Raw genomic sequence first — 111953 nt, 5'->3', positions numbered from 1 at the left:
CCGTGGAACCACCGGGGGCCCGCACGGCGAGCGCGTCGGCGAGGAGACGGGTGCAGGCGGCCAGCGCCTGACGGTCGTACGGGATGTCGAGGCCCGGCACGGCGGCGTTCAGGTCGTCGGTGTGCACGACGAGCTCGACGGTCCGGGTGACGAGGTAGTCGGCGAGCGGCATGGCGCCCGCGTTCGTGGCGAGCAGCCGGCCGCCGGGATGCTCGGCGAGCAGCTCGGTGAAGCGTCGCTCGACCTCGGCGAGGTGGGCGTCGAGGTCCCCGTGGCGCTCGGCGAGCCGGCGGCCCGTGTCGGCGATGCGCCCGGACCCGGCCGAGGTCGCGAACGGCCAGTCGAGCACGGTGGCGTCCTGCTTCGCGGGCTCCGGCTCGTCGAGGAACCGGCCGACGGCCGAGAGGCTCGTCCCGAGGTGCGCGACCAGGTCCCGTACGGTCCACTCCCCGAGCCGGGTGGGAAGCGCGAGCCGCTCGGGGGTGAGGGCGGGGACGGCCGCCCGTACGTTCCCGAACTGGGCGAGGACCGCGGTGCGGGTCCTGACGGGGTCGTAGGTCCGGGTGCGCTTCTTTGCCGGGGACATGCCGGTGAGCCTAGGGCCTTTCGCCAGGATCAGGCCGGTCGTCGGTCGTCGCCGACCGAGCCGTTCCGGGCGGCCCGGGCGGGGTGCGGCGGCCGGTGGCGCGGTCGACGCGGGCGCGGAGGACCTGGCACCGACGTGGTCGCCGAGGCCCTCGCCACCGGCGGTCCCGAGCACGGCCTCGCACGGCGAAGGCCCCGCCCGGGGGAACGGGCGGGGCCTTCGTCGTCGTACTCCTGCGGGCGTCCCGCGCGGGGGCGGAGCGCCGTGCGTGAGACAGGCGCCCTACGCGAGCAGCGCCGGGATCGTGCCCTCGTGGGCCTCGCGCAGCTCCGCCAGGGGCAGCGCGAACTCGCCCTGGAGCTCGACCGTGTCACCGTCGACGACACCGATACGGGTGACGGGCAGACCGCGCGCGCCGCACATGTCGTTGAAGCGGAGCTCCTCCGAACGCGGAACGGCGACGACCGCGCGGCCCGCCGACTCCGAGAACAGGAAGGTGAAGGCGTCGAGCCCGTCGGGGACGACGAGTCGCGCGCCCTTGCCGCCGAGCAGCGCCGACTCGACCACGGCCTGGATCAGACCGCCGTCGGACAGGTCGTGCGCGGCGTCGACCATGCCGTCGCGGGAGGCGGAGATCAGGATCTCGGCGAGCAGCCGCTCGCGCTCCAGGTCGACCTTGGGCGGCAGACCGCCGAGGTGGTCGTGGATCACCTGCGACCAGGCCGAGCCGCCGAACTCCTCGCGGGTGTCACCGAGGAGGTAGAGCAGCTGGCCCTCCTCCTGGAAGGCGACAGGCGTACGGCGGGCGATGTCGTCGATGACGCCCAGCACGGCCACGACCGGCGTCGGGTGGATGGCCGCCTCGCCCGTCTGGTTGTAGAGCGAGACGTTGCCGCCGGTCACCGGGGTGCCGAGCTGCTGGCAGGCGTCGGCGAGACCACGGACGGCCTCGGCGAACTGCCACATGACGGCCGGGTCCTCGGGCGAGCCGAAGTTCAGGCAGTCGGAGACCGCGAGGGGCTTGGCGCCGGTGGTGGCGACGTTGCGGTACGCCTCCGAGAGGGCCAGCTGCGCGCCCGCGTACGGGTCGAGCTTGGCGTATCGCCCGTTGCCGTCGGTCGCGATGGCGACACCGAGCCCGGTCTCCTCGTCGATGCGGATCATCCCGGAGTCCTCGGGCTGGGCCAGCACCGTGTTGCCCTGCACGAAGTGGTCGTACTGGGAGGTGATCCAGGACTTCGACGCCTGGTTCGGGGACGCGACCAGCTTCAGGACCTGGTCCTTCAGCTCCTCGCTCGTCGCCGGGCGGGGCAGCTTGTTCGCGTCGTCGGCCTGGAGCGCGTCCTGCCAGGACGGGCGGGCGTAGGGGCGCTCGTAGACCGGACCGTCGTGGGCGACCGTGCGCGGGTCCACGTCGACGATCTTGCCGCCGTGCCAGTAGATCTCCAGCCGGTCGCCGTCGGTGACCTCGCCGATGACGGTGGCGATGACATCCCACTTGTCGCAGATCTCCAGGAACCGGTCGACCTTCTCCGGCTCGACGACCGCGCACATGCGTTCCTGCGACTCGCTCATGAGGATTTCCTCGGGAGACAGAGTCGAGTCGCGCAGCGGGACGTCGTCCAGGGTGACCCGCATACCGCCGGAGCCGTTGGACGCGAGCTCGCTGGTGGCGCAGGACAGACCGGCCGCGCCGAGGTCCTGGATGCCGACGACCAGCTTCTCGGCGAAGGCCTCCAGGGTGCACTCGATGAGGAGCTTCTCCTGGAAGGGGTCGCCGACCTGGACGGCCGGACGCTTCGACGGCTTGGCGTCGTCGAAGGTCTCGGAGGCGAGGATCGACGCGCCGCCGATGCCGTCGCCGCCCGTGCGGGCCCCGTAGAGGATGACCTTGTTGCCCGCGCCGGACGCCTTCGCGAGGTGGATGTCCTCGTGCCGCATCACGCCGATGGCACCGGCGTTGACCAGCGGGTTGCCCTGGTAGCAGGAGTCGAAGACGACCTCACCGCCGATGTTGGGCAGGCCCAGGCAGTTGCCGTAGCCGCCGATGCCGGCGACGACACCCGGCAGGACACGCTTGGTGTCGGGGTGGTCCGCCGCGCCGAAGCGCAGCGGGTCGACGACGGCGACCGGCCGGGCGCCCATCGCGATGATGTCGCGGACGATGCCGCCGACACCGGTCGCGGCGCCCTGGTAGGGCTCGACGTACGACGGGTGGTTGTGCGACTCGACCTTGAAGGTGACCGCGTAGCCCTGGCCGACGTCGACGACACCGGCGTTCTCCCCGATGCCCACGAGCAGCGCGTCGGACTGCGGAGCCTTCTCGCCGAACTGGCGCAGGTGCACCTTCGAGGACTTGTACGAGCAGTGCTCGGACCACATGACCGAGTACATGGCGAGCTCGGCACCGGTGGGCCGACGGCCGAGGATCTCCACGACCCGCTCGTACTCGTCCTTCTTCAGACCGAGTTCGGCCCAGGGCAGCTCGACGTCGGGGGTAGCGGCCGCGTGCTCGACCGTGTCCAGAGGCGTCCGGCTCATGCGTTGACCAGCTTCTTGAGGATCGAGGTGAAGAACGGGAGGCCGTCGGTGCGGCCCGAGCCGATCAGCGGCTCGACGGCGTGCTCCGGGTGCGGCATGAGGCCCACGACGTTTCCGGCCTCGTTGGTGATGCCGGCGATGTCGCGCAGCGAGCCGTTGGGGTTGACGTCCACGTAACGGAACGCGACCCGGCCCTCGGCCTCGAGCTGGTCGAGGGTGTACTCGTCGGCGACGTAGCGGCCGTCCATGTTCTTCAGCGGAATATGGATCTCCTGGCCGGCCGTGTAGTCGGCGGTCCAGGCGGTGTCCGCGTTCTCCACCCGCAGCTTCTGGTCGCGGCAGATGAAGTGGAGGTGGTCGTTGCCGAGCATCCCGCCGGGCAGCAGATGGGCCTCGGTGAGGACCTGGAAGCCGTTGCAGATACCGAGGACCGGAAGGCCGTCCTTGGCCTGCGCGATGACGGTCTCCATCACCGGCGAGAAGCGGGAGATGGCGCCGGCGCGCAGATAGTCGCCGTAGGAGAAACCGCCGGGCAGCACCACGGCGTCGACCTGGTGGAGGTCCTTGTCCTTGTGCCAGAGAGCGACGGGCTCGGCGCCCGCGAGGCGGATCGCGCGCTGCGTGTCCCGGTCGTCGAGGCTGCCCGGGAAAGTGACGACGCCAATACGAGCGGTCACTTCGCGGCCTCCGCGACTTCCTCCACCTTGACGGTGAAGTCCTCGATCACGGTGTTGGCGAGGAAGGATTCCGCAAGATCGTGGATGCGGGCGAGGGCGGCCTCGTCGACCGGCCCGTCAACTTCCAGTTCGAATCGCTTTCCCTGACGTACGTCGGAGATGCCTTCGAAACCCAGCCGCGGCAGTGCGCGCTGCACCGCCTGGCCCTGGGGGTCGAGGATCTCCGGCTTGAGCATGACGTCGACTACGACGCGTGCCACTGGCACTCCCGGTGTGTGGTGCTGAGCAGGTCCCTTCAGACTACCCGCACAAAATTTCTACGCGGGTAGAGTTGTAGGAAACTACGTGACGGCCATCACGATCCCGCATCGGAGGGGGCTCGCATGAAAATTTCCGGGAAAGATCCGGGATCGGAACCCGGCATCTATTGCGCCCGGACACGCGGAGAGATTTAGTCGGGCTTCACATTGCATTGCCGAGCACTGTACAAATGAATTGGCAATAGCCGATACTTTGTCCATTAACAGGCGGACAGTCGGCATCTCCGAGGCGTCCCGGCACGTCATCACTGAGATGCCGCACGAAGGGACCGATATTCGTGGCGCAGAAGGTCGTAGTCACTCTCTTTGACGACATCGACGGCTCGGAAGCGGCGGAAACGATCGCCTTCGGACTCGACGGCAGGTCGTACGAGATCGACCTGAATGAAGCCAATGCCAGGAAACTGCGCAAGGCACTCGCCCCGTACGTGGACGCCGGCCGCAAGCGGTCGAAGTCGGGCAAGGCCTACCGGCAGACGGAGGTCGCCCCCGACCCGGCGGCCGTCCGGGCCTGGGCCCAGGCGAACAAGATGGACGTCCCCGCGCGCGGGCGGATCCCCAAGAAGGTCTACGAGGCGTTCTCCGCGGCTCAGTGAGCGGTCGGCCGACGCCCGGTCACGCGCCCCTCGGAACAACCGACTTGCGCTGCACCCCTCCTGGTCAGCTAGAGTCTGGAGCACGCCGAGGGGCGAGGGCGAAAAACCCCACCTCACGGAGTACATGCGGGTGTAGTTCAGTAGCAGAACATCCCCCTTCCAGGGGGAAGGCGCAGTGTGCAATTCCTGTCACCCGCTCTGCAGCACGGCCATGACCACTCTTGTGGATCAGGTAGGCTGGTGCTCGCGCCGATCGGTGAGAGCCGGTCGGAGGCAATGCGGACGTAGCTCAGTTGGTAGAGCGCAACCTTGCCAAGGTTGAGGTCGCGAGTTCGAGCCTCGTCGTCCGCTCCACGAAAACCCCGGTCCCCGTGACCGGGGTTTTTTCGTGCCGCCCGTGTCTCTCCTCCGGCATCGGTGCCGCTTCTGACATTTGTCATCCGCGGTGATGACAGCGCGCACTCCCGCCGGGCCCGGTCCGCCGGGACGCTGAGGGCATGGATACCGACGAACGCGAGCACGTGATCGAGGTCACCGACCTGCGGCGGGTGTACGGGGGCGGGTTCGAGGCCGTACGCGGGATCACCTTCCATGTCGGCCGCGGCGAGGTCTTCGCACTCCTCGGCACCAACGGGGCCGGCAAGACGTCGACGGTCGAACTGCTGGAGGGGCTCGCCCGGCCGGCCGGGGGACGGGTCCGGGTCCTGGGCCTCGACCCGTACGCCGACCGCGACGCCGTGCGGCCGCGGACCGGGGTGATGCTGCAGGAGGGCGGGTTCTCCGCCGAGCTGACCGTCGCCGAGACCACCCGGATGTGGGCGGCCTGCGTGAGCGGGGCGCGCCCGCAGCGGGAGGCGCTGGCCCTGGTCGGACTGGAGGCCAGGGCGGACGTACGGGTGAAACAGCTCTCCGGGGGCGAGCGGCGGCGCCTGGACCTGGCGCTGGCACTGCTCGGTGAGCCCGAGGTGCTGTTCCTGGACGAGCCGACCACCGGACTGGACGCCGAAGGGCGCCGGGACACCTGGGACCTGGTGCGCGCGCTGCGCGACGCCGGGACGACCGTGCTGCTCACCACGCACTACCTGGAGGAGGCGGAGGCACTCGCCGACCGGCTGGCGATCCTGCACCGGGGGCGCGTCGCCGCCGCCGGGACACCGGCCGAGGTGACCGCCGCCCAGCCGTCACGGATCTCCTTCGACCTGCCCACCGGGTACTTCGTGGGGGACCTGCCGCCGCTGCGCGAGTTCGGGGTGTGCGGGCACGGGGTGGACGGCCGGACGGTACGGCTGCGCACGTACGAGTTGCAGCGGACGGCCACCGGGCTGCTGGTGTGGGCCGAACGGAACGGCGTCGCACTGGGCCGGCTGGACATGCGGCCGGCGTCGCTGGAGGAGGCGTTCCTCGGGATCGCGTCGCGGACGGGGGCCGGGGGCCTGTCCGGGGCGGGTTCCCGGAGCGTGTCCGGGACGGATGCCGAAGACGCGTCCGGGGCCGGTTCCGCGGGCGCGACCCGGGCCGGTTCCACGTCCGGGGGTGCCTTCGACGGGGCTTCCGCCGCCGAGAAGCGTGCGGCGTGAGCGGCGCGGTCACCACCCCCGCGGGCCGCATGGCCGCCCTCGCGCGGGCCGAGCTGACCCTGCTGGGACGCAGCAGGAGCACGATCGTCGCGGCCGTACTGGTGCCGCTCGCGCTGCCGTTCAGCGTGCGGTCCGCGGTCGAGCAGATGGACGTCGAGGACGTCGGACTCACCGTCGGACTGGTGATCATGCCCGCCGCGATCGGGTTCTCGCTGCTGTTCGCGGTCTACTCGGCGCTCGTCGGCGCCTACACCGCGCGGCGCGAGGAACTCGTCCTGAAGCGGCTGCGCACGGGGGAACTGCGGGATGCCGAGATCCTCGCCGGGGCCGCGCTCCCCTCGGTCACCGTGGGACTGGTCCAGTCGCTGCTGCTGACGGCCGGCTGTGCCGCCCTGCTCGACATGTCCGCGCCCCGCGCACCCCAGCTGGCCGTTCTCGGGCTGCTGTCGGGCCTCGTCCTGTGCGCGTCCCTGGCCGCCGTCACCTCGGCCCTCGCGCCGAGCGTCGAGAGCGCGCAGGTGGCCTCGTTCCCGCTGGTGCTGGTGTCGATGGTCGGCTCCGGTGTGACGGTCCCGCTGGAACTGCTGCCGGACCGGCTGGCCTCGGTGTGCGCGCTGCTGCCGCTGTCACCGGTGATCACACTGGTGCGCGGCGGCTGGACCGGCGGTCTGAGCGCGTACGAGGCGCTGGGTGCCGTGACCACCGCCCTGGCCTGGACCGGGCTCGCGGTGTTTGCTGTACGGCGGTGGTTCCGCTGGGAACCGCGGCGCTGAGGTACGGGGGGCACGGGACGATGCGCAGGCGGCCGGGGCGCTGGTGGCGCGGAAAGAGCACACCGGCGAAGGTCGAGACGTACACGCGGTGGTCGTTCCACTTCTTCGGAGCGATCGAGATCACCTGGGCCGGGCTGCCGGTCGTCGGCACGGTGGGGCCGGGGCTCGGCGGCTCGCTGCTGACGCTGGTGGCGCTGCACGCGACGGTCTGTCTGATGACGGCGTCACGGGCGCTGGACTGGACCCGCGGCCGCCGCGAGCGGCCCGTCCGGCTGCTGTGGACGCTCGCCGCCGTCACCGCGGTGGCCGCCGTCGTGGCGATCGGTGTCGCGGAGCGCGGCCCGGACCAGGAGGGCGTCGACACCGCGGCCGGCGGGATCTTCGGGGTCGTCCTGGTCTTCGGGGCCGGCGTCATCGCGCTCGGGGTGCGCAACCGGCGCCGGGTGTTCGCGGTCGTGGCCGGTTTCGCGGTGGGCTCCGGATGCCTGGCGTTCCCGCTCGGCCTGCCCGGCTCCGTCACCCTGTTCACCATGCTGACGGTGCTGCTCGGCGGCGGCTTCTTCGCCTTCACCTCCGTCTTCTCCGTCTGGCTGCTCGACGCCGTCTACGCACTCGACGACGCCCGCGAGACCCGCGCCCGGCTGGCCGTCGCCGAGGAACGGCTGCGGTTCGGGCGGGACCTGCACGACGTGATGGGGCGCAACCTGGCCGTGATCGCGCTGAAGAGCGAGCTGGCCGTGCAGCTGGCCCGGCGTGGACGGCCCGAGGCCGTGGAGCAGATGATCGAGGTACAGCGGATCGCGCGGGAGTCGCAGCGCGAGGTACGCGATGTCGTACGCGGCTATCGCGAGGCCGATCTCGCCGTCGAACTCTCCGGCGCCCAGGGCGTGTTGACGGCGGCCGGGATCGCCTGCGAGGTCTCGGGCGAGGCGGCCGGGCTGCCCGGCAAGGTGCAGTCGGCGCTCGGCTGGGTGGTACGGGAGGCGACGACCAATGTGCTGCGGCACGGGGACGCCGGCCGGTGCACGGTGCGCCTGCGGGTGCTGGAGGAACGAGTGGTGCTGACGGTGGAGAACGACGGGGCGACCGCCGGGACGGACGGGACGGACGGGGCCGACGGGGCCGACGGGGCCGACGGGGCCGACGGGGCCGACGGGGCCGACCTTGCCCGGTCGGAGAGGGCCGACGGGTCGGGCCTCGACACGACGGAGAAGGCCGACGGGTCGGGCCTCGACAGGACGGAGAAGGCCGACGGGTCGGGCGCGGCCACCGGGTCGGGACTGGCCGGGCTGCGGGAGCGGCTGCGGGCGGTGGACGGGACGCTGGCGGCCGGGGCCGTCGGCGGGGACGGATTCCGGCTGGTGGCGGAAGTGCCCCTGACGGCGGGCGCGGTCGGCGAGGTCACCGCATGACGGCACCGGTACGGCTGCTGCTCGCCGACGACGAGCACCTCATCCGGGGCGCGCTCGCCGCGCTGCTCTCGCTGGAGGACGACCTGCTGATCGTCGCCGAGGCGGCCACCGGTCCGGAGGCGCTGGCGATGGCGATGGCGCACGCGCCCGATGTCGCCGTCCTGGACCTGGAGATGCCCGGCGCCGACGGTGTGAGCGTCGCCACATCGCTGCGGGCCGAACTCCCGTCCTGCCAGGTGCTGATCGTCACCAGTCACGGGCGGCCCGGCCATCTGAAGCGGGCGCTGGTGGCGGGTGTGCGCGGGTTCGTCCCGAAGACGGTCAGCGCCCAGCGCCTCGCGGAGATCATCCGTACCGTGCACGCCGGAAACCGTTACGTCGACCCCGAGTTGGCCGCCGACGCCATCGCCTCGGGCGACTCGCCGCTGACCGCGCGGGAGGCGCAGGTGCTGGAACTCGCGGCCGACGGGGCGCCCGTCGCGGAGATCGCGCGGCGGGCCGCGCTGTCGCAGGGGACCGTGCGCAACTATCTGTCCTCGGCCGTCTCCAAACTCGGGGCCGACAACCGGCACGCGGCCGTGCGTCTCGCGCGCGAGCGAGGTTGGGTATAGTTGCTCTCGCGCCACGGCGCAGTGCGGACGTAGCTCAGTTGGTAGAGCGCAACCTTGCCAAGGTTGAGGTCGCGAGTTCGAGCCTCGTCGTCCGCTCCATGGAAAAGCCCCCCGGTGTCACACCGGGGGGCTTCCTCGTTCACCAGCCGACGCCCGTCAGCCTCTCGTACGCCTCCACGTACTTGGCGCGGGTCGCGTCCACCACCTGCTGCGGCAGCGGCGGCGGGGGCTGCTCGCTCCGGCGGTCCCAGCCGGACTCGGCCGAGGTCAGCCAGTCGCGCACGAACTGCTTGTCGTACGACGCCTGCGCGCGGCCCGGCTGCCACTCGTCGGCCGGCCAGAAGCGGGACGAGTCCGGGGTGAGGACCTCGTCCGCGAGGACCAGGTCCGCACCGTCGAAGCCGAACTCGAACTTCGTGTCCGCCAGGATGATCCCGCGGCTCCGGGCGATGTCGCGGGCCCGGCCGTAGACGGCGAGGGTCGCCTGGCGCAGCCGGGCGGCGGTGTCGGCGCCGACCTGGCGGGCGACCTCCTCGTACGCCACGTTCTCGTCGTGCTCGCCGACCGCGGCCTTGGTGGCCGGGGTGAAGATCGGGGCGGGCAGCTCCGAACCGTCGGTCAGGCCCTCGGGCAGGGCCAGTCCGCAGACCGTGCGGGACTGCTCGTACTCGGCGAGGCCCGAGCCGGTGAGATAGCCACGGGCCACACACTCCACCGGGACCATCTGGAGCGACTTGCACACGAGAGTGCGGCCGCGCCAGTCGGCGGGGGCGCCGGCGGGCAGTTCGGTGCTCAGGACGTGGTGCGGGGCGAGGTCGACGAGCTGGTCGAACCACCACAGGGAGAGCTGGGTGAGGATGCGGCCCTTGTCGGGGATCTCGGTGGGCAGCACCCAGTCGTAGGCGGACATGCGGTCGCTGGCGACCATCACGAGGTCGCCCGCCTCGTTCTGGTACAGGTCGCGCACCTTGCCGGTGTGCAGATGCACCAGACCCGGAACCTCGATGGGTTCGGGTTTTTCGACGAATCCGGACACGGTTCCTCCCCGTGGTTCTGTCCAATGGCTCGATTGTCCCGTATGCGGGGACGCGGCCGGACAGCGGGTCAGTCGCGCTTGCAGATGCGGTCCAGGAGGTTGGCGGTGGCCCGCTGGACGCGGGCGTCGACGTGCCCCGGCCGGTCCAGGGCCGGTGACCAGGCGAACGTCCCCGAGGCGAAGACCAGAGCGCCGGACGGGGCCCGGTAGAGCGAGGTCTCCTGGTGGCGCGGCGCGCCGTCGTTGTCGCGGTAGGGGGAGTGGGCGAGCAGGATGCGCTCGTCGTGGTCGGGGAGCGGGGCGCGCGGGAAGTAGCGGTCGGCCTCGCCCGCGACCAGGCCGTCGAGTTCCTCGCCCTCGTGCGCTCCGGTCGCGTCCCACAGCCAGTGGTCGGCGTTGCGGACGATCAGGGGGTGGGGCTCGGGGACCCGGCCCGCGTACTGGATGCCGACCAGTTGTTGTTCGGGGCGGTCGATCTCGCGCCACAGCACGGCCTTGCCCGGACCCTTGCGCTTGCGGCAGGTCAGCAGGCGGTCGGGGACGGCGGACGGGGAGGGGCCCAGCTCGACCTGCCAGTACATGGTGTTGGCGGAGAGGAAGACGAGCGAGGTGCCGTGCTCCTTGGCGAGTTCGACGGTACGGCGCATCGGCGTCGACCAGTACTCGTCGTGGCCGGGGAAGACGAGTCCGCGGTAGCGGGTGGGGTCGACGCGGCCGGCGTGCAGGTCGCGGGCGTCGGCGTAGGCCAGGTCGTAGCCGTAGCGCTCGGCCCAGCGGATGAAGTCGTAGGCGTGGCCGACGTGCAGGGGGAGGCCCGCGCCCGCGTACGGGCGGTCGAAGGAGACCGTCGTCGCGGCGTCGGCCTCGCCGAGCAGGCGGCCCCGCTCGTCCCAGGCGTGGTAGAGGCTGGCCCCGGTGCGGCCGTCCTCCGGATAGAGGTTGTACGCCTGCCAGGTGATGTCGGGCAGGAGCAGGAGCAGGTCCGCCGGGTGGTCGTCGCGGACGGTGAACGGGATGTGGGAGCGGTAGCCGTCGACCGTGGTGAGGACGGCGACGTACGCGCCGACGCGCCAGTGCGGCGGGATCTGCAACCGCCAGGACAGCCACCAGTGATGGCAGGAGACCGTGCGGTCGGCCATGAGCGGCGGCGGCTGGACGATGCCGGACAGCCGGGGGCTGGTGGTGATCTTGGCGGCGCCGTCACCGCCGTAGTGGCCGATGCGGTAGATGTCGACGGCGAATTCCTGCGGCGGGTCGACGGTGACGTGGAAGTCGACGGCCTCGCCGGGGGCGACCGCGCCGGTGGAGATGAAGCCCTTGATCTGGCGGTGCACGTCGTCGGCGGCGCGCGGGCCTCCGGCCGGGGCGGGCCGGGGGGCGGGGACCCGGCGGGTGCCCTGCCGTACGGCCTGGCCGGGGGCCGGGTCCACGTACCAGGGGACGACCTGGCCGGTGTCGTCGAAGTACGTCTCGCTGCCGCGCAGCCAGGGGACGGGACCCTGGCCGAAGGGATCCGTCACGGCGTGCGCCAGGGCTCCCGACTCCCAGCGGCGGATCTGCTCCGACCCCATGCGCGCTCCCCCTCCCTGGCTCCCCCGTGGTCGTGTGCGATGTGGTGCGTGCCGAGCTTCCGTGCCTTGGCGCTTCGTGCTGCCGAGCAACCGCGCTGTTCTGCTGTCGAGCTGTTCTGCTGCCGCGCTTGCGGGCTGTTGTGCTGCTGTCTTATGTCGCGAGCGCATGCCATGCGCTTGTTCGGTCCCAGCACATCACATTACGCACGCATGCTGTCACTATTCGTTGCGAATTCGCCGAAAGTGGAATCAGGGGCTCCGACAGGAAGTCTGCCCACCGTCAGACGAGCCGTACCGGCTTCTCCGGTCGTATCCCGCACTCCACCAGCCAGGTCCGCAGCGGAACCGGGTTGCCGTCCTCTATGAGGCTCAGGACCCGCGGGCCGAGGTCGGTCGTGCGGACGCCGTCGATCAGGAGGGACGGCCCGTCGAGCCAGTCGAGGCCGGGGAGGGCGCCGGCGGTGTCCATCGCGGCACAGCAGACCATCGCGGTGACATGGTCGGCGAGGAGTTCGCGGGGCGTGCGCGGGGGCTGGAGCGGGAAGAGCGGCAGGCCGCCGTCGTCCCAGAAGGCCGTGTCGGGGCCCTGGCCCGCCGCGCCGACGGTCGGCTTCCCCACCGCCGGGGCGGCGGCCTCCTCGCGGGCCAGTTCCGCGGTCAGGCCCGAGGCGAGCGCCAGGCTGCGCTCGGTGCCGCCCTCGGGCGCGTCCTCGCCGCCGTCGGCGGCCATCGCCGCGTAGGGCTGCGCCGGCTTCGGGGCCGCCGCGGCGGTCGGGTCGGGGACCGCCAGGTGGTCGAGCACCCGGGCCAGGGTCGGGCCGCCCGGGTGCGGCGCGGTGCGTTCGGCGGAACGGCGGACGCCCAGCGCGTCCAGCACGCGGTGCAGCCGGGCCGCGTCGGTACGCCACTTGCGGTCGACGACCTCGTCCGGGTACTCCTGCCAGTCGACCGGGGCCCAGTCCGGGCCGGGCTCGGCCGGGCCGCCGTGGAAGAGGCGGGCGGCGAGCAGCGAGGCGGCCTCGTCCACCAGACCGGGTTCCTCGAGCAGATCGCAGGCGGGGCGCTCGCCCAGCCGGGAGGTGAAGCCCTCGGCGAGGCGGTCGCGGCGGGACAGCTCGGTGAGAGCGGCCACCACCCCCGCGTCCAGCCGGGAGGGCCAGCGGCCCATCCGCCAGGCGGGCAGCGCCACCCGGGTCAGCAGGCGGTCCCAGCCCGCGTACGCGAGGCCCACCTGCTCCTGGGCGACGATCCTGAGCCCGTAGTCCACGGCCTGCGCCCGCTCGGCGGCGGCCGCCGCCACCCCGCGCTCCATCAGCGTCGCGTGCTCCCGGCAGCCGCGCAGCAGGAGCCGGGCCACCCAGCCGATACCCGCGCACACCGTGCGCGAGGGCAGACAGCGGCCGGGCGTCGAGGCGACGGCCACCGCCGCGTCCAGACCGCGCACGAAGCGGCGGGCGGCGGCTATGTCGGGGTGCGCCGAGGGGCCCGTACCGGCGACGACCGGGGCGAGGACCGCGCGGAGCTCGCCGACGCGCATCCACCACAGGAACGGGGAGCCGATGACCAGGACGGTGGCGGCGGTCCGGCGGGGCGGTCGGCCCAGGTCGGCCATCTCGTCGCGGGCCGGGCCGTCCGGCGGCGGGGGCGGGCCGTGCGGCGGGTGGGTGCGGTCCTCCAGCCAGCTGTCGCAGTCCGGGGTGAGCGCTATGGCCGACGGCGCGGGAACGTCCAGACGGTCGGCGAGGTCGCGCACCAGCCGGTACAGATCGGGAGCGGATTCCTCGGCGATCGGGACCGTCGGGCTGACGGCGGGCCGGGCCCGGGCCACCACCAGGCCGATGACCGCGGCGGCGAGCAGCACGAGGGCCGCGAAGGGGGTGACGATCCAGCGGGCGACGTCCCAGCCCCGGCCCACGAGGTGTCCGGTGGACCCGCCGGCCAGCAGGATCACCGCCACGGCCGCCGGCAGCAGAGCCACCGCCAGCGCCCGGCTGCGCATGCGCAGCACGCCCAGCGCCCGCGAACGCGCTGCCTGCGCGGCCACCTCCACACCGATCCCGGTCACGGCCGGACTCACCCCCTCCCTGCTGACCTGGCTGTCCCGGTGGTTCCGGCTGTCCTGGCGAAGCTCACTCCCCCACTGTGGCATCCGCCACCGACATCGCAATGCCGGTGGGCCAAGTGCCGGAATGCTTGCGCCGCACCCTAGTTGGGGCTCCGGCCTCCGTCAGCCGGATAGGACATCGGTCACTCGATGGAATGGCTTTGGTCAGAGGTGGATGACGGAAAGCAAAGATCAGGCCCCGGATTTCTCCGGGGCCCGAGTCAGGGGGAAACCGAGGTCGGCGGGGGTTTCGTGCGCCGGCTACGCGCCCGCGGCCGCCTTCGCCGCGATGTCCGTACGGTGCTGGGAGCCGTCGAGTCCGATGCGGGCGACCGCCTGGTAGGCGCGGTCACGGGCCTCGGAGAGGTCCGTGCCGGTCGCGGTGACCGAGAGCACCCGGCCGCCCGCGCTGACCACGGCGTCGCCGTCGTGCCGGGTGCCCGCGTGCAGGACGTACGCGTGCGGGGCGTCCTGGGCGGCCACCGCGTCGAGGCCGGTGATCGGGTCGCCGGTGCGCGGGGTGTCGGGGTAGTTGTGCGAGGCGACGACCACGGTGACCGCGGCGTCCTCGCTCCAGCGCAGGGGCGCGAGGTCGTCGAGGGTGCCGTTGGCCGAGGCCAGCAGGACACCGGCGAGCGGGGTCCGCAGCCGGGCCAGGACGACCTGGGTCTCGGGGTCGCCGAAGCGAGCGTTGAACTCGATGACCCGTACGCCCCGGCCGGTGATCGCGAGTCCCGCGTAGAGCAGACCGGAGAACGGCGTGCCGCGGCGGCGCATCTCGTCGACGGTGGGCTGGAGAACGGTCTCCAGCACCTCCTCCACCAGCTTCGGGTCGGCCCACGGCAGCGGGGAGTACGCGCCCATGCCGCCGGTGTTCGGACCCTCGTCGCCGTCCAGCGCGCGCTTGAAGTCCTGGGCGGGCTGGAGCGGGACGACCGTCTCGCCGTCGGTGATCGCGAAGAGGGACACCTCGGGGCCGTCGAGGAACTCCTCGATGACGACGCGGTCGCAGGCGGCCGCGTGCGCCTTCGCGATCTCGATGTCGGAGGTCACGACGACGCCCTTGCCTGCGGCGAGTCCGTCGTCCTTGACCACGTAGGGGGCGCCGAAGGCGTCGAGGGCCGTGGCGATCTCGTCGGCGGTCGTGCAGACGTAGGAACGTGCCGTGGGGACACCGGCCCCCGCCATCACGTCCTTCGCGAAGGCCTTCGAGCCCTCGAGCCGCGCGGCCTCACCGGACGGGCCGAAGACGGGGATGCCCGCCTCGCGCACGGCGTCCGCGACCCCGGCGACCAGCGGGGCCTCCGGGCCGACGACCACCAGCCCGGCGCCGAGCTCGGTGGCCAGCGCGGACACCGCGGCGCCGTCCAGGGCGTCGACCTGGCGCAGCTCGGCGACCTCGGCGATGCCGGCGTTGCCGGGAGCGCAGTACAGCGCGGTGACGTCGGGGTCGAGGGACAGGGAGCGGCACAGGGCGTGTTCGCGGGCGCCGCTGCCGATGACGAGGACCTTCACGGGGGTCAGCCTAACGGGCGCGGGCGGCCTGCCTTGTGCGGGTCGCCCGGACGGCGGGGGCGACGCCGTCGTGTGTTCCTCCGAACCGGGCGGACGGAGGGAGGGCGGAAGCCGGGGGGAGCGGGTGGCGGGTGGCGGGCGGAGCGGGCGGCGGGCGGAGCGGGTGGCGAGCGGCGGCCGAAGGCGGGCTTCTACTCGTTTACTCGTTGGAGATCTCGTCCACCACCGTCGCCCCGAGTTCCCGCACGATCAGGTCGTGCCCGGAGAGGGCCGACTCGTCGAGGTCGGGGTCGTCGTCCTCCGGGATGTCGTCCTCGGGGGAGACCGGGGGCGGCTCGGGGGCGGCGGGCCGGGGTGCGGGGGCCGCCGCCGGGGCGGCCGACGAGGAGTGGGCCGAGGGGCCGGCGGGTGCCGGAGCGGGGGGCGTGGGCTGCGCGGGTGCCGGGCGCTGCGCGGCGGGGGCGCCGCCTCCGCCGTAGCCACCGGACCCGGCGCCCGTTCCCGCGCCGAAGCCGCCGCCTCCGTAGCCGGCGGGGGCGCCCGTCGCCGGGGGTGTCGAGCCGCCGCCCGACGGGTCGACGACCGCCTCGATCTTCCACTGGACGCTGAACTGCTCGGACAGCGCCTGCCGCAGGACGTCCTCGCTGCCGCTGCTCGTGAAGTTGTCACGCGCGCCGGCGTTGACGAAGCCGATCTGGAGGGTGGTGCCGTCGAAACCGGCGACGTGGGCGTTCTGGCTGAGCAGGATCCAGGTGAACCGGCGGCGGTTCTTCACCGCGTCCAGGATGTTCGGCCAGAGCATCCGGGGGTCGACGCCACCGGCGGGGGGCGCGTAGGCCGCGGCCGGGGCCGGGGTGGCCGCCGGAGCGGCGGGGGCGGCAGGGGCGGGGGGCGAGGCCGGAGGCCGGCCGGGGCCGCCGCCCGCGGGCGCCGCGGTGGGCCAGCCGCCCGGCCGACGGCCACTGCCTGCGGCCGTCGCGGCGGGCCAGGCACCGGGCGCCGGCGTCTGCGCGCTCGCGTCGGCGGGGGCGGGGGCCTGGACGTCCTGCGCCGCGGGCGGGGGCGAGACAGGAGCCAGCGCCGGGGCCGGGTCCTGGGGGACCGGGGGCTGAGCGGCGGCCGGAGGGGCCACGGACGGCTGTGGCTGAGGCTGCGGCGCGCCCGGGGTCTGGGCCGCGGCGGCCGGGGTCTGGCCGCCGCCCGGTCCGCGCACCGCGGCCCGGGCCGCGGCGGCCCCGCCCCCGGGCTGAACGGCCCCGACGGCGGGAGACTGCGCTGCCGGAGCACCGCCGGGCAGCGCTCCCCCGTGGACCTCGGGCCCGGGTACGTACGCCGCCGTGGGCGCGCCGCCGCCCGCGGCGAAGTTCACGCCGCGCTCGATGCGGTCCAGGCGGGCCATCACGGAACGCGCGTCGCCGTAGGCGGCGGGCAGCAGTACGCGGGCGCAGATGAGTTCCAGCTGGAGGCGGGGCGAGTTGGCGCCGCGCATCTCGGTGAGTCCCTCGTTGACCAGGTCGGCGGCGCGGCTGAGCTCGGCGGCGCCGAAGGTGCCCGCCTGGGCCTGCATGCGCTCGACGACGTCGACGGGGGCGTCGATGAGCCCCTTCTCGGCCGCGTCCGGCACGGCGGCCAGGATCACCAGGTCGCGCAGCCGCTCCAGCAGGTCGGCGACGAAGCGCCGCGGGTCGTTGCCGCCCTCGATGACGCGGTCGACGACCTCGAAGGCGGCGGCGCCGTCACCGGTGGCGAACGCCTCGACGACGGAGTCGAGCAGCGAACCCTCGGTGTAGCCGAGCAGGGACGTGGCCATGGCGTACGTCACACCGTCCGCACCGGCGCCGGCCAGCAGCTGGTCCATGACGGACATGGAGTCACGCACGGACCCGGCGCCGGAGCGCACGACGAGCGGCAGGACGCCGTCCTCGACGGGGATGGCCTCCTGTCCGCACACCTCGCCGAGGTAGTCCCGAAGGGTGCCGGGCGGCACGAGCCGGAAGGGGTAGTGGTGGGTCCGCGACCGGATCGTGCCGATGACCTTCTCGGGCTCGGTGGTCGCGAAGATGAACTTCAGATGCTCCGGCGGCTCCTCGACGACCTTGAGCAGGGCGTTGAAGCCGGCCGACGTGACCATGTGGGCCTCGTCGATGATGTAGATCTTGTACCGGCTGCGGGCGGGCCCGAAGAAGGCCTTCTCCCGCAGATCACGGGCGTCGTCCACACCACCGTGCGACGCGGCGTCGATCTCGATGACGTCGATGGACCCCGGCCCGTTGCGTGCCAGGTCCTGGCATGAGTCGCAGATGCCGCACGGGGTCGGCGTGGGACCCTGCTCACAGTTCAGGCACCTGGCGAGGATGCGCGCGCTGGTCGTCTTGCCGCACCCGCGGGGACCGCTGAACAGGTACGCGTGATTGACCCGGTTGTTCCGCAGCGCCTGCTGCAACGGGTCGGTGACATGCTCCTGCCCGATGACCTCGGCGAAAGACTCCGGGCGATAACGGCGGTACAGCGCGAGAGACGACACGCGTACGAGGTTATAGGCGACCACCGACAAACCGCCCCGCCCGCGAACGCAAGCGCCCCCCACGCACCCGCCAGAGCCGACCTACCCTTGCTGCCTTCCGGCCCTGGGGGAGTTCAGTCAGATAGCGCCGCGTGAGGGGCTGCCCAAACAGTACCTGATGCCGGCGGTGCGGAACGAGTTCGCAAGCACTCCTCTCGGTCATGTAATGTTCCGACCGGAGGATTCGCCTAGAGGCCTAGGGCGCACGCTTGGAAAGCGTGTTGGGGGCAACCCCTCACGAGTTCGAATCTCGTATCCTCCGCCATTGCTCTCACCGGGCAATACGTCGAAGGGCCCCACCGCAAGGTGGGGCCCTTCGACGTTGTGCGTCCCGGCTTCCGGTTGGCTTCTTCCCCGTCCGTGGCGCACAACCAACCGTCCTTCTCGGAGGTCTTGATCGCCGGTGCCGCGCCCCTGACCGCGGCGCCGACGACCGGAGGAGGACACGCATGGGGCCAGGTATGGCGGCGGGACCGGCGGAGCACATGGCACACAGCGCGCGAAAGCTCGGCAGACCGGTTCTCACGGCGACGGTGCTGATCGCCACCGCGGGCGGACTGCTGACCGCGGGCGCCGTGCCCGCCTCGGCCGCGACCGCGAGCTGCGTCTCACCCGCGTACAAGCGGCAATTCTTCGCGAACACCACGTTTTCCGGCACCCCCAGGAAGACCGACTGCGACGCGCGGATCGACGAGAACTGGGGCGCCGGGGCGCCGGCCCCAGGGCTCCCGAGGAACGCCTTCGGCGTCCGCTGGACCGTCACCCGCGACTTCGGCTCCGGCGGCCCCTTCGCCCTGTCCGCGGCATCGCGTGACGGCATCCGCGTCTACCTCGACGGCGCCCGCAAGGTGGATCTCTGGAAGGACGTCTCCACCACCCGGAAGAAGACCGTCGACGTCACCGTCCCTTCCGGCAGGCACACCCTCCGCGTCGACTTCGTCAACTGGACCGACGCGGCGAACGTCACCTTCGCCTACACGCCGCGCACTTCGGCGACCGTCGACAAGGTCAAGCCGCTCACCCCGGGCGGCGCCTCGCTCTCGTACGCCGATGGCCGGGCGAAGCTGAGCTGGTCCAAGAACAAGGAGATGGACCTCGCGGGCTACCGGGTCTACCGGCGGCTCGAAGGGACGGCCTTCGGCAGCAGGCCGCTGGCGACGACGACCTCCACCTCGTACACCGACACCTCGCTGCCGCGCACCGGGGACGCCTACTCCTACGAGGTGCGCGCCTACGACAAGGCCGGCAACACGTCCACCGGCACCGCCGACAAGACCGTCACCACCCTCGACCGGACGCCACCCGCCGCTCCCGGCGGGCTGAGCGCCACCAGGACCGGGGCGGCCGTGCGGACGCAGTGGCACCCGGTCGAGGGAGCGGCCTGGTACCGCGTCTACCGGGCGTCCTCCGCCGCGGGGCCCTTCGAGGCGGTGTCCGCCGAACTCACGGACACCTCGTACCAGGACACGCCCTCCTTCGACGTCACCAAGCGCTGGTACTACCGGGTCGTCGCGGGTGACACGGCGGGCAACACGTCCGCGCCGTCGGCGAACGCGGACACGGGCGCCCCCGACGCCACCCCGCCCGCCCAGGTCACCGGGGTCGAGGCCACCGGCAGCACGGCGGGCAACAACGTGCGCTGGACGGCGAACGCGGACGACACCGCGCACTACGAGGCGTGGGCGCGGCCGGCCGGCGAGCAGGAGTTCACGGGCCCGCGGATCGTCTTCGGTCCCTCGTGGCTGGACACCACCGCCCCGGTGGGCGGCACGGTCGAATACCGGGTGCACGCCGTGGACGCGGCCGGCAACATCTCGCCCGTCTCCGCGTCCGCGGAGGCCGTCCGCCCGGCCCCGGCCCCGGTGTCGGCACCCCAGCCCGTCACCGTGACACCGCGGGACAGCTACACCGTCCTCGGTTGGGCGTTCCCGGGGACCGACGCATGGCATTTCCACGTGTACCGGCGCACCGACCCGAACGGCGCCTGGACTCTCCTCAACGACGTCGCGATCGGGGCGAACGGGGTCGAGGACGCCACCGCGCCCAAGGGGGTCGCGTACTACTACGTCGCCTCGGTCGACTCGGCCGGCGCTGACTCCGCGCCTTCGCCCACGGTCACGGTGGACCGGCTCACGCCGGCGACCCGTACGGCGCCGCAGGTTCCGCTCCTCTCCCTCAAGGCCCCGTACACCGAGTGCACGGCGAACGACTGCGTCGGTCACGGTGGCACCAGCCAGCCCATCACGGTCGCGATGAGCCGCCAGGCCGGCGACGACCGCCTCATCGGCGGCTACCAGTGGCGCATCTTCGGAGGCGCCGACTCGGGGTACCAGCGGACCTCGGACACCTCCGTGACGTGGACTCCGACCAGGACGGGCCTGTACGTGGCCGAGGTGGCGACCGTGGACGTGTACGGACGCGTCGGCCCCTCCACGCGCATCGAGTTCAAGGTCGGCTGACCCGTCCCCCCGGCGAGGGTCATCGGGCCTCGCGGTGAAGCGGTTGGCCTGATCGCCGGGCACGACGTCGAAGGGCCCCACCGTTCGCGGTGGGGCCCTTCGACGTTCGTGTGTCCAGTCATCGAGTCGGGAAGGGCCCCACCCCCCGGCGGGGCCCTTCCGTGTCGTTCGTGGGCTGTGTCTAGGTGCCGATCGGTTCTTCAGTGGTCATCGGACACCGGCGGTCGGTCAGCGGTGGCCGCCGTTGCCGTGCCCGTTGCCGTGCCCGTGCCCGTTGCCATTGCCGTGGCCGTTGCCGTTGCGGCGGTGGTTGTTCCAGGCGTAGTCGTCGACGAAGCGGTTGCGGTCGTTGCGCAGGGTGGCCGTGTCCGAACGGTCGTCCCACACGTAGTTGCGACGGTCCTGGTAGAGGTCGAAGCGGGTGTCGTGCCCCTTGCCGGTGTGGATGCGGACGGTGGACCGGCCGTCGAGCCGGACGTGGCGGAACGTGTACTTGTGGCCGTCCTCGTTCTTGAGGGTCCAGCCGTCCAGGTTGACGCTGCGGCGGCTGGTGTTGGTGACCTCCACCCACTCCTTGTTCAGGGAGTTGTTGGAACCGTAGGAACGGTCACCGCGGGAGGGAGAGGCGTAGTGCACGTCGCTGATCTTGACCTGCGGCTGGTTCGGGCGGGCGTGGTCGGCGGCGGACGCCGGCAGTGCCGCCGCTCCGATCAGGGCGCCGGCCGCCAGGGCGGCGGCGGCGAGACGACGGGCGGTTGCAGAAGCAATAGCGGACACAAGTACCCCTCGGGTTGTGCGGGCACCTCCCCGACCCGGCCGTGGGCCCTGTCGGGGTGGTGCGATGTGCGGTGGCGACCGGCTGGCCGCGCACTCACAATCTGGCCGCCACGGGCCGAGCGTGAACGCGATACGCGCATGGTGTGACGAAGTGACCACATTGCCGTTACCTTCGCCTTCAATGTCCATCTATACCGAAAAGGCGTGAAGTTGACGCTTCGCCAGTTGATCAACCCTTGTGGGCGCTGGCCGACGGCGGTCCGCGCCTCCGGTTCGCCACCCCACTCCGGACGCGGCCGTCACCCGAAAGTGAGTAACAGTTCTCGGCCCTCGGGAGGCGCCTAGCGCTCGATCCGCACTTGTCGGGTCCCGCTCACCTGGTCCACGTCCGACACCCTGACCGTGACCTTCATGGACCAGGTGCCGGGCAGGGGGAGGTTGAAGGCGTCGGCCGCCCAGTAGCCGCCCCGGTCGGTCACCTTGGTGTCGAGCGGACCGATCCGCCGGCCGGGGAGCGTGAAGGAGATCCGGAGTTCGGGGACCGTGGACAGACCGCCGTCGGGGCCGTAGACCACGGCCTCCACCGTGTTGTCGCCGACCTGGCCGGGATCGAGCGTGACCTGCACCTGTCCCTGGGAGCCGGGGGTGCCGAGGTCGAAGGAGACGGTGGTCACGGAGGCGGCGGCGATGCCGGTCCCGGACACCGCCGCCCCCGGCCGCGCCGCCTCGGCCTCGGCGCGGCCGGGGAGGGTGGACGTGAGCGCCGTCGTGATCACCAGCACCACCAGGCCGACGGCGGCCTCGGCGAGGACCGAGCGGCGCAGGCCACGCGCGGCGCCCGCCTCCGACCGCGCGTCCGCGTCCTGTTCCGGCACCGACTCCTGCTCCGGGACCGGGACCGGGACCGGGGCAGGCTCCGGTGCCGGTCCCGGCTTCGGGCGCGATGGTCCGCCCGCCATCTCCGGTACCCGTTCCGTCACGGCCGTCTCCGGCGACGCCGACGCCAGCCGTGCCGTCCACCGCCGCGAGGCGGACGCGGCCGTCAGCAGCAGCGTCACGGCGGCCAGCTTGAGGAGCAGGAGGCGGCCGTACGAGGTGTCGGTGAGCGCGGACCAGGAGCCGAGGCCGCGCCAGGACTGGTAGACGCCGGTCACCACCAGGACGGTGACGGCGGTGGCCGCGACCCGGGAGAAACGGGCGACCACGGGGGCCGGGAGCACGCTGCGGCGGAGCACGGTCAGCAGGGCCGTCAGGCCGCCCAGCCAGACCGCCATCGCCAGCAGGTGCAGGACCGAGGACGTGATCGCCAGCGGGACCTGGAGGCCGGCCGAGGCGTGCTCGGCGGCCGCCCAGGTCAGGGCCAGACCGAGGGAGAGCGTGGCGGCGGCCGCGAGGGTCGCGCGCGTGGGGGGACGCCTGCGGGCCCGTAGGAGGAGGACGGCGGCCACGGCGAGCAGGGCGAGACGGGCCAGGAGCACCAGGCCCGGACGGCCCGTCAGGGTGCGGGTCAGGGCGGACGGGTCGAGGGCCGCCGCCGGGCCCTCGCCGGTCTCGTACGGGGTGCGCAGCAGCAGCAGGACGGCGGTGGACGCCAGCAGGGCCCACCAGCCCACGACGAGCGGGGTGCGCAGGGGGCCGGTGCGCGGCGGGCGGCAGACCAGGACGAACGCGGCCGTGCCGATGAGGAGGGCCGCGGCGAGGTAGGCGGTGTACCGGGCGATGCCGTAGAGGGCGGCGGTGGCCGGGTCCTCGGTGGGGCCCGCGTTCACCGCGGCCGTCGTCGGGGTGGGCTTGCCGACGGAGAAGGTGAACGCGCCGGAGATCGGGTGGCTGTCCGCCGAGACCACCCGCCAGGCCACGGTGAAGGTGCCTTGGCCCAGCCCGGCGGGCAGGGTGACCCGGGCCGTGTCCGCGCGGTCCGCCGCGTGCCCCGCCTCGCCCGTGCGCACCTGGCGGTTGTCGGGGTCGAAGACGCGGAGGGAGTCGTCGAGCAGGCCGACGGACTCCGTGAAGGTCAGGGTGATGTCGCGGGGAGCGGTCTTGAGGACGGCGGCGTCGGCGGGGTCGCTGCCGCGGAGGGCCGCGTGGGCCGAGGCCGTTCCCGCGCCGCCGAGGAGGAGCAGGACCAGCACGGTGCCCAGCAGCACCAGCCCCTGAAGCCGCCGGTCCGCGGGCCGGGTGCCGCCCCGTCGTCCGCCCTCGCGCCCTTCGCTCACGTCACCGCTCCGTCTTGGGACTCGTGTGCTCCGCCATACGTACGGACGAGAGCTCCGCCCTGCTCACCGCCGTGCCACCGGGCAGGGCCGACGGCGCCCGTGCCGCTCACCGGCGCCGACTCGGTACGACCTATGGCCCTCGTGCCGCTCACCACCGCTCGCTCGGTACGACCGACGGCCCCCCTGCCGCTCACCAGGTGGGCCGTGCCGAGACTCCGCCGTCCAGCACCAGGTCGTGTCCGGTGAGCCAGGACGCCAGGGGTGAGGCGAGGAAGACGCACGCGTCGCCCACGTCCCGCGGGCGACCCAGCCGGCCGAGCGGGGCCGCCTGCCGCCATCGCCGCACGCCCTGCGGCCAGTCCTGCTCCAGTCCCTCGCGGTCGACGAGCCCGGGGGAGACGGTGTTGACGCGGATGCCGTGGTGCCCGTACTCCAGGGCCGCGGAACGGGCGTGCATCACCACCGCGGCCTTGGAGGCGGCGTAGTGGGCGTGCGCGGCGGCGGGCATCCGGGCCTCGATCGAGGCGATGTGCGTCACCGTGCCGCCGCCCTCCTGTCCGCGCATGACCTCCACGGCGGCCTGCGTGCAGGCGAACACGCTGGTCAGGTTGGTGTCCACCACCGCCCGCCACTGCGCCGCCGTCATCCCCGCGAGCTCCCGCGTCGGCTGCACGCCCGCGTTGTTGACCAGGGCCGTCAGCAGGCCCCCGCCCCAGGCGGCCGCCTCGCCGACCAGGCGCCGGCACTCGTCCTCGTCGGTCAGGTCCGCGCGCAGGACGACGGTCCGGGCACCCGAGTCCCGCAGGGCGTCCGCCATGTCCCGCGCCGCCGCCACGGAGGTACGGCAGTGCAGCGCCACCGCGGCGCCCTCCTGCGCGAACCTGAGCGCGATGCCCCGGCCGATGCCGCCGCCCGCGCCCGTGACCAGGGCGACCTGCCCCTGCAGTAGCCCGCTCATGGGCGGCACAGTGCCACGATCCGGGAGGCCTCGGCCGGGTAGCGCGCCGTCAGTTCCGCCGGATCGCCGTGCTCGTACCCCTCGTCCGTGTAGCCGGGGGCCATGGTGCAGCCGAAGAACGTCCACGCGCCGTCGCCGTCGACCCGCGCCCCCATCCAGGTGCCGGCGGGCACGGTGAACTGGAGGTGCTGGCCGGCCCGTACGTCGGGGCCGAGCACGACCGTGTCCGAGGTGCCGTCGGGGGCGAGGAGCAGGAGGCGCAGCGGGTCGCCGAGGTGGAAGTGCCAGACCTCGTCGCCGGGCAGCCGGTGCAGGGCCGAGAAGTCGCCCGCGGTGAGCAGGACGACGATCGCGGTGCCCTCCGGGCGGCCGTCCGGCCGCTCGGGGCCCGCCCAGGTACGGCGGAACAGACCGCCCTCGCGCGGCAGGGGCCGTAGGCCGTAGTGGGCGACGAGGTCTTCCGGGGTCACCCGGGGAAGGCTACCTCTCGGCGCAGGAAGGCCAGTTGGGCGTGCTTCTCGGGCAGGTACACGTCCGGGAGGTCGATCTCCGGCAGGACGACGACCGGGCCCGCCTCGAAGCCCTGGCGCAGGAAGCGGCTGATCGCCTTCTCGTTGCGCAGGTCGGGGTCGACCACGACCCGGCGCCGGTCCAGGACCACCAGGACGTACGTGGCGAGGACGCCCATCAGGGCGGACGACCAGCCGGATCGGCCGCCCTCGTCCCCGGCGGGCGCGAGCAGCAGGTGTACGCCGATGTCGCCGGGCCGGACCTCGTAGCACTCGCTGACCCGGTCGGCGTCGGGCTCGTAGGTCTGGAGCAGGGCGACCGGTTCGCCGTCCTTGACGGCGAGGTAGGCGTGGTGGGTGTCGAGGGTGTCCAGGTGGGCGTAGACCTCGGCCACCTGGTCCCGGGTCAGGCCGTTCATGCCCCAGAAGGCGGCGCGTTCCTCGCTCACCCATCGGTGGACGACCTCGGCGTCGGCCTGCGCGTCGAGGGCGAAGAGGCGCACGGTGCCGAAGCCGCCGGCCTCCTGCGTGTGGAGCGTCTCGCGGGCGGGGGCGGCGAGGGGGTCAGACATCGGTCTCCTTCTCCAGCTGGTCCCAGTCGGTGACGACCGGGGCGAGGTCTCCCGCCAGCCACAGCGGGAGCTGATCACGGTGGTGCGGTGTGCCGGGGACGCCACAGGCGCCGAACGGCACCACCCAGCGGCTGTCCTCGCGGCGGGCCAGGTCCCACACGTAGCGGGCCGCCGGGCCGCGCGCGGCGAGGTCGGTGAGGCCGGGCACGGCGGTGGTGCACAGCACGCAGTCGTGGTCGCCGGACAGTCCGGGTCCGGCGTACGACGGGTCGGGCAGCGCCTGCCAGGCGGCGAGCCGGTGCGTCTCGCCCCACGGGCGGTCGGCCGGGTGCGCGGCGGCCGTCTCCTCCAGGGCCGCGCGGACGACGGCCGTGCGGTCGATGCCGTACAGCTGCTCGGCGCGCAGCAGGTGTTCCAGGGCGAAGGCGACGCGCGGGGTGAGCGCGAGCCAGGGCAGGAGCACCTCGGGATAGGCGGGCGAGGTGGTCAGGGCGGCGAGGGCGGGGTGGGCGGCCAGGCGGCGGACGACCGCGCCGCGCAGGGCCGCGTAGGCGGACGCGTCCGTGCTGGTGGCGTCCATGTGCCGGTTCCAGCGCAGGAGGCGGTCGCGCAGGCCCGCAGCCGGTTCGGTGAGGCCGTCGAGGGCCGTGAGGCGGTCCAGCAGGGCGGCCGCGGAGGCGAGGTGGGTGTCCGTGTGGAGGGCGGGCATGTCGGCCGCGGACAGGACGGGGCGCTCGTCCAGGAGGGCGCGGATGCGGTCGGCGCGGTGCGGCGCGGCGAACTCGACGCCGAGGGGGGCCGCGGGACCGCGCTGGTTGGCCATGACGGCGACGCCGTCGGTCAGACCGGCGCGCGGCATCTCGTGCCAGCCGGTCCACTCGTGTCCGGGCTCCCAGGCCGGGACCAGCCGGGTGCGGTTGGCGGCGGAGCGCACCGGCACCCGGCCGGCGACCCGGTGCAGCAGGCCGCCCTCGGTGTCGGCGGCCTGGACGACGTTGACGGGCTCGGCCCAGGCGTCGAGGGCGCGGTCGACGTCGGCGACCCGGCGGGCGCGCAGCAATGGAAGGAGCGCGCCGAAGCCGAGATCGCCGGTGACGCGGGGCGGGTAGCGCAGGCTGAGCGCGAGCGCCGTGCCGTCGTCGAGGCCCTCGGGGCCGCCGGCGACGACCGGGCCGCGGTCGGTCTCGATCACCTCGACCTCGACCGTCTCCTCACCGGCCACGCGGACGAGTTCGGTGTGCCGGGTGGCGCGGTGCCAGATTCCGTCCGGGCCGAGTGCCTCGACGCCGGCGCCGGTGCGGCGCAGCCGTTCGCGGTAGAGGTCCTGGTAGTCGGCCATGGCGTTGGTGATGGCCCAGGCGACCGTGCCGGTGTGGCCGAAGTGCGCGATGCCGGGGATGCCGGGGACGGCGAGGCCGACCACGTCGAACTCGGGGCAGGCGAGGCGGATCTGCTGGTAGACGCCCGGGTCCTCGATGAAGCGGTGCGGGTCGCCGGCGATGACGGCGTGTCCGGTGGCCGTGCGCTCGCCGCTCACCAGCCAGCCGTTGCTGCCGGAGGTGTTGGGGCCGTCGGTGGCGAACAGGCCGACCGCGTCCGGGCCGAGGTGGCGTACGGCCTCCTCGCGCCAGAGTTTGGCGGGGAAGCCCGCGAAGAGGATGTGGGTGGAGAGCCAGACGGCGAGCGGGCTCCAGGGCTCCCAGCGGCCGGGCTGGAGGTCCGTCCGGGTGAACTCCGGGGCCGTGGCGGCGGCCAGGCCCTCGTTGACGCCGTCGACGTAGGCGCGGACCCAGTCGGCCGTCTCGGGGTCGGTCCGCTCCAGGGCGGCGTAGCAGCGTCTGGCGGTGTCGTCGAGGCGGACGCGGCGCGCGAAGCGGTCCCAGGGCAGGGCCTCGGGGCCGAGGAAGGCGGCGGAGGTGCCCTGGGCGCGGTGCCGTTCCGTCTCCAGTTGCCAGGCGCGGTCCTGGGCGGTGACCCGGCCCTGGGCGTGGGCCAGCGCGCGGGCACCGTCGGCGCGCAGATGCGGAATTCCCCACGCATCTCGGTAGATCTCGGTGGTCACCCGTGTGGCCCCTCTGTTCTTTAGGTTAGCCTTGCCTAACTAGCTGTGACGGAATCGTACGCGAGACGTGAGGGAGTGCCATGGGGCAGGGGCGGGGTTGGGAAGGCGCGGTCCTGAGGCTGATGCGCGCCAAGGACTTCACCTTCACGGTGACGGACGCCGAGGACGTCACCCCGGACTTCCGGCGGCTGCGCCTGACCGACGGCGGACTGCTCGCGGCGACCGGCGTGCACGCGACGATGTGGGTGCGGCTGTGGTTCGACAACGCGGGCAAGCCGCACCAGCGGGCCTACACCCTGGTCGACCCGGATCCGGCGGCCGGCACCTTCGGTCTGGAGTTCGCGCTGCACGAGGGGCACGCCAGCGACTGGGCCCGGGCCGCGAAGCCCGGGGACACCGTGGAGGCGACCGTCCAGGGCACCGGCTTCGAGCCGCCCGAGCCCGCCCCCTCGCACCTCGTGGCGATCGGCGACCCGGCCTCGCTGCCCGCGATCAACTCCCTGCTCGACGCGGTCGGTACGGCCCCGGCGACCATCTTCTTCGAGGGCGCCGCCGACGGCCTTCCGCTGCGCGCCGACCCGGCCCGCCACGAGGTGCGCCAGGTGGACCGGCCGGACTCCGGCGGCCGGCTCGTGGAACGGGTGAAGGCGGACCTGCCCGCGCTGCTCGCGGCCACCCCGGACCCGTACGTGTGGATCGCCTGCGACACGGTGACGACCCGGACGCTGTCGTCGTACGTACGCAAGGAGCTCGGCGTTCCCAAGCATCGGATGCACGCGCTCGGGTACTGGCGCGCGTCCTGACCCCGTCCGCGCGATCATCGACCCATGGACGTCACCCTGCACCTCGCCCAGGACCCCGAGGCCGACGCGCTCCTCGGCCGCTCCCCGCTCGCCGCGCTGGTCGGCATGCTGCTGGACCAGCAGGTCCCGATGGAGTGGGCGTTCAAGGGGCCGGCGACGATCGCGCGGCGGATGGGCGCCGACGACCTGGACGCGCACGAGATCGCGGCCGTGGACCCGGAGGCGTTCACCGCGCTGCTGTCCGAGAAGCCGGCCGTCCACCGCTACCCGGGGTCCATGGCCAAACGGATCCAGCAGCTGTGCCAGTACCTCGTGGAGCACTACGACGGTGACGCCGAGGCCCTCTGGCAGGGTGTCGGCAGCGGGCCGGAACTGCTCGGGCGCCTCGAGGAACTGCCCGGGTTCGGCAAGCAGAAGGCGCAGATCTTCCTCGCCCTGCTCGGCAAGCAGCTCGGGGCGCGGCCCAAAGGGTGGCGCGAGGCCGCCGGGGCCTACGGCGAGGCGAAGTCCTTCCGCTCCGTCGCCGACATCACCGGGCCGGAGTCGCTCGCCAAGGTGCGGGCGCACAAACAGGAGATGAAGGCGGCGGCGAAGGCGGCGAAGGCCCAGCCCTGACCGTCAGCCACCTGGCCCAGTCCGGGTGGCGGAAGGCCGCGAAGCGGTCCAAGCATGGACCATGACCGAGCCATCGACCGGTGCCGCCTGGGGCCCGGAATACGACGACCGCAAGGTCCACGCCGAACGCGCGTCCGGCCCGGCCGGCGGCCGGACCGCGGCCCACGAGCTCGAACCGCCGCTCGAAGGACCGCTGCACGCCCTGTCCCAGGCCGCCTGGCAGGTCGTGCTGCTCACCGGCGTCGCCTCGCTCGTCCTGGGCGTCCTGGTGCTGATCTGGCCGGGCGCCTCGCTGCTCGCCGCCGGCGTCCTCTTCGGCATCTACCTGCTGGTCAGCGGAGTGCTCCAGCTGGTCTCCGCGTTCGGCACCCACAAGACGACCTCGCTGCGCGTGCTGGCCTTCATCAGCGGCGCCCTGTCGATCGTGCTGGGCCTGTTCTGCTTCCGCGGCCCGATGCAGTCGATCCTGCTGCTCGGCCTGTGGATCGGCATCGGCTGGGTGATCCGCGGGATCACCCAGACCCTGGCCGCCGTCCACGACCGCGGGATGCCCGCGCGCGGCTGGCAGATCTTCCTCGGGATCGTCACCTTCATCGCCGGGATCGTCCTGATCGACTCGCCGTTCGAGTCGGTCGCCGTCCTCACCCTGGTCGGCGGCATCTGGCTGGTCGTGGTCGGCATCGTGGAGATGGTCACCTCGTTCCGGATCCGGGGACTGGCCCGGCAGGTCCCGCGCACCGCATGAACCCCGCCTACGCCGAGCGGGCGGATCTGCCGCCCGGCGCGATGAACGTCGTACTCCGCCCGGGGAGATGACATCCCGTGAGCAGCAGCACCGCCCCCCGCCGCCTTCCGTACGGCCGCGCCTGCCTGCGGGCGCTCGTCCTGCTGCTCGCCCTGCTGGTGCCGGGCACCCACGCCGAGATCCACGCGGCCCCGGCCGCCTTCGCCGCCGCCGGTGAGACGGCCGCCGAGTACGACGTCCTAGACGGCGCCCTGCGGCCGCCGGCCCGCACCGCTCACCGGCCCGTCGCGCCGCTGCGGCCCGCGCCCCTGCCGGATCCGGCGCCCGGTGCGGCCCGGGGCCCGGCCGGCACCGCCCCGCTCGGCTCCTCGTACCCCCCGCACCCCGCCCTGAGCACGGTGGTCCTGCGCTGCTGACGAGAACCGGTCCCCTCCGGTCCCCCTCGGTTCAGTACGACGCAAGGAACAGAACAGCCATGCTCAAAGACCCGTACGCCGTCCTGCGCGCCCTGCTGCGCGCCGAAGCCGCACGCAACGCGCCGAAGCCGGAGACGAAGGAAGCGAGGCAGGCGAAGCCGCAGCCGTCGCCCGTGAGCGAGCGACAACACCGCTGACCCGGAGCCGGGCCGGACGCGCGTGCGCGTCCGGCCCGCAGACACGGGGGCTCCTCGCACCCGAGCCGTTCCCGGCACCTGGCTCCCGTTCCCGGCATCCGGGTCCCGGCGCCCGGTCCCGAAGGTGGAACCGGAGCCGGAGCGTCCTCGCGGCCGGCGTCAGCGGCGTCGGCGGGCCGTCCCGAAGAGGGAGCGGGTGATCTCGCGGCCGAGCTGGGTGCCCAGGGAGCGGGCGAGGGACTTGAACACGCCGCTGCCGACGACCTGTTCGACGACGGACGGCTGCTCCTTGGGCGCCGCCTCCCGACGGCCCGCCGGAGCCGGCTGCTCGGTGGCCCTCGACTGCGCCGCCGTGAGCCTCTCGTACGCCGACTCCCGGTCCACAGCCTGTGCATAACGGCCGTACAGCGCCGAGGAACGGACCGCCTCGTCCAGGGCCGTCGCGTCCGCCGGGCCCATCAGGGACTCCGGGGCGCGCAGCCGGGTCGCGGCGACCGGTGTCGGGGCGCCCTTCTCGCTCAGCACGGTGACGACGGCCTCGCCGGTGCCGAGGCCGGTGAGGAGCTCCTCCAGGTCGTAGCGGGAGTCCGGGAAGGTCTTCACCGTGGCCCTCAGGGCCTTCTGGTCGTCGGGGGTGAAGGCGCGCAGGGCGTGCTGGACACGGTTGCCGAGCTGGGCGAGGACATCGCCGGGCACGTCCTTGGGGGTCTGCGTGACGAAGAAGACGCCGACCCCTTTCGAGCGAATGAGGCGGACGGTCTGCGTGATCGACTCCAGGAACGCCTTGGACGCGTCGGCGAAGAGCAGATGCGCCTCGTCGAGGAAGAAGACCAGCTTCGGCCGGTCCACGTCGCCCACCTCGGGCAGGTCGTGGAAGAGATCGGCCAGCAGCCACATCAGGAAGGTGGAGAACAGCTGCGGCTTGTCCTGGACGGCGGGGAGTTCCAGGACGGAGACGATGCCCCGGCCGCCCTCGGCCGTGCGCAGCAGCTCGCTCGTGTCGAACTCCGGTTCGCCGAAGAAGTCCGCCATGCCCTGCGCCTCGAACGCGGTGAGCGAACGCAGGATGACCCCGGCCGTGGCCGTGGACAGGCCGCCGATGTTCTTCAGCTCGCCGCGGCCCTCGTCGGAGGTGAGGAAGGCGACGACGGCCCTGAGGTCCTTGAGGTCGACGAGTTCCAGGCCCTTGGTGTCGGCGTAGTGGAAGATCAGGCCGAGGGACTGCTCCTGGGTCTGGTTGAGCCGGAGCACCTTCGACAGCAGCACCGGGCCGAAACTGGTGACCGTGGCCCGCACCGGGATGCCGTGGCCCAGTCCGCCCAGGGCGAGGAACTCCGCCGGGAACCCGTTCGGCGTCCACCGCTGGTGCACCTCGGCGGCCCGCGAGCGGACCCGGTCGTCTAGCTTGCCCGGCCGCGAGATCCCGGACAGGTCGCCCTTGACGTCGGCGAGGAAGACGGGCACCCCCTGCGCCGAGAGCTGCTCGGCGATCAGCTGGAGCGTCTTGGTCTTCCCGGTGCCGGTGGCGCCCGCGACCAGTCCGTGCCGGGTGAGCATGGGCAGCGGGATGCGGATCTGGGCGTCGGGCAGACAGTTCCCGTCCCAGACGAGAGCGCCCAGATCGAGCGCCGGTCCGGCGAAGGCGTAGCCGGCGGCGATCTCCAGGGCCTCCTGCGGGAGGGCGGGAGCGCTTCCGGCCGCCTCGGGAACGGCGGCCTGCGGCACGGTCTCGCTGTCACTCATCTCTGACCCCTGTTCCCGTACGCCCCGCTTTACACCGACTTTTCCAGCGTCGCACTCCGTCGCCATGGCTGCGCCCGGAACGTCTGGGCCGGTAGGCTTTCCGTGTGATCTTCAAGCGCATCGGAAACGGCCGGCCATACCCCGACCACGGCCGGGAAAGCACCCGGCAGTGGGCGGACGTCGCACCGCGCCCGGTCCGCCTCGATCAGCTGGTGACCACCAAGCAGCAGCTCGACCTCGAGACCCTCCTCGCCGAGGACTCCACCTTCTACGGCGACCTCTTCGCGCACGTCGTGAAGTGGCAGGGCGACCTGTACCTGGAGGACGGACTGCACCGCGCGGTGCGCGCCGCGCTCCAGCAGCGACAGGTGCTGCACGCCCGCGTACTCGAGCTGGACTGAGCCCCGCACAGGTCACGGTTGACCCTTTCGGGTACTCCTCACCCCAGTCGGATGATCATCTATTAGTCAGGGCCGCTCCGGCACACTACGCTGCGCTCATGAGCATGCTGACTCCTCCCGGCATGGGCGGCCAGTACCGCATCACGGGCGACAAATACCCGCGTATGCGCCCACCCCGGCGGCGCGGCAGGCTTGTCGTCGTGGGCATCGCCTCCGTCGTCGTGCTGGGCGTGGTCGGCTGGGGCACGCTGCAGCTCATCGACGTCTTCACCGGCGGGGGCAAGGAAGCGGCGGCCGGCACCAAAGCGGGCTGCGCGACCAAGGCGAGCCCCTCCGCGGCCGCGAGCCCGCGGCTGGTGCTCAAGCCCGCCCAGATCACCGTCAACGTCTTCAACGCCACGCCCCGCGCCGGGCTCGCCAAGCAGACGGCGGACGAGCTCAAGAAGCGCGGCTTCCGCATCGGCGAAGTGGGCAACGCGTCGAAGGAGTTCGACAAGAAGGTCGCGGGCGCGGGTGTGCTGCTCGGCCCCGCCTCCTCGCTGAACACCTCGCTGCCCGTGCTCGCCACCCAGCTCGGCACCGCCGAACGCCGCACCGACGCCGCACGCAAGGGCGACGCCGTCGACCTCGTCATCGGCACCGGCTTCAAGCAGCTGACGGCGAAGGCGGAGGCCGACAAGGCCCTGGCCGGGCTGAGCACGCCGGACCCGGCGACCACCAAGACGAAGAACGGCTGCTGACGACCCGAAGGGTCTCCGTCGAGCAGCCGCGGTCGGCCGTACCCGGCCTGCCGCCCGTTCCGGCCCCGTAGGCCGTCCCCCGGGCTTGTTCGCCGTGCAGGTTCTCTCAAGGGGTTTCTCTGGCGCCTTGAGGCTTCTCTGGCCTCAAGGCGGCCTCAACGGGCCTCGTCGGGCTCTCGGACCCTTGGGTCCTTCTAGTCCCGGACCCGTCGGCCGGCTGCGAGCCGACGCCCCGTCAGCCGACCGCGAGCCTCCGGGCTCCGGGGGCTCGCGGGTCCCCGCCCGCCCGTGGGCGGCGGCGACTCCAGGCGGACCGTTTCGGGGACCTATTCGGCGGCGCCGTAGAGGCGGTCTCCCGCGTCGCCCAGGCCCGGGACGATGTAGCCCTGCTCGTTGAGGTGGTCGTCGACGGCCGCCGTGACGACCGTGACCGGGGTGCCCGCGAGCTCGCGCTCCATGACCTCGACGCCCTCGGGGGCGGCCAGCAGCACCACGGCGGTGACGTCGTCGGCGCCGCGCTTGATCAGCTCCTGGATCGCCGCGACCAGCGTGCCGCCGGTGGCGAGCATCGGGTCGAGGACGTAGACCTGACGGCCGGAGAGGTCCTCCGGCATCCGCGAGGCGTACGTGGAGGCCTGCAACGTCTCCTCGTCGCGCACCATGCCCAGGAAGCCCACCTCCGCGGTCGGCAGCAGCCGGACCATGCCGTCCAGCATGCCGAGGCCGGCCCGCAGGATCGGCACGACCAGCGGGCGCGGGTAGGACAGCTTCACCCCGGTGGTGCCGGCGACCGGCGTGACGATGTCGACCTGTTCGGTGCGCACGTCACGCGTGGCCTCGTAGGCGAGCAGGGTGACCAGCTCGTCGGCGAGGCGGCGGAAGGTCGCGGAGTCGGTGCGGCGGTCGCGCAGCGTGGTGAGCTTGTGGGCGACCAAGGGGTGGTCGACGACGTGGAGACGCATGTCCACAACAGTAACCGGGCCGAACGGGCCCGGCGCCCCCACACAGGGTGAGCCTCTGCCCCCGGCCCGGGAAGATCCCTGGCGTCAAACCGCCCATCGGAGGGAAGGTGGAGAGGACGGACCGGGGTGGTGTGTCTATGCCTGAGCTGCCTGACCTGCCTGATCGCGACTCGCCGGACGCGGGCGAGCCACCGGAGACGGCTGCCGAACGCCGTCGGCGACGCGCCCAGTTCCTGCACGACCTGGCCGAGGCGCGGGAACTGCGCGACCGCATCCAGCCGCGCCGCGCCAGGACGGCCCGGTTGCGGCACGCGATGCGTATGCGGACCTTCCGCTGGTAGGACTCGCCCGGACCGCGGACCCGGTCCGACGGGGGGCGATCAAGGGGGTGGCCGTGCGCGGACGTTGGGAAAAGCCGCGTACGATCCGCAGGTGGCGGCAACGAGTGTGCTGGTGAGTCCCGTTCGGACGCGCTTGCCCCCGTGCGATCAAAACTGCCAGACACAGGGAGCCGAAGACGTCCCCTGAACGCCTTGTTTCTGCCACGATTCCGAGTGGGTGGGCTCGGAGCACAGCTCCCCCGCCCGCAACCTCCGCCGGGGGGACCCCCAACCGGCACGCCTATGACCAGTGGGAGAGTCACGGTGTACTTCGCCGCACTGCTCGCGCGCACCGAAGACGGGTGGGAAGCGAGCGACACGGAGCTCGACGATGTGGAGACCCTGTCGGATCTCGCGGACCTGGCCCGGGAGGCCTCGCCCGACGACGACACGGTCCTCGTGCTCATCGAGCAGGAGGACGGGTGGTTCGGAGTCGTCCGGGTGGACGGCGAGGACGACCCGCGCATCTACGTCTCCGACGCCGCCGCCGCCGCCCGCAGCAGCTACGGCGAGATCCTGCTCACCGACGAACTGCTCGGCCGCGACCCGGGCGAGCACGACGACGAGCTGGACTCGCTCGACCTCGACGGCACCGAGGACGGTGACGACCAGGACGAGGACGAGGACGACGAGGGCACGGCCGGGGACGGCGGCGGCGCCGACGAGGCCGTACCGCACGGCCCGGTCGGTGACCCCGGGATCCTCGACGACCTCGGCATCAGCGAGAAGGAGCTGAAGTCGCTGTCGGACGACGCGCTCACCGAGATCGCCGAGGCGCTGGGCGCCGCCGACGTCCTGGAGACCGTCCGCTGACCGCCGCGGACGCATCGCGGCCCCCCGACCCGGTACGCGACCGCTGGCGGGCCGCGATGCGTCTCGCCCTGGACGAGGCCGCGCAGGCCGTCCGGGGCGGGGACGTCCCCGTCGGCGCGGTCGTGCTGGCTCCGGACGGCACCACCGTGCTCGCGGCCGGGCACAACGAACGTGAGGCCGGCGGGGACCCGACCGCGCACGCGGAGGTCCTCGCCGTCCGGCGGGCGGCCGCCGCGCTCGGCGAGTGGCGCCTCACCGGCTGCACGCTCGTCGTCACCCTGGAGCCCTGCACGATGTGCGCGGGCGCCCTCGTGCAGTCCCGGGTGGACCGGGTCGTCTACGGCGCCCGCGACGAGAAGGCGGGCGCGGCCGGGTCCCTCTGGGACGTCGTACGCGACCGGCGGCTCAACCACCGGCCCGAGGTGATCGAGGGCGTCCTGGCCGAGGACTGCGCGCGCCTGCTCACGGAGTTCTTCCGGGACCGCTGAGCCCCGCGCCGCGAGCCCCGGGCCACCCACCCGGGGCCGCCGGACCCCGGGCCGAGGGCCCCCGGTAAACGGATTTCAGAGCACGGCCCACCTTGGGGTAGGGTCTCCCTCGGTAGCGTGTCCGAGCGGCCGAAGGAGCTCGCCTCGAAAGCGAGTGTGGCGCAAGTCACCGAGGGTTCAAATCCCTCCGCTACCGCAGATAGGAGAGGCGCCCGGTTCATCGAACCGGGCGCCTCTTCTGCTTCCGTCTCCATTCCCGTCTCAGTTCCCGTCTCGGTCTCACGTCCTGAAGCGCAGGTGTCGGGTCGTGGGCACCGCGTTGTCGCGGGATCCGCTTCATCGGCGGGAGCGGGGGCCTCCCTTGGCTGTGGAATGCTGGCTTTCGTGGCCGGAGGAGGCTGCGGGCGCCGGGGAATTCGGGGGTGGCGGCATGGGCCGAATGGTGCTGGGAAACGCGGCGGTCGCCCTGTTCACGGCCGTGGCGGGCACGCTGATGGTGATGCTGCTCGGCGGCTGGACGTTGCGGTCGGCGGCGCCGACCGCCGTGGGCATGTTCGTCGGTATCACCGTGTTCGGGACGGTCCGGGAGTGGCAGCGTTCTCGCAGGCTCCGTCGATAGGGCTCCACAGCCGCCGCATGGCGCTGCCGTGTGCGTCGAGGGAGCGGATCGACTGAAGCACGCGGCCGGGGCGCACAGTCGTAAGATCGTTGGCCCTCGATTCGACGTGTAGTTACACTCGCGCCCGGTAGCAGGGCGCCCGCACCAGGGGCCTCAGGGGCACGGCAGTCACAGGGGAGGCCGCGGTGGCGGTGAATGCGAAGAAGATCGCCGTGTATGTGCTCGTGGTCTTCGCACTGTATGTGATCATCACAGACCCGGCCAAAGCCGCGGACTACGTCCAGATCGCCTTCGAGGGCATATCGGATGCCGCCCAGGCCATCGGCGACTTCATGACGTGGGTCGCCAACGGAGCCAAGAACTAGGGAGTCCCCGTGATCCGCCACCTGGTCCTCTTCAAGCTCAACGAAGGTGTGGACCGCGACGACCCACGGGTCGTGGAGGGCGCCGCCGCCTTCCGGGCGCTCGGGGGCCGGATCGACGAACTGCGCTTCTGGGAGTTCGGCTCGAACATCACCGACCGGCCCATCGCCCACGACTTCGCGATCAACTCGGCGGTCGACGACGTGGACGCCCTCCAGCGCTACCTGGAACACCCCGCGCACCAGGCGGGCGTCGCCCTGTGGCGGGAGTTCGCCACCTGGGTCGTCGCGGACTACGAGTTCTGATCCACCGGCCGCCCACCGGCACGAACATCTCTGCGAAGCCCTGCGCCGGCCCGAACAGTGCGGGGCTTTTTTGCGTCATACGCCCCAACTCGCCCTCAACACGGTGTTATGCGGTGCTTGCACACAGTGCACATGTCTTGTGATGCTATGACCGCTTTTGACGGATGATTGACGGATGAAGAGGTGGCGTTGACCGTGCCGGCCAGTACTGCGCCGCCCCAGGAGGAGGCCCCCGCCCAGGCGGAGGCTCCCGAGGCCCCTGTCCCGGCCCCGGCTCCGGAGAAGCGCCGCGGCGCCGACACCCGGGCCCTCACCCAGTTGCTCTTCTCCCAGCTCAAGGATCTCCAGCCGGGCACCCCGGAGCACAACCGGGTGCGCGGGGCGCTCATCGAGGCGAACCTCCCGCTCGTGCGCTACGCGGCCGCCCGCTTCCGCAGCCGCAACGAGCCGATGGAGGACGTCGTCCAGGTCGGCACCATCGGGCTCATCAACGCCATCGACCGCTTCGACCCGGAGCGCGGCGTGCAGTTCCCGACGTTCGCGATGCCGACGGTGGTCGGCGAGATCAAGCGGTACTTCCGCGACAACGTCCGCACGGTCCACGTCCCGCGCCGGCTGCACGAACTGTGGGTGCAGGTCAACAGCGCGACCGAGGACCTGACGACCGCCTTCGGGCGCACCCCGACCACCGCCGAGATCGCCCAGCGGCTGCGCATCGGCGAGGACGAGGTGCTGTCCTGCATCGAGGCCGGACGGTCCTACCACGCCACCTCGCTGGAGGCCGCCCAGGAGGGCGACGGGCTGCCCGGACTGCTCGACCGGCTCGGCTACGAGGACCCGGCGCTGGACGGCGTCGAACACCGCGACCTGGTCCGCCATCTCCTGGTCCAGCTGCCCGAACGCGAGCAGCGCATTCTTCTGCTGCGTTACTACAGCAATCTCACCCAGTCTCAGATCAGCGCGGAACTCGGCGTCTCCCAGATGCACGTCTCACGGCTACTCGCGCGTAGCTTCCAGCGGCTGCGCTCCGCGAACCGGATCGAGGCCTGACCGCACGCCGGATCGAAGCGTCACCGTAAAGAGGGAATCGCTCACCAGGACGGTTCCCGACAGTAATGCGGTGAAGACCTGTCAGACCCCTTCTCTCCAGGGCTGATTCGCTCCTCACATGTCGACATGTCACTACAGCGTGTTGCCGACATGTGACATTCTGCGGGAAGAGCGTTTGCCGCGGCTCCGGCTCCGGTATTCAGGTGAAGGCTGACGTTCCTTCCGGGAACATCCGCCGCGACCGTCCCGCGACCCAAAGGGGGTGGCATGTCCGCAGACCAGGGCAGCTCGAAGGTGCTCACGCTCATGAAGAGTGCTGAGGCGCCCGTCGAGCCCGTCGTGCCCGACGCGCTCGACGACGTTTCCGCCCCCGAGGCAGCGCCGGCCCCGGCTCTCCCCGCCTCGGGAGCCATCGACACCCGCACCCTCTCCCGCTCCCTGTTCCTGCGGCTCGCAGCCCTCGACGAGGAGAGCCCCGAACGCGCGTACGTCCGGGACACCCTGATCGAGCTCAACCTCCCGCTGGTGCGCTACGCGGCCGCCCGCTTCCGCTCGCGCAACGAGCCGATGGAGGACATCGTCCAGGTCGGCACGATCGGCCTGATCAAGGCGATCGACCGCTTCGACTGCGAGCGCGGGGTGGAGTTCCCGACCTTCGCGATGCCGACGGTCGTGGGCGAGATCAAGCGGTTCTTCCGCGACACCTCGTGGTCGGTGCGCGTGCCGCGCCGCCTCCAGGAGCTGCGCCTGGCGCTCACGAAGGCCAGCGACGAGCTCTCCCAGAAGCTGGACCGCTCCCCCACCGTGACCGAACTCGCCGCCGTCCTGGGCGTGTCGGAGGAGGACGTCGTCGACGGCCTCGCGGTCGGCAACGCGTACACGGCGTCCTCCCTGGACTCACCGGCCCCCGAGGACGACGGCGGCGAAGGCTCCCTGGCCGACCGCCTCGGCTACGAGGACAGCGCCCTGGAGGGCGTGGAGTACCGCGAGTCCCTCAAGCCGCTCCTGGCCAAGCTCCCGTCCCGTGAGCGGCGCATCATCATGCTGCGCTTCTTCGCCAACATGACCCAGTCGCAGATCGGCGAGGAGGTCGGCATCTCCCAGATGCACGTCTCCCGGCTGCTCACCCGGACGCTGGCACAGCTGCGCGAGGGCCTCATCTCGGACTGAGCCGGAGCCGGTCGCGAGGGTTCCTATGTGACGAGGCGTCAGCCATCATGGCGCGATGCTTCGAGCGACATGGGCGACATGGACACATGGCCGCCGGGGCGCCGTACTGGGCGCGTCGGCGGCCGTCGTCTGTCTGGGCGGGATGCTGGGCGCCTGCGGGGGCGGCGCGGACGACGGCGGCTATGTCGCGGTCGGCGCGGCCGGCGGGCCGTCCCCGGTCCCCGGCGCGGCGGCCGGACCCACGGGTGAGGTGACGCTGGTCCCGCTCGACACGGCCGGCGGCGGTTCGGACGCGGACACGGGCGCGAGCCGCCCACCGGGCCCGGGAAGCGGCTCGGGCAGCGGCCCGGGAAACAGCGCGGGGGCCGACGCCGAGGCCGGTACGGATCCCGCCCCCGGTGCCGCCCCCGGGACGCGCCCCGCGAACGCGGGAGCCACCCCGTCCCACGGCGGCACCCGGCCCACCCGCCCGGGCACGAGCGCGGGCCCGTCCTCGCCCGCCCCGGCCCCCTCCCGTACGACGCCCGGCACGCCCGCCGCCCTGAGCGTGGGCACACCGGTGCGGGAGGCGGCGGACGAGCGGTGGTGCGAGAGGGTGACCCTCGTTTTCCGCAACACCGGAGGGACCGCGGTGCGCTCGGGCACGGTGGCCTTCGGAACGCATGTCATCGGCGCGCTCGGCGTCGACTGGGCGACGGTCGGGTCGGCCGTGGAGCTTCCCGCGCCGATCGGAGCCGGCGCACGGGAAGTGAGGACCTGGACGGTGTGCGTCGACGCGTGGCGGGTGCCGCTGGGGATGCACGTGGAGACGCGGGACGTGTCCGTCCGGTGGACGTAGAAGGAGTCGGGCGGGTGGGGTGAGCGGTTCGCCCTACTTGAGCGCGAGCCAGGCCACCGCGGCGACGATCGCCACGGCGACGACGACGCCCACGATCAGGCCGATGCGGGGACCGCCGGTGGTGGCCGCCGGCTGCTGCTGCTGTCGGCCCTGGGGGGCCTCGTCGACGAACGCGCGGAACATCTGGGTGCTGCCGGCGGGGTCGTGGTTGCCCTGGGGGCCCTGGGTGTTAGCCATGGGCCAGGACACTAGCGAATACGGGGGGCCGGGCCCAAGTGGGGGCTTCGCTCCCGATACCCACCGGTACCACCCACAGCCACCTGCGGATTTACGTTCGCAATACTTGCCTTTGCCAAGTTTTTGTCACCCTCCCCGCCGTTTTATTTGCCTGTAGCAACCAACATCTCTATGGTTGCCCAAAGCAACGAATAGGGGAGGTGTGATGGCCGAGCAGGCGCAGTTCGAGGAGCTGGCACGTCAGCTCAGCGGTGTCGGGGCCGTGAAACGGGACCTCGGCCGGATCCTGCCGCACGACTGCCCGGCCGGTTCCGCGGCCGTTCTGACGCTGCTCGGCCGCCACGGGGACATGCGCATGAGCAAGCTCGCGGAGCTGCTGGCCGTGGACATGTCGGTCACCAGCCGCCATGTCGCACACGTCGCCGAACGGGGTTGGATCGAACGGTCCCCCGATCCGGCGGACAAGCGCTCGCGCATCGTGCACCTCACGGCCTCCGGCCAGGACCGGCTCGCCGAGCTGTCCCGGCGGACCACCGAACTGCTCGCCGACCGGCTGAGCGACTGGACCACCGACGAGGTCGAACAGCTCATCGGACTGATGACCCGGCTCAGAGCCAGCTTCGGCGACTGCCGTGCCGCGCCCCGGCGACCGCCTCCCGCACTCGAGACGACCACCCGTACACCCGCAAGCACGTAAGAGAAGGAAGCCCATGGCAACGACCACACCAGCCGGTGTGCGGGCAGCTCACGCCAAGCACGGGGGAGGCCCCGCCGCCCCCTCCGACGCACCGATGACGCACCGGCAGATCATGGAGGCGCTCTCCGGGCTCCTGCTCGGCATGTTCGTCGCGATCCTGTCGTCGACGATCGTCTCCAACGCCCTGCCGAAGATCATCGGCGATCTGGGCGGCGGCCAGTCCGCCTACACCTGGGTCGTCACCGCCGCGCTGCTCTCCATGACCGCGACCACGCCGCTGTGGGGCAAGCTCTCCGACCTGTACAGCAAGAAGGCGCTCGTACAGATAGCCCTGGTCATCTACGTCCTGGGATCCGCCGCCGCGGGTCTGTCGCAGAACGCCGGCACGCTGATCGCCTGCCGTGTGGTCCAGGGCGTCGGCGTCGGCGGTCTGTCCGCCCTCGCCCAGATCGTCATGGCCGCGATGATCTCGCCGCGCGAGCGCGGCCGCTACTCCGGCTACCTCGGCGCGACCTTCGCCGTCGCGACGGTCGGCGGTCCGCTGCTCGGTGGCGTCATCACCGACACCTCGTGGCTCGGCTGGCGCTGGTGCTTCTACGTCGGTGTGCCCTTCGCGGTCATCGCGCTGTTCGTGCTCCAGAAGACCCTGCACCTGCCCGTCGTGAAGCGGGACGTGAAGGTCGACTGGGGCGGCGCGTTCTTCATCTCGGCCGCGGTCTCGCTGCTGCTGGTCTGGGTCACCTTCGCCGGTGACAAGTACGAGTGGGCGTCGTGGCAGACCGCCGCGCTGGTCGGCGGCGCGATCGTCCTCGGCGCGCTGTTCGTGCTCGTCGAGTCCAAGGCGAGCGAGCCGATCATCCCGCTGCGGCTGTTCCGCAACCGCACCATCACCCTGTCCTCCATCGCCTCGCTCTTCGTGGGCGTCGCGATGTTCACCGGCACGGTCTTCTTCAGCCAGTACTTCCAGCTGGCCCGTGGCGAGTCCCCGACGATGTCGGGCGTCATGACCATCCCGATGATCGGCGGCCTGTTCGTGGCCTCCACGGTCTCCGGGCAGGTCATCACCAAGACCGGCCGCTGGAAGTACTGGCTGGTCAGCGGTGGCGCCCTGATCACCGCGGGCCTGGGCCTGCTGAGCACCATCCGCTACGACACGACCTACTGGCACGTCGCGGTCTTCATGGCGCTGCTCGGCCTCGGGCTCGGCATGACGATGCAGAACCTGGTGCTGTCGACGCAGAACCAGGTGGCACCGTCCGACCTCGGTTCGGCCAGCTCCACCGTGACGTTCTTCCGCTCCCTCGGCGGCGCGGTCGGCGTCTCCGCACTGGGCGCGATCATGTCGACCCGGATCACCCACTACGTCAAGGACGGCCTGAGCGCCCTCGACCCCAAGTACCAGGCCGCCGCGGCCGGCTCCGGCACCGGCACCATCCCGGACCTGGACGCGCTGCCCGCCCCGCTGCGCACCCTCCTGGAGAGCGCGTACGGCCACGGCATCGCGGACGTCTTCCTGATCGCCTCCGCGACCGCGCTGCTCGGCTTCGTCGTCATCCTGTTCATCAAGGAGGTCCCGCTGCGCACCTCGGGCGCGCCGGCCCAGGCGGCCCAGGTGAGCCCGGCCGACCAGGCCGAGGCGGGCGTTCCCGCCGTCGCCGCCGCGGAGCAGACTCCGGGCGGGGCCTTCGCCGAGCCGGTCAGCGGCACGGACCTCGCGTCCGGGCCGGAGGGCACCCAGCGTCTGGCCGCCGTCGCCACGATGGCGGCGCCCGCGGGGTCCGTCCCCGGCGGCATCCCGGTCCGCGGGCACGTCCGCGGCGCCGAGAGCGTCCCGGTGCCGCAGGCCGCGGTCACGCTGATCTCGCTGGCCGGACGCCAGCTGGGCCGGTCGGTCGCGCAGGCCGACGGCTCCTACGGGGTGGACGCGCCCGGCACCGGCACGTACGTGCTGATCGCCTCCGCCGACGGCCACCAGCCGCAGGCCTCCACGATCGTGGTGAACGAGGAGCCGCTGGCGTACGACATCCTGCTCAGCGGCACCAGCGGCCTGACCGGTGTGGTCCGCAGCGCCGAGACCGCGCTGCCGGTCACGGACGCGATGGTGATCGTCACCGATGTGCGCGGGGACCTGCTGGCCACCGCCGCCACCGGCGCGCAGGGCGAGTTCTCCTTCGCCGAGCTGGTGCCCGGCATGGTGACCCTCGCGGTGAACGCCGTCGGCCACCGGCCGCGCGCGCTGCCCGTCGAGGTGAGCGGAACCGGCGTCACCCGGATCGAGGTGGACCTCGACTCGGGCGCCCGGCTCCTGGGTGTCGTACGCGCCCCGCACGGTCCGCTGGCCGACGCCCGCGTGACGCTGGTGGACGCGGCAGGCAACGTGGTCGGCACGGCCACCACGGGGATGGACGGGGCGTACGCCTTCACCGACCTCGACGGCGGCGACTACACCGTCATCGCGACTGGCTACCCGCCGGTGGCCACCGCGCTGACGGTCGCCGGACCCGGCGTCGACGGTCACGACATCGCACTCGCCCACCCCGGCGAGTAGTCACCCCCCGGCCCGCGGCGGGCGGCGCGCTCCGAGCGGAGACGCGCCCCGCCGCGGGCCGGTCTCGTGACGACCAATTTCCGAGGCTTTGCAGGGAGAGAAACGGGATGGGACTGACCGCGAGGATCCGCACCAGGGACGGATGGGCCGTGTCGCACGCGGTCGTCACGGTGACCGACATGACGGGCACGCAGGTGCTGCGGGCCGAGGCGGACGCGGAGGGCGCGGTGCGGGACGCGAACGCGCTGGCACCGGGGGCGTACACGGTGATCGTCACGGCCGTCGGGTACGCGCCGGCCGCCTCCAGCGCGATCGTCACCGCGAGCGGCCGGGCCGAGGTCGGGACGGTGACGCTGGCCCGGCAAGGGGGCACGGAGCTGCCCCCGCCGGGCCCGTGGACCGTCGACCCGGCGCACTCGACGGTGGGCGCGGTCGCCCAGCACCTGGGCATCTCCAGCGTGCACGGCCGGTTCACGGAGTTCGCGGGCCTGGTGGAGATCGCCCCCGACGACATCACCAAGTCCCGCGTCCAGGCCGTCATCCGGGCCGCGTCCATCGACACCGGCAACGGCACGCGTGACACGCACCTGCGTTCCGCGGACTTCCTGGACGCCGGGACCCATCCCGAGATCACCTTCCGTTCCACCGGTCTGACGGCGGCGGGCTCCGACCGCTGGACCGTCCACGGGGAGCTGGGCATGCGCGGGGTGGTCCGGCCCGTCGACCTGGACCTCGCGTATCTCGGCACCGGATCCGACCCGTGGGGCGGCACCCGGGCCGCGTTCCGGGCGACCACGGAGCTGCACCGCGAGGACTTCGCCATGAACTACAACCAGATCGTGCAGGCGGGCATCGCGGCCATCGGTACGACCCTCAAGGTCGAGCTGGACATCCAGGCGGTGCAGGGCGAGTCGCTGCCGCAGGCGTAGCCGCGGCCGGTGACCGCCCCGGCGGCCGGCCGCCGGTCCCGCGCGGCGGGCGGCTCACATGAGGCCGACCGTGCGGGGCGGGACGAACAGGTGCCGGGCGCGGTGCTCCTCGGCCACCATCACGGTGCCGAGCCGGAACTCCGAGGACGCGTCCGTCTTCGCCAGCCGGTCCTGGTGGTCGGCGCAGGTGCGGCAGTCCGGGTCCCAGCCGGGCAGCCCCTCGGGGTGGGCGTCGGCCAGGTGGCGGCCGAGGGCGATCTGGCTCCCCACGATGTTGTCCATGAAGTCCCAGTCCACACCGGGGTCCTCGGCGGCCAGCCCCGCGATCTCGGCCTGGATGTACCTCATCGCCTCGTACTTGCGCACGCACTCCCGGCAGTCCCACATCCAGTCGGGCAGGAGCGGCCACTGCTCGTCGGGGCCGAGGTCGTCGGGGCTCTTGTTCGTCACCAGAAGCATCTTCCCCGGCCGGGGACGGGTCATGAGGGACGCGTTCACCCGGGTGGGCGCCGGCCCTCGGACGTCGTCCTGGTCACCAACTCGGCGCACAGGTCGCGCAGTTTGATGTTGCCGTTCTGGGAGACCCGGCGCAGGCGTTCCATGGCGGTGCCGGCGTCGACGCGCTCCTCGGCCATGAGGATGCCGATCGCCTGGTCGATGACGCTGCGGGAGAGCAGCGCGGTGCGGACGTCGGGGACGGACGTGCGCGCGTGTTCGACGTGCAGGGCCAGGTTGATCGTGTCGGCGGTCCGCTCGGCGAAGGCCCGGGCCGCCGCCCGGGACCCGCCCAGCGCGCCCGTTTCGAGGCCGTAGAGGTTGAGCGCGGCGTCCCGTTCGCCCTCGACGGCGAGCGGGAGGGCCAGGACGCAGTGGACGCCCGCCGTCAGCGCGTAGGCCGCGTACCGGGGCCAGGGGGTCTCGGCGGCCAGGTCGGGGGCGTACTGCTCGACGCCCGTGCGCGCGGCCTGCACACAGGGGCCGGAGCCGTTCTCGTACTGCCGTTGGTCCAGGCCGCTCGGCAGCCCGGGGCTGCCGGCCAGGGTCAGCAGCCGGTCGGCGCGGCGCACCGTGATGCTGCACGCGGCGGCACCGGGTACGGCCCGCACCGCGCGCTCCGTCAGGTCGCGCAGCAGCGTGTCGAGTCCGCCGCTGCGCACGATCGCCAGCTCCAGCGTGTCGGGCGTCCGAGGGCTCATGGGCGTACGGATATCCCGGCTCACGCCGTTCACGCCTGGCCGGGGCCCGTCCGCACGCCGGCCCTGTCGGCGTGCGGACGGCATGTCACGCGGGTTTGTTCGCGTCGACGATCCGGCGGGCCAGGTCGCGCAGTTTGATGTTCTCCCGCTGCGAGGCCCGCACCAGGCTGTCGAAGGCCTCCGCCGCGTCGATGTTCAGCCGCTCCATGAGGATGCCGGTGGCCTGGCCGATCAGGTCCCGGGTGCGCATGGCCTCGGTGAGCTGCTCGCGCACGGTCGCCGATTCGAGCGCCAGGCCGACGTGCGCGGTGAACAGCCGCCCGATGCGGACGGCGGCCTCGTCGAAGGCCCGCGGCTTGCGGGCGTACACCGTGAGCACGGTCAGGCGCCGGCGGTCGGCGCGCAGCCGCAGCGCGAGGGCCGCGCGCAGCCCGAGAGCGGCCAGATCGTCGTCGCCCTCCTCGGACTCGCTGTCGTCGAGCCGTACGACCGGCGCCTGCCAGAGCTGGTCCCAGTACGGGTGCGCGGCGCGGGCCCCGTTCGGGGACTCGGCGGCCCGGACGACCTCGTCCGACCAGGCGACCGTACGGCGGTGCTCGGCGCGGTCGAGGACGGAGATCCCGGCGTGTTCGGCGCCGGGCAGGATGTGCACGGCCAGGCGGACCGCGGTGCGCAGGGTGCTGTGCGGGGTGACCGTGTCGTGCAGTTGCTGAGCCGCCACCGTCAGGGCTTCGGCCAGCTCGAACCCGACCGGAAAGCGGGGCAAATCAGGAAACTCGGACGCAGTCACCACGAACCTCTTCGGCATGCACGGCCGGCTTGGCCATGCGCAGGAGAGCTCCGCAGCACATTCCCGACTGCGAGCAAAGGACGGAGAGCACTTTATCTGCTCCGTTGCGTGGAAGTGACGCCCGGCTGACGGACCGTCCGAACGCCTTTCACAGCCGGCCATGGGCATGATGGAATGGACGACAGGTCAGGAAGTGGCCTCCCGGTCCCCGGACGAGTACGCCCTCTGCCAGGTGAGTGCCGTGACCTTCCTCCCGACGTCCTGCGGGGTGCGCGACCTTCCCGGCTGCACCCTGTTCACCCTGCCCCCCGAGATAGACCTCTCCAACAGCGCGCCGCTGCTCGCCGCCGTCACCGCCGCCGTGCACGCCCGCGGCGGCCGGTTGGCGATGCTGGTCCTGGACCTCACCGGGACCCGCTTCATGGACTCCCAGGGCGCCCGTCTCGTCGACGACGTACGGCGCCTGCTGGACCGCACCCCGCTACGGGTCGCCGCGTCACCGCACGGAGTGCCCCGCCGCGTCCTGGACCTGACCGGCGTACGACGGGACGTGCCCGTGTACGACGACGTACCCGAGGCCCTGTCCGCCTAGGCTGGGCCCATGGCACCGAACATCGCTACCAACACGACTGTGGCACTGGAAGAGTTGCTGGACTTCGTACGTCCCCGCCACCGCGCCATCCTGCTGACCCGGCGGGCCGACGGCAGCCCCCAGGGGTCGCCGCTGACCTGCGGAGTCGACGACTCGGGCCGGATCGTGGTCTCCACGTACCCGGAGCGGGCCAAGACCCGCAACGCCAAGCGGGATCCCCGGGTCAGCGTCATCGTGCTCAGCGACGACTGGAACGGCCCCTGGGTCCAGGTCGACGGCACGGCCGAGGTCGTCGACCTCCCGGACTCGGTGGAGCCGCTGGTCGAGTACTACCGGAACATCGCCGGCGAGCACCCGGACTGGGACGAGTACCGGGCGGCCATGGTCAAGCAGGGCAAGTCGGTCATCCGCGTCACCCCCGAACGCTGGGGCCCGGTGGCGACCGGCGGCTTCCCGGCGCGGCTGGTGGCCGGGGAGTAGGACGGGCGGGAAGCGGGGCGGGCACGGGAGAGCCGGGCCCGCCGGGAGCGGGGCACCGCGGGAGAGCCGGAAGCGGGACGCGCGCCGGCGCGGGTCAGCCGCGTTCCACCATCGCCTCGATGCCCGCCACCAGCAGGTCCAGGGCGAAGGTGAAGTCCCGGTCCATCATCTCGCCGACCGTGTCGCCGCCGCGGGCCGCCATGATGTCCTTCGACTCCTGGAAAACCTCGGCGGCGCCCGGGGACTCGTTCACCGCGCTCAGGGCCTGCTGGAAGTAGTCGTCCGGGCTCATCCCAGTGTCCGCGACCCGGGCGAGGAAGTGGCCCTCGATGGTGCCGTAGCCGTAGACGAACTGGAGAACGGCGGAGATGGCGCCCGTGACACCGTGCGCGGGCAGCCCCGTGCGGCGGATGACGTGCTGCACGAGCCGGGAGAACGCCAGCGAGTTGGGGCCGATGTTCAGGTACCGCCCGGCGAGCGGAGACAGCCAGGGGTGGCGCACCAGCAGCGCCCGGTACTCCGTGGCCAGCGTCCGCAGCTGCTCGCGCCAGCCGGCCCCGTCCGCCGCGTCCCCCGCGTCCGGACCGGGCAGGCGCAGCTCGCCGAACGCCTGGTCCAGGGCGAGTTCGAGCAGGTCGTCCTTGGTGTCGACGTACCAGTAGACGGACATCGCGGTCACGTTCAGCTCGGCGGCCAGCCGGCGCATGGAGAATCCGGCCAGCCCCTCGGCGTCCAGGAGCCGGACCGTGGCCTCGGTGATCCGGTCCCGGTCCAGACCCGACGGCTGCCCGCCGCCGCGCCCGCCGCGACGCGCCTTGCCCGCCAGCCACACACTGCTCCGCGCGGCCCGCTCGGCCGCCTCACCCGCCTTCACCGCTTTCACCGCTTTCCCCATGGCGCACCTTCCTCGACACTCCCGCGGCCCCGGTCACGACGCCCGGTGCCCGCCCCGTCGCCGGGCTCCCGAACCGCGGCTCCGGGAATCGGACCCTGGGCCACCGCCACCTCCGAGTCTGCCCGCTGCGCCCTGTGCAGCAACGCCGCCGCCAGGAACCCGCCGAGCAGCACTGCCACCGCTCCCACGAACTGGCTGGTGGCCAGCCCGGAGGAGAACGCGTCGGTGACACGGCCGCGCTCCCGCTCCCCGTCGGCGGACGCCAGCGCCGCCGGCAGCGAGCTCGCCGTCACCGGGATCAGGGCGGCGAACCGCGAGTTGAGCACCGCGCCCAGGACGGCGACGCCCAGCCCGTTGCCGAACTCGGCGAGCGTGCCGTTGATCCCGGCGCCCACCCCGGCCTTCTCCGGTGGGATCGCCCCCATGATGGCGTGCGCCATCGCGGGGTTGGCGACCGCGCAGCCCGCGCCGATGAGCAGCAGACCCAGCAGGGTGCCCCCGTAGCCGCGGTCCGTGAGCGTGGCGATCGACACCAGGCCGCCGGACATCAGCGTCATGCCCAGCCCGATCGACACCGGCGTGCCCAGCCTCGTCGTCCACCTCGCCGACAGGCCCGAGAAGTTCAGGACCACGACGGACAGCGCGAGCGGCGCCGTGCGCAGGCCCGCCTCCAGGGGGCCGTATCCGAGCACGTACTGAAGGTGCTGGGTGAGCAGGAACAGCGCGCCGCCCATGCCGAAGGTGATCAGGACCACGCCGGCGACCGCGCCCGTGAAACGGCGGTCCCGGAAGAAGTGCGGGTCGAGCATCGGATACGGGACACGGCTCTCCCAGTGCGCGAACAGGGCGAGGACGGCCACCGAGACGGCCGCGCTCACCAGCACCCGTGCCGACGTCCAGCCGTGCGCGGGGCCGGAGATGATCGCGAACACCAGCGAGGCCATGCCGATCGTGGACAGCAGGGCGCCGAGCAGGTCCGGGCGGCCGTCCCGGGGACTCCTGGACTCGGGGACCAGGGCCACCACCGCGATCAGCCCCAGCGCCACGACCGGCAGGTTGACCAGGAAGATCGCGCCCCACCAGAAGTGGTCCAGCAGGAAGCCGCCGACGAGCGGACCGATCGCGAAGCCGAGGGCGTTGACCGCGGCCCAGACGCCGATCGCCCTGGCGTGCTCCTCGGACGTGAAGATCTGCATCACCACGGCCAGGGTGGTGGTCAGCAGGAGCGCGCCGCCGACGCCCATGCCGGCCCGCGCGGCGATCAGCCGGCCGCCGGAGTCGGCGAGCCCGGCCACCAGCGAGCCGGTGCCGAACAGGACCAGGCCCACGACGAGCAGTTTCTTGCGTCCGTAGCGGTCGGCGGCACTGCCCGCGGTGAGCAGCAGGCCGGACTGCACGAGCGAATACGCGTTGATCATCCACTGGAGGTCGGAGGTGGTCGCGCCCAGCTCACGGGTGAGCGAGGGGATGGCCACGTTCAGCACCGTGTTGTCGAGCAGCACGGTGAGCTGCGCCAGGCAGATGACGCCGAGGATCAGCCAGCGCTGGGGGTGGCCCTGGGCAGCGGGGGCGGGAAGGGGCATGTTCTACACCGTAGAACAGCTCTTGTACGGCGTACAACGGGGAAGGGCGGTGGCCGTGAGCCACCGCCCTTGCGCCTTGGTGCCGTCCGCCCTCCGCCCTCCGCCCTCCGTCGCGGGCCGGGAGTCAGCTGTTCGTCGGCTGCGTCAGGTCGTAGAAGGTGGCCGAACCGGCCGTGACCTTCTTGAAGTTGCTCTCGACCCACGAGGTGATCTGCGCGGAGGTGCCGGTACCGCTGCCGCCCATGCCGCCGCCGGAGCCGCCGGAGATGAAGTAGTGGACCTTTCCGTCCGTCACGTACTTCTTGAACTGCGTCAGCGTCGGGGACGGGTCGGTGCCGTTGAAGCCGCCGATGGCCATCACGGCCTCGCCGGTGGAGAGCTGGTAGCTCGCCGCGTTCTGCGCGCCGATGGCCGCGGCCGCCCAGGTGTACGCGCCGGAGTCGGTCTCCAGCAGCTTCTTGGCCTCGGAGCCGACGTTCGCGCCGTTCAGCAGGCCGCCGGCGCCACCGCCGCCCATGCCGCCTTCGCCCGTCCCGCCGCCGGGGAAGCCGTTGCCGTTCGGGGTCGTGCCGTTGCCCTGCCGCCCCTGGGCGTTTCCGCCGCCGGGGAAGCCGCCGGTGGCGCCGCCGCCCGGGAAGCCGTTGCCGTTCCCGGTCGTGCCGTTGCCCTGCTGCCCCTGGGCGTTGCCGCCACCAGGACCGCCACCAGTGCCCCCACCGGGACCGCCGCCGTCACCGCCGAAGCCGCCCCGGCCGCCGCCTCCGCCGCCCGGACCGCCGCCCATCATGCTCGCGCCCGCCGGACCGGCGGTGACGATGGAGCCGGTGTGGCCTTCCTGGAGCGTGCTGAGGGTGTACGCCGTGGGACCGGCCAGCGCCGCCACGACACCCACCGCCGCCGCGGCGAGGGCCGCCCCCCGGTTCACCCGGCCCGCGAAGACCAGGCCGAGCGCGCCGGTCAGGCCGCCGACCAGCACCAGCCACTTCAGCCACGGCAGGTAGTCCGCGGTGCGGTTGAGCAGGACGTAGCTCCACACCGCGGCCGCCACGACGGAGGCCGCGAGGCTGATCGACGCCCACGTCTCGCGGCGCCTCTCCCACAGGGCGCCCGCGCCCATGCCGATCACGGCCGCCATGTAGGGGGCCAGGGCCACCGTGTAGTACTGGTGGAAGATGCCCGCCATGTAGCTGAAGACGACCATGGTCATCAGCAGCGAGCCGCCCCAGACCAGGAACGCGCCGCGGGTCACCGACGTCCGCGAGAGCCCGCGGGTGGCGACCAGGCCCGCGACCAGCAGGACCAGCGCGGCCGGCAGCAGCCAGGAGATCTGGCCGCCGATCTCGGAGTTGAACATCCGGTCCCAGCCGGTCTCGCCCCACTGTCCGGTGCCGCCCCCGCCACCGCCACCGCCGACACTGCCGGTCTCGTCGCCGCTGAGCCGGCCGAGGCCGTTGTAGCCGAAGGTCAGCTCCAGGAAGCTGTTGTTCTGCGAACCGCCGATGTAGGGGCGGGAGGACGCCGGCCACAGCTCGACGATCGCGACCCACCAGCCGCCCGAGACGATCAGCACGAGCGTCGCCAGCGCCAGCTGCCCGAGCCGCCTGCCCAGCCGCACCGGAGCGCAGACGCCGTACACGATCGCCAGCGGCGGCAGGATCAGGAAGGCCTGGAGGGTCTTGGCGAGGAAGGCGAAGCCGATCGCCGCGCCGGCCCACAGCAGCCACTTCGTCCGGCCGTCCTCCAGGGCCCGGACCACGAGATAGCAGGCGACCGCCATCAGCAGCGCCAGCATCGCGTCCGGGTTGTTGAACCGGAACATCAGCGCCGCGACGGGGGTGAGCGCGAGCACCCCACCGGCGATGAGACCGGACGCGGGGCTGAACCGGCGGCGCGCACCCGCGTACACGACGGCGACGGTGCCGACGCCCATCAGCACCTCGGGGACGAGGATCGCCCACGAGCCGAGCCCGAAGACCCGCACCGCCAGCTCCATCGGCCACAGCGAGGCCGGGGGCTTGTCGACGGTGATGGCGTTGCCCGCGTCCAGCGAGCCGAAGAAGAACGCCTTCCAGCTCTCGCTGCCGGCCTGGACGGCCGCGGAGTAGAAGGAGTTGGCGTAACCCGAGGCGCTCAGGTCGTACAGATAGAGCAGAGCGGTCGCCAGCAGCAGGCCGAGGAAGGCCGGGCGCACCCAGCGAGGATCCTCGGGGCGGCCGCGCCACAGTCTCCGTACGAAGGGCTGCCGCGGTTCGCCGGCCCCGGGGGCGGGCGTCCGCACGGCGGCCGACTCCTGGGGCGGGGCGGTCGAGGACGGGGTCCGCTCCTGGGGCGGGGCGGTCGAGGGTGATGCGGTCGGAGGCGGCCCCCAGGTGGCGGGCGCACCTCCCTGGCCGGTCGTCCGGTCGTACTGGGTGGTCATCGTGAGTCCCCCGGGTCGGTGTCGTAAGGGCGCACCGGCTGGAGCCGCGTGGTCGCGTCCCGCCAGGTGCCGTCCGCGGCCTCGTCGGCGCGGAACCGGGTCGTGTCGTGCGCGGCGGCGTACGGCTGCCGCGCCGCCGGGCGCTGCGGCAGCGGGTCGTACGGGCCATAGAGGTCACCCGGGCTGTACGGGTCGTCGGACCGTGCCGGGAACCGCGCCGTCGGGCAGGCCGACGAGGACGGGGTGTGCGAGGCGACCACGGTCGAGTGGGCGTCGGCCTCACCCCGGTCCGGGAACACCCAGGCACGGAAGAGCAGGAAGCGCAGCACGGTCGCCGCGAGGTTGGCGGCGATCAGCACCGCGAGTTCGGTGGAGTGCGCGGGGCTGGGCGTCGCCGCGTTCAGGGCGGCCAGCGAACCGCTGGTCAGCGCGAGGCCGATGCCGAAGACGACGAGCCCCTGCGCCTGGTGCCGGACGGCACCGCCACGGCCCCGCACCCCGAAGGTCAGCCGCCGGTTGGCGGCGGTGTTGGCGACCGCCGAGACCAGCAGCGCGAGCGCGTTGGCGATCTGTGAGCCGGCGAAGCCGCGGAAGGCGCTGTAGAGCACCAGGTAGAAGAGCGTCGACAGGCCACCGACGACACAGAACCCGACGAGCTGACGGGCCAGCCCCTTGGGCACGTCCTGGAGGTCACGGTCGCGCGGATCGTCGCCGAACGGACGGGCGAGCCGGTCCAGGGGCAGCGAGCCGGTGGTCAGGGCCCTGCCCACCCGCCACACCCCCTTGAGGTCCTCGGTCGCCGTCCGCACGATGTGCACCGTGGAGTCGGGGTCGTCGACCCAGTCGACGGGCACCTCGTGGATCCGCAGTCCCGCGCGCTCGGCGAGCACCAGCATCTCGGTGTCGAAGAACCAGCCGGTGTCCTCCACCAGGGGCAGCAGCACCTGGGCGACATCGCGGCGGATCGCCTTGAAGCCGCACTGCGCGTCCGAGAAGCGGGCCTGCAGCGAGCCGCGCAGGATCAGGTTGTACGAGCGGCTGATGAACTCGCGCTTGGCGCCGCGCACCACCCGCGAACTGCGGGCCAGCCGCGATCCGATCGCGAGGTCCGAGTGGCCCGAGATCAGCGGGGCCACCAGCGGCAGCAGCGCGTTGAGGTCGGTGGACAGGTCCACGTCCATGTAGGCGAGGATCGGCGCCTCGGAGGCCGACCAGACGGTCCGCAGCGCACGGCCGCGGCCCTTCTGCTCCAGCCGGCAGACCCGCACCTCCGCGAGCTGAGCCTCCAGCCGCCGCGACACCCGCGGGGTCGTGTCCGTCGACGCGTTGTCCGCGATGGTGATGCGGAAGGGATACGGAAAGGTGCGCTCGAGGTGGTCGTGCAGTCTGACGACACACGGCTGGAGGTCCTTCTCCTCGTTGTAGACGGGGATCACTACGTCCAGGACAGGCGCACCGGCTGCCGCGGCCGGGAGGTGCTCCCGCGCCGGCAGGTCGCCGGGAGAAGAGTCGGTTCGCATGGCACCGACTTTTCTCAAGTGCCCTGTCGCACCCATGTGGTGGCACTGTGCTGCACCTGTGAGTCGAGTTGCCAGTTCGTTTCGGGCGCCGGCGTGGGCAGCGCCGGGCCGAGAGCCGGCAGATGCACGGTGAACACCGTCCGCCCGGGCACGCTGTCGACGGTCACGGCGCCGCCGTGCGCGGTCGCGACGGCCTGCACGATGGCCAGGCCCAGACCGGTCGACCCGGTGGCGCGGGAACGCGCGGAGTCGCCGCGCGCGAACCGTTCGAAGACGTGCGGGAGCAGGTCCGGGGGGATGCCCTGGCCGTCGTCCTGGACGTCCACGCACAGCCACGGTCCACGCCGTTGCACCCGTGCGGTGACGGTCGTACCGGGTGGGGTGTGGGTGCGCGCGTTCGCCAGCAGGTTGACCAGCACCTGCTGCAGCCGGGTCGCGTCCGCGGACACCAGGGCGGGCTCGTCGGGCAGCTCCAGCCGCCAGACATGGTCCCGGCCCGCGGCGCGGGCGTCGCTGACGCTGTCGACCACGAGCGGTACGAGGTCGGTCTGCTCGAACTGGAGCGGCCGGCCCGCGTCGAGGCGGGCGAGCAGCAGCAGGTCCTCGACGAGCAGCGTCATCCGCCCGGCCTCGGACTCGATACGGCCCAGTGCGTGCCGGGTGTCCGGCCCGACCTGCTCCCGGCCGCGCCGGGTGAGTTCGGCGTAGCCGCGGATGGAGGCGAGCGGGGTGCGCAGTTCGTGGCTGGCGTCCGCGACGAACTGCCGTACCCGCATCTCGCTCTGCTGGCGGGCGTGCAGGGCTCCATGGACGTGGTTCAGCATCCGGTTGAGCGCGGCACCGACCTGTCCGACCTCGGTGTGCGGGTCGGTCTCGGACTCGGAGACCCGTTCGCTGAGGTTCACCTCGCCGGTGTGCAGGGGGAGTTCGGAGACCCGGGTGGCGGTGGCGGCGACCCTGCGCAGGGGGCGGGTGGCGACGCCGACGAGCACGTATCCGGCGATGCCGGCGGCGACGAGACCGGCGGCGGTGATGCACACCTCGACCAGGATGAGGGTGTTGACGGTGTTGTCGACGTCCTCGGTGGGCAGCGCGACGTAGAACGCTCCGCGGCCGTTCTGGCTCTCGATGTACTTGACGCGGTAGTCGCCCAGGCCGGGAATCTCCACGGTCTCGTCGCCGATCCTCGACGCCCCGGCGAGCACGGCCTTCTGCGCCCTGCTGAGCGGGGTGAGGGTCATGCCGTCCGTGTAGCTCTTCGCGCTGGCGACGACGGCTTTGGCGATCCCGTCGCGGTCGCCGTCCATGACGGCGACGACGGTGCCCGGCTGTGTCGGGCCCCGGCTGGTGAACTCCAGCCTCTCGTCCGTCGTCAGCGAACTGTTGCCGATCACTCCCTTGCCGCTGCTGTTGCCACTGCCGTTGCCGTTGCCGTTCGGCGGGCCGGGGACGTCGCCGCTCGGCTTGGGACCGCCCGCGGCCCGCAGGGCGACGTCGAAGACCTGGTCGTCCAGTTGGGCGTACAGGTGGGAGTGCAGGGCGAGCGTCGTCACCGCGCCGATCACCGCGCACACGACGGCGATCAGCGCGACGGCGCAGACCACCAGCCGCGACCGCAGGGTCCGCGGAGTCCGCTGCCGCTTCTGCCTCTGCTTCTGCCTCTGCTTCTGCCTTTGCTTCTGCCGCTGTCTCTGCCTGCTCATCGCACTGCCTTCACCGAAGCGTCCGCAAGGGTCTCGGGGTGGGTCTCGGGATCGTCGCGCCGGGACTCACGACCAGGTGGAGGAGCCACCGGGGCACTCCTCCACCACACGGGCGGGCGCCCGGGGGCACTCCTCCGCGACACGGGCGGACGCCCAGGGCCGCTCCTCCACCACACGGGCGGGCGTCCTTGGACGCTCATCCGCCACACGGGCGAGCGACAGGGGACGCTCCGCCACCGCACGGGCGGCCGGTACGAAGCCCGACGGCGCCGCCGGGCTCCCGGCCTCAGCCGGCCGGCTTGATGAGGTAACCGGCCCCGCGCCGGGTGTGGATCATCGGCTCCCGGCCGGCGTCGATCTTGCGCCGCAGGTACGAGATGTACAGCTCGACCACGTTGGCCTGACCGCCGAAGTCGTACGACCACACACGGTCCAGGATCTGCGCCTTGCTGAGCACCCGCCGGGGGTTGCGCATGAGGAAGCGCAGCAGTTCGAACTCGGTGGCGGTCAGGTGGATGCCGTCCCCGGCCCGGGACACCTCGTGGCTGTCCTCGTCGAGGGTGAGGTCGCCGACGACGAGCACCGACTCGGAACGCCGGTCGGCCGCGCCGGCGCGGCGGATCAGTCCACGCAGCCGCGCCACGACCTCTTCGAGGCTGAACGGCTTGGTGACGTAGTCGTCGCCGCCGGCGGTGAGCCCGGCGATCCGGTCCTCCACCGCGTCCTTGGCGGTCAGGAAGAGCACCGGCACATCGGGCAGTTCGCGGCGCAGCCGGCCCAGGACGGTCAGCCCGTCCATGTCGGGCAGCATCATGTCCAGGACGACAGCGTCGGGCCGGAACTCGCGAGCGGTCTGGATCGCCCCCGTCCCGTCACCCGCGCTGCGGATCTGCCATCCCTCATAACGAAGGGCCATGGACAGCAGTTCGGTGATCGACAACTCGTCGTCCACCACCAGCACGCGGACGGGGCTCCCGTCCGGCCTCAGCAGTTCGGTGCGCCCCTGGGGCGAGGTCGTGGTCATGGTGGACACCATGTCGGGGCCCTCTGAGAGCACGCTTTCACTAATCTGTGATTTCCCTAAGAAACTCACAGGAGCCTCTCAGGGAAGTCCTGGGCAATTCCTTGCCAGGCAACGGTCCCTGGCGGTGCCGAGCGGATCCGCCCGCGTAGCGAGCGCTTGCCGCGAAGCCCGTGTCGCACGCCCCTGGTCGGTGTGGGCGGAGGGTAAGGCAGCATCCCAGTACGGGAGTTGCCGAGCGGGGCCCGGGGCGGGAGCGGGCGTCCCGGCCCGCTTCACCGGCCGCCCGGTCCGTCAGAAAAGTCCCTCCTGAACATCCGGCTCCCGAGTGAACTCCCTTACGGGAACGCCGATCCCCCGTACGGCGTGCCCCTCCGCCGGGATTTGGGGACCGCTCCGGACCGACGGACGGCCCGGGATCGGGGGACCACCCGGGACCGGTGGACCAGCCGGGACCGGTGGACCAGCCGGGACCGGTGGACCAGCCGGTACGAGCTCCCACCCGGTCATCAGCCGCGTGTCGAGCACCACGACCACCCCGTCGCCGCCCCCGCTCGCCAGATGCAGATCGGGGCCGGCCGCGGCGACCAACTCCCCCCGCACCACACCCCCGGCGACCAGCTCCCTGACCTCGCCGAAGGGGTCCGGCAGTCCGGCGAGCCCGAACACCCCGACGTGATCCACGGGCTGGAAGGGCTGACGGATCAGCGACTCGGGCCACGCGTCGAGCGCCACCGCCCGCGCGTGCAGCGCCGCGATCTCGGCCGCCCGCTCGTCCCCCGTAGCGGGCAGCGCGGACCGCACCGCGCGCTTGGCGGCGTACGGAATCCGGTCGGGCACCCGGAGCGCGGCCCGCAGCAACTCCTCGGCCCGCCGCGCCGCCATCAACGGCCCGGCACCGAGCCAGCTGAAACAGACGGCGCCCTGCTCCAGCAGCCGCGCCGACCCCCGTTCGAGCCTCGTGATCCCGACCTTGACCATGCCGGGCCCGAACCACGCCAGATACACGCGGTACGGCCGGGGATCATCGGCGAGGGTGTCGGCGGCCACGGAGTGCGCCCGGTCCAGCCGCGCACACTCCTCGCACCGCGCTCCCGTGCTCCGGCCGGACACCCCCGCCCGCAGCGCACACGGATTCCCGCGCGCCCCGACGCAGGTCCGCACGGCCCCGTCGGCGACCCCGAAGGCCACCTGTTTCCCCCACGACAGCGCGCTGCCCCGCCCGCCGTCCCACATCAGCACGGGACCGTCCGCCGACCACCGCAGTCCCGAGCACTTCCATGCCTGTGCCATCACCGTCGAGCGTAGAGGCCGCCACTGACAACGCCCCGGCCGACGCCATAACCAGGCGTTTCACGTGAAACACCCGTCCGCCCACCACCGAGAGCTCACCACTTTCCTACGCACCCGGCGTGACGCCGGACGTAGGACGGCTCCCGGCTCAGCCCTCGCCGGCCGCCCCATCGTGACGATGGAAATCGGCCCACGCCTGCCGCTGGATCTCCCCGGCGTCCGCGAGGAGATCGTCCAGCGACTGCGCCGGCCCCGAAGGGCGCGAGAGCGAACGGATGAGCGCGTCGTAGAGGTACGCGCAGGCCTCGGCCTCGGTGGCGAAACGCCGGATGACGCTGTCCTCGGAACGCTGGCGCACCCCCACGGTCCAGCCGTCGGCTTCAGGGCGCAGAAAGTAGGAGGCGTCCGCCGGTTGGACGGACACGTCGTGGGCGCCGGGGATGTCATAGAAGGCATCAGGAACGCCCGCCTCGCGCAGTCTTCCGACGAGCTCCGCGCTGTCCATCAGGTCCGTCCCCTCACCTGCCTCAGAGGGCCCCCGACCAGGTAGGTCCAAGGCCACGCCAAGGAGGGTTTCGTCAGGTTACATTCACTTCTTCCAGCTTGTGCGAGCTGACGAGCGCGGGGATCGGCGTGTCCGTCACGTACTGGAGGCCGAGGCCGGGCTGGCCGAACCAGGGCCTGATCGGGCCGGCCTGGACGGTGAACGGCTCGACGACCCGGTACAGGTGGTAGCTGTACGGAAAGGCCGTGACGTAGGTGTCGAGGTTGCTCGGCGGGATCGCGCGCTTGGCGTACGGCGTGCCCGCGGGGGCGAGGAAGTTGCCGAAACCGCTGCCGAAGAGGTCGAGCAACTGGCCCTCGCGCAGCGTCTCGGAGTGCTGTACCGGCTTGCCGTCCTTCAGCACGAAGCCGTTGTTGTCGGGGTACCACCAGCCCGACTTGCCCGACTTGGGATCCGTCTGCCAGTAACACCCGAGGAACCAGTAGGCGGATGTGCCGCCCGCGCGGTGGTAGCCCTTCAGCATCGCGCCGAGGGCCCCCGCCTGAGGCCGCGGCTTCGGTCCCAGCCGCCAGTCGTCGAGGTAGTAGCGATCGAGTTCCGTCGTCGGCGCGGAGTTGTTCCCGCGGCTGCGGTTCTCGGTGGGGCAGTGGGCTCCGTACCCCGCACGGGGGCCGTCGGCGGCCGTGGCCGGTGAGATGCCGATCAGCAGGAGGAGCGCCGCGATGGCACTCCCCGCGAAGGCGCGCAGTACGCGCATCCGGTGTCCCTTCTCCTCCGACGCCAGCCCGGCGCCGCCCAAGGGCGGGCGCCCGGTCGCGGTGACCGGCCGCCGGCCTCATCGTGTGACAGGCATACGTTCACCCACGGCATACGAGCGGGGGGCGCGCGCCTCACGGACAGTCACCCGGACAGATGAGCGGACTTCCCCGGTCAGCCGAAGACCGCCACGCCACGGCCACGGATCCCGAAGCCGGACGGAGACACCACTACGGGCCGACCACCAGGGATCGAAGCCCTGACGCCCGCATGATCACGTAAGCCGCCGTGCCCGCCTCGGTACGTGCCGGTGGCGCCGAAGGAATCCTCAACTCCACCTCAGAAGATGAGCGGAGTCCCAGCCGCCACCATGTCCCTGACATACGGTTCCTCCATCCGAACCGCCAAGAGGGCGGTCCCACCGGATGGGCCTTTCGTGGATACAGCTGTACGGCGTACCGCCCGTCTCGCCTCGACGTCGCTCTTACCGCGCACAGCGTTTACGGGTCCCGCGATCGCCTCTGACGGGACGCCGCTGGGAAAGCTGAGGTTCGTCGCGGTAGCCGGCGTGGCTGCGGCGGTCGTCCTCACCGGTTGCACCAGCAGTCCGGGCAACGACGGCCCGACGGCGCACAAGAGCCCCACTTCGGCTGCGTCGGCGTCGGCGTCGGCGAGCAAGGCGGCTTCCGGGCGATCTGAGCACATTCCCGGGGAGACCGTGACCGAAGCCCCGGATCCCGTGGACGGACAGGCTGTGGCCCGAGTCGCGAACGCTCGGGGAAATCGGGAGATCGACATCCCCGGCGGGATCAAGGCCGGGACGCTCTCCCTTTCCGTGAACTGCCAGGGGCGGGGCACGCTGACCGTCTCCGTGAAACCCATCGGCCTCGGCTTCCCCCTGGAATGCGACGCGGGAGAGGTCAGCAGTGCCTACAACGAGCTGCACCTGAAGACTGCCCGCGGCCGAGGAACGGTCTACGTAACCGCCCCGTCGCCCGTTCGATGGGCACTCACGGTCGGACGGTAGGAAGGACGGCGCCCGGCACCGCTGCCTGCGGCTGCGGATCGGATGGACGACGCGTTGGGCCATGACCCCAATGAGGAGATCGTGCAGTCGGACGCCTTGATGGCGTCATGCGCCCGGCCTACGTAGCCGTTGATGTCAGCCGTTGATGTCAGCCGTTGATGTCAGCCGTTGATGTCAAAGGCCCCATCGGGCGAACCAATGGGGCCTTTGACCTGTGTGCACTCGGCAGGATTCGCCACCCGCAACCTTCTGATCCGTAGGATCGGGCGGCGGGCCGCGCCCGATCCTGACGGCCCGTGATTCTGATCGCCCAGGTTGGTGATCGAGTTCGGCTGTGTGCCGTCGTTGCCGTCAGGAGCGCCGTCAGATCTGAGTTACGGAGACGGCACCACACCGCCCGCCCCAGCCCAGCACCCGTCTCTGCCTCAACCGCTCTTCGGGGGGACCTGAGGGGCCGCGGACCCGGCGGCGAGCGTGGTGTCCTTGCGGCCTGCCGGAAGAACGACTCGATGCTGCGAGCCGAGTGCACCGGGTCCGCCCTGCGTAGGTACGGTTCCGGATCCCGCCGCCCGTCCGGGTGCAGAGAGGCGGCCGTTCCCCCGCTGCACAGCGCGTCGGCAGAGGCGAGGCAGGAAGGCGTAGAGGCGGTCGGGCAGGAACGCGGCGTCCGCGACGATCATCGCGCCGGAGAAGAGAGGAAGCCCCAGGAGCACCGCGATGCCGATATGCATGCCGAGCAGCATGACGAGAACGGGGTACTTGAGCCTGCCGAAGAGCACGAACGGGAAGGCGACCTGGAGGAGCACGGTCATATAGCCCGCGATCGCGACCAGAAGCGTGTACTCGTCCACGAAGTGGGAGAGCGCGGGCCAGGGTCGGAACAGTTGGAGGTTCAGGGCGTAGTGAAGAGCGGTGCCACCGCCCCAGGAGGCGCCCTGGACCTTGTACAGACCTGCTGATCCATAGAGAAAACAGACCTGCGCCGCGATGACGAACATGCCGCAGTTGTGCACCACCGTGATCAGGGTCGTGCGGGCATCGCGGAGCTCCCGCGCGAACTGGTTCCCCGCAGGTTCCGGCGCGTTGCCCGCACGAACCGCCCTGAGCCGGGCTCTGCGCGCGTCCAGGGACCAACGCCGACCGCACGCGGTGAGGACGAGGTAGATGGCCATCAGCAGAATCAGGTTGTCGCCCCCGTCCGTCATGAAGATCGCGCGGGCATGGAACGAGGTCACCACGACAGCGAAGAGGACGGAGGTGACTCGGGTCCGCCAGCCCAGCGTGAACAGCGCTGACGTGACGAGGGCGAGCACGTAGCAGAGCTCGAAGTAGCCGCGGTTGTCGGACAGGGTCAGGATGCTCTTCCACCCGGTCTGCTCGAAGAGCTGGTGTGCCAAGGCGGGAGTCCACGGTGCGTCGGGGCCCCAGATCTCGGCACGGTGCGGGAACTCGCGCAGCAGAAAGATCAGGTAGAGCAGTCCGTAGCCGATGCGCAGCACTGACGCGGCGTACAGGGAGACCGGACGGCCGGTCAGGAGGCGCCACCCGGCGGTGATCCGCTCGGCGAGCCACCTCTCGGCGCCGGCGGCCGCGGTTTTCTGCGCCTCACTTCGCATGGCGGGTCACCTTCCACCAGGGCAGGAGCCGGTTCTCGACCGGTGTCGGCGGGCGATCGCCGACCGCGGCGCCGGGCGCGGCGACGGGTAGTGCGACTACGCGGAGCTGAATGAAGTCGAAGGTGCCGCCCTTGCGTGCGGCGACGCGGTCCGCGGCGATGTTGCTGAGGTACTTCTGCATCATCAGGGCCCGCTCCGTGCGCGACTTGTCGTCTCCTCCGTGCGAGTCGACGTAACTGGCCCAGGCACGGCGCAACATGTTCTGCGCCGTGTGGCTCGGGAACACCTGATGCTCGACTGCGGAACTGTCCACGGCGGTCAGGTCGAACCAGGGACTCACCCGAACCGATCCGTCGCGTTCGGTGTGTGCGGTTCTCACCAGAATCTGCCGGTTGACGGATTCGGGATCCGGGGCGAAAAGCCGCCAATTCTGTTCGAAAAAGGGGAACACCCACGCATTGATCTGCGGGCTGAATCGCTTGGACAGGGTGTTCGTCGGCGCCACGTGAAGAAATACCAGAACCACATGAACGACACTCGCCACCAGGCACAGGACAACGGTGGCACGCAGCCCGGCTCTCAGCGCACGGGCGCTTTTCGGCAATCTGGGCGGCGCGGCCGTGGCGTCAGGACCTTCCTGCACGACCGGCCCTGATTCGGAGTGCTGGACTTCTTTCACATCCGCTGAGTCAATTCCGCTCGACACCGCGCATCCTGTCTTTCTCATTTCAGCTGCTCGCGCTGCGTTTCGCGCTGACTGCCACCGACGGCGCGCGGCGGACTCGATGAGAGTCCCGCCGCGCGCCGTCATCCGGTGAGCGGACTGAGCGCGGTGCGCTGCCTAGCCCTCGTAGCTCTTGGCGTGGTCGTAGCCCTCGTAGCCCTTGGGCACCGAGTCGTAGCCGAAGTCCTCGTCGGACTGCTCGTCGTGGTCCGGCTTGCCGGGATGGGCGTACTGCTCGACGTCGACCTTGCCGCCGTGGCCCGGCTTTCCGTCGCCGCCGTGGTCGTAGCCGCCCGGCCCATGGCCGTGCCCGCCACCAGGGCCGCCGTGCCCGCCACCAGGGCCGCCGGTGGTGTTCCCTGCGGTGTTGCCCTCGGTGTTCCCGCCGCTGGTGTTCCCGGCCGTGTTGCCCGCGGTGTTGCCGGCGGTGTTACCGGCCGTGTTACCCGAGGTGCCGCCGGTCGTGACGAGGGGTCCGCCCAGGAGGCCACCGGTGACCAGGCCGCCGCTGACGAGGCCGCCACCGAGGAGTCCGCCACCGGTCGTCGTGCCGGCGGTCGTGCCGGTCGTCGTACCGGTGGTGGTTCCCGTCGTCGTTCCACCAGTGGTGGAGGACGCGCATCCGCTAAGGAAGATCCGGTTGTTGTTGAGGGTCACAGAACCTACCTCGGCCAGCAACCGGCCCTCGACGTTCGTTCCCTGGTTCACGGTGATCGAGTTCTCGGCCATGAGGGTGCCCACGAAGCTCGTGGTGACGCCGAGCGACGCATCCTCGCCGATCTGCCAGTACACGTTGCACGCCGAAGCGCCGTTCGTGAGGAGAATCCGACTGGAGGTCGCCGTCGTCAGGGACTCAGGAATCTGGAACACCCAGACCGCGTCCGAACTGCCCTGGCCGTCCAGGATCAGGTCGCCGGTGATGCCGACACCGGCCGTGGCGTGGTAGACGCCGGGAAGCAGCGCCGGCCCCCCGCCGATTCCCGCCGGAAGCGCGAAGTCCATGGCTTGGCCGGCGGCGTTGTTGTACGCCACGAGCAGGTCGGACTTGGCCTGGAGGGCCGCGGCGTCCGCCGCGTGCACGGCACCCTGCACCAAGCCGGGCGGGAATCCGCTGATCGCCGGGTTCGGGTGCGTCCCGAGGTCGTGGCCGAGCACCGAGTTTCCGGTGTTGGTCACTCCCTGACCCGCCAGAACGGAGTAGCTGGCGGCTGTGCCCAGAGGCACGGGCAAGGCGATCGCCGACGCCGCGGACGGCGTCAGGAAAACCATCGCAGCGGAAACTGTTGCGGCGAGGGCCGACGTGAGCACGCCGGACAAAGTGCGGCGGTGAGCGGCTTGGGGGATCTTCAGCTTCATCGAAGGTCATTCCTGTGGGGGGCCGTGGCGTACCGGGCCCTACCGATCACCCGGGAAGCCTTAACGTGTTGCTGCCGCCGCATATTACGCAGAAATATCCCCGCATCGACTTGACGGGGGCGGGGAAGAGAACAGTCCATTCGACCGGAGCACAGTGCTACGGAAATAATTTAATTTGCCTCCGGCGACCGAGTTTTCCCTCGAATGAACAGATTCCGATGGTCGGAAACCGCATTTTCCCCGCCAGGCACCGCACAACTGGCATTCGTCAGTCGGGTCGTTGGGTGCGGTTCTCGTGAGCCAGCCCGTCGGGGTGGGTATCCGTGCGAGGCCCCGGTCCGAGCGGAAGCACCAGGGCCCGCAGCACCAACTCCTCCGGCGGCTGGAGAGGCCGGAGACCTGGACGGTCCGACGGGCGGTGGACCGTCCCGATGTCCTGCCAGCCCCACGACAGGAAGGCGTCGCAGACCGCCGAGTCGGCTTCATCCACCAACGTCGCCCCGAGCGAGGCGTGGTGGTCGGCAAGCAGGCTTCGCTGAAGTCGGCGGGCGAGGTCTTGGTCGTCCGTGTGGGGGTGCAGCAGGGTCTCGGTGATCGCGAAGACGTGTCCGGAGGCGGTGAGCTGTTCGACGCTCCGCGGCAGGGGACCGTCGAACCCCTGCCACCACGTCCCCTCGCGCCGTACCGGAAATCCGTAGGCACACCCGGCGAAGGCCGTGTTCTCCGCGATCAGCAGCGCGAAGCCCGGCCGCCGGATGTCGCCGGTCAGCCGCCGTAGAAACGCCTCCCGGCCCCGGTACTCCTCGCCGGGCCGCGCCCGGGAGGACTCCACGTACAGATCGGCCAGATCCTCCTTGAGCGTCTCGGCCTGCCAGCGGTTCAGCCAGCGCAGGCGTAACGCGTGCACGGCCGACGGTGTGCTTCCTTCACCGTACGGCGGCTGCTCACGCCGTTGCGGGGCCGTCACCGCGCACCACATGCGGCGACCACACGGGACGGTCGTGCGCGAACGGTGAGTTCCGGATGAACGCGACCGGTGAGCACCGGGTGAAGCAGGAAGCCTGAGCCGGTGATCTCGATGATGTGGGCCATGGTCCGCGACGGGTGGTGCAGTCGCAGGGACGTACCGGCACCCGTGACCAGCCGGAATGCCGCGCGGAAGGCGTTGAGTCCGCTGACGTCGCAGAAGGTGACCGCCGTGAGGTCGACATCGATACTACGGATGCCGTCGCTCAGGCACTCGGCCAGCGCCGCGCTCACCTGCGGTGCCGTGGCCAGGTCGATCTCTCCCGCGAGGGTGATCAGCGCTCGGGTGTCTCGGTCGTGCCGGTAGACGTTCAGTTACGGAAGGGGCATAGCTCCTCGGTTCGATCGGCTCCCTGCCGGCGTCCCGCCAGAAACCTGATGGGGATCCTGAGGAAGCAGCCGTGATGGTCATCGCGGCAATGCGGGTCGCGGTAACTGCGACGGCAATGCGGTCGCAGTGACCGCGAGTTCAGGAGGTGGATGAGGAACAGGCCCCAGAACCGGTTGTCGCCATGAGCCTCACATCAACACCCGCCCGATCGGGGCCCCGGCGGATCCAGCACCTCGGGTTCCACCTGCGGCCATGACCGTTGGGATCCGTGGCCGTGCGGCCGGATCGTAGGCCGCGTGTCCGCCTTCGGAGTCCCACACCGCTTCTACTCCCCGGTCGGTCTCGGACACCGTCCGCAGACGCGCCGCCTCCTCCATCAGCCGGCTCGCGGTCGACGTACCCAGCGGATCGCTCGCGGCGGCCATCAGCCAGGCGGCCGGGACGGGATCCGTCCGCGGCGGAACCACCAATAGGTTCCACCGGCCCACGCTGTAGGAGAGCAGCAGCAGTTCGTGCGGATCCTGCTCGGACAGGAACCAACCCACGTTCACGACATGCCCGGCGACGGGCACCTTGCGCGGGACGACCGGCCAGTAAGTGGGATTCACCGTGACCCGGGTGATCCGCCCCCACAACGGATCCAGTCGGGCCGTCAGAGGGGGAAGCTCCGTCATCAGATCGCGCGAGTAGGGCCACCAGGCGCCATCGAGGAGAGCCGGCGCTGCGCCGACGGGAGCCAGCGACAGACGCAGTGCGGAGGAATCGGGTGCGGACGACGACGTCCGGTCTTCGAGTGTCGGCGAGAAGGTACTGGTCGCAGTCATGACGCGAACCCTGCCCCGGGCCGACCGCGGTCGGCCCGGCCTATTCGATCGCCGAAAACGACACGAGCGTGGCAGCCGGTGCGCGAAATATCCTCGGTCTTTCCAGCCTACTCCTCGGCCGAGGAGTAGGACCCGTCCCGTCTCCGGATGACCGTCCTCGCCTCTTCCTCCGGAACGGACCCGTCCTCGAAACGCTGTCCGGGAGGCAGAATTGATCACGAAGGAGGAGGCGGAGTGATCGCCGCTTCAGGCCGCATTCATGTCAACCGCTGACGTCGACTCGGCAGGATTCGGACCTGCGACCTTCTGATCCGTCAGCCGAGACAGGGCCGCTCACGGTGCTCCAGGAAGTGACGGATCCGAAGCCGCCGCGTGTGGTGCATCGGCAGTTGACCGATCTCCTCCGGCTGGACGAACCGCAGCTCCGTGGACTCGTCCGAGATCGCGAGCCGACCGCCGACCACGCGAGCGGTGAAGCAGACATTGAACACTGCCGGCGCACCTCACCGTGCGAGTAGGCCATGACGTGGCGAGGGTCGGTGTACGTGCCCACGAGGCCGGTGATCTCCACGTCCAGGCCCGTTTCCTCCGTCACCTCGCGGACGGCCGTACTGGCCGGCCGACGTCGCCAAGGGCGAGGTCCGCCGGACGACCTACGTCAACTACGAGTCCCTCGTACGCAACTACGTCACCTCGGAGTTCCGTCGGAAGAATTTGGTCCGGCTCACCGCCCGCGACATCCGGTCCTTCCTGGCGAAGACGACCGTCACCTGCCAGTGCTGCGCCCAGGGCAAGGGCAAGGGCAAGAAGCGACCGGAGCACAAGCGGCGCTGCCGCGTCCTCGGCAAGTGCCGCCAGAAGCTCCCGTCTGACCGGACCGTGCGCTTTCTGCTGGTGACCACGCGTGCGGCTCTCCAACACGCCGCGCGTGAGGACGAGCTGCCGCACAACGTGGCCCGGAACGTGGAGCTGGGCATGGGAACGAAGCGTGAGATCGAACCGCTCACGGTCCGGGAGGGGTGTCAGCTGCTGGCTGCGGCGCGGGACAACCGGCTGTGAGCCGCGTACGAGCCGGCGGTGCGTATCGGTCCGCGCCGCGGTGAGCTGCTCGGGCTTCGCTGGTCGGACGTGGATCTCCACGAAGGCGTCCTCACCGTCCGGCAGGCCCTACAGCGGGTCGGGGGCGAGCTGCTGATCGTCGCGCCGAAGACACAGCGCTCGGCTCGTCGCGTGGCCCTTCCGGCCGAGTGCGTGACCGCGCTCCGCGTGCCCAGCAGATCGCCGACCAGAAGGGAGCGGGCCGAGGTCTCGTCTTCACCACCAGGAACGGAACCCCCATCGAGCCGCGCAACTTGAACCGCTCCTTCGAGACGCCGTGCATCGCGCCGGCGTCCGCAAAGTCCGCTTCCACGACCTGCGCCACACGTGCGCGTCCCTCCTCCACGAACGAGGCGCCGGCACTCACATGATCATGAAAGCTCTCGGTCACAGTTCGATCCGGGTGACCATGGACGTCTACACCTTCGTCCGACTCGACTCGCAGCGCTCGGCGTTCGATCGCGTCGGGGATGCTTTACGAGGTGGCGGCAGCGACCCGAACAGGGGTGACGGTACGGACGGTGGCCCTGTAGCCGGCTAAAGCCGTTTCAGGTTCCGGTCCAGGATCGCCCGGAGCCGGTCCACGTCGGCCGGGTCCTGGGCACCCCTCTTGGGCAGTACCGCGACTCCGGCCGCGCGGTCACCGCCCAACAGCACGAAGAGCCCGGGCGTCTCCAGGTACTCCCGGAACACCGTCCAGTCCACGGTGAAGGAGACCCGCTCACCCGTGCTGACCGCGCCGCGGTCGTCGGCCACCATGCGGCACCGCCCGTACGACTCCACGACGCTGAACATCCGGCGCGCCATGGTGCGCAGCCCCCGTACAGCCCCCCAGGACGTGGCTGCCACGGAGAGCACCAGCGTGACGATCCACACCGGCACCGAAGCATCGTGGAGGGTCGAGAAGACGCACACGGCAACGATCGCGACCATCGGCGCCATGAGCACCTGGGCCCGGCCCGCCGGTGACCGACGGGCCCGCGCACGGAGCGCCTCCTCGAAGTCCTCGGCCGTCAGCTGGTAGGTGAACTCCACTGCCCTGCTGCGGTCCATGTCCTGCCGTGAGAAATCCCCACCCCTGGTGTCCATGAGCAGGGATCCTCCCAGGCGGGTCAGGAGCATGCCAAGATCAATTGCGCATCCCCGTCCCACTCCCGAACCGTCGCCGTCAACCGCTGCCGTCAACGCAAAAGCCAGAGGCCCAGTGGATCACTCCACTGGGCCTCTGGCTTGCTGTGCACTCGGCAGGATTCGAACCTGCAACCTTCTGATCCGTAGTCAGATGCTCTATCCGTTAAGCTACGAGTGCTTGTGTTCTGTTGTTTTGCCTTCGCTCCCGGCCCTTCCGGCCCGCTCGCGGCGACAGGAAGAACATTACATGACTGCCGCCGACATGTGAAATCCGTTAGCCGCACCCCTTGTGACCTGCGAAAACGCCGTTTCTGACGGTTTCGGGAGACGGCGGGGAACAGCGAAGCCCCGGTCGGGTGGACCGGGGCTTCGTTGATCGCGCGGAGGCGGAGGGATTTGAACCCTCGATGGGATTTGCGTCCCAAACCGCATTAGCAGTGCGGCGCCATAGACCGGACTAGGCGACGCCTCCAGCACAACCGCTCACGCGAGCGCGAGTGGTGCGTGCAGATGATGACACAGTCGAGCGCGCTGTCACCAATCGGCCTCTACGGTACTAGGCACTCGGGCCGTAGGGCAAAGCCTTACGTGCCGGTGCGGCGGGCGCGCGCAACGTACCGGGGCGCGTCGCGTTAGTCAGGTCATGTCGCAGCTCACGCCCCACGTCAGCGCCGGCCGTCTCCGCCGGTTCGCCGTCACCGCCGCCGCGTCCTTCGCCGCGGTCACCTCGCTGTCCGCCGCGTCCACGGCCGCGTACGCGGGGGTCGCCCCGGAAACGGGCGGGGCCGACCGCCCCGCCATGCCACCGCCCGTCCGGGACGAGGACCGGGCGCCGGGCACCGATCCCCTCGCCCAGTCCGACCACCTCACCGTCACCGTGCAGCAGGCGGGTGCGGCGGACGGGACGTACGAGCTGTACTGCCACCCCGGCGGGGGCAGCCACCCGGACGTGGAAGGAGCCTGCCAGGCGGTGGACCGCAACACGCGGTGGGGCGAAGAGACCTTCGCGCCCGTGCCCGAGAACAGCATCTGCACCCTGCAGTACGGCGGCCCGGCCACCGCGCATGTCACCGGGACGTGGGCCGGGCGACCCGTCGACGCGACGTTCGACCGGAGTGACGGGTGCCGGATCGCCCGCTGGGACCGGTTCGTGCCGCTCCTGCCCGACCTGGACGGGTAGCGACCGGTCGGGCGTCCGGCGCGGGCGCGACGCACCGGCGGCCCCGGGGCGGCCGGGGTCTGTCGGCCGGTGAGGAAGAAGAAAGTGGCCGCCGAGTCCGAGGGGGGTGGGCGGGCGCGGTCACGTGCGGGAGTGCCCTGGTGGAGACAACGGTCTCGTAAACGTCCCGCGAAGGTACCGCGAAGCCGGAGGAGCCGGTCACACGTTCTGTCGCAATTCGTCGTGCGAGCTCCCTCTCATCCGGCGCCGCGAGCGCGACCTGAGCCCTTAGACTCCCTCGCGTGACACGTCGCGGGCAGGTTGGCAAGATGGCCCGAGCGGTCGGCAAGGTGCGGTAACAGGGAGGAAGCGTCTCGTGAGCAGCAGGCCATCCCGAGGCGCTGCTCGCCTCGCAGCCATACTGGACGCGCTGCCCGATGCGTTGGTGCTGGTCAACGCCAACGGCACGGTCGTCAACGCCAACACCATCGCCCTGGAGGCGTTCGAGTCGCCGGGCACCGCCCTGGTCGGGCGAGGGCTGCTCGATCTGCTGCCGCAGTTCGACTCCAAGCTGATCCCGGGCTCGATGCGACGCCCCGACCACATGGACCCGGTCGGACGGACCAAGCCCACTCGCATGATCGCCCGGCGGACGGACGGGGTCGAGTTCCCGGTCGAGGTCACCAGCGCCAACCTCGAGAACGGACAGCAGGCCTACGACGGTTACGGCTACACCGGCGACGAGCTGCTGATGCTCGTCGTACGCGATCTGTCCGGCACCGTCGACACCGAGGCCGAGCTGGCCCGTTCGCAGCGGCAGACCGAGATGATCCTGCGGGCCGCGTCCGAGGGTGTCGTCGGGACCGACACCGACGGGCGGATCGTGCTCGTCAACCCGGCCGCCGCCCAGATCCTGGGCTACCGCGCCAGCGACCTCGGCGGCAAGGAACTGCACGACCTCGTGCTCCACTCGCGTGCCGACGGCTCGTCCTTCCCGTACGAGGAGTCGGCGCTCGCCGACACGCTGCGCTCCGGGCGCAAGCACCGGGTGCGGGGGCAGGTGCTGTGGTCCAAGAAGGGCGACAAGGTCTCGGTCGACCTGACCACCGCGCCGGTGCGCGACGGCGATCAGCTCGTCGGCGCCGTGATGACCTTCAACGACCGGCGGCAGTTCGACAGCCTCGCCGAGGAGAAGCAGACCGCCGACAAGCTGCACGCGGACGAGCTGGAGCGGCTCTCCGAGGACCACGCCTCCGATCTCACCGCCCTGCGCCAGAAGCACGTCGCCGAGCTGGAGGAGCTGCGCGAGCAGCACGAGGAGGAGCTCGCGGCCGGCGAGGAGCGCTACGCCGCGCTCGGCGAGCGGGAGAAGGACCGGTACGAGGCCCTCGCCGCGCGGCACGATCAGCTGCTCACGCTGCTGGGACAGTCGCTGCGCGGGCCCCTGGACGAGCTGCGCCGCGAGCTGGCCGCACTCGCCGCGGACGACGCCGGGCAGCTGTGGCCCGAGGCCAACCAGGTGCTCCACCACCTGTCGGCGGGCTACTCGCGGATCACCACCCTGATCGACAACGTCCTCGGCTTCCAGCTGCTCGACGCCGGGACCGACACCGTCAACCGCGCGAACGTCATGCTCGACGCCGTCGTCGCCGCCGGTGTCGACGGGGCCGTCGACCTGATCGGGCCCGGCCGTGTGCAGTTCGCCGTGCACGCGCCGCCCATCGAGGCCGAGGTCGACGCGCGGCTCCTCGCGACCGCGCTCGCGCATCTGGTCGCGGACGTCGCCGGTGTCGACGCCACCGGCAACGCGCCCGTGTCGGCGGGCGGTTACATGGACAACACGGTCGTCGTGGCGGCGGCACAGCGCGGCGAGGTCGTACGGATCGAGGTGCGCGGGCCGTACGCCGGGGGTGACCCGGTGCACGAGCCGATCGTGCGCGGGATCGTGCGCGCCCACGGCGGTGTGCTCCAGACGCACGAGGTGCCCGGGATGAGCGGCAGCGCGTACGTCCTCGAGGTGCCGCTCGGCGGCGGGGCCGGGGCGATGGCAGCCGTGCCCTCTCAGGCGCTGGAGCTCGGACAGGGTCCGGGCCCCGGGCAGGACCTCGCCCTGGAGGCCGGCTCCTCGGAGGACGAGGCCGGGCAGGGACCGGGCGGCGGACGGGGGCGGCGGGCCCGTCGGTCCTCCGTGGACGCCTTCCTGGAGAGTGAGGTCCCGGGCGAGTCCGGGGGCGGTGAGGCGGAGGGCGCGTCGCCGACCGGACGGCGCCGCAGGCGGGCGGCCGCCGAGGAAGCGGCGGTCGCGGCCGCCGACCCCGGTGACGTCTCCGGCGGCACCGGGCGCCGACGCGGCCGGCCGGCCGAGATCGCGGCCGCGGGTGCGGGCCCGGAGGCCGCCGAGGGTGCCGTCGTCATGGCCGGGGAGAACTCGGCGGGGACCGCGGCCGCCGGTACGGGTCTGGGCGGGACGGTTCCGCCGCAGGGTGTGCCCGCGCCCACCGGACGGCGCGCCCGGCGCGACGCCGACGAACAGCACGCGTTGCCGCCCGCCCTGCCCGTGGCGTCGGCCCCGGGCCAGCCCGCCGACGCGGACGACCTGGCCTCCGACGACTCGGAGCCGACCGGGCGCCGTCGGCGTGCTCTGGCCGCCGCGACGGAACGCGCCGCCGCGCAGGAGGCCGCCCCGCGTACGGTCTTCGCCCTCCCGCCGGCCGAGGCGGACCGCTCGCCCGACGCCGCGGGAGAGCAGCAGGCCGTCCCGGCTCAGGCGCCCGTGCTCGCGTCCCCTTCTGTACCGGTGCCGGTTCCGGCACAGGCCGGTGCCGGAATGGTCGACCATGGGCGGCACGACGCCGTGCCCCACGACCAGTCCGACGATCACACCCCGCCGCAGCCGCATCCCACGAACGCGCCGACCGGCCGCCGCCGACGAGCGGTCGGCCAGTCGGGCGAAGCCGTCGAGGCGCCGGATACCGCGATTCCGGCACAGCTGCCCCAGGGCCGGCAGCCGGTGCCGGCCCGGCCCGCCGCTGCGCAGCCGCTTCCCGCGGAGGCGCCGCCCGGTCAGCGAGCCCCGGGCGTCGGCATCCCGGCCCCGCAGCCATGGCCCAGCGGCGACGACGCCACTCCCGACGCCGGGACCGTCGTGTCCGCGCCGCCGAACGGCACCCTCGCGCCCCAGCTCCAGCTCCCGGCCCCCGCCCCGGTCGCCCAGCAGCCCGCCGCGACCCCGGCGACCGGCACCCCGCTGCCGCCGGAGAGCGCGCCCGCGCAGCCGCGGGCGGCACAGCCGCTGCCCGCCGAGGCGGCGCAGACGTCGGCGCCCGCGCCGGTCGACCCGAACTCGACGCAGGGGCGTGCCATCAGCGTGCGGACGCTCGGGCAGGGCGTGCCGTTCACACGGCAGGCCGCTCAGGTGCAGCAGCCGTCGGCGGGCGCCACTCCGCCCCCGCACGGTGCGGCGGCCTCCGGCCGGCGGCGCAAGCTGGGCACCCCGCCCGACCCGGCCACGCGCCCGGAGCCTGCGGCCCGGTCGCATCCCTCGGCCGAGCAGGCCCCGGCGCCCCGGACGGCCGCGCCCCAGTCCGCCGCGCCTCAGCCGGCCGCGGCCAAGGCGCCCGCGGCGCAGCCCGCCGTCGCGCAGCCGTCGCTCGCCGGGCAGTCCCGGCTGGTGCCGACCACCGAGGGCGCCGGACGGTCGTACGCCATAGGAGCACCGGACGAGAACGCCGCCGAGGGTCCCGAGCCGCTGGACGGTCCGGGCGGAGCGGTGGAGGTCGCGGACATGCCGCGGCCACAGCCGATGGACGACGAGCTGCCGCCGGAACCGCTGGACAACCCGCGCCGGCTGCTGGTCTGGCCGGCTCCGGACGTCGCCACCCAGCAGGCGCTGAGCGCCCGCGGCTACCGGCCCGTGATCGTGCACTCGCGCGAGGAGGTGAACGCGCAGATCGCCGCGTTCCCCGCCGCGCTGTTCGTCGATCCGCTGACCGGGCCGATCACGCGCACCGCGCTCCAGTCGCTGCGCCAGGCCGCCGTCGCCGCCGAGGTGCCGGTGCTGGTCACGGCGGGGCTCGGACAGGCCACGCGCGAGGCGGCGTACGGCGCCGATCCCGCCGTACTGCTGAAGGCGCTCGCGCCGCGTGACAGTGAGCAGCATCCGCCGCGTGTCCTGCTGATCGAGGAGCACGCGGAGATCGCGCTGGCGCTGACCTCGACGCTGGAGCGGCGCGGGATGCAGGTCGCGCGAGCGGCGAGCGACGGTGACGCGGTGGCGCTGGCGGGGCAGTTCCGGCCGAACCTGGTGGTGATGGACCTGCTCCAGGTGCACCGGCGGCAGGCCGGGATCGTGGACTGGCTGCGCGCGAACGGACAGCTCAACCGCACGCCGCTGGTCGTCTACACCGCCGCCGTCGGCCCGGCCGACCTGCCGCGCCTCGCCTCCGGTGAGACGGTGCTGTTCCTCGCGGAGCGGTCCACCAGCACCGAGGTGCAGGACCGGATCGTGGACCTGCTCTCGCGCATCGGCACCAACTAGGACCCGTCCCGGACGCCCGGCAGGCGTACGAGCGTGAGCTGACGCCGACGTCGGCTTCGACGTCGAAGCCGTACGGCGGTGAGGCGGGCGCCTGCCGTTGCTACGTCCCGTGCCCCCGATCGGAGTCGACCGGAGCCGGTCGAGGCCGGTCGGACGCGATCGGGGGCGGTCAGGTGTGGACGGTCTCGGTGGCGCGGTCGGTGCCGGTCGGGCGCGGTCAGCGCCCGTGGGTGCCGGTCGGAGCCGGCCGGTGGTCAGCAGCCGGCGGTCGACAGTCGGCGGTCAGTCGCGGTCAGAGCTTGGTGACGTCCAGTTCTCCGGCCGCGTACTGCCTGCGCAGCACCTTCTTGTCGAACTTGCCGACGCTGGTCTTCGGCACCGACCCGATGATCGTCCACCGCTCGGGCAGCTGCCACCTGGCGATCCCGGCCTCGTCGGCGAGGAAGCCGCGCAGCGCGTCGAAGTCGGCGGTGGAGCCCTCCCGCAGCACCACGGTGGCCAGCGGACGCTCGCCCCACCTGTCGTCCGGGACGGCGACGACGGCGGCCTCGGTGATGTCCGGGTGGGACATCAGGGCGTTCTCCAGGTCGACGGAGGAGATCCACTCGCCGCCGGACTTGATGACGTCCTTGGCCCGGTCGGTCAGGGTCAGGAAGCCGTCCGCGCTGATGGTGCCCACGTCGCCCGTCTTCAGCCAGCCGTCCGCGCTGAACTTGTCGTCTGGGCGCAGCGGTTCGGCGTCGGGGCCGTTGTAGTAGGCGCCGGCGATCCAGGGGCCGCGCACCTCCAGCTCGCCCGCGGACTCGCCGTCCCAGGGCAGACGTTCGCCGCCCGGACCGCTCAGGCGGGCCTCGACCCCGGCCGGGAACCGGCCCTGGGTGAGCCGGTAGGCGAACTCCTCCGCCGTACCGACCGCGTGGGCCGGCGGACGGGCGATCGTGCCGAGCGGCGACGTCTCGGTCATGCCCCAGGCGTGGCAGACCCGCATGCCCAGCTTGTCGAAGGCCTCCATGAGGGAGGGCGGGCACGCCGAGCCGCCGATGGTGACCTGGGTGAGCGAACCGACGTCACGGGGTTTGGCGGTCAGCTCGCCGAGCAGGCCCTGCCAGATGGTGGGGACGGCGGCCGCGTGCGTGGGACGCTCGGACTCGATCATCTCGGCGAGCGGCGCGGGCTGGAGGAACCGGTCGGGCATCAGCAGGTTCACCCCCGTCATGAAGGTCGCGTGCGGCAGGCCCCAGGCGTTGACGTGGAACTGCGGGACCACGACCAGCGAGGTGTCCTGGTCGGTCAGCCCCATGGACTGGGCCATGTTGACCTGCATCGAGTGCAGGTAGATCGAACGGTGGCTGTACACCACGCCCTTGGGGTCGCCCGTGGTGCCAGAGGTGTAACACATGGCGGCCGCCCGGCGTTCGTCCAGCTCCGGCCAGTCGTACGTGGTCGGCTTCCCGGCGATCAGGTCCTCGTACTCGTGCACCTGGACGGACGTCGCGCCCGCGAGCAGCGAGCGGTCGCCCGGTCCCGAGACGACGATGTGCTCGATCGTCCCCAGGTGCGGCAGCAGCGGGGCCAGCAGCGGGAGCAGCGAACCGTTGGCGATCACGACCTTGTCGGCCGCGTGGTTCACGATCCACACCAACTGCTCAGCGGGCAGACGGAGGTTGAGGGTGTGCAGGACCGCGCCCATGGAGGGGATCGCGAAGTACGCCTCGACATGGTCCGCGTTGTTCCACATGAGCGTGGCCACACGGTCGTCGTCCGCGACGGCGAGGTCGTCGCGCAGGGCGTGTGCCAACTGGGCCGCGCGGGCGCCGATCTCGGCGTAGGAGCGACGCTCGGGCTCGCCGTCGCCGGTCCAGGTGGTCACCTGTGATGCGCCGTGGATCGTCGACCCGTGGTTCAGGATCCTCGAGATCAGCAGCGGTACGTCCTGCATCGTGCTCAGCACGGCGTCCTCCCGGGCGACATTGCCTACGCGGTGGTAACGGTTGCGCTGATTCTGCGCACATACCGCGCGGTATGTCACTAGGTCCGGACGATCGATCACATCATTCGGGGACCCGATGTCCCCGGGCCCGGCCGCCTAGCGCACGAGCACCAGCTCGGGATCCTCGCGCAGCTTCCCGAGCGCCCGTGACACCGCCGACTTCACCGTGCCGACCGAGACCCCGAGCACCTCCGCCGTCTGGACCTCGCTCAGGTCCTCGTAGTACCGCAGCACCACCATCGCCCGCTGACGGTCCGGCAGTTTCATGACCGCCCGCCACATCGCGTCGTGCAGTGCCTGCTGCTCGGCGGGGTCGTCCCCGCCGGACACATGCTGCTCCGGCTCGGGCAGCTCCTCGCACGAGAACTCGTCCACCCGGCGCTTGCGCCACTGCGAGGTGCGCGTGTTCACCAGCGCCCGGCGCACATAGCCGTCGAGCGCGCGATGGTCCTCGATCCGCTCCCAGGCGACATACGTCTTGGCCAGCGCGGTCTGCAGCAGGTCCTCGGCGTCGCTCGGGTTCGCGGTCAGCGACCGGGCGGTCCGCAGCAGCACCGACTGGCGGGCCCGCACGTACGACGAGAACGACGGGTAGGTGGAGGTCCCCCCGGCCGAGCGAAGACGAGACGGCGGGAGGGTCTGCCTCACTGGTGCAGCGGCTTTCGAGGCGCTGGTGCAGACGGGTGTGGTCATGGCTCCACGCTATGAGCGACCCCCACTCCGGCGGATCGGCCGCAGGTCCCGCAGCGGAGTCCGCCTCAGGTTGTAGGGGTGGGGCAGGCTCCACCTCCTGAAGGTGGATGAGCGACCGGGGTCCACTGCGGGATGACCCCTGGGGGCTCAGCCGTCCGCCGTGAGGACCAGGCCCGAGGTCGGCACCCCCGTCCCCGCCGTCACCAGGACCCGCCCCGCCCCGGGTACGCGGTTCACGGACGTGCCGCGCAGCTGCCGTACCGCCTCGGCCACGCCGTTCATCCCGTGGAGGTACGCCTCCCCGAGCTGCCCGCCGTGGGTGTTGATCGGGAGCCGCTCCCCGGCCACGAACTCCGCGGCCTCTCCCGGCGCGCAGAAGCCGAACTCCTCCAGCTGCATCAGCACGAACGGGGTGAAGTGGTCGTACAGGATCGCCACGTCGATGTCGGCCGGTGTGAGTCCGGACGTCCGCCACAACTGGCGGGCCACCACCCCCATCTCCGGCAGCCCCGTCAGGTCGTCCCGGTAGAAGCTGGTCATCTGCTCCTGCGCGCGACCGGCGCCCTGGGCGGCGGCCGCGACGACGGCCGGCGGATGCGGCAGGTCGCGGGCGCGCTCCACGGAGGTGACCACGAGCGCCTGGCCGCCGTCCGTCTCCTGACAGCAGTCCAGCAGCCGCAGCGGCTCGACGATCCAACGGGAGGCCGCGTGGTCGGCGAGGGTGATGGGTCTGCCGTGGAAGTACGCCGCCGGGTTGGTCGCCGCGTACCTCCGGTCCACCACGGCCACGTGTCCGAAGGCCTCCGGGGTCAGCCCGTGGGTGTGCAGATAGCGCTGGGCCGCCATCGCCACCCAGGAGGCCGGGGTGAGCAGCCCGAACGGCAGGGACCAGCCGAGTGCCGCGCCCTCCGCCGACGGCTCCCGGTGCTGGACCCCCGAGCCGAAGCGACGCCCCGACCGCTCGTTGAAGGCGCGGTAACAGACCACCACCTCCGCGACTCCGCTCGCCACCGCCAGTGCCGCCTGCTGGACGGTCGCGCAGGCAGCACCGCCGCCGTAGTGCACCCGGGAGAAGAAGGACAGCTCACCCATCCCGCAGGCCTGGGCCACGGTGATCTCCGGGCTGGTGTCCATCGTGAACGTGACCAGCCCGTCCACGTCGGCCGGCGCCAGCCCCGCGTCGGCCAGCGCCGCCCGAACCGCCTCCGTGGCCAGCCGCAGCTCACTGCGCCCCGAGTCCTTGGAGAACTCCGTGGCCCCGATGCCGACGATCGCCGCCCGCCCGCCCAGCATGTCCCGCTTCCGCACGCTCATCCCGCGCCTCCCGGCGGGACGGTGAGCATCACCGTGCCGGTCACATGCCGGCCGATGCCGTTCGCCCCGACCACCCGGACCGTGACGGTGGCGCCGTCGACCTCCGCCACCGTGCCGGTCAGCACCATGGTGTCGCCGGGATAGTTGGGCGCCCCGAGTCGGATGGCCACCTTGCGGAGCACCGCCGTGGGTCCGAAGTGGTCGGTGATGTACCTCCCGACCAGGCCATTGGTGGTGAGGATGTTCATGAAGATGTCGGGGGAGCCCTTGCCGCGCGCCAGCTCGGGGTCGTGGTGGACGTCCTGGTAGTCGCGGGAGGCGAGGGCTCCGGCGACGATCAGGGTCCGGGTGATCTCGATCTCCAGCGGCGGCAGTGCCTCACCCGCGGTCATGGCCCTCATGCGGCCACCTCCTCGGCCTGGAAGACGGGCAGCACCGACTCGTCGTCGTACGAGCGGAACGCGAGTCGCACCGGCATCCCTATCCGCACCTTGTCGTACGGCACCCCGATCACGTTGCTGACGATCCGCACGCCCTCGGCCAGTTCGATCAGCGCGACCGCGTAGGGAGGGGCGAAGGCCGGGAAGGGCGGGTGGTGCATGACCACGTACGAGTAGACCGTGCCCTCGCCGCTCGCCTCGACCGTGTCCCAGTCCGGGCAGCCGCAGGCGTTGCAGCCCGGCAGCCAGGGGTGGCGCAGGGTCGCGCAACCCGTACAGCGCTGGATGAGCAGCCGGTGCCGTGCCACGCCCTCCCAGAAGCCGGCGTTGTCGCGGTTGACCACGGGTCGGGGGCGGGGAGGTGCTGCCTTCCGCCGCGCGGGCGCGTACTTGAGGATGCGGAAGCGGTGTGTGCCCGCGAGCTCGGCGCCCACGCGCACGTCCATCCGTGTCGTGACGAAGTACCCGGAGCCCAGCTTGGTCGTCTTCCGCGCCGAGACCGACTCGATCACCACGTCGAAGGTGATCTCGTCCCCCGGGCGCAGGGGCCGCAGATACTCCTGCTCGGAGTCGGTGGCGACGACCGAGGTGCAACCCGCCTCGTCGAGCAGGGCGAGGAGCTCGTCGTACGCCTCGGTCCGCCCCGCACGGTCCGTACCGCCCGGGGCTGTGCGGGCCGTCGGGGGCGTGCCGGTCGTGTGGCCGGTCAGGCCGCCCATGGTCCACGCCTGGAGCATGGTGGGCGGGGCCACGGCATCGGGCCCTTCGTAGGCCGCACCGGTGTCGCCCATCGCCTCGCACCAGTGCCGGATCATCGGCGCGTTGACGGGATCCCTGCCGACACCGGCGACCACGGCCGGCCGGCCCTCGTACGCCTTCAGCCTCGCGTCCAACTCGTCACTCATCCCCCACCACCGCCCCCTCGCCGACCCTCTTCACTCCCCATGCCCGCGGACTCATGACCTGCGGACTCATGGTCCGCAGACTCCTGGCCCGCAGACTCCTGGCCCGTTCCGATCCGCGCCGCGTCGCGCTGACATATCTGGTACACCGCGAGCGCCGCGAGGGTTCCCACGATCTCTCCGAAGATTCCTGACTGTCCGTCAGATCGCTTGCACTGTCAAGGCGCTCGCCCCCTCGGCGACTCGGCCCCTCGACGGCTGGGGCACCGGGGTGCCCGGCCGGAGGCCCGCCCATGCCCCTCACCACTCCACCTCCCCCTCCACCTGCGCGTCCGCCTCCGCGCACGAAAACGCCTGTGCGGCGGCGCCGAAGCACCGCCGCACAGGCGTGTCACGCCCCACAATGCACACCCAGCACGGAGTCGAGGGGGTGGACGGCCGGCGCAGCGGCCGCCCGCCCCTCAGGTCATCGCCACAGCGGCACGAAGCTGACGGCGACGTTCTCGTTGCCCTGGTTGATGGCCGTGAACGCGGACCCGTCGACCTGGGCGGTGTTGCTCTGGTTCGAGGCGCCGGCACCGACCGCCTGCTGCTGGGTGGTGGAGGAGTTGCCGTTGTTGTCGTGTCCGACCCCGCTGCCGACGATGCTCGCGGCGGCCGCGTTCGATCCGTCGTCCGCGAAGGCGCCGTCGTCCGCCGCCGCGACGCCGGTGAACAGGGCGGCCGCGAGCGGGAGGGCGGAGACGGCGGCGAGAACGCGGGCGGTACGGATGCTTGCCATGTTGTTCCTCCAGAACCGGTGACACTCCCGGACTCATGACCGGAAGTGCGTGAAGTACGGCTTTCTCCAAGGCAGTTGGCCGACCGCCTCGGCGTTGTGCACGACGTCGCGAGATCAGAGTCGCCCATCGGATCCCCGTCGAACCAGCCCGGAAGCCGCTATTCGCCCTGAAGCGTGATGACAAGTCGATAAACCCCTTTCGCCACCTTCCAGCCATCAAAGTCGCAGGTCAGGGCAGTACGGGTGGTTCGCCGTCAAGCACCGCAAGAGGTGAAGCGTTCCGGCATATTTCCAGCCAATTCCCCCAGCCCGGCGTGTCGGGGCCCACCCCTCTTCCCTTTTTCGAACGTACGTACGAACATGGAGGTATGGCCACCACCGACCGGCAGGCCACGACGCTGGCCCTCGCACACGCCCTGTCAGCCGCCGAACGCGGCCTGGCCGTCCTCCCGCTGTCCCGGACGAAGCTCCCGGCCCTGCGCTCCCCCCATCGCTCCGACCCGACCGCCCCGCCCTGCCACGGCGAGTGCGGCCGTTTCGGCCACGGGGTGTACGACGCCTCGACCGACCCGGCCCGCATCCGTGAACTGTTCGCCGCCGCACCCTGGGCGACCGGCTACGGCATCGCCTGCGGTCTGCCCCCACACCACCTGATCGGCATCGACCTCGACACCAAGTCCGGTACGGACGCCCCGGCGGCCCTGCGTGAACTGGCCCTGCGCCACCTGTTCACGATCCCCGCCACCGTCGTCGTCCTGACGCCCAGCGGCGGCCGCCACCTCTGGCTGACCGGCCCGCCGCACGTCGTCGTCCCCAACTCCGCCGGCCGCCTCGCCCCCGGCATCGACATCCGCGGCGCCGGCGGCTACCTCGTCGGCCCCGGCTCCCGTACCGATCACGGCGTCTACGGCACCGCCCCGGGCTCCGCGCATCTCGCCCCGGCGGCCTGCCCGCCCGCCCTGCTGCGCCTGCTACTCCCCCCACCGCGCACCCATCACCCCACGCCCGCCTCGACCGACGGGCATGGCCAGGGTCTGGTCCAGTTCGTCCTCGCGGCGCACGAGGGCCAGCGCAACACCCGTCTGTTCTGGGCCGCTTGCCGCGCCTACGAGAACGGCATCGGGCCCGACCTCGTAGAACCCCTGGTGGACGCGGCCCTGGGTACGGGCCTGACCGAACGCGAGGCCCGCGCCACGATCGCCTCGGCGGCCCGGCTGACGGCATACCGACCGCCGTCATGAGCGCTCGCGCGGCTGCCGCTGCCGCGCGACCGCCGCACCCGGGCATCGGCGCCACGATCGACCTGTGACCGCTCCCAGGCTGCTGCCGTGCCCTGCCCTTCGCCGGCGGTGTCCGCTACGACGGCGACGGTGTCCACTGCGACGGCTGCGGTGTCCGCTGTGCCCGCCGCGCGGCCCTCCCGAGTTCCCGAGTCCTCAACCGTTCTCCGCCGCGCGGGACGAGAAGTCGTACGCGGCCCATTCGGTGACCGGGACGTATCCGATGCGTCGGTAGAGGGCGTTGCTGGTGGGGTTGGCCGGGTCCGCGAAGAGCACGACGTCCGTGGCGCCCGCGGCCAGCGCGGCACGGCTCACCTCGACCGTCACGGCGCCCGCGTAGCCACGGCCGCGGAGGCCGGCCGGGGTGTAGACGGGGTCCACGCGGACCATGCCGCCGACCATCGATGTCGAGCCCGCCATGGAGACGGGGGTGCCGTCCGGGGTCTCCCAGAACGTGAAGTGTTTGTCGGCGAAGCGCGAGTCGGCCCAGGAGTCGGCGTCCACGCCGGGGACTTCTCCGACTGTGTCGAGGAACTCGCCGCACCAGCGCACGAGTTGCTCGTGGTCCTGCTCGCCCACCATCCGGCCCCGGCCCGCGGGGAGCGGTTCCGGTGGGGTGAGCGTGTCGAGACGGTACAGACGGATCCGCTTGCCGAGCGTCGGCGCCGCGCCCGTGTGCCGCTGCCATGCCTGGGCGAAAGAGGTGGCGGTGGTGTGGTCCGCGCTGACGTACGGAATGGAGTGCCCGAGGGCGGCCAGGTGGGCGGCGAGTGTGTCGGCGTGCTCGGGGGCGAGGGGAGTGAGGCTCAGGCCGCGAAGGCGGTAGAAGATGGCGCGGACCTTGCCCGCTCGCTCCAGCCGGCCGAAGACGGGGGCTTGGCCGTGTGTGTCCGCCCCGCGGGTGCGCAGCTTCTCGGTCACCGTCAGCGGCATGGTGTGCAGGGCCGGCCGTGAGCGCAGGAACTCCCCGGTTCGAGCGAGGAACTCGTCGACGTCTTCGGTGAGGTGCCAGTCATCCGATCGCATGCTTCATGATTTCCCATGCTGTCGACGTGCGTCCGTGGTTCTTCCTCGGCGAACCCGCGGCACAGGACACTCGTCCGCACTCCGAGCCCCGAAGGTCCTCCGGCCGCCAGGCGCGCGGTTCCGTTTCGCCGGAGTCCGCTGATCAGGCCCATGAACTCGCGGTGAGACGAACTCCCGGTGAAGCACGGCACAGGATTGGCCTACAACACCCTGTCCGAAGGATGAACGAGCCTGAGTGCGGCAAGGCGTCAACGCCGCTTGCGGATCTCCTGGTAGCGCCGCTCTACGTCGGACCTGAACCATTCGGGGACTTCACCGGCTGTGCGCAGATGCCGGCGCTCGTCGGGGGAGAGCGTCTGCGCGGAGGCGTCCACAGCCACCGCGTAGTCGCTCATCTTGGCCGACGTCTTCTCACGCCTGAGGTCGCCCTCGAACAAGGAGCTGCTGGTCCCCTGGCTGCTGATGACGGCTCGGATGCCTCCGAGAAAGCGCAACTTGCTGCTTCTCTGTCGGAGTTCGTCCCGAAGGATGAGCCAGCACAGACGTTCATCGGTCACATTCGGGATGGATCCTGCCGCTGCCACGCGTGCCCCTTCCTCAGTGATGGATCACCCGATCCACCGCGGGGGAGAGCATAAGCCGAACGTTCCGCCCGGCCCGGTCGATGACGGCAGCGCATGAGAACGGCCCCCGACCTACTGACCAGGCGGGGGCCGAGCGCACTGCTCTCAGAGCGGAGGTGGTGGGATTTGAACCCACGGTGACATCGCTGCCACGACGGTTTTCAAGACCGTTCCCTTCGGCCGCTCGGGCACACCTCCCCGCGTCGCCGATCAAGGGCGACGCGGGGACAAGAGTAACGGGTCGGCGCGGCGGTCAGCTGTCGCCGACGCGGGAGCCGAGGGTCAGGTCGACGGTGTGGGTCCTGCTGTCGCGCTCGTAGGTGATCTCGACCTTGTCACCGGGCTTGTGGGTCCAGATCTCGCCGATCAGGGTGGGGCCGCTGTCGATCACGTGGTCGTCGAGCTTGGTGATCACGTCACCCGACTTCAGGCCCGCCTTGTCGGCCGGGCCGCCGGACTCGACGGAGGAGGCACCGCCGGCGCCCTGGTCGGTGATCTTCGCGCCGTTGGTCGAGTCCTCCAGGGAGACGGAGGCGCCGATCTTCGCGTAGACCGGCTTGCCGTTCTTGATCAGCTGCTGGGCGACGTACTTGGCCTGGTTGATCGGGATGGCGAAGCCGAGGCCGATCGAGCCGGACTGGCTGGCGCCGCCCAGGCCGCCGCCGCTGGTGGACTGGATCGCGGAGTTGATGCCGATCACGTTGCCCTGGGCGTCGAGGAGCGGGCCGCCGGAGTTGCCCGGGTTGATCGACGCGTCGGTCTGGAGGGCGCTCATGTAGGACGCCTGGCTGCCGGTTCCGTCGCTGGAGGCGACCGGGCGGTTCTTGGCGCTGATGATGCCCGTCGTCACCGTGTTCGACAGGCCGAAGGGCGCGCCGATGGCGATGGTGGAGTCGCCGACCGCCACGTCGTCGGAGTTGCCGAGGGTCAGCGGCTTCAGGTCCGACGGGGCGCTCTTGAGCTTGACGACCGCCACGTCGTAGCCCTGGGCGTGACCGACCACCTCGGCGTCGTACTTCTTGCCGTCGGGGAAGGTGGCCGTGAGCTTGCCGCCGTCGACCGCGTCGGCGACGACGTGGTTGTTGGTGACGATGTGGCCCTCGGTGTCGAAGACGAAGCCGGTGCCGGTGCCGCCCTCGCCGTTGGTGGACTCGGCCTCGATGGTGACGGTGCTCGGCAGCGCCTTGGAGGCCACCGCCGCGATCGTGCCCGGGTCCCGCTTGACCGCGCCGCCGCTGGTGGCGGAGGAGACGGTCGTGGAGCCGCCGGAATCGCCGTTCTTGGCCAGCGTGTAGCCGAGGCCGCCGCCCAGGCCGCCCGCGACCAGCGCGGCCACCAGGATCGCCGCGACGAGGCCGCCGCGGCCGCCGCCGGACTTGGGCGCCGGCGGGTGGTAGGAGGAGCCCCAGCCGGAACCCGCGCCACCGCCGTCGGCGTAAGCGGGTGTGGCGGGCGGCGGGGGCGGCCAGCCGCTCTCGGGAGCGGACCCGGTGTGCTGGAATCCGTCGTGCGGGCCCGCCGAGGCGTACGCGGGCGCGTGCCCGGCGTGCACCAGGTCGTGCTCCGGGGCACCGGGAGCGCTCAGCGGCACCGCCGGGACCGGAGTCGTGGGTGCGCCCTCGGGCGCGACGGCCTGCGGGGAAGCCACGGGAGATTCCACCGGCACGGGGGGTGCAGCCGGGGCCTGGGGTACCGCGGTGCCCTCGTTCTCGGTGCTCACAGCTCTTCTCCTCGATCCACGGCTGTTGTTCTCGGTCGCACTGGGTCACGCTCGCTCACGACTGTCGCCGACCCGGCGCGCTGCAGCTGTGCAGGTGCTTTTGTATGCCGTCAGCTTTTCCCACGGGCCGTCAGAGCACCATAAGCGGTGGCTGTGGGTAAGCTGCCATTCTTTATATGAGACATTCTGCTCCGAACGGACACTTTTTCGGATCCCTCCGGCCCGCCGCGTACCCCGCGCCGGTGGCACCATGACGCGGTGACCCACGCACGGCAGCACCACATTCAAGTCGTCGCCCACCGCGGGGCCTCCGAGGAGGCCCCCGAGCACACCCTTGCCGCGTACAAGAAGGCGATCGAGGACGGCGCGGACGCTCTCGAGTGCGATGTCCGGCTGACCGCGGACGGCCATCTGGTCTGTGTGCACGACCGCCGCGTCAACCGTACGTCCAACGGCCGCGGAGCGGTGTCCGCCCTGGAGCTCGCCGAGCTCGCCGCGCTGGACTTCGGCTCCTGGAAGAAGCGGGACCACTGGCGTACGCGCGACGAGGAGCCCGACTGGGTGTTCCGCCCCGAGGACCCCGAGGACACCTCTGTCCTCACCCTGGAACGGCTGCTCGAACTCGTCGCCGACTCGGGGCGGCGGGTGGAGCTGGCCATCGAGACCAAGCACCCCACCCGCTGGGCCGGCCAGGTGGAGGACCGGCTGCTGCTGCTCCTGAAGCGGTTCGGCCTGGACGCCCCGGCCGACGCCGCCGGGTCCGCGGTCCGTGTCATGAGCTTCTCGGCACGTTCACTGCACCGTGTCCGGGCCGCCTCTCCCCTTCTCCCCACGGTGTACCTGTTGCAGTTCGTCTCGCCACGGCTGCGCGACGGGCGGCTGCCGGCGGGCGTCCGGATCGCGGGCCCGTCGATGCGGATCGTGCGCAATCACCCCGCGTACATCGAGCGCCTGAAGCGCGCCGGACACCAGGTGCACGTGTGGACGGTGAACGAGCCCGAGGACGTCGATCTCTGCGTCGACCTGGGCATCGACGCCATCATCACCAATCGCCCGCGCGCGGTGCTCGATCAGCTGGGTCGCTGACTGTAGCCGCCCGCGGGCCGAGCGGCCCCGCCGCGGCCCGACACAGCTGTCCCATGAAACGAACCTTGACCCAGGCGCCTCACAGGAGCATCCTCGCGTCTCAGCCATACCGGCGAAATTCAGCCATCTCCTCACGGGGAGTGCTCCGGCGCGTTCGCTCTGTGTTCGACCGTTGCGAGTGCGTCACTGTACGTGCATCGGCCGGTTTCCGGTTCAGGCCGATGGGGCATCCACACCGTGGCGTGGGGCGAAGGAGGTCTCGGGGGTGGCGTTGGTGGTGGCACAGGAGGTGCCCACGTCGTCGAGCATGGCCGTTCCCCATGGCCCTGCGGGCGTGGGGAGAGCGAGACACCGGATGCGTGATCAGTTGCGCACGGGTGGCGTGGCGGAATCGGTCATCGACGATGCCGTACTGATCCTTTCCGAACTTTTGAGCAATGCGTGCAAGCACGGGCGGCCCCTGGGGGACGCGTTGGCCGGGGACGGCGACGTACGGGCCACCTGGCGGGTGGACACGTGCGGCCGGCTGGTCGTCGAGGTGACGGACGGTGGCGGTCCGACCCGCCCGGCTCCGGCCACTCCGTCGGTCACCGCGCACGGCGGCCGCGGGCTGAACATCATCACGGCGCTGGCCGACGACTGGGGCGTCCGGGACGACACCCGGGGCGAGGTCACGGTCTGGGTCGTCGTCCACGACGACGTCCACGACCCCGACGCCGGGTGCCCACGCGCCGACTTCGCCGCCGCGCGCGTGGCGGCGCCGGCCCGTTCGCCGCTGCGTGACCTGTCCTTCACGGACGCGTTCGACGACCTGGACTAGGGCCGGGCCGGGGGGCGTGGCGCGACGCCGACGCCGTGCGTCGTCCACAGGGTCCCGTGGGTTCTGCTACGAGCGACTAGGCTCCCGCCCGTACAGACGAGCCGTAACCGGGAGACACCCACGATGGCCAAGAAGCGACCCCAGACGACGGCCAGGCGGCCGCAGCCCAGTGATGCGGAGATCCCGGTCGTCGGCGCCCGCGAACCCTGCCCCTGCGACAGCGGCCGCCGCTACAAGGCGTGCCACGGCCGGGCCGCCGCCCAGGCCGCGGCCGAGTTGGTGCACCGCCCCTTCGAGGGGCTGGCGGGCGAGTGCGACTGGGTCGCGCTGCGTGAACTGGTGCCCGCGGCCACGGTCGAACTGCCCCTGAAGGGCGGTCTGCCCGAGGGCGTTCCCTCGGTCAGGCTGGCCACGGTCCTGCCGATGGCCTGGCCCGCACTGCGCCGCGAGGACGGCTCGGTGCTGCTGGGCCTCCAGAACGACACGTCCTCGGGCGACATCAGCCGCGACCTCGCCGACACGCTCCAGCGCGCGCTGGAGGCGCAGCCCGGCACCCCCGTGCAGGGCCGCCGTGCCCCGGCGGACGGTCCGCGGTTGCAGGACCTCCTCGACCCCGAAGGCGCGTTCGAGCCAGTTGTGCACGACGGCTTCGAGTTCTGGGTCCCGGACGCGGAGAACGCCACTCCCGAGGTGACCGCCTCCCTGGAGCGGGCCAACGCCGCGGCCATCCCGACCGTGAAGCTGACCGGCGTCGACTCCGCCTACTGGTGCGAGACCCCGGAGAAGAACCACCTTCGCTGGGTCATGCCGCACGCCGAGGAGCGCCTTCTGGACGCTCTTGCGCGGCTGCACGCGGCGGGCCGCTCCAGCCTCGGCGAGGGCACCCGTCTGGTGGGCTCCTTCCGCGCGCACGGCCTGACCGTGCCGGTCTGGGATCTGCCGAGCGGGGTCGGCGCGGAGGACGTCGAGAAGCCGGCGGCCGAGTTCGCCGAGCGCCTCGCCACGGCACTGGCCTCGGAGGCTCCGCTCACCCCCGACGAGCGCCGCGCGCGCGGTGGACTCACCAACCGACAGGTGACCCTCAGCTGACGCACAGGCTCGCCGTTCTCTCGGGCTGACCGGCCGGTCAGCCCGAGGGGATGATGCGGATCCCGTGACTCCGGTCACAACTCCCGCCGGTGACAGGGCAGTCGGTGTCCGAATCGCCCGGTCGCCGGGAGCCGACCGGTGTCCGAATAGCCGAGGAAAACAAGAGACCGAATTTGCGTAGGGCCGATCTCTTGTTACCGTTCCAGTAGCCCGGTTGCTGGTGCATCCCCCGTCGCCAGCAACCGGGTCTTTTCATGCCCGGCACCGTTCACGGATCGCTGTCAGGCGTCAACTGCGCGTGGGCGTACCGGAGTTGCTCCCGGAGCGCAGCAACAGCGGGCCGCGCCCGGACCGGCCCGCGAACTCCGCGACCGCCGTATAGGCGTCCAGTGCCCCCTGGGCCCGCTCGCGGGGTGTGTCGCAGATCCCCGGCTCGTCCTCCGCGCCGACCGCGCAGTTCATCTGCACCGTGCGCCCACCGGGCTCCATGAAGCTCAGTACGGCGTCCAGGTCGCGGCCGGTCGCGTTGCGGTAGTAGGTGCGCGCCCAGGTGTCCTCGCCCTGCGTCAGGACACAGGTCTGCGCCTCGATGCCGTCCGGCGAGGTGAGCGCGGGGCCACAGCGGGTGGCGGTGGCCAGTCCCACGCCGAGCAGCAGAGGGTCACGGGCGTGATCGGTGGCCGGCTCCTTCTCGTCGGAGCCGGAGGAGCCCGCGGGGCCGGAGGCCACCGGACGGTCGGAGCCATCCGTGCGATCGAGGGAGGCATCCGTACGGCCCGAGACGCCGGCGTCGGCACCAAGAGCGGCACCGGCACCGGCGCCGGAAGCGGAGTCGTCACCGTGCGCTGACGAACGTACGAGCGCCCGCCCCTCGTCCGTGGACCCCACGGGCCCCGCGGACGCCATGGCCAGCGGCAGCGCCACCGCCGCTGCCACGACGCCCACCAGGGCGAGGAGACGTACGTTCATGAAGGGGAAGATAACGACCCGCGCCGGGCACCTCGCCCGGCGCGCGGCCGACACCCCTACAAGTCGGGGGCGCTCACACCCGTACGAGTGAGGGCCTCGACGACGGCGCCCACCACGGCCTCGACGTCGGGCACCCAGGGCGAGGCCGAGCCGGGCAGCGGCGCGCGCTCCCAGTGGATGGCGCCCTGGCCGGTCTCGGACGGCGGCAGGGCGAGATAGCCGCCCTCACCGTGGAAGCGGAGGGAGCCGGGAACGAAGTCCTGGGCGTAGAGCAGTTCGCCCAGCTGTTCCATGGAATACGGCCGCACGAGCAGCGCCCAGCGAGTGGGCGAGGCCACGACCGGGCCCAGCCGCATCCCCTCGCGATCCAGCGCGGCCAGCGCGTGCGAGGCCGCGAGGGCGGGGAGACTGACCGCGCAGGGCGCCGTGCCGCCGGTCGCCAGGATGATCGGCGCCGTCGGCCGGTTGGTCCACCACCAGCGCACCATGCGCGCGTCCGTGGTGGCCGCGAGGAGGCCGGGGTCGAAGGGATGCGCACCGGGCACCGTGCACTCCGGTTCAGGGCAGCCGCAGCGGGCCCGCCCCTGCGGATCCGCCGCCACGCCCGGGAGTACGGGCCACTGCCATTCCGTCGCGAACGTCAGGGCCGTCTTGATCAACTCGGGCCCCCCGTCGCTGCGCTGGGACAGGAGCCTGCGTCGCCTTCCGAGGATCTCGCGCATGAGCGCTCGTTCCTTTCCGTTGCACGCCTGGCAACACCGTGGGCCACATCACACCATGTGTCGATCACTTCACTGTGCGTACCTGTTGGCGCATCACACCCCTGTCAGAGACAAGGGGAACCCCTATGGGCCGAACGTTGGCTGCGTCCGCGGCCGTTCCGTCCACACTGCGTCTGTCAAAAGCATGGCCGTGGCGTGGGGGTGGCGAAGTCTGGCGTTTGCCGTCTCGCGTATTACTCTCCGCCTCCGCCACGGGAGGATGGGGCTCGGTCGTCGGTGGCTAAGACGCCCGGGTCGGTCACCAGGTTCCGGGTGGTTGCCAACCGCCCCTGGGCCCTTACCGAGTACGTACCCATCACGACCGTTGTGACGCTCTGTCGAGCTAGGCCAGTCGACCGCAATCACCCCTTACCCGAGGCAGTTTTAAGCCAACTTTGCTTTTCCGCAAGGGGTACCGAAGGGATGCGTGAAAAGTCCCCGAAACACCATTGGACACCAGGAATCCCGGCAGGACAATGCTGGACATCCCCTCACGCATGCGTGTACATGTGGAGATACCGCTAGCGGCGCAGGATGACATGGGGGTTTGCGATGCTTTTGAGCAATACGCGCCGGTCGGAAAGCCGGACGACATGAACGCCCCTCACCCTCCGAAAGTGGCTGGAATCGATTCAACGGTTCCCGCACCCGCACACACTGTCGCGCCCGCGCCGGCCGCATCGGGCACCACTCCCGTCTCTTCTGCCCTCTCCTCCCCCACACCGGCGGGCGCCCTGCTCCAGGACCGGCTGGCCGGCTGGGTCTCGGACCTCACCACCCTGCACGAACTCACGGAACGCCTGGTCCGCACGGACACACTCCCCGGCGCGCTCCAGGAACTGCTGCGCGCCGGGGCCGCCCTGGTGGGTGCCCGCCGCGGCCTCGTCGTACTGGAACCCGCCGACGGACTCGGCCCCGAGACGACCCTCGGCCTCGGCCTCGCCCGCGCCGACCTCGGTCACTTGGAGACCGTGCCGCGCGGGGCGCTGTCGTACGGCGCGCTCCTCGACACGGACGCCGGACTGCCCGGCGGCAGCACCGAGATCGTCCGGCCCGACCTGTTCGCCGAGGAGGCGCTCGACCCCCGCCACCGCGAGGTGGCCGCCCGTCTCGGCTACGCCGCCAGCTACGCGCTCCCCCTGTCCACCGAGGCCGCGGGCCGCCTCGGCGCCGCCGTCTGGCTCTACGACGAACCCGCCGAACCGGTCGAGCGCCAGCGCCACCTGATCGGCCTGTACGGGCGGTACGCCACCGAACACCTCGCCCGGCTCGTCGAGGTCGAGCGCACGCGCGCGTGCATGGCGACCATGTCAGACGAGCTGCTGCCCGCACGGCTGCCCCGGGTGAGCGGGGTCCAGCTCGCGGTCCGCCACCGCACCGGGCCACGCGGCGGCGGCGACTGGTACGACGCGCTCCCGCTACCCGACGCCGCGCTCGGCCTGGCGGTCGGGTCGGTCACCGGGTCCGGGCCGAGCGCGATCGCCGCGATGGGCCGGCTGCGCGCGTCCCTGCGGGCGTACGCCGTGATGGAGGGCGAGGACCCCGTCGCCGTCCTGTCCGACCTGGAGCTGCTGCTCCGGCTCACCGAGCCCGCCCGCTCCGCGACCGCCCTGTTCGCGTACTGCGAACCCGCGCTGCGCAAGATCACCCTGGCCGGTGCCGGGCACTGCCCGCCGCTGCTGGTCGGCGAGCGGCGCACGGAGTTCGTGGAGACCTCCGTCTCGGCGCCGCTCGGGATGCTCGCCTGCTGGGAGGCGCCCAGCGTGGAGCTCCAGACCGAGCCGGGAGAGACGGTCCTGCTCTACACCGACGGGCTGCTGCACCGTACCGGCGACTCCGCGGACCGGGCCTTCGCCCGGCTGCACGCGGCCGCCTCCAGCGTGCCCAGGGCGCTGCGCCAGGAACCGGACGCCGTCGCCGAGCATGTGCTGCGCACCGTGCTGCCGGACGGGCTGGACGCCACGGTCGGCGCGGAGGACGTGGTGCTGATGGCGGCTCGCTTCGAGTGATCGCCCCTCGGCGGCCTCCCGGCCACCCCTCGTGACACCTCAACGGCCTCCCGGCCACCCCTCGTGACCTCTCGGCGACCCTTGGTCGCCGGTCACCCTTCGGCGACCCTCAGTCATCGACCACACCTCGGCGGCACTCAGTCACCGATCACCCTCGGCGATCTCCCGCCAGAGCGTCGGTCATCTCACCGTCACGCCTGGTCGACGCGCGCCAATCCCTCGGCGAACTCCCGGTCGCCGTACGGCATTCCCCCGCCGGACCGGTGGCCGCCCGGCCGGTCGCCCCTCGGTGTTCCTCCGTCGAACGGTCGGTAAAGGCCCTTGCCCCCTGGGCTCTCCCGCGTACGACCGTACGATGGACAAGGTCCAGTGCCGTACCAAGGAGGATGACCGTGGCCGACGAGCTCACCCCGGAGACCCCGGAGACTGAGTCGGAAGAGCCGATCAAGCAGCGCAAGAACGGCCTGTACCCGGGCGTGTCCGACGAGCTGGCCGAGAACATGAAGTCCGGCTGGGCCGACACGGAGCTGCGCGGCCTGGAGCCGATCGCGCAGGCCGCCGAGACCGCCGCCCGCCGCGCCGCGCTCTCCGCGCGGTTCCCCGGCGAGCGCCTGGTCGTCCCCGCGGGCAACCTGAAGACCCGCTCGAACGACACCGAGTACGCCTTCCGGGCGTCGGTCGAATACGCGTACCTGACCGGCAACCAGACGGAGGACGGCGTCCTGGTCCTGGAGCCGACCGCGGACGGCCACCAGGAGACGATCTACCTGCTGCCGCGCTCGGACCGCGAGAACGGCGAGTTCTGGCTGTCCGGACAGGGCGAGCTGTGGGTCGGCCGCCGGCACTCCCTCGCCGAGTCCGAGGCGCTGTACGGCATCCCCGCCTCCGACGTGCGCGAGCTCGCGGACGCGCTGCGCGAGGCCACCGGCCCGGTCCGCGTGGTGCGCGGCAACGACGCCGGTGTCGAGGCGGCCCTGGCCGACAAGGTCACCGCCGAGCGCGACGAGGAACTGCGTGTCTTCCTCTCCGAGGCCCGCCTGGTCAAGGACGCGTTCGAGGTCGGTGAGCTGCAGAAGGCCGTCGACTCGACCGTGCGCGGCTTCGAGGACGTCGTGAAGGTCCTCGACAAGGCCGAGGCCACCAGCGAGCGCTACATCGAGGGCACGTTCTTCCTGCGCGCGCGGGTGGAGGGCAACGACGTCGGCTACGGCTCCATCGCCGCTGCCGGCCCGCACGCCTGCACGCTGCACTGGGTGCGCAACGACGGCCCGGTCCGCTCCGGCGACCTGCTCCTGCTGGACGCGGGTGTGGAGACGCACACGCTCTACACCGCGGACGTCACGCGCACGCTGCCGGTCAACGGCCGCTTCAGCGAGATCCAGAAGAAGATCTACGACGCCGTGTACGAGGCCCAGGAGGCCGGCATCGCGGCCGTGCAGCCGGGTGGCAAGTACCGCGCCTTCCACGACGCGGCGCAGCGCGTGCTGACCGAGAAGCTCGTCGAGTGGGGTCTGGTCGAGGGTCCGGTCGAGCGGGTGCTCGAACTCGGTCTCCAGCGCCGCTGGACGCTGCACGGCACGGGACACATGCTCGGCATGGACGTCCACGACTGCGCGGCCGCCCGCGTCGAGTTCTACGTGGACGGCACGCTGGAGCCCGGCATGGTCCTCACCGTCGAGCCCGGTCTGTACTTCCAGGCCGACGACCTGACGGTGCCCGAGGAGTACCGCGGCATCGGCGTGCGCATCGAGGACGACATCCTGGTCACCGAGGACGGCAACCGGAACCTGTCGGCGGGGCTGCCGCGCCGCTCCGACGAGGTCGAGTCCTGGATGGCCGCGCTGAAGGGCTGATACGGCGGCGATGGCCGGGTACCGGAAGAGGTGCCCGGCCATCGGCGTGTGCGCGCCCCGGGCCGCGCGTGCCCGGATTTCACGTACCTAGGGGGAGGGTTCTCGTGAACGACTTCTGGTCCGGTGTCGGCATGGACCTGCGGCTGGCTCCGGAGGGCGCGCAGGGGCGGCGCGCCGGTCTCGAAAGGGCGCTGCGGGACGCCGTGCGCGACGGGCGGCTGGCGCCCGGCACCCTGCTCCCGGCCACCCGGACGCTCTCGACCGACCTCGGGATCTCGCGCAACACCGCGAAGGCGGCCTACGACCAGCTGGTCGCCGAGGGCTATCTCACGGCACGGCAGGGGTCGGGCACACAGGTCGCCGCACTGCCGTCGCCCGACGCCGCCGCCGCGGACGTGACGACACGCGCGCGTGCGCCCCGCCTCGATCTGCGGCCCGGCAGCCCGGACGTCGGGGCGTTCCCGGCGGCCGTCTGGCTGCGGGCGCTGCGCCGCGCCCTCGCGACGGCGCCCTCACTGGCGTACGACTACGGTGATCCGCGCGGCCGGATCGAGCTGCGCACGGCGCTGTCGGGATACCTGGGGCGGGCGCGCGGGGTGATCGCTCCGCCGGAGCGGATCGTGATCACCTCCGGGTACGTCCAGGGTCTCGCGCTCCTCACGCGCGTGCTCGACGGCGCCCGGGTCGCCATGGAGGACCCCGGGCTGCCGTTCCACCGGGAGGTCGTACGGCACAACGGCGGGACCGTGGTGCCGGTGCGGGTGGACGAGCGGGGTGTGCGCGTGGCGGACCTCGGTGACGTGTCGGCCGTCGTGGTCACCGCCGCTCACCAGTACCCGACCGGCATGAGCCTGCACCCGGAGCGGCGGCGGGCGCTCAGCGACTGGGCACGCGCGCGTGGCGGGCTGATCGTCGAGGACGACTACGACGGGGAGTTCCGCTACGACCGGCAGCCCGTCGGCGCGCTCCAGGGCATGGCGCCGGGGCAGGTCGTCTACCTGGGCACCGCGTCCAAGACCCTCGGCCCCGGGCTGCGGCTCGGCTGGATGGTGCTGCCCCCGCGCCTCGTCGACGCGGTCGCCGACGCCAAACTGCACAGCGACCACCACACCGAGTCCATCGGCCAGTTGGCGCTTGCCGAACTGATCGACAGCCACGCCTACGACCGGCACGTGCGCGCGTGCCGCCTCAGGTACCGGCGCCGCAGGGACCAGCTCGTGGACCGGCTGGGGACGCGCCGGCGGGTGCGCGGTATCGCGGCCGGCCTGCACGCCCTGGTGGAGGTCACCGACGAGAAGGAGACCCTCGCCCGGGCCGAGGCGGAGGGACTCGCCGTCGGCCACCTGGGGGAGCACTGGCACACACCGGGGGCGCCGGCACGCCCGCAGGGGCTGGTCATCGGGTACGGGACGCCTCGGGAGCGGCTCTATCCGGAGGCACTGGACGTGCTGGGGAAGGTGTTGGAAGGGTCCTGACCGGCGGGCCAGGCCCCCTCACCGCCGAACCGGCAGCGGGTCCGGGAACAGGGCGCCCGCCGGCAGGCCGGCGCTCCCGGGCGTGGGGCGGGCCCATCGGCCCTACGGTGTGCGGCAGTTCGGGGAGAGGAGAGCGGGCTTCGACGTCAACAGGTCGCCCGGCCCGGCCTGTTCGTCGGCGTCGACGACCCCCGCGCCGGTCGGCCGAGGCGTCGAACCGGGCGAGGCGTCATACCGGGCGAGGTCGGAAATCGCTCAGGACGCCGTCACCAGCGGGGAGTTCTCGCGCCACTTGAGGATCTTGTCGAAGCTCACCACGGCCCCGGTGCGGCCCGGCCCGTTGCCGATGTGGACGTGGTCGGCGAGTTCCTGGATGAGGTACAGCCCCCGGCCGTTCTCCGCGTCGGTGCAGGCCATGTCGGTGTGCACGGCGCGGGCGCCACGGTCACCGCGCTCGCCCCGGTCACGGTCACCGCGGTCACCGCGGTCACCGCGCTCGCCGGCGAAGCCGGGGCCCGAGTCGGCCACCTCGATTCGGCACTTCTCGCCGTCGAGGTAGGCGGTCACCCGGTACGCCTCCGAGTGGCCGCCGCGCGCACCGCCCCCGCCGTGTTCGACGGCGTTGGCGCAGGCCTCGCTGAGGGCCACGGAGAGGTCGTAGGAGATGTCGGGATCGACGCCCGCCGTCTCCATCGTGCCGAGCAGCAGGCGCCGGGCGAGCGGAACGCTCGCAGCTTCGCGCCGCAGATGGAGTGACCACCAGATGCTCATGCTCCAGCCTCCAGGCCGCGGCTCGACATACCGTTACGTATTGCCCCCAGGGCCCGCATGTAAGCGCGAATTCGGTGTGACGCCGCCCATTTAGGGGATGCGCTCGGGGGCTCAATCGGTGTATGTGGGGCTCATCCACATCAGCCGCCACAGAAGGTGATCTTCCGGTCCACCGGATTCCTGGTCATCTTGTGGACCTGCCGTATGGAGGCGGTAGGGCCAGTGCGATGATGAGTGCGCCATGTCTGCCCCCCACCCGCGCACGGCGCGCTCCGGAAGCGATCTCCGGCTGTTGCGGGCCGCGGTGTTCGCCGCGGTCTGTGTCGTGCTGGCCGCGGCCGGGCACGCCCTCGCCTCCTGCGCCACGGTGCCGCTGTGGACGCTGGGCGCGGGATTCCTGGGGGCCCTGACGGTCGTGGCACCGCTCGCCGGACGGGAACGCTCCCTGCCCGGGATCGCGGCGCTGCTCGCCCTCGGACAGACCGTGCTGCACACGCTGTTCGGGCTGGGACAGCACACGGCCATGACCTCGGCGTCGGCATCGGCCTCCGCGTCCGGTGCGATGCCGATGGGATCCATGGCGTCGATGGGATCCGTCGGCTCGACGGGCGCGCTCACCGACGCCGCGTTGGTCGAGCGGGCCGCGCGGATCCTGTGCGGAAGCACCGCATCCGCGCTCAGTCCCGCCCAGGCCCAGCGGATCCTCGCCGACGCGCGGCTCTACCCGGGGGCGGGAACGGGCACCGGCACGGGCACCACCGCCATGCACGACCCGGCGGACGCCCTGTCCACCGCCGCCGGTTCCACGGCCTCCCTGCTGCCCTCCCTGCCGATGCTGCTCTGCCACCTCCTGGCGGCCCTCGCCGCCGGCTGGCTGCTGCGCCGCGGCGACTCCGCGCTGCTGCGGATCGTCGAACTGTCGGCGCAGGGAGCGCAAGGAGTCGCGGAAGCGGCGCTCGTCCGTTCCCTGCGCGGTGCGCTCGCGCTGGTGCACGCCCTGCTCGCCGGGCTGCCGGCCGCGCCGGAGGCGGACCCTCGCCCGGCGCTCGCCGCCGCGCACCGCGCGCCGGAGCCACGCACCGCCGCACTCCAGCACTCGGTGATCAGGCGCGGTCCGCCCGTCCGCGCCGCACTCGTCCTCGCTGCCTGACACGACGCGACCAGCCGAGCCACTCCGCGGGAGTTCCGCGAGGAGGGCGGCCGCCGTCGTGCGGCACGCGCGCGTGCGTGGATCCGACCCGAGAGGTCACCCACCCGCACGCGTATCCCTCTTCATCACCGGAATCACCCTCGAAGTGGAGTGCACCCTTACATGAAGGCTTCCCGCATCGCCGCCGCCGCTGCCGTCGCCGGCATGGCCGTTCTCGCCCTGTCCGCCCCGGCCTTCGCGCACGTGAGCGTCCAGCCGGAGGGCACGGCCGCCAAGGGCGGCTACGCCGTCGTCGACTTCAAGGTCCCCAACGAGCGCGACAACGCCTCGACCACCAAGCTCGAGGTCACCTTCCCGGCCGACCACCCGCTGGCCTCGGTGATGCCGCAGCCGCTCGCCGGATGGAAGGTGCAGGTCACCAAGTCCAAGCTGGACAAGCCGCTCGAAATGCACGGCGAGAAGATCTCCGAGGCCGTCACCAAGGTCACCTGGACCGCCGACGGCAAGGGCATCGAACCCGGCTACTTCCAGAAGTTCCCGCTCTCCATCGGCGCGCTGCCCGAGGACACCGACGAACTCGTCTTCAAGGCGATCCAGACGTACTCCAACAAGGACGTCGTGCGCTGGATCGAGGTGCAGGAGGACGGCGCCGAGGAGCCCGAGAACCCGGCTCCCGTGCTCCAGTTGTCCGCCGCCTCCGAGGGCGGCCACTCCCACGGCTCGGCCGGCGCGGAGGAGACCTCCACCAAGACCGACGATGCCAAGGCCGAGGACGCCAAGGCCGCCGCGAGCAGCGCCGAGGCGGCCGAACCGGCCGACAGCTCCGACACCACCGCCCGCGTGCTGGGCGTGGTCGGGATAGTCATCGGCGTGGCGGGCGTGGCGTACGGCGTGACCGCCGGCCGTCGGCGCGGTGCCGGCGGCAACGCCTGAGCCTGATCGTTCACGGTGCGCGCCGGGGGTGCACAGCCCCCGGTGCGCACCGGAGTTCACACATCTGGGACATTTCTCTATGCGCAAGAAGACCTTCGCCGCGGCCGCGCTGCTCGCCGCCGCCGCGCTGACCCTTTCCGCCTGCGGCAGCGACGACGCCGGCGACAGCCCCGTCGCCGTCGTCTCCGAGGACACCTCACGGCAGGCGGCCACCGTCCTCGACCAGCCCTTCGAGAAGCCGGACCTGGTTCTCACGGACACCCAGGGCAAGACGTACGACCTCCGTCGGGAGACCGCGGGCCGGCCCACGCTGATCTACTTCGGCTACACCAACTGCCCCGACGTCTGCCCGCTGACGATGAACAACCTGGCCGTGGCCAAGAAGCAGCTGCCCGAGGCCGACCAGGACGCGCTGCGGATCGTGTTCGTCACCACCGACCCGGACCGGGACACCCCGGCCGCGCTGGGCAAGTGGCTCAAGGGCATCGACCCGCACGTCATCGGCCTGACCGGCGACTTCGCCACCGTCCAGGCCGGCGCGCGCACGCTCGGCATCAGCATCGAGCCACCGCACAAGGACAAGAACGGCAAGACCGTCTCCACCCACGGCACCCAGGTCATCGCCTTCTCACCGAAGACGGACGCGGGGTACGTGCTCTACGGCGACGACGCCACCGTCGACGACTACACCAAGGACCTGCCCAAGATCATCAAGGGGGAGAACCCGTGAGGCTCCCCGGTACGGCGGCCGTGGCGACGACCGCGGTGACGGTCGCGGCGCTGGCCCTGACCGGCTGCGGCGGCTCGGACTCCGGTTCGGACGCGGCCTCCGGTACCACCGGAGCCGAGCTGTCCGTCAGCTCCGCCTACATGCCGCAGCCGGTCTCCGACTCGATGGCGGCGGGCTTCCTGACGATCGCCAACAAGGGCGCCACGAAGGACGAACTGACCTCCGTCACCAGCGACATGGCCGGCAGCGTCACCGTCCACGAGACCGTCGGCACCTCCATGGAGGAGGTGGCGTCCCTCGATGTCCCCGCACACGGCCGACTGGTCTTCGAGAGCGGCGGGAACCACCTGATGTTCGAGAGGCTGAAGCGCAAGCCGCTGCGGGGCGAGAAGGTGACCGTCCGACTGCACTTTGCCGAATCCAGGCCCGTCACGGTCGAGATACCGGTGAAGTCGGCCACGTACAACCCCAAGACCGGGCACTGAGGGAGGGACCCCCTTGACACTGACCATCGCCCCGCGCGTCCGCACCCTGGTGCTGCTGTTCCTGGCCGTCACCGGCGCGCTGCTCGCCGGAGCCGGTCCGGCTTCCGCGCACGCCGCGCTGACCGGCAGCGACCCGGCGCAGGGGGTGGTGGTCGACAAGGCTCCGACGCAGGTGTCGCTCACCTTCTCCGAGCAGGTCGCGCTGTCGGACGACGCGCTGCGCGTGCTGGACCCCAAGGGCAAGCGCGTCGACAGCGGCAAGCCGGCCAACCTGAGCGGCACGACCTACGCCGTGCGGCTGCACAGCGGGCTGCCCGACGGCACCTACACCGTCACCTACCAGGTCGTGTCGGCGGACAGCCACCCCGTCTCCGGCGCGTACACCTTCTCCGTCGGCGCCCCCTCGCAGACCACGGTCTCGGTGGACCGGCCGGCGGCGGGCGGCGGAGTGGTCGGCTGGCTCTACGGCTTCGGGCGGTATCTGTCGTACGCCGGCTTCATCGTGCTGGTCGGCGGCGCCTGCTTCGTCCTCGCCTGCTGGCCGCGCGGCTCCGGGGTGCGGGCCGTGCAGCGGCTCGTCGTCTCCGGCTGGGTCACGCTCACCGCGGCCACGCTGGGCCTGCTGCTCCTGCGCGGGTCCTACACCGGCTCGTCGAAGGTCGGTGACATCTTCGACCTGGACCTGCTCGGCGAGGTCCTCCAGACCAAGACGGGCGCCGCGCTGGTCTCCCGGCTGCTGCTGCTCGCCGCGGCCGCCCTCTTCATCGCCGTGCTGTTCGGTGCCTACGACAAGCGCGAGGACGACGAGAAGCGCGACCTGACCTTCGGGCTCACGGTCGGCGGGATCGTCGTGGCGGCCGGGCTCGCGGCGAGCTGGGCGATGGCCGAGCACGCCTCGACCGGGCTCCAGCCGGGGATCGCGATGCCGGTCGACATCGTCCACCTGCTGGCCGTGGCCACCTGGCTCGGCGGACTCGTCACCCTCCTCGTCGCGCTCTACCGGGCCCCGGCGGACACCCCGGTCGGGGTCGCGGCCGTACGCCGTTTCTCGACCGTCGCCTTCGGCAGCGTCGTCGCGCTGGTGGTGACCGGCGTCTACCAGTCGTGGCGTCAGCTGGGCTCCTGGTCGGCGTTCACCGACACCGCCTACGGCCAGTTGCTCCTCGTCAAGATCGGTCTGGTGGCGCTGCTCGTCGGCGTCGCCTGGATCTCGCGACGGTGGACGGCGAAGCTGTCGGCCACCGAGGCGTCCGGTACGGCGGTGCGACCGCGCGGGGACGAGGTCCGCGAGCGGGACACGGACGGCGACGAGGACGCGGACGCGGGCACCGAGGAGAAGGAGACCGCGGGCGTACGGAAGGGCTCGGGCTCCGCGTCGGCCCGCGCGACCGCGACCGGTTCCACGGCCGTTCCCGCGACCGTTCCCGCGACCGGTGAGTCGGCGGCCGGTACGGGGGCGAAGGCGTCGGCGCCGGCCGCGGACGGCACCGAACGCGCCGCCCAGCTCGCCCGCCAGCGGGCCGCCGTGGACACCGCCCGGCAGAAGCGGCTGCGCGACGCCGACCCCGACCGCCACGGACTGCGCCGCTCGGTGCTCGCCGAGGCGGGCGTGGCCGTCGTCCTGCTGGCCGTGACCACCGTGCTCACACAGACCGAGCCCGGCCGGACCGAGCAGGAGGCGAAGGCCGCCACCTCGTCGTCCTCGTCGTCCTCCGCATCGGATCCGGGCGCCTCGGGTGCCCTGACCCTCGACATGCCCTTCGACACCGGCGGCGAGGACGGCAAGGGCGTGGTGAGCGTCGACCTCGACCCCGCCCGGGTCGGCGCCAACGAGATGCACGTCTATGTCGAGCGGGCCAACGGCCGCGGCTTCGACGTCCCCGAGGTGAAGATCGCCTTCACCCTCACCGCCAAGGACATCGGGCCGTTGCCCGTCGTCCCCGACCACATCACCACCGGACACTGGGCGGCGAGCGGCGTGCAGATCCCCATGGCCGGCGACTGGAAGATCGCCGTGACCGTGCGGACCTCCGACGTCGACCAAGTGACCGTCTCCAAGAACGCGCAGATCGGCTGAACCACACCATGGCTGACCAGTCCGTCCCGCAGGCCCGTACCCCCGGGGCCGTCGTCGAGCAGGGAGTCTCCGAGGAGGCTCCCGCCGTGGCAGGACTCACGCGGCGCAAGCTGCTCGGCACCGCCGGTGCCACCGGGCTCGCCCTCGGCGCGGCGGGCGGGGCCGTCGGCTACACCGCCGCGCCCGCCGCGGCGGACCCGCTCACCTCGCTGGGTGCCGACCGGGCGATGTTTCACGGGAAACATCAGCCCGGCATCACCGAGGGCCTCCAGGCCCGTGGCCATCTCGTCGCCTTCGACCTGACGGCCGGCGCGGGCCGCAAGGAGGCGGCCGCGCTGCTGCGCCGCTGGTCGGCCGTGGCCGAGCGGCTGATGGCGGGCGAGGCGGCCGGGCAGGGCGACACGGACGTGGCCCGCGACGCCGGCCCGTCCTCGCTGACGGTCACCTTCGGATTCGGCCACGACTTCTTCGCGAAGACCGGGCTGGAGAAGCAGCGTCCGGTCGCCCTCGACCCGCTGCCCGACTTCTCCTCCGACCACCTCGACAAGACCCGCAGCAACGGCGACCTGTGGGTGCAGATCGGCGCCAATGACGCGCTGGTCGCCTTTCACGCCCTGCGCGCGATCCAGAAGGAGACGGGCGGCGCCGCGCGGATCCGCTGGCAGATGAACGGCTTCAACCGTTCGCCCGGCGCGACCTCCCACCCCATGACCGCCCGCAACCTCATGGGCCAGCTGGACGGCACCCGTAATCCCAAGCCCGCCGAGTCCGACTTCGACGGGCGGATCTTCGTGCCCGCGTCCGGCGCGAAGGACCCGGCGTGGATGGCCGACGGTTCCTACGTCGTCGTACGCCGTATCCGCATGCTCCTCGACGACTGGGAGCGGCTCTCGGTCACGGCCCAGGAGCAGGTCATAGGGCGTCGCAAGGCCGACGGCGCCGCGCTGTCCGGCGGCGGCGAGACGACCGGGATGGACCTGGAGAAGCGGGACTCCCACGGGGATCTGGTCGTTCCGCTGGACGCGCACGCCCGGATCACCCGGCCCGACACCAACGGCGGCGCGGCGATGCTCCGGCGTCCGTTCTCCTTCCACGACGGCTTCGACCCGGACGGGGTGCCGGACGCGGGGCTGCTCTTCGTCTGCTGGCAGGCCGATCCGCTGCGCGGCTTCGTACCGGTGCAGCGCAAGCTCGACCGGGGCGACGCGCTGTCGAAGTACATCCGCCACGAGGCCAGCGGGCTGTTCGCGGTGCCGGGCGGGGCGGCCGAGGGCGAGTACGTGGGGCAACGGCTGCTGGAGGGCTGAGAGCCGCCCGCCGGTCACCCACCCGAGGGGGCCGGCACGGGATCCGTACGCCAGGTTTCACCAGGCCCATTAGGGTGAAGTCATGCCAGCCAGCTACGCGTATCTCGGCCCCGAAGGCACCTTCACCGAAGTCGCCCTGCGCAGGCTTCCGGAGGCGGCGACCCGGGAACTGACCCCCTACGTGTCCGTGCAGTCGGCGCTCGACGCGGTGCGCACCGGCGAGGCCGAGGCCGCCTTCGTGCCGATCGAGAACTCCGTCGAGGGGGGCATCACCACCACCCTCGACGAGCTGGTCGCGGGCGCACCGCTGACGATCTACCGCGAGGTGCTGCTGTCCATCACCTTCGCGCTGCTGGCCAGGCCCGGTACGCGGCTGTCCGACATCAAGACGGTCACCGCCCACCCGGCCGCCCAGCCGCAGGTGCGCAACTGGCTGAAGGCGAACCTCCCGAACGCCCTCTGGGAGTCGGCCGCCTCGAACGCGGACGGCGCCCGTCTGGTCCAGGAGGGCCGTTACGACGCCGCCTTCGCGGGCGAGTTCGCGGCCGCCCGGTACGGTCTCGAACCGCTGGAGACCGGGATCCACGACGCCGAGAACGCGCAGACCCGGTTCGTACTGGTGGGCCGTCCCGCCCGGCCCGCGGCGCCCACCGGGGCGGACAAGACGTCCGTCGTCCTGTGGCAGCGCGACGACCACCCCGGCGGCCTGCGTGACCTGCTCGGCGAGTTCGCCTCCCGAGGGATCAACCTCATGCTGCTCCAGTCCCGTCCGACGGGCGCCGGCATCGGCAACTACTGCTTCTGCGTCGACGCCGAGGGCCATATCTCCGACCGGCGGGTGGCCGAAGCCCTGATGGGGCTGAAGCGGATCTGCCGGGAGGTGCGCTTCCTCGGCTCCTACCCGCGGGCGGACGCGGGACCGCAGGACGTGCGGGCGCTGCGGCGGGGAACGTCGGACGAGGAGTTCGTGTCGGCGGCCGACTGGGTGGCTCGGTGCCAGGACGGCCGTTTCTAGCCAGGTCACGTCGGTTCTACCTGCATATTTTCGTTATCCACAGACGTTATCCACAGGTGCGCTTCTCGACCTGGGGACAAGTCGACAGCGAAGCACCACCTAGTCGACAAATCGGCCTACAGGCCCCGACTGCACCCCGGACCGCACAGGTCACCCTTCGTCCACTCTTTTCCTTTGATCAATCCTTTGGAGCGAACCCTTTCCACTCGAAAGTGGGGGTAAAAGGGGTTTGTGCCGGGAATCCTCAGCCCGGTCGAACCCGTGCGGACTGATCAATTCCGGCATCCACAGATCTTCCTCACAGCCTGTGGATAACTCTTCCGAGGGCGTGGACCCCTGTGGACAAGCGGGAGCCAAGTCCCGTTCCCCGCAAGGAAATCCGGTCAACCGGACGCCCGGGTCGTGCTCCGTCCCAGGGAGTGAGACACTTTTTATTGACACGATCGGCAATTCGCTCATAACGGAACGTAAGCCGTGATTCGCCACCACTCGGAATCTGAGTCGTAGCCGGATACCGCACACCGGTAGCCTTGAGCGCGTGATTGACCTTCGCCTGCTCCGTGAGGACCCCGACCGTGTGCGCGCTTCCCAGCGGGCCCGTGGAGAGGACGTCGCGCTCGTCGACGCTCTCCTGTCCGCCGACGAGCGGCGCAGGTCGTCCGGCGTCCGCTTCGACGAGCTGCGCTCCGAGCAGAAGTCGCTCGGCAAGCTGATCCCCAAGGCCTCCCCCGACGAGCGCGCCGAGCTGCTGAAGAAGGCCGAGCAGCTCAAGGCCGACGTCAAGGCCGCCGACGCCGAGCAGCACGAGACGGACGAGGAGGCCAAGCGGCTCCTGCTCCAGCTCGGCAACCTCGTGCACCCGGACGTCCCGGTCGGCGGCGAGGAGGACTTCGTCGTCCTGGAGACGCACGGCACGATCCGCGACTTCGGCGCCGAGGGCTTCGAGCCCAAGGACCACCTGGAGCTCGGCGAGGCGCTCGGCGCCATCGACGTCGAGCGGGGCGCCAAGGTGTCCGGATCGCGCTTCTACTACCTGACCGGCGTCGGCGCGCTCCTGGAGCTCGCGCTCGTCAACGCGGCGATCGCGCAGGCCACCGAGGCCGGCTTCACCCCGATGCTGACCCCGGCGCTGGTCCGCCCGCGCGCCATGGAGGGCACCGGCTTCCTCGGCCAGGCCGCGGAGAACGTGTACCACCTGGAGAAGGACGACTTCTACCTGGTCGGCACCTCCGAGGTCCCCCTCGCGGCCTACCACATGGACGAGATCCTCGACGCCGACAAGCTCCCGATGCGCTACGCCGGCTTCTCGCCGTGCTTCCGCCGTGAGGCCGGCACGTACGGCAAGGACACCCGGGGCATCTTCCGGGTGCACCAGTTCGACAAGGTCGAGATGTTCTCGTACGTCGCTCCCGAGGACGCCGAGAACGAGCACCAGCGGCTCCTGGAGTGGGAGAAGCAGTGGCTGACCGGCCTCGAGCTGCCGTTCCAGGTCATCGACGTGGCGTCCGGCGACCTCGGCTCCTCCGCCTCGCGCAAGTTCGACTGCGAGGCGTGGATCCCCACCCAGGGCAAGTACCGCGAGCTGACCTCGGCGTCGAACTGCGACGGCTTCCAGGCCCGCCGGCTGTCCGTGCGGATGCGGGACGGCAAGAAGGTCCAGCCGCTCGCGACGCTCAACGGCACGCTGTGCGCCGTACCGCGCACGATCGTGGCGATCCTGGAGAACCACCAGCTGGCCGACGGTTCGGTGCACGTGCCCGAGGTGCTGCGCCCGTACCTGGGCGGCCGTGAGGTCCTGGAGCCGATCGCCAAGTGAGCACGGTTGCACAGTTCCCGTACCGGCTGATCGCGACCGACCTCGACGGGACGCTCCTGCGTTCCGACGAGTCGGTCACGCGCCGGACCCGTGACGCGCTCGCCGCGGCCACCGCGGCGGGCGCCGCGCACATCGTGGTGACGGGCCGTGCGGTCCCGTGGACCCGGCACATCCTCGACGACCTCGGCTACCGGGGCCTCGCGGTCTGCGGCCAGGGCGGGCAGGTGTACGACGCCGGCGAGCACCGACTGCTGACGTCGGTGACCCTGGACCGGCAGCTCGCGGCGCTGGCCCTGGCCAAGATCGAGGCCGAGGTCGGCCCGCTGTTCCTGGCGGCGAGCCGTGACGGCCTGGACGGCGAGGTGCTGGTGGGCCCCGGCTACGCGGTCACGGGCACGCTGCCCGCCACCCCGTTCACGGACGCCTCCGACCTGTGGACGGCTCCGCTGAACAAGATCTACATACAGCATCCGACGCTCACGGACGACGAGCTCGCCGAGGCCTCCCGCCAGGCCGCGGGCGGTTTCGTCTCGGTGGCGATGGCGGGCGCGGGCATCGTGGAGCTGCTCCCGCTGGGCCTGTCGAAGGCGACCGGTCTGTCGCTGGCCGCCCGGCGGCTGCGGCTGAAGGCCGCCGACACGATCGCCTTCGGCGACATGCCCAACGACGTCCCGATGTTCGCCTGGGCGGCGCGGGGCGTGGCCATGGCCAACGCCCACGAGGAGCTGAAGGCGGTCGCCGACGAGGTGACGTCCTCCAACGAGGAGGACGGGATCGCGGTCGTGCTGGAACGGTTGCTGGCCGAGCGGTACTCGGACTGAGCGGTACTCGGGCCGAGCAGTTCTCGGGCCGAGTGCTCGGCGGCCCGAGTGCTCGGCTTCCGTACCGCTGTGCCCCGGCGGAGGATGCACGGATCGAACGTGCGCGGGGATCACCCCGACCACGGCTTAGCAAGCCGGTGCCTTGCCTCTCGGCCAATCCTCCGGGTGGGCGGCCCACGCGAGTGCGATTCGCGTGCTCGAAGCGGCCGCCCCGGGCAGCTCACCATGCAGGGCGGGATCGACGGAGGGGTAGCTACTCCGGAACCCGCCGCACGCTGCCCTGTCGGGAGCTGGACGTACTGTCGTACAGGGACAACGCCCGCTCCTCTCCCCGACCGTGGCGCCGGCTCCACACCGGCGGCCTGGACACAACCACTGTGCCCGACCGGGGAGTTGGACGCCACCGAATATCGGCGGCTGCGCGGGTCCCTACCGGCGCCGCCACCTGCGGCGACGGGCCTTGCTGAAGAACCATCCGGCGGGCGGCTCGTCGGAGCGCCAGGGCTGCGGCTCGGGTGCCCGCGCCCGCCAGCGGGCGGCGAGCATACGCGCCCGGGCGGACGGCTCGGCCGTCTCCGCGGCCCGGACGAACGTCTCGTCCAGGACGACGTCGTCCCACGTGTCCTCGCTCCGGCCGCCCGGCCCGCGGCCGGCGCTCTCCGGCGTCTCCTCTGCCATCCCCGGCCCTCCTAGGACCCGTCCCGGCCAGCATCCACTCCGTCCAGTGTGCCCGGACGGAGATGAAGCCCCGGTCAAGACCGGGGCCTCGCTCCTACTCCTCCCCGGCCAGCGTCAGCGAGCGCAGCTTCTGCCCCGCGTACCAGGTGGCCAGGACGGTGACCGCGACCAGCAGCACCGTCGCCGTGGTCAGCCCGACGTCGGAGGTGACGAGGTCCCCCTCGGCGACCTTGTGGGCGACGGCCAGCGACCACTGCTGGACGCTGAGCGTGCGCGCGCCCGGCACCAGGGAGCCGAACAGCGCCTCCCAGACCAGGGCGTAGACGAGGCCGAAGACCACGGCGTGCCGGGACACCGTGCCCAGCAGCAGGAACAGCGCCGCGTACGCGATGGAGGCGACCAGCGCGGCCACCGTGTAGGCGACCGCGATCTGCTGACCGTTGCCGTTCAGGATCAGCCCGGCGATCAGCGTCGGCAGCGCCGAGAACACCATCGTCACCGCGACCGCCACGATGAGCTTGGTGAAGATGATCGTCGGCCGCTTGAGCGGCTTGGACAGCAGGTACACCACCGAGCCGTCGTCGATCTCCGGCCCGATCGCGCCGGTCCCGGCGATGACGCCGATGATCGGCACCATCGTGGCGAGCGCCAGTCCGCCCAGGACGTTCGTCGCCGTCTGGTCGTCGGCCCCGGTCAGGGCGCGGACGGCCACGGAGATCACGATCAGCAGCAGCGGCAGGGCGCCCAGGACGAGGGCGCGCTTGCGGCCGAGCAGGGCCCGGTAGGTGAGCCGGGCGACTGTGGGGTCGTACATGTTCGGCCTCCTACGCCGCGACGAGATACGAGAAGACGGACTCGAGGGACTCGTCGGACGGCGAGACCGTGAGCAGCCGGATGCCGTGGTCCCTGGCCACCCGGGGCAGCAGGGTCGTGAACCGGCCGAAGTCGACGGCCTGGACGCGCAACGCGCCCTCGGCCAGGTCGACCTCGATACCGGACGTCGACGGGTCCGCGATCAGCGCGGCCGCGAGGGCGCGGTCGTCGCTGGAGCGCACCAGGTAGCGGTGCGGGCGGTCGGTCATCAGGCGGCGGATCCGGCGGAAGTCGCCGCTCGCCGCGTGCCGGCCGGCGACGATCACCTCGATGTGCCAGGCGAGTTGCTCGACCTCCTCCAGGATGTGCGAGGAGAACAGGACCGTACGGCCCTCGTCGCCCATGCGCCGCAGCAGTTCCATGAGCTGCATGCGCTGGCGCGGGTCCATGCCGTTGAAGGGTTCGTCGAGCAGGAGCAGCGAGGGCTCGTGGACCAGCGCCGACGCCATCTTCACGCGCTGGCGCATGCCCTTGGAGTAGGTGGAGATCTTCCGGTCCTGGGCGTACTCCATCTCGACCGTGGCCAGCGCCTGCTGGGCGGCCTTCGCGCCCAGTCCGTGCAACTCGGCGTTGGCGACGACGAACTCGCGCCCGGTGAGGAAGTCGTACATCGCCTCCCGCTCGGGGACGATGCCGATCTGCCGGTAGATCTGCTCGTTGCGCCACACCGGCTGCCCGTCGAGGGTGACGGAGCCGGTGGAGGGCGCGAGGAAACCGCCCATCATGTTGATGAGGGTGGACTTCCCGGCGCCGTTGGGGCCGAGCAGGCCCGTGACGCCCGGACCGATGGTCATGGTGATGTCGTTGACGGCGACCACGTTGCCGAACCAGCGGGAGACGTGGTCGATGCTGAGCGTGGTCACAGTCCGACCTTTCGGTAGCGGCGCATCAGGAGGCCGTAGCAGGCGGCGATCAGGCCCAGGGCGACGAGGACGTACACCACGCCCTGTCCGTGCGACGGGCCGATCCCGCCGGGGGCCGCGGAGCTCGCGCCGAGGAAGGCGGACTGCACTCCGTCGATGAGCGTGGTGGGCGAGAACAGGCCGACCCAGGGGATGACCTCGGTGCTGCCCTGCTCGTAGGCGATGGCCTGGAGGGTGGAGACCGCTCCGTAGGAGATGGTCAGTACGGCGATGACGGCCGCGATGCCGAAGCCGCGGCGCGGGGTCACGGCGGAGATGACCAGGCCGATCCCGGCGAAGAGCACCGAGAGCAGGGCCACGGACACGAGTCCCTGCCCGAATCCCTCGCTCTGGTCGGCGAAGTCGAGCTTGGCCAGCAGCGCGCCGACGTACAGCACGAGCAGGGGTGCCGCGGTGAGCACGAACAGCGCCGAGGCCAGTGCCGCGAACTTCGCGCGGACGTAGTCGGCGGTCTCGATCGGCCGTGAGAAGTACAGCGGCACGGTCTTGAAGCGCAGGTCGCGCGAGACGGACTGGGGTGCCTGCGAGGCGACGTAGAGGCTGATGACGGCCTGCATGATGATCGCGTAGCGCGTGTAGTCGACCGGCAGGTCCTTGGCCTTCGTGGCGACCGCGACGGCGACCATGATGGCCGCGGGCACGCACATCACCACGAACAGCAGCATCGGCAGCACCTTGGACTTGACCGAGCGGCCGAGGCCGTAGGCGCCGCGCAGGGACTGCGAGTACAGGGACCGGCGGGCGTAGGAGCGGCCCAGGCGCGGGCCGTCGTACGTGCGGTAGCCGATGTCGTGGATGCGGGTCTGGTCACCCGCCGGGCTGCTCGCTACGGGGTGCTCAACCGCCATGGCCGACCGCCTCCTTCCGCTGCGCGGCACTGTCCGCGTCGTTCTTGAACACCTCGGAGATGTGGTGCCGGCGCTGTTCCATGCGCACCAGGCCCAGACCGAGGTCGGCGACGATGTCGCGGACCAGGTCGTACGTCTCGTCGCCCTCGGCGGTGAGCAGCAGGACGTGTCCCGCGCCCGGGAGGCCGCCGCTGCCGTCGAGGACGTCGGCCCCGCGCGCGTGGAGCGCCTCGCGCACCGCACGGGTGCCGTCGGGGTGCTCGTCGCTGTCGGTGACCTCGATCGCCAGGGTGGTCGTGGTCTGGGTGAAGTCGGTGGTGGAGCTGGAGCGCAGCAGTTTGCCGCCGTCGATGACGACGACGTGGTCGCAGGTGCGTTCGAGCTCACCGAGGAGGTGCGAGGTGACCAGGACCGAGATGCCGAAGTCCGTGTGGATGCGGCGGATCAGGCCCAGCATGTCGTCGCGGCCGACGGGGTCGAGGCCGTTGGTCGGCTCGTCGAGGAAGACCAGCTGCGGGTCGTGCACCAGCGCCTGGGCGAGCTTCACGCGCTGCTTCATGCCGGTCGAGTAGCCGCCGATGGGGCGGTAGCGCTCCTCGTAGAGGCCGACGTGGCGCAGCGTGTCCGCGGTGCGCTCGCGGGCTGCGGTGGGTGGCAGGCCGGACATGCGGGCCATGTGCACGACGAACTCGGTGGCCGAGACGTCGGGCGGCAGGCAGTCGTGCTCCGGCATGTAGCCGACGCGCTCCCGGATGGCGGCGCCATGGGTGGCCACGTCGAGTCCGAACACCTCGGCGCGGCCCTCGGTGGCGGGGGACAGACCCAGAAGGATCTTGATCAGTGTGGACTTGCCGGCTCCGTTGGCCCCGACGAGTCCGGTCACACCGGGCCCGACATCCACGGAGAGCCGGTCAAGCGCGGTCACCCGGGGGAACCGCTTGCTCAGGCTTTCGGTCGCGATCACAGTCACGTCCTCGACGGTAGTGACGCCCACCACGCCGGTCGTCACCCCGCAGAGCGGTCTTGGTGTCGGTCTCTGGTCGTACGGGAACCCCGGGGTCACCCTGAGGTCGAACACCGTCCGGCCGTTTTCTCCCCATCGCCGCGGTTGTCCACAGGCTCGCCCCCTCCTATTGACGCCGCCTCTAACAACTGTCACATTCACCAGTGTCAAGTGACGGACACGTACCGCAGTCGGCGGCTGGGACGGGTGGGGCGTTGGCATGACGACGACACGGACACGGGACCTCGCCGCGGATCTGCGAGGCTTCCGGCGGGTACAGCGCCTGGCCTACGAGTGCGCCGAGGCGGTGGCGGCCCGGTTGCGGCCGGGCGTGACCGAGCGGGAGGCGGCCCGCATGCAGCGCGAGTGGCTGCGCGAGCGCGGGGTGCGGGACTGGTTCCACCTGCCGTTCGCGTGGTTCGGCGACCGCACGGCGTTCGTGAACTTCCGCGTGCCCCTCCAGTTCTTCCCGACCGACCGACGGCTGGAGCCCGGGATGCCCTTCATCCTGGACATGGCCCCGGTGTACGAGGGCCACACCGCCGACATCGGCTACTCGGGGTCGCTCGGCAGCAACCCGGTGCAGGACCGGTTGATGGCCGACCTGGCGGCGCACCGCGAGCTGATCCTGCGGGAGGTACGGGAACGGCGGTCGCTGCGCGAGATCTACGAGGACGTGGACCGCCTCATGGTCCGCCAGGGCTACGCCAACCGGCACCGCGCGTACCCGTTCGGGGTGATCGCGCACAAGGTCGACCGGGTCAAGGAGCGCCGCTGGTCACCGCACGTCCTCGGGTTCGGCACACAGTCCCTGAAGGGGCTGGTCGGGGACCTGGTCCACGGCCACCGGGAGGGCTGGTCGCCCCTGTGGTCGCCGTACCGCTTCTCCGACCACCCGCCGCGGCCGGGCCTGTGGGCGGTCGAACCGCACCTCGGCTTCCGGGGTACCGGCGCGAAGTTCGAGGAGATCCTGGTGGTCACCGACTCCCGGGATCCCGAGGAGAGCGCCTTCTGGCTGGACGACGATCTGCCGCACGTGCGGCGCTGGGCGCAGGAGAGGTGACGAGGGTGACGAGGGCGACGACGCTTCAGGACGCGCGGGAGCGCCGGGTACGGACCGGCGGGGTCGAGCTGTGCGTGGCCGAGCTGGGCGACCCGGAGCAGCCGACGGTGGTGCTGGTGCACGGCTATCCGGACAGCAAGGAGGTCTGGTCGGAGGTGGCCGTCCGCCTGGCCGACCGTTTCCACGTGGTGCTCTACGACGTCCGGGGCCACGGCCGCTCCACGGCCCCGCGGCCGCTGCGCGGGGGCTTCACCCTGGAGAAGCTGACGGACGACTTCCTGGCGGTCGTGGACGCGGTCAGCCCGGGCCGGCCGGTGCACCTGGTGGGGCACGACTGGGGATCGGTGCAGTCCTGGGAGTTCGTCACGGTCGCGCGCACCGAGGGCCGGATCGCGTCCTTCACCTCCATGTCGGGTCCGTCGCTCGACCACTTCGGGCACTGGATCGCCGCGCGCGTGAAGCGGCCGACGCCCCGCAGGGTGGGCCAGCTCCTCGGCCAGGGCGCCAAGTCCTGGTACGTGTACCTGCTGCACACGCCCGTGCTGCCGGAGCT

The 111953-nt window shown here is 71.8% G+C and carries 105 protein-coding genes, 9 tRNA genes, 1 other RNA gene and 1 pseudogene (2 of these 116 running past the window's edge); 55 read left to right on the top strand and 61 right to left on the bottom strand.

The window, feature by feature from the left end; all coding sequences use genetic code 11:
• The 4 genes from ACWCQK_RS07495 to purS all read right to left on the bottom strand — a co-directional run.
• Window positions 1-586, bottom strand: partial view of a sterol carrier family protein gene (locus ACWCQK_RS07495; RefSeq protein WP_451152871.1) — the 5' portion only. The gene continues 212 nt to the left of window position 1, outside the view; only the first 586 of its 798 coding nucleotides appear in the window; its start codon is at window positions 584-586; its stop codon lies beyond the left edge, outside the window.
• A gap of 282 nt (window positions 587-868) precedes the next feature.
• The gene (gene purL, locus ACWCQK_RS07490; protein ID WP_451152869.1) at window positions 869-3127 is read right to left on the bottom strand and encodes a phosphoribosylformylglycinamidine synthase subunit PurL; all 2259 of its coding nucleotides are present in this window, start codon (window positions 3125-3127) and stop codon (window positions 869-871) included.
• A complete protein-coding gene (purQ, locus tag ACWCQK_RS07485; RefSeq protein ID WP_451152867.1) occupies window positions 3124-3804 on the bottom strand; it encodes a phosphoribosylformylglycinamidine synthase subunit PurQ in 681 nt (226 codons plus the stop codon). The genes purL and purQ overlap by 4 nt, the downstream gene beginning before the upstream one ends.
• Window positions 3801-4064, bottom strand: coding sequence for a phosphoribosylformylglycinamidine synthase subunit PurS (purS, locus tag ACWCQK_RS07480; RefSeq protein ID WP_015659417.1), 264 nt, complete (start codon window positions 4062-4064; stop codon window positions 3801-3803). Before purS ends, purQ begins: the two co-directional genes overlap by 4 nt.
• 338 nt (window positions 4065-4402) lie before the next feature.
• Here purS and ACWCQK_RS07475 point away from each other — a divergent pair, with 338 nt between their 5' ends.
• The 8 genes from ACWCQK_RS07475 to ACWCQK_RS07440 all read left to right on the top strand — a co-directional run bounded on the left by ACWCQK_RS07475 (window position 4403) and on the right by ACWCQK_RS07440 (window position 9192).
• Complete coding sequence (locus tag ACWCQK_RS07475) at window positions 4403-4720, top strand: histone-like nucleoid-structuring protein Lsr2 (protein WP_385775446.1); 318 nt, start codon at window positions 4403-4405, stop codon at window positions 4718-4720.
• A 126-nt stretch (window positions 4721-4846) separates the two neighbouring features.
• A tRNA-Gly gene (locus ACWCQK_RS07470) sits at window positions 4847-4918 on the top strand.
• Window positions 4919-4998: 80 nt separating this feature from the next.
• A tRNA-Gly gene (locus ACWCQK_RS07465) sits at window positions 4999-5074 on the top strand.
• Between the two features lie 143 nt (window positions 5075-5217).
• Entirely contained in the window at window positions 5218-6297 is a 1080-nt protein-coding gene (locus tag ACWCQK_RS07460; protein ID WP_451152864.1) for an ABC transporter ATP-binding protein, read from the top strand.
• The gene (locus ACWCQK_RS07455; RefSeq protein WP_451152862.1) at window positions 6294-7070 is read left to right on the top strand and encodes an ABC transporter permease; all 777 of its coding nucleotides are present in this window, start codon (window positions 6294-6296) and stop codon (window positions 7068-7070) included. Before ACWCQK_RS07460 ends, ACWCQK_RS07455 begins: the two co-directional genes overlap by 4 nt.
• A 20-nt stretch (window positions 7071-7090) precedes the next feature.
• A complete protein-coding gene (locus ACWCQK_RS07450; protein WP_451152860.1) occupies window positions 7091-8482 on the top strand; it encodes a sensor histidine kinase in 1392 nt (463 codons plus the stop codon).
• Complete coding sequence (locus ACWCQK_RS07445) at window positions 8479-9093, top strand: response regulator (protein WP_451152858.1); 615 nt, start codon at window positions 8479-8481, stop codon at window positions 9091-9093. Before ACWCQK_RS07450 ends, ACWCQK_RS07445 begins: the two co-directional genes overlap by 4 nt.
• A 23-nt stretch (window positions 9094-9116) precedes the next feature.
• Window positions 9117-9192, top strand: a tRNA-Gly gene (locus ACWCQK_RS07440).
• Between the two features lie 40 nt (window positions 9193-9232).
• Here ACWCQK_RS07440 and ACWCQK_RS07435 read toward each other — a convergent pair.
• The 6 genes from ACWCQK_RS07435 to ffs all read right to left on the bottom strand — a co-directional run bounded on the left by ACWCQK_RS07435 (window position 9233) and on the right by ffs (window position 17987).
• Window positions 9233-10129, bottom strand: coding sequence for a phosphoribosylaminoimidazolesuccinocarboxamide synthase (locus ACWCQK_RS07435; RefSeq protein WP_451152856.1), 897 nt, complete (start codon window positions 10127-10129; stop codon window positions 9233-9235).
• A 68-nt stretch (window positions 10130-10197) separates the two neighbouring features.
• Window positions 10198-11700, bottom strand: a complete 1503-nt coding sequence (locus ACWCQK_RS07430; RefSeq protein WP_451152854.1) for a N,N-dimethylformamidase beta subunit family domain-containing protein — start codon at window positions 11698-11700, stop codon at window positions 10198-10200.
• A gap of 280 nt (window positions 11701-11980) precedes the next feature.
• Complete coding sequence (locus ACWCQK_RS07425; RefSeq protein WP_451152852.1) at window positions 11981-13765, bottom strand: hypothetical protein; 1785 nt, start codon at window positions 13763-13765, stop codon at window positions 11981-11983.
• Window positions 13766-14065: 300 nt separating this feature from the next.
• Window positions 14066-15319 (bottom strand): phosphoribosylamine--glycine ligase, encoded by a 1254-nt coding sequence (gene purD / locus ACWCQK_RS07420; RefSeq protein WP_451152850.1) that lies wholly within the window; start codon window positions 15317-15319, stop codon window positions 14066-14068.
• Between the two features lie 199 nt (window positions 15320-15518).
• A complete protein-coding gene (locus ACWCQK_RS07415) occupies window positions 15519-17843 on the bottom strand; it encodes a DNA polymerase III subunit gamma and tau (RefSeq protein WP_451152848.1) in 2325 nt (774 codons plus the stop codon).
• A gap of 45 nt (window positions 17844-17888) precedes the next feature.
• An RNA gene (gene ffs / locus ACWCQK_RS07410) (signal recognition particle sRNA small type) lies at window positions 17889-17987 on the bottom strand.
• A gap of 72 nt (window positions 17988-18059) precedes the next feature.
• Between ffs and ACWCQK_RS07405 the strand changes: the two genes are divergently transcribed.
• A tRNA-Ser gene (locus tag ACWCQK_RS07405) sits at window positions 18060-18147 on the top strand.
• 184 nt (window positions 18148-18331) lie between these two features.
• Window positions 18332-20341, top strand: coding sequence for a fibronectin type III domain-containing protein (locus ACWCQK_RS07400; protein WP_451152846.1), 2010 nt, complete (start codon window positions 18332-18334; stop codon window positions 20339-20341).
• A 228-nt stretch (window positions 20342-20569) separates the two neighbouring features.
• Here the strand turns inward: ACWCQK_RS07400 and ACWCQK_RS07395 are convergent, their stop codons facing one another.
• From ACWCQK_RS07395 to ACWCQK_RS07370, 6 genes are all read right to left on the bottom strand, one after another.
• Window positions 20570-21118 (bottom strand): lamin tail domain-containing protein, encoded by a 549-nt coding sequence (locus ACWCQK_RS07395; protein WP_451152844.1) that lies wholly within the window; start codon window positions 21116-21118, stop codon window positions 20570-20572.
• Window positions 21119-21459: 341 nt separating this feature from the next.
• Entirely contained in the window at window positions 21460-23265 is a 1806-nt protein-coding gene (locus ACWCQK_RS07390; RefSeq protein WP_451152995.1) for a copper resistance CopC/CopD family protein, read from the bottom strand.
• A gap of 259 nt (window positions 23266-23524) precedes the next feature.
• On the bottom strand, window positions 23525-24292 hold the full coding sequence (locus ACWCQK_RS07385; RefSeq protein WP_451152842.1) for an SDR family NAD(P)-dependent oxidoreductase: 768 nt from the start codon (window positions 24290-24292) through the stop codon (window positions 23525-23527).
• On the bottom strand, window positions 24289-24762 hold the full coding sequence (locus ACWCQK_RS07380; RefSeq protein ID WP_451152840.1) for a cupin domain-containing protein: 474 nt from the start codon (window positions 24760-24762) through the stop codon (window positions 24289-24291). Before ACWCQK_RS07380 ends, ACWCQK_RS07385 begins: the two co-directional genes overlap by 4 nt.
• Entirely contained in the window at window positions 24759-25373 is a 615-nt protein-coding gene (locus ACWCQK_RS07375) for a GNAT family N-acetyltransferase (protein WP_451152838.1), read from the bottom strand. The genes ACWCQK_RS07380 and ACWCQK_RS07375 overlap by 4 nt, the downstream gene beginning before the upstream one ends.
• Window positions 25366-27435, bottom strand: coding sequence for a penicillin acylase family protein (locus tag ACWCQK_RS07370; protein WP_451152836.1), 2070 nt, complete (start codon window positions 27433-27435; stop codon window positions 25366-25368). The genes ACWCQK_RS07375 and ACWCQK_RS07370 overlap by 8 nt, the downstream gene beginning before the upstream one ends.
• A gap of 80 nt (window positions 27436-27515) precedes the next feature.
• Here ACWCQK_RS07370 and ACWCQK_RS07365 point away from each other — a divergent pair, with 80 nt between their 5' ends.
• The 5 genes from ACWCQK_RS07365 (at window position 27516) to ACWCQK_RS07345 (ending at window position 30211) form a co-directional block, all read left to right on the top strand.
• Window positions 27516-28238 carry a siderophore-interacting protein gene (locus tag ACWCQK_RS07365; protein WP_451152834.1) on the top strand — a complete coding sequence of 241 codons (723 nt, stop codon included), beginning with the start codon at window positions 27516-27518 and terminating at the stop codon, window positions 28236-28238.
• 24 nt (window positions 28239-28262) lie between these two features.
• Complete coding sequence (locus tag ACWCQK_RS07360) at window positions 28263-28853, top strand: HhH-GPD-type base excision DNA repair protein (protein WP_451152832.1); 591 nt, start codon at window positions 28263-28265, stop codon at window positions 28851-28853.
• Between the two features lie 61 nt (window positions 28854-28914).
• Window positions 28915-29598, top strand: a complete 684-nt coding sequence (locus ACWCQK_RS07355) for an HdeD family acid-resistance protein (RefSeq protein WP_451152830.1) — start codon at window positions 28915-28917, stop codon at window positions 29596-29598.
• Window positions 29599-29675: 77 nt separating this feature from the next.
• The gene (locus tag ACWCQK_RS07350) at window positions 29676-30014 is read left to right on the top strand and encodes a hypothetical protein (RefSeq protein ID WP_451152828.1); all 339 of its coding nucleotides are present in this window, start codon (window positions 29676-29678) and stop codon (window positions 30012-30014) included.
• A gap of 59 nt (window positions 30015-30073) precedes the next feature.
• Complete coding sequence (locus tag ACWCQK_RS07345; RefSeq protein WP_451152826.1) at window positions 30074-30211, top strand: hypothetical protein; 138 nt, start codon at window positions 30074-30076, stop codon at window positions 30209-30211.
• Window positions 30212-30370: 159 nt separating this feature from the next.
• Here ACWCQK_RS07345 and ACWCQK_RS07340 read toward each other — a convergent pair whose 3' ends face one another.
• On the bottom strand, window positions 30371-31954 hold the full coding sequence (locus ACWCQK_RS07340; RefSeq protein ID WP_451152824.1) for a helicase HerA-like domain-containing protein: 1584 nt from the start codon (window positions 31952-31954) through the stop codon (window positions 30371-30373).
• Between the two features lie 104 nt (window positions 31955-32058).
• Here ACWCQK_RS07340 and ACWCQK_RS07335 point away from each other — a divergent pair, with 104 nt between their 5' ends.
• Window positions 32059-32355, top strand: a complete 297-nt coding sequence (locus ACWCQK_RS07335) for a type II toxin-antitoxin system VapB family antitoxin (protein WP_004943146.1) — start codon at window positions 32059-32061, stop codon at window positions 32353-32355.
• Between the two features lie 122 nt (window positions 32356-32477).
• A complete protein-coding gene (locus ACWCQK_RS07330; RefSeq protein ID WP_451152993.1) occupies window positions 32478-33095 on the top strand; it encodes a LytR C-terminal domain-containing protein in 618 nt (205 codons plus the stop codon).
• A gap of 326 nt (window positions 33096-33421) precedes the next feature.
• Here ACWCQK_RS07330 and upp read toward each other — a convergent pair whose 3' ends face one another.
• Window positions 33422-34057, bottom strand: coding sequence for a uracil phosphoribosyltransferase (gene upp, locus ACWCQK_RS07325; RefSeq protein WP_451152822.1), 636 nt, complete (start codon window positions 34055-34057; stop codon window positions 33422-33424).
• Between the two features lie 137 nt (window positions 34058-34194).
• On the opposite strand from upp, the gene ACWCQK_RS07320 reads away from it, so the two are divergent.
• From ACWCQK_RS07320 to ACWCQK_RS07275, 10 genes are all read left to right on the top strand, one after another.
• Window positions 34195-34398 carry a hypothetical protein gene (locus ACWCQK_RS07320; RefSeq protein WP_451152820.1) on the top strand — a complete coding sequence of 68 codons (204 nt, stop codon included), beginning with the start codon at window positions 34195-34197 and terminating at the stop codon, window positions 34396-34398.
• A 303-nt stretch (window positions 34399-34701) separates the two neighbouring features.
• Window positions 34702-35250: a tRNA adenosine deaminase-associated protein gene (locus ACWCQK_RS07315; protein ID WP_451152991.1), complete on the top strand. Its 549-nt coding sequence runs from the start codon at window positions 34702-34704 to the stop codon at window positions 35248-35250.
• Window positions 35251-35306: 56 nt separating this feature from the next.
• Entirely contained in the window at window positions 35307-35738 is a 432-nt protein-coding gene (gene tadA, locus ACWCQK_RS07310; RefSeq protein WP_385775393.1) for a tRNA adenosine(34) deaminase TadA, read from the top strand.
• A 111-nt stretch (window positions 35739-35849) separates the two neighbouring features.
• Window positions 35850-35934, top strand: a tRNA-Ser gene (locus tag ACWCQK_RS07305).
• Window positions 35935-36168: 234 nt separating this feature from the next.
• On the top strand, window positions 36169-36357 hold the full coding sequence (locus ACWCQK_RS07300) for a hypothetical protein (RefSeq protein ID WP_451152818.1): 189 nt from the start codon (window positions 36169-36171) through the stop codon (window positions 36355-36357).
• 185 nt (window positions 36358-36542) lie between these two features.
• Window positions 36543-36722 carry a hypothetical protein gene (locus tag ACWCQK_RS07295; RefSeq protein ID WP_385775389.1) on the top strand — a complete coding sequence of 60 codons (180 nt, stop codon included), beginning with the start codon at window positions 36543-36545 and terminating at the stop codon, window positions 36720-36722.
• A 9-nt stretch (window positions 36723-36731) separates the two neighbouring features.
• Window positions 36732-37025 (top strand): Dabb family protein, encoded by a 294-nt coding sequence (locus ACWCQK_RS07290; protein ID WP_451152816.1) that lies wholly within the window; start codon window positions 36732-36734, stop codon window positions 37023-37025.
• A gap of 189 nt (window positions 37026-37214) precedes the next feature.
• On the top strand, window positions 37215-38075 hold the full coding sequence (locus ACWCQK_RS07285; RefSeq protein WP_451152989.1) for an RNA polymerase sigma factor SigF: 861 nt from the start codon (window positions 37215-37217) through the stop codon (window positions 38073-38075).
• A 267-nt stretch (window positions 38076-38342) separates the two neighbouring features.
• Window positions 38343-39245: an RNA polymerase sigma factor SigF gene (locus ACWCQK_RS07280; RefSeq protein WP_451152814.1), complete on the top strand. Its 903-nt coding sequence runs from the start codon at window positions 38343-38345 to the stop codon at window positions 39243-39245.
• Between the two features lie 55 nt (window positions 39246-39300).
• A complete protein-coding gene (locus ACWCQK_RS07275) occupies window positions 39301-40083 on the top strand; it encodes a hypothetical protein (protein WP_451152812.1) in 783 nt (260 codons plus the stop codon).
• Between the two features lie 33 nt (window positions 40084-40116).
• Here the strand turns inward: ACWCQK_RS07275 and ACWCQK_RS07270 are convergent, their stop codons facing one another.
• Window positions 40117-40320: a hypothetical protein gene (locus ACWCQK_RS07270; protein WP_451152810.1), complete on the bottom strand. Its 204-nt coding sequence runs from the start codon at window positions 40318-40320 to the stop codon at window positions 40117-40119.
• A 205-nt stretch (window positions 40321-40525) separates the two neighbouring features.
• Here ACWCQK_RS07270 and ACWCQK_RS07265 point away from each other — a divergent pair, with 205 nt between their 5' ends.
• The 3 genes from ACWCQK_RS07265 to ACWCQK_RS07255 all read left to right on the top strand — a co-directional run bounded on the left by ACWCQK_RS07265 (window position 40526) and on the right by ACWCQK_RS07255 (window position 44494).
• Window positions 40526-41017: a MarR family winged helix-turn-helix transcriptional regulator gene (locus ACWCQK_RS07265; RefSeq protein WP_451152808.1), complete on the top strand. Its 492-nt coding sequence runs from the start codon at window positions 40526-40528 to the stop codon at window positions 41015-41017.
• Window positions 41018-41030: 13 nt separating this feature from the next.
• Window positions 41031-43565: an MFS transporter gene (locus ACWCQK_RS07260; RefSeq protein ID WP_451152806.1), complete on the top strand. Its 2535-nt coding sequence runs from the start codon at window positions 41031-41033 to the stop codon at window positions 43563-43565.
• Between the two features lie 107 nt (window positions 43566-43672).
• Window positions 43673-44494 carry a YceI family protein gene (locus ACWCQK_RS07255; protein ID WP_451152804.1) on the top strand — a complete coding sequence of 274 codons (822 nt, stop codon included), beginning with the start codon at window positions 43673-43675 and terminating at the stop codon, window positions 44492-44494.
• A 54-nt stretch (window positions 44495-44548) separates the two neighbouring features.
• Here ACWCQK_RS07255 and ACWCQK_RS07250 read toward each other — a convergent pair whose 3' ends face one another.
• The 3 genes from ACWCQK_RS07250 to ACWCQK_RS07240 all read right to left on the bottom strand — a co-directional run bounded on the left by ACWCQK_RS07250 (window position 44549) and on the right by ACWCQK_RS07240 (window position 46498).
• Window positions 44549-44944: a hypothetical protein gene (locus ACWCQK_RS07250; protein ID WP_451152802.1), complete on the bottom strand. Its 396-nt coding sequence runs from the start codon at window positions 44942-44944 to the stop codon at window positions 44549-44551.
• A 44-nt stretch (window positions 44945-44988) separates the two neighbouring features.
• Window positions 44989-45690: a GAF and ANTAR domain-containing protein gene (locus ACWCQK_RS07245; protein ID WP_451152800.1), complete on the bottom strand. Its 702-nt coding sequence runs from the start codon at window positions 45688-45690 to the stop codon at window positions 44989-44991.
• Window positions 45691-45775: 85 nt separating this feature from the next.
• Entirely contained in the window at window positions 45776-46498 is a 723-nt protein-coding gene (locus ACWCQK_RS07240) for an ANTAR domain-containing protein (RefSeq protein ID WP_451152798.1), read from the bottom strand.
• Between the two features lie 142 nt (window positions 46499-46640).
• Between ACWCQK_RS07240 and ACWCQK_RS07235 the strand changes: the two genes are divergently transcribed.
• Together ACWCQK_RS07235 and ACWCQK_RS07230 are read left to right on the top strand one after the other, a co-directional pair.
• Window positions 46641-47072: an STAS domain-containing protein gene (locus ACWCQK_RS07235; RefSeq protein WP_451152796.1), complete on the top strand. Its 432-nt coding sequence runs from the start codon at window positions 46641-46643 to the stop codon at window positions 47070-47072.
• A 9-nt stretch (window positions 47073-47081) separates the two neighbouring features.
• Window positions 47082-47552 carry a PPOX class F420-dependent oxidoreductase gene (locus tag ACWCQK_RS07230; protein ID WP_451152794.1) on the top strand — a complete coding sequence of 157 codons (471 nt, stop codon included), beginning with the start codon at window positions 47082-47084 and terminating at the stop codon, window positions 47550-47552.
• 94 nt (window positions 47553-47646) lie between these two features.
• On the opposite strand, the gene ACWCQK_RS07225 is transcribed toward ACWCQK_RS07230, so the two are convergent.
• The 10 genes from ACWCQK_RS07225 to ACWCQK_RS07180 all read right to left on the bottom strand — a co-directional run bounded on the left by ACWCQK_RS07225 (window position 47647) and on the right by ACWCQK_RS07180 (window position 59925).
• Complete coding sequence (locus ACWCQK_RS07225) at window positions 47647-48447, bottom strand: TetR/AcrR family transcriptional regulator (RefSeq protein ID WP_451152792.1); 801 nt, start codon at window positions 48445-48447, stop codon at window positions 47647-47649.
• Window positions 48432-50030 carry an MFS transporter gene (locus tag ACWCQK_RS07220; RefSeq protein ID WP_451152790.1) on the bottom strand — a complete coding sequence of 533 codons (1599 nt, stop codon included), beginning with the start codon at window positions 50028-50030 and terminating at the stop codon, window positions 48432-48434. The genes ACWCQK_RS07225 and ACWCQK_RS07220 overlap by 16 nt, the downstream gene beginning before the upstream one ends.
• Window positions 50031-50154: 124 nt before the next feature.
• Complete coding sequence (locus ACWCQK_RS07215; RefSeq protein WP_451152788.1) at window positions 50155-52449, bottom strand: glycosyltransferase family 39 protein; 2295 nt, start codon at window positions 52447-52449, stop codon at window positions 50155-50157.
• The gene (locus ACWCQK_RS07210; protein ID WP_451152786.1) at window positions 52446-53969 is read right to left on the bottom strand and encodes a glycosyltransferase; all 1524 of its coding nucleotides are present in this window, start codon (window positions 53967-53969) and stop codon (window positions 52446-52448) included. Before ACWCQK_RS07210 ends, ACWCQK_RS07215 begins: the two co-directional genes overlap by 4 nt.
• A 14-nt stretch (window positions 53970-53983) precedes the next feature.
• On the bottom strand, window positions 53984-55672 hold the full coding sequence (locus ACWCQK_RS07205; protein ID WP_451152784.1) for an ATP-binding protein: 1689 nt from the start codon (window positions 55670-55672) through the stop codon (window positions 53984-53986).
• Between the two features lie 286 nt (window positions 55673-55958).
• A complete protein-coding gene (locus ACWCQK_RS07200; RefSeq protein ID WP_451152782.1) occupies window positions 55959-56696 on the bottom strand; it encodes a response regulator transcription factor in 738 nt (245 codons plus the stop codon).
• A 291-nt stretch (window positions 56697-56987) separates the two neighbouring features.
• Window positions 56988-57986 (bottom strand): DUF2797 domain-containing protein, encoded by a 999-nt coding sequence (locus tag ACWCQK_RS07195; RefSeq protein WP_451152780.1) that lies wholly within the window; start codon window positions 57984-57986, stop codon window positions 56988-56990.
• 148 nt (window positions 57987-58134) lie between these two features.
• The gene (locus ACWCQK_RS07190; protein ID WP_451152778.1) at window positions 58135-58491 is read right to left on the bottom strand and encodes a hypothetical protein; all 357 of its coding nucleotides are present in this window, start codon (window positions 58489-58491) and stop codon (window positions 58135-58137) included.
• Between the two features lie 73 nt (window positions 58492-58564).
• Window positions 58565-59248 (bottom strand): TNT domain-containing protein, encoded by a 684-nt coding sequence (locus ACWCQK_RS07185; protein ID WP_451152776.1) that lies wholly within the window; start codon window positions 59246-59248, stop codon window positions 58565-58567.
• Window positions 59249-59586: 338 nt separating this feature from the next.
• Window positions 59587-59925 (bottom strand): hypothetical protein, encoded by a 339-nt coding sequence (locus tag ACWCQK_RS07180; RefSeq protein ID WP_451152774.1) that lies wholly within the window; start codon window positions 59923-59925, stop codon window positions 59587-59589.
• A 40-nt stretch (window positions 59926-59965) separates the two neighbouring features.
• Here ACWCQK_RS07180 and ACWCQK_RS07175 point away from each other — a divergent pair, with 40 nt between their 5' ends.
• A complete protein-coding gene (locus tag ACWCQK_RS07175) occupies window positions 59966-60274 on the top strand; it encodes a hypothetical protein (protein WP_451152772.1) in 309 nt (102 codons plus the stop codon).
• A gap of 425 nt (window positions 60275-60699) precedes the next feature.
• Here the strand turns inward: ACWCQK_RS07175 and ACWCQK_RS07170 are convergent, their stop codons facing one another.
• From ACWCQK_RS07170 to ACWCQK_RS07140, 7 genes and pseudogenes are all read right to left on the bottom strand, one after another.
• Complete coding sequence (locus tag ACWCQK_RS07170) at window positions 60700-61890, bottom strand: HTTM domain-containing protein (protein ID WP_451152770.1); 1191 nt, start codon at window positions 61888-61890, stop codon at window positions 60700-60702.
• On the bottom strand, window positions 61880-62617 hold the full coding sequence (locus ACWCQK_RS07165) for a DUF5819 family protein (RefSeq protein ID WP_451152768.1): 738 nt from the start codon (window positions 62615-62617) through the stop codon (window positions 61880-61882). The genes ACWCQK_RS07170 and ACWCQK_RS07165 overlap by 11 nt, the downstream gene beginning before the upstream one ends.
• Window positions 62618-62731: 114 nt before the next feature.
• Complete coding sequence (locus ACWCQK_RS07160; RefSeq protein WP_451152766.1) at window positions 62732-63883, bottom strand: ice-binding family protein; 1152 nt, start codon at window positions 63881-63883, stop codon at window positions 62732-62734.
• 355 nt (window positions 63884-64238) lie between these two features.
• Window positions 64239-64877 carry a hypothetical protein gene (locus tag ACWCQK_RS07155; protein ID WP_451152764.1) on the bottom strand — a complete coding sequence of 213 codons (639 nt, stop codon included), beginning with the start codon at window positions 64875-64877 and terminating at the stop codon, window positions 64239-64241.
• Between the two features lie 56 nt (window positions 64878-64933).
• Window positions 64934-65311, bottom strand: coding sequence for an STAS domain-containing protein (locus ACWCQK_RS07150; protein ID WP_451152987.1), 378 nt, complete (start codon window positions 65309-65311; stop codon window positions 64934-64936).
• A 204-nt stretch (window positions 65312-65515) separates the two neighbouring features.
• Complete coding sequence (locus tag ACWCQK_RS07145; protein ID WP_451152762.1) at window positions 65516-66151, bottom strand: DUF5994 family protein; 636 nt, start codon at window positions 66149-66151, stop codon at window positions 65516-65518.
• Window positions 66152-66465: 314 nt separating this feature from the next.
• Window positions 66466-66761: pseudogene (locus tag ACWCQK_RS07140) on the bottom strand (NUDIX domain-containing protein); the annotation flags it as partial.
• 104 nt (window positions 66762-66865) lie between these two features.
• Between ACWCQK_RS07140 and ACWCQK_RS07135 the strand changes: the two are divergent.
• Both ACWCQK_RS07135 and ACWCQK_RS07130 read left to right on the top strand, forming a co-directional pair.
• Window positions 66866-67210, top strand: a complete 345-nt coding sequence (locus ACWCQK_RS07135; RefSeq protein ID WP_451152760.1) for a hypothetical protein — start codon at window positions 66866-66868, stop codon at window positions 67208-67210.
• A gap of 316 nt (window positions 67211-67526) precedes the next feature.
• Window positions 67527-67790, top strand: a complete 264-nt coding sequence (locus tag ACWCQK_RS07130; protein WP_451152758.1) for a tyrosine-type recombinase/integrase — start codon at window positions 67527-67529, stop codon at window positions 67788-67790.
• Here ACWCQK_RS07130 and ACWCQK_RS07125 read toward each other — a convergent pair.
• The 3 genes from ACWCQK_RS07125 to ACWCQK_RS07115 form a co-directional block, all read right to left on the bottom strand.
• Window positions 67787-68338, bottom strand: coding sequence for a YcxB family protein (locus ACWCQK_RS07125; RefSeq protein ID WP_451152756.1), 552 nt, complete (start codon window positions 68336-68338; stop codon window positions 67787-67789). The two genes, ACWCQK_RS07130 and ACWCQK_RS07125, sit on opposite strands and share 4 nt — an antisense overlap.
• Window positions 68339-68485: 147 nt before the next feature.
• Window positions 68486-68558, bottom strand: a tRNA-Arg gene (locus ACWCQK_RS07120).
• A 203-nt stretch (window positions 68559-68761) separates the two neighbouring features.
• Window positions 68762-68852, bottom strand: a tRNA-Ser gene (locus ACWCQK_RS07115).
• 171 nt (window positions 68853-69023) lie between these two features.
• Between ACWCQK_RS07115 and ACWCQK_RS07110 the strand changes: the two genes are divergently transcribed.
• Window positions 69024-69560: an SSI family serine proteinase inhibitor gene (locus ACWCQK_RS07110; RefSeq protein WP_451152754.1), complete on the top strand. Its 537-nt coding sequence runs from the start codon at window positions 69024-69026 to the stop codon at window positions 69558-69560.
• 355 nt (window positions 69561-69915) lie between these two features.
• Window positions 69916-74076, top strand: coding sequence for a PAS domain-containing protein (locus ACWCQK_RS07105; protein WP_451152752.1), 4161 nt, complete (start codon window positions 69916-69918; stop codon window positions 74074-74076).
• A 292-nt stretch (window positions 74077-74368) separates the two neighbouring features.
• Here the strand turns inward: ACWCQK_RS07105 and ACWCQK_RS07100 are convergent, their stop codons facing one another.
• From ACWCQK_RS07100 to ACWCQK_RS07075, 6 genes are all read right to left on the bottom strand, one after another.
• Window positions 74369-76015: a long-chain fatty acid--CoA ligase gene (locus ACWCQK_RS07100; RefSeq protein ID WP_451152985.1), complete on the bottom strand. Its 1647-nt coding sequence runs from the start codon at window positions 76013-76015 to the stop codon at window positions 74369-74371.
• Between the two features lie 147 nt (window positions 76016-76162).
• Window positions 76163-76759: a SigE family RNA polymerase sigma factor gene (locus ACWCQK_RS07095; protein ID WP_451152750.1), complete on the bottom strand. Its 597-nt coding sequence runs from the start codon at window positions 76757-76759 to the stop codon at window positions 76163-76165.
• A gap of 147 nt (window positions 76760-76906) precedes the next feature.
• Window positions 76907-78073 (bottom strand): lipid-transfer protein, encoded by a 1167-nt coding sequence (locus ACWCQK_RS07090; RefSeq protein ID WP_451152748.1) that lies wholly within the window; start codon window positions 78071-78073, stop codon window positions 76907-76909.
• Window positions 78070-78465, bottom strand: a complete 396-nt coding sequence (locus tag ACWCQK_RS07085) for a MaoC family dehydratase (protein ID WP_451152983.1) — start codon at window positions 78463-78465, stop codon at window positions 78070-78072. The genes ACWCQK_RS07090 and ACWCQK_RS07085 overlap by 4 nt, the downstream gene beginning before the upstream one ends.
• Before the next feature lie 5 nt (window positions 78466-78470).
• Window positions 78471-79418 carry a Zn-ribbon domain-containing OB-fold protein gene (locus ACWCQK_RS07080; RefSeq protein ID WP_451152746.1) on the bottom strand — a complete coding sequence of 316 codons (948 nt, stop codon included), beginning with the start codon at window positions 79416-79418 and terminating at the stop codon, window positions 78471-78473.
• Between the two features lie 463 nt (window positions 79419-79881).
• On the bottom strand, window positions 79882-80196 hold the full coding sequence (locus ACWCQK_RS07075) for a hypothetical protein (protein WP_451152744.1): 315 nt from the start codon (window positions 80194-80196) through the stop codon (window positions 79882-79884).
• Between the two features lie 368 nt (window positions 80197-80564).
• Here ACWCQK_RS07075 and ACWCQK_RS07070 point away from each other — a divergent pair, with 368 nt between their 5' ends.
• Window positions 80565-81437 (top strand): bifunctional DNA primase/polymerase, encoded by an 873-nt coding sequence (locus tag ACWCQK_RS07070; RefSeq protein WP_451152742.1) that lies wholly within the window; start codon window positions 80565-80567, stop codon window positions 81435-81437.
• A 195-nt stretch (window positions 81438-81632) separates the two neighbouring features.
• Here ACWCQK_RS07070 and ACWCQK_RS07065 read toward each other — a convergent pair whose 3' ends face one another.
• The 4 genes from ACWCQK_RS07065 to ACWCQK_RS07050 form a co-directional block, all read right to left on the bottom strand.
• On the bottom strand, window positions 81633-82502 hold the full coding sequence (locus ACWCQK_RS07065; RefSeq protein ID WP_451152740.1) for a GNAT family N-acetyltransferase: 870 nt from the start codon (window positions 82500-82502) through the stop codon (window positions 81633-81635).
• Between the two features lie 248 nt (window positions 82503-82750).
• Window positions 82751-82996, bottom strand: coding sequence for a hypothetical protein (locus ACWCQK_RS07060; protein WP_451152738.1), 246 nt, complete (start codon window positions 82994-82996; stop codon window positions 82751-82753).
• Window positions 82997-83236: 240 nt separating this feature from the next.
• Window positions 83237-83323 (bottom strand) — tRNA-Ser (locus tag ACWCQK_RS07055).
• Window positions 83324-83378: 55 nt separating this feature from the next.
• A complete protein-coding gene (locus ACWCQK_RS07050) occupies window positions 83379-84845 on the bottom strand; it encodes a S1C family serine protease (protein WP_451152736.1) in 1467 nt (488 codons plus the stop codon).
• 258 nt (window positions 84846-85103) lie between these two features.
• Between ACWCQK_RS07050 and ACWCQK_RS07045 the strand changes: the two genes are divergently transcribed.
• The 3 genes from ACWCQK_RS07045 to ACWCQK_RS07035 all read left to right on the top strand — a co-directional run bounded on the left by ACWCQK_RS07045 (window position 85104) and on the right by ACWCQK_RS07035 (window position 87840).
• Window positions 85104-85931, top strand: coding sequence for a glycerophosphodiester phosphodiesterase (locus tag ACWCQK_RS07045; RefSeq protein ID WP_451152734.1), 828 nt, complete (start codon window positions 85104-85106; stop codon window positions 85929-85931).
• A gap of 265 nt (window positions 85932-86196) precedes the next feature.
• Complete coding sequence (locus ACWCQK_RS07040; protein WP_451152732.1) at window positions 86197-86751, top strand: ATP-binding protein; 555 nt, start codon at window positions 86197-86199, stop codon at window positions 86749-86751.
• Window positions 86752-86874: 123 nt separating this feature from the next.
• Window positions 86875-87840 (top strand): DUF5926 family protein, encoded by a 966-nt coding sequence (locus ACWCQK_RS07035; RefSeq protein WP_451152730.1) that lies wholly within the window; start codon window positions 86875-86877, stop codon window positions 87838-87840.
• A 288-nt stretch (window positions 87841-88128) separates the two neighbouring features.
• On the opposite strand, the gene ACWCQK_RS07030 is transcribed toward ACWCQK_RS07035, so the two are convergent.
• Window positions 88129-88809: a hypothetical protein gene (locus ACWCQK_RS07030; protein ID WP_451152728.1), complete on the bottom strand. Its 681-nt coding sequence runs from the start codon at window positions 88807-88809 to the stop codon at window positions 88129-88131.
• A gap of 56 nt (window positions 88810-88865) precedes the next feature.
• The gene (locus tag ACWCQK_RS07025; protein ID WP_451152726.1) at window positions 88866-89531 is read right to left on the bottom strand and encodes a bifunctional DNA primase/polymerase; all 666 of its coding nucleotides are present in this window, start codon (window positions 89529-89531) and stop codon (window positions 88866-88868) included.
• 515 nt (window positions 89532-90046) lie between these two features.
• On the opposite strand from ACWCQK_RS07025, the gene ACWCQK_RS07020 reads away from it, so the two are divergent.
• The 3 genes from ACWCQK_RS07020 to pdxR all read left to right on the top strand — a co-directional run bounded on the left by ACWCQK_RS07020 (window position 90047) and on the right by pdxR (window position 94907).
• Entirely contained in the window at window positions 90047-91579 is a 1533-nt protein-coding gene (locus tag ACWCQK_RS07020; protein WP_451152724.1) for a PP2C family protein-serine/threonine phosphatase, read from the top strand.
• 386 nt (window positions 91580-91965) lie between these two features.
• Window positions 91966-93432 carry an aminopeptidase P family protein gene (locus tag ACWCQK_RS07015; RefSeq protein ID WP_451152722.1) on the top strand — a complete coding sequence of 489 codons (1467 nt, stop codon included), beginning with the start codon at window positions 91966-91968 and terminating at the stop codon, window positions 93430-93432.
• A gap of 104 nt (window positions 93433-93536) precedes the next feature.
• Window positions 93537-94907 (top strand): MocR-like pyridoxine biosynthesis transcription factor PdxR, encoded by a 1371-nt coding sequence (gene pdxR, locus ACWCQK_RS07010; protein ID WP_451152720.1) that lies wholly within the window; start codon window positions 93537-93539, stop codon window positions 94905-94907.
• A gap of 255 nt (window positions 94908-95162) precedes the next feature.
• Here the strand turns inward: pdxR and ACWCQK_RS07005 are convergent, their stop codons facing one another.
• On the bottom strand, window positions 95163-95678 hold the full coding sequence (locus ACWCQK_RS07005) for an ATP-binding protein (protein ID WP_451152718.1): 516 nt from the start codon (window positions 95676-95678) through the stop codon (window positions 95163-95165).
• A gap of 241 nt (window positions 95679-95919) precedes the next feature.
• On the opposite strand from ACWCQK_RS07005, the gene ACWCQK_RS07000 reads away from it, so the two are divergent.
• The 9 genes from ACWCQK_RS07000 (at window position 95920) to ACWCQK_RS06960 (ending at window position 106012) form a co-directional block, all read left to right on the top strand.
• The gene (locus ACWCQK_RS07000) at window positions 95920-96828 is read left to right on the top strand and encodes a hypothetical protein (protein WP_451152716.1); all 909 of its coding nucleotides are present in this window, start codon (window positions 95920-95922) and stop codon (window positions 96826-96828) included.
• Window positions 96829-96990: 162 nt separating this feature from the next.
• Entirely contained in the window at window positions 96991-97761 is a 771-nt protein-coding gene (locus tag ACWCQK_RS06995; RefSeq protein WP_451152714.1) for a YcnI family copper-binding membrane protein, read from the top strand.
• A gap of 79 nt (window positions 97762-97840) precedes the next feature.
• Complete coding sequence (locus ACWCQK_RS06990; RefSeq protein WP_451152712.1) at window positions 97841-98491, top strand: SCO family protein; 651 nt, start codon at window positions 97841-97843, stop codon at window positions 98489-98491.
• Complete coding sequence (locus ACWCQK_RS06985) at window positions 98488-98976, top strand: copper chaperone PCu(A)C (protein WP_451152710.1); 489 nt, start codon at window positions 98488-98490, stop codon at window positions 98974-98976. Before ACWCQK_RS06990 ends, ACWCQK_RS06985 begins: the two co-directional genes overlap by 4 nt.
• Before the next feature lie 13 nt (window positions 98977-98989).
• Window positions 98990-101053, top strand: a complete 2064-nt coding sequence (locus ACWCQK_RS06980) for a copper resistance protein CopC (protein WP_451152708.1) — start codon at window positions 98990-98992, stop codon at window positions 101051-101053.
• An 8-nt stretch (window positions 101054-101061) separates the two neighbouring features.
• Entirely contained in the window at window positions 101062-102360 is a 1299-nt protein-coding gene (efeB, locus tag ACWCQK_RS06975; protein WP_451152706.1) for an iron uptake transporter deferrochelatase/peroxidase subunit, read from the top strand.
• Window positions 102361-102442: 82 nt separating this feature from the next.
• Window positions 102443-103375, top strand: coding sequence for a prephenate dehydratase (gene pheA, locus ACWCQK_RS06970; RefSeq protein ID WP_451152704.1), 933 nt, complete (start codon window positions 102443-102445; stop codon window positions 103373-103375).
• Between the two features lie 538 nt (window positions 103376-103913).
• Window positions 103914-105191 (top strand): serine--tRNA ligase, encoded by a 1278-nt coding sequence (gene serS / locus ACWCQK_RS06965; RefSeq protein WP_451152702.1) that lies wholly within the window; start codon window positions 103914-103916, stop codon window positions 105189-105191.
• On the top strand, window positions 105188-106012 hold the full coding sequence (locus ACWCQK_RS06960; RefSeq protein ID WP_451152700.1) for an HAD family hydrolase: 825 nt from the start codon (window positions 105188-105190) through the stop codon (window positions 106010-106012). The genes serS and ACWCQK_RS06960 overlap by 4 nt, the downstream gene beginning before the upstream one ends.
• Before the next feature lie 78 nt (window positions 106013-106090).
• Here ACWCQK_RS06960 and ACWCQK_RS06955 read toward each other — a convergent pair.
• The 6 genes from ACWCQK_RS06955 to ACWCQK_RS06930 all read right to left on the bottom strand — a co-directional run bounded on the left by ACWCQK_RS06955 (window position 106091) and on the right by ACWCQK_RS06930 (window position 110298).
• Window positions 106091-106175 (bottom strand) — tRNA-Ser (locus ACWCQK_RS06955).
• A 266-nt stretch (window positions 106176-106441) separates the two neighbouring features.
• The gene (locus tag ACWCQK_RS06950; RefSeq protein ID WP_451152698.1) at window positions 106442-106690 is read right to left on the bottom strand and encodes an SGM_3592 family protein; all 249 of its coding nucleotides are present in this window, start codon (window positions 106688-106690) and stop codon (window positions 106442-106444) included.
• 94 nt (window positions 106691-106784) lie between these two features.
• On the bottom strand, window positions 106785-107504 hold the full coding sequence (locus ACWCQK_RS06945; RefSeq protein ID WP_451152696.1) for an ABC transporter permease subunit: 720 nt from the start codon (window positions 107502-107504) through the stop codon (window positions 106785-106787).
• Window positions 107505-107514: 10 nt separating this feature from the next.
• Complete coding sequence (locus ACWCQK_RS06940) at window positions 107515-108426, bottom strand: ABC transporter ATP-binding protein (protein WP_385775232.1); 912 nt, start codon at window positions 108424-108426, stop codon at window positions 107515-107517.
• Window positions 108423-109334 (bottom strand): ABC transporter permease, encoded by a 912-nt coding sequence (locus ACWCQK_RS06935; RefSeq protein WP_451152693.1) that lies wholly within the window; start codon window positions 109332-109334, stop codon window positions 108423-108425. Before ACWCQK_RS06935 ends, ACWCQK_RS06940 begins: the two co-directional genes overlap by 4 nt.
• Window positions 109324-110298, bottom strand: coding sequence for an ABC transporter ATP-binding protein (locus tag ACWCQK_RS06930; protein ID WP_451152981.1), 975 nt, complete (start codon window positions 110296-110298; stop codon window positions 109324-109326). Before ACWCQK_RS06930 ends, ACWCQK_RS06935 begins: the two co-directional genes overlap by 11 nt.
• Before the next feature lie 259 nt (window positions 110299-110557).
• Between ACWCQK_RS06930 and ACWCQK_RS06925 the strand changes: the two genes are divergently transcribed.
• Both ACWCQK_RS06925 and ACWCQK_RS06920 read left to right on the top strand, forming a co-directional pair.
• Window positions 110558-111400, top strand: a complete 843-nt coding sequence (locus ACWCQK_RS06925) for a M24 family metallopeptidase (RefSeq protein ID WP_451152691.1) — start codon at window positions 110558-110560, stop codon at window positions 111398-111400.
• Window positions 111401-111405: 5 nt separating this feature from the next.
• Window positions 111406-111953, top strand: the start of a protein-coding gene (locus ACWCQK_RS06920; RefSeq protein WP_451152689.1) for an SDR family oxidoreductase. Its footprint extends 1228 nt past the window's final position; only the first 548 of its 1776 coding nucleotides appear in the window; it begins with the start codon at window positions 111406-111408; its stop codon lies off the right edge, out of view.

The sequence above is a fragment of the Streptomyces sp. NPDC002306 genome, from assembly GCF_053593435.1.
The sequence above is the reverse complement of the archived record's forward strand: the minus strand, read 5'-3'. Positions and strand labels throughout refer to the sequence as shown.

Coding starts and splice junctions, on each gene's coding strand:
- ACWCQK_RS07160 (WP_451152766.1), bottom strand. CDS start 63,883: ATGGTTTTCCTGACGCCGTCCGCGGCGTCGGCGATCGCCTTGCCCGTG.
- ACWCQK_RS07035 (WP_451152730.1), top strand. CDS start 86,875: ATGGCCAAGAAGCGACCCCAGACGACGGCCAGGCGGCCGCAGCCCAGT.
- ACWCQK_RS07450 (WP_451152860.1), top strand. CDS start 7,091: ATGCGCAGGCGGCCGGGGCGCTGGTGGCGCGGAAAGAGCACACCGGCG.
- ACWCQK_RS07190 (WP_451152778.1), bottom strand. CDS start 58,491: ATGGACAGCGCGGAGCTCGTCGGAAGACTGCGCGAGGCGGGCGTTCCT.
- ACWCQK_RS07220 (WP_451152790.1), bottom strand. CDS start 50,030: ATGCCCCTTCCCGCCCCCGCTGCCCAGGGCCACCCCCAGCGCTGGCTG.
- ACWCQK_RS07075 (WP_451152744.1), bottom strand. CDS start 80,196: ATGGCAAGCATCCGTACCGCCCGCGTTCTCGCCGCCGTCTCCGCCCTC.
- ACWCQK_RS07125 (WP_451152756.1), bottom strand. CDS start 68,338: ATGGACACCAGGGGTGGGGATTTCTCACGGCAGGACATGGACCGCAGC.
- ACWCQK_RS07240 (WP_451152798.1), bottom strand. CDS start 46,498: ATGCCGAAGAGGTTCGTGGTGACTGCGTCCGAGTTTCCTGATTTGCCC.
- ACWCQK_RS07030 (WP_451152728.1), bottom strand. CDS start 88,809: ATGAACGTACGTCTCCTCGCCCTGGTGGGCGTCGTGGCAGCGGCGGTG.
- ACWCQK_RS07070 (WP_451152742.1), top strand. CDS start 80,565: ATGGCCACCACCGACCGGCAGGCCACGACGCTGGCCCTCGCACACGCC.
- ACWCQK_RS07005 (WP_451152718.1), bottom strand. CDS start 95,678: ATGAGCATCTGGTGGTCACTCCATCTGCGGCGCGAAGCTGCGAGCGTT.
- ACWCQK_RS07400 (WP_451152846.1), top strand. CDS start 18,332: ATGGGGCCAGGTATGGCGGCGGGACCGGCGGAGCACATGGCACACAGC.
- ACWCQK_RS06995 (WP_451152714.1), top strand. CDS start 96,991: ATGAAGGCTTCCCGCATCGCCGCCGCCGCTGCCGTCGCCGGCATGGCC.
- ACWCQK_RS07445 (WP_451152858.1), top strand. CDS start 8,479: ATGACGGCACCGGTACGGCTGCTGCTCGCCGACGACGAGCACCTCATC.
- ACWCQK_RS07260 (WP_451152806.1), top strand. CDS start 41,031: ATGGCAACGACCACACCAGCCGGTGTGCGGGCAGCTCACGCCAAGCAC.
- ACWCQK_RS07280 (WP_451152814.1), top strand. CDS start 38,343: ATGTCCGCAGACCAGGGCAGCTCGAAGGTGCTCACGCTCATGAAGAGT.
- ACWCQK_RS07205 (WP_451152784.1), bottom strand. CDS start 55,672: ATGAGCAGGCAGAGACAGCGGCAGAAGCAAAGGCAGAAGCAGAGGCAG.
- ACWCQK_RS07065 (WP_451152740.1), bottom strand. CDS start 82,502: ATGCGATCGGATGACTGGCACCTCACCGAAGACGTCGACGAGTTCCTC.
- ACWCQK_RS07360 (WP_451152832.1), top strand. CDS start 28,263: ATGGACGTCACCCTGCACCTCGCCCAGGACCCCGAGGCCGACGCGCTC.
- ACWCQK_RS07385 (WP_451152842.1), bottom strand. CDS start 24,292: ATGAGCGGGCTACTGCAGGGGCAGGTCGCCCTGGTCACGGGCGCGGGC.
- ACWCQK_RS07375 (WP_451152838.1), bottom strand. CDS start 25,373: ATGTCTGACCCCCTCGCCGCCCCCGCCCGCGAGACGCTCCACACGCAG.
- ACWCQK_RS07145 (WP_451152762.1), bottom strand. CDS start 66,151: ATGACTGCGACCAGTACCTTCTCGCCGACACTCGAAGACCGGACGTCG.
- ACWCQK_RS07265 (WP_451152808.1), top strand. CDS start 40,526: ATGGCCGAGCAGGCGCAGTTCGAGGAGCTGGCACGTCAGCTCAGCGGT.
- ACWCQK_RS07230 (WP_451152794.1), top strand. CDS start 47,082: ATGGCACCGAACATCGCTACCAACACGACTGTGGCACTGGAAGAGTTG.
- ACWCQK_RS07365 (WP_451152834.1), top strand. CDS start 27,516: ATGGGGCAGGGGCGGGGTTGGGAAGGCGCGGTCCTGAGGCTGATGCGC.
- ACWCQK_RS06950 (WP_451152698.1), bottom strand. CDS start 106,690: ATGGCAGAGGAGACGCCGGAGAGCGCCGGCCGCGGGCCGGGCGGCCGG.
- pheA (WP_451152704.1), top strand. CDS start 102,443: ATGCCAGCCAGCTACGCGTATCTCGGCCCCGAAGGCACCTTCACCGAA.
- ACWCQK_RS07460 (WP_451152864.1), top strand. CDS start 5,218: ATGGATACCGACGAACGCGAGCACGTGATCGAGGTCACCGACCTGCGG.
- ACWCQK_RS07340 (WP_451152824.1), bottom strand. CDS start 31,954: ATGAGTGACAGCGAGACCGTGCCGCAGGCCGCCGTTCCCGAGGCGGCC.
- ACWCQK_RS07320 (WP_451152820.1), top strand. CDS start 34,195: ATGCCTGAGCTGCCTGACCTGCCTGATCGCGACTCGCCGGACGCGGGC.
- ACWCQK_RS07165 (WP_451152768.1), bottom strand. CDS start 62,617: ATGAGAAAGACAGGATGCGCGGTGTCGAGCGGAATTGACTCAGCGGAT.
- upp (WP_451152822.1), bottom strand. CDS start 34,057: ATGCGTCTCCACGTCGTCGACCACCCCTTGGTCGCCCACAAGCTCACC.
- ACWCQK_RS07330 (WP_451152993.1), top strand. CDS start 32,478: ATGGGCGGCCAGTACCGCATCACGGGCGACAAATACCCGCGTATGCGC.
- tadA (WP_385775393.1), top strand. CDS start 35,307: ATGCGTCTCGCCCTGGACGAGGCCGCGCAGGCCGTCCGGGGCGGGGAC.
- ACWCQK_RS06925 (WP_451152691.1), top strand. CDS start 110,558: ATGACGACGACACGGACACGGGACCTCGCCGCGGATCTGCGAGGCTTC.
- ACWCQK_RS07100 (WP_451152985.1), bottom strand. CDS start 76,015: ATGCAGGACGTACCGCTGCTGATCTCGAGGATCCTGAACCACGGGTCG.
- ACWCQK_RS07090 (WP_451152748.1), bottom strand. CDS start 78,073: ATGAGCGTGCGGAAGCGGGACATGCTGGGCGGGCGGGCGGCGATCGTC.
- ACWCQK_RS07000 (WP_451152716.1), top strand. CDS start 95,920: ATGTCTGCCCCCCACCCGCGCACGGCGCGCTCCGGAAGCGATCTCCGG.
- ACWCQK_RS07225 (WP_451152792.1), bottom strand. CDS start 48,447: ATGGGGAAAGCGGTGAAAGCGGTGAAGGCGGGTGAGGCGGCCGAGCGG.
- ACWCQK_RS07300 (WP_451152818.1), top strand. CDS start 36,169: ATGGGCCGAATGGTGCTGGGAAACGCGGCGGTCGCCCTGTTCACGGCC.
- efeB (WP_451152706.1), top strand. CDS start 101,062: ATGGCTGACCAGTCCGTCCCGCAGGCCCGTACCCCCGGGGCCGTCGTC.
- ACWCQK_RS07080 (WP_451152746.1), bottom strand. CDS start 79,418: ATGAGTGACGAGTTGGACGCGAGGCTGAAGGCGTACGAGGGCCGGCCG.
- ACWCQK_RS07255 (WP_451152804.1), top strand. CDS start 43,673: ATGGGACTGACCGCGAGGATCCGCACCAGGGACGGATGGGCCGTGTCG.
- ACWCQK_RS06945 (WP_451152696.1), bottom strand. CDS start 107,504: ATGTACGACCCCACAGTCGCCCGGCTCACCTACCGGGCCCTGCTCGGC.
- ACWCQK_RS07195 (WP_451152780.1), bottom strand. CDS start 57,986: ATGGCACAGGCATGGAAGTGCTCGGGACTGCGGTGGTCGGCGGACGGT.
- ACWCQK_RS07355 (WP_451152830.1), top strand. CDS start 28,915: ATGACCGAGCCATCGACCGGTGCCGCCTGGGGCCCGGAATACGACGAC.
- ACWCQK_RS06935 (WP_451152693.1), bottom strand. CDS start 109,334: ATGGCGGTTGAGCACCCCGTAGCGAGCAGCCCGGCGGGTGACCAGACC.
- ACWCQK_RS07345 (WP_451152826.1), top strand. CDS start 30,074: ATGCTCAAAGACCCGTACGCCGTCCTGCGCGCCCTGCTGCGCGCCGAA.
- ACWCQK_RS07095 (WP_451152750.1), bottom strand. CDS start 76,759: ATGACCACACCCGTCTGCACCAGCGCCTCGAAAGCCGCTGCACCAGTG.
- ACWCQK_RS06990 (WP_451152712.1), top strand. CDS start 97,841: ATGCGCAAGAAGACCTTCGCCGCGGCCGCGCTGCTCGCCGCCGCCGCG.
- ACWCQK_RS07270 (WP_451152810.1), bottom strand. CDS start 40,320: ATGGCTAACACCCAGGGCCCCCAGGGCAACCACGACCCCGCCGGCAGC.
- ACWCQK_RS07235 (WP_451152796.1), top strand. CDS start 46,641: ATGGGCATGATGGAATGGACGACAGGTCAGGAAGTGGCCTCCCGGTCC.
- ACWCQK_RS07215 (WP_451152788.1), bottom strand. CDS start 52,449: ATGACCACCCAGTACGACCGGACGACCGGCCAGGGAGGTGCGCCCGCC.
- ACWCQK_RS07430 (WP_451152854.1), bottom strand. CDS start 11,700: ATGGGGTCGGAGCAGATCCGCCGCTGGGAGTCGGGAGCCCTGGCGCAC.
- ACWCQK_RS07085 (WP_451152983.1), bottom strand. CDS start 78,465: ATGACCGCGGGTGAGGCACTGCCGCCGCTGGAGATCGAGATCACCCGG.
- ACWCQK_RS07245 (WP_451152800.1), bottom strand. CDS start 45,690: ATGAGCCCTCGGACGCCCGACACGCTGGAGCTGGCGATCGTGCGCAGC.
- ACWCQK_RS07015 (WP_451152722.1), top strand. CDS start 91,966: ATGACCGTGGCCGACGAGCTCACCCCGGAGACCCCGGAGACTGAGTCG.
- ACWCQK_RS07210 (WP_451152786.1), bottom strand. CDS start 53,969: ATGCGAACCGACTCTTCTCCCGGCGACCTGCCGGCGCGGGAGCACCTC.
- ACWCQK_RS07025 (WP_451152726.1), bottom strand. CDS start 89,531: ATGCGCGAGATCCTCGGAAGGCGACGCAGGCTCCTGTCCCAGCGCAGC.
- ACWCQK_RS07110 (WP_451152754.1), top strand. CDS start 69,024: ATGTCGCAGCTCACGCCCCACGTCAGCGCCGGCCGTCTCCGCCGGTTC.
- ACWCQK_RS07170 (WP_451152770.1), bottom strand. CDS start 61,890: ATGCGAAGTGAGGCGCAGAAAACCGCGGCCGCCGGCGCCGAGAGGTGG.
- ACWCQK_RS07200 (WP_451152782.1), bottom strand. CDS start 56,696: ATGACCACGACCTCGCCCCAGGGGCGCACCGAACTGCTGAGGCCGGAC.
- ACWCQK_RS07275 (WP_451152812.1), top strand. CDS start 39,301: ATGCTTCGAGCGACATGGGCGACATGGACACATGGCCGCCGGGGCGCC.
- purL (WP_451152869.1), bottom strand. CDS start 3,127: ATGAGCCGGACGCCTCTGGACACGGTCGAGCACGCGGCCGCTACCCCC.
- ACWCQK_RS07020 (WP_451152724.1), top strand. CDS start 90,047: ATGCTGGACATCCCCTCACGCATGCGTGTACATGTGGAGATACCGCTA.
- ACWCQK_RS07185 (WP_451152776.1), bottom strand. CDS start 59,248: ATGCGCGTACTGCGCGCCTTCGCGGGGAGTGCCATCGCGGCGCTCCTC.